Source organism: Micromonospora noduli (assembly GCF_003264475.1).
GTDB lineage: Bacteria > Actinomycetota > Actinomycetes > Mycobacteriales > Micromonosporaceae > Micromonospora > Micromonospora noduli.
This window is the reverse complement of sequence record NZ_PYAC01000001.1, coordinates 1,148,699-1,264,041: the sequence shown is the minus strand read 5'-3', so window position 1 is coordinate 1,264,041 and position 115,343 is coordinate 1,148,699. Positions and strand designations below refer to the sequence as shown.

Annotated in this window: 100 protein-coding genes and 4 pseudogenes (2 of these 104 running past the window's edge); 45 read left to right on the top strand and 59 right to left on the bottom strand. The window is 68.4% G+C overall.

What is annotated here, in order from left to right:
• The 5 genes from MED15_RS05425 to MED15_RS05405 form a co-directional block, all read left to right on the top strand.
• Window positions 1–724: the final stretch of a non-ribosomal peptide synthetase gene (locus MED15_RS05425; RefSeq protein WP_167457592.1), read on the top strand. 7,073 nt of this gene lie to the left of the window's left edge; the window shows 724 of its 7,797 coding nt (coding positions 7,074–7,797); its start codon lies beyond the left edge, outside the window; it ends in the stop codon at window positions 722–724.
• A 263-nt stretch (window positions 725–987) separates the two neighbouring features.
• Window positions 988–2,028: a cytochrome P450 gene (locus tag MED15_RS05420; RefSeq protein WP_167457591.1), complete on the top strand. Its 1,041-nt coding sequence runs from the start codon at window positions 988–990 to the stop codon at window positions 2,026–2,028.
• Window positions 2,004–3,371, top strand: a complete 1,368-nt coding sequence (locus MED15_RS05415) for a condensation domain-containing protein (protein WP_146754540.1) — start codon at window positions 2,004–2,006, stop codon at window positions 3,369–3,371. The genes MED15_RS05420 and MED15_RS05415 overlap by 25 nt, the downstream gene beginning before the upstream one ends.
• Window positions 3,368–4,045 (top strand): MBL fold metallo-hydrolase, encoded by a 678-nt coding sequence (locus MED15_RS05410; RefSeq protein ID WP_112726900.1) that lies wholly within the window; start codon window positions 3,368–3,370, stop codon window positions 4,043–4,045. The genes MED15_RS05415 and MED15_RS05410 overlap by 4 nt, the downstream gene beginning before the upstream one ends.
• Window positions 4,045–4,473, top strand: a complete 429-nt coding sequence (locus tag MED15_RS05405; RefSeq protein WP_112583084.1) for a nuclear transport factor 2 family protein — start codon at window positions 4,045–4,047, stop codon at window positions 4,471–4,473. Before MED15_RS05410 ends, MED15_RS05405 begins: the two co-directional genes overlap by 1 nt.
• 1,375 nt (window positions 4,474–5,848) lie before the next feature.
• Here the strand turns inward: MED15_RS05405 and MED15_RS05395 are convergent.
• The 4 genes from MED15_RS05395 to MED15_RS05380 all read right to left on the bottom strand — a co-directional run bounded on the left by MED15_RS05395 (window position 5,849) and on the right by MED15_RS05380 (window position 8,752).
• Window positions 5,849–6,592: a hypothetical protein gene (locus MED15_RS05395; RefSeq protein ID WP_146754539.1), complete on the bottom strand. Its 744-nt coding sequence runs from the start codon at window positions 6,590–6,592 to the stop codon at window positions 5,849–5,851.
• Window positions 6,593–6,999: 407 nt separating this feature from the next.
• Entirely contained in the window at window positions 7,000–7,395 is a 396-nt protein-coding gene (locus MED15_RS05390) for an MmcQ/YjbR family DNA-binding protein (RefSeq protein ID WP_112583317.1), read from the bottom strand.
• A 121-nt stretch (window positions 7,396–7,516) separates the two neighbouring features.
• A complete protein-coding gene (locus MED15_RS05385) occupies window positions 7,517–8,167 on the bottom strand; it encodes a nitroreductase family protein (protein ID WP_112583086.1) in 651 nt (216 codons plus the stop codon).
• Between the two features lie 42 nt (window positions 8,168–8,209).
• Window positions 8,210–8,752 carry a carboxymuconolactone decarboxylase family protein gene (locus MED15_RS05380; protein WP_112583087.1) on the bottom strand — a complete coding sequence of 181 codons (543 nt, stop codon included), beginning with the start codon at window positions 8,750–8,752 and terminating at the stop codon, window positions 8,210–8,212.
• 103 nt (window positions 8,753–8,855) lie between these two features.
• On the opposite strand from MED15_RS05380, the gene MED15_RS05375 reads away from it, so the two are divergent.
• From MED15_RS05375 to MED15_RS05365, 3 genes are all read left to right on the top strand, one after another.
• Entirely contained in the window at window positions 8,856–9,500 is a 645-nt protein-coding gene (locus MED15_RS05375) for a TetR/AcrR family transcriptional regulator (protein WP_112583088.1), read from the top strand.
• 215 nt (window positions 9,501–9,715) lie between these two features.
• Entirely contained in the window at window positions 9,716–11,386 is a 1,671-nt protein-coding gene (locus MED15_RS05370; RefSeq protein WP_112734895.1) for a glycoside hydrolase family 10-like protein, read from the top strand.
• Between the two features lie 394 nt (window positions 11,387–11,780).
• The gene (locus tag MED15_RS05365) at window positions 11,781–14,741 is read left to right on the top strand and encodes a 3-keto-alpha-glucoside-1,2-lyase-like domain-containing protein (RefSeq protein ID WP_244220368.1); all 2,961 of its coding nucleotides are present in this window, start codon (window positions 11,781–11,783) and stop codon (window positions 14,739–14,741) included.
• Window positions 14,742–15,043: 302 nt separating this feature from the next.
• Here the strand turns inward: MED15_RS05365 and MED15_RS05360 are convergent, their stop codons facing one another.
• Window positions 15,044–15,973, bottom strand: a complete 930-nt coding sequence (locus MED15_RS05360) for a LysR family transcriptional regulator (protein ID WP_112583091.1) — start codon at window positions 15,971–15,973, stop codon at window positions 15,044–15,046.
• A gap of 72 nt (window positions 15,974–16,045) precedes the next feature.
• Here MED15_RS05360 and MED15_RS05355 point away from each other — a divergent pair, with 72 nt between their 5' ends.
• The gene (locus tag MED15_RS05355; RefSeq protein WP_112583092.1) at window positions 16,046–16,969 is read left to right on the top strand and encodes an EamA family transporter; all 924 of its coding nucleotides are present in this window, start codon (window positions 16,046–16,048) and stop codon (window positions 16,967–16,969) included.
• 151 nt (window positions 16,970–17,120) lie between these two features.
• Here MED15_RS05355 and MED15_RS34085 read toward each other — a convergent pair.
• Both MED15_RS34085 and MED15_RS34080 read right to left on the bottom strand, forming a co-directional pair.
• Window positions 17,121–17,425 (bottom strand): annotated as a pseudogene (locus MED15_RS34085) (cation transporter); the annotation flags it as partial.
• A gap of 64 nt (window positions 17,426–17,489) precedes the next feature.
• Window positions 17,490–17,678: pseudogene (locus MED15_RS34080) on the bottom strand (Fic family protein); the annotation flags it as partial.
• 533 nt (window positions 17,679–18,211) lie between these two features.
• On the opposite strand from MED15_RS34080, the gene MED15_RS05340 reads away from it, so the two are divergent.
• On the top strand, window positions 18,212–21,019 hold the full coding sequence (locus MED15_RS05340) for a hypothetical protein (protein ID WP_112734893.1): 2,808 nt from the start codon (window positions 18,212–18,214) through the stop codon (window positions 21,017–21,019).
• A gap of 24 nt (window positions 21,020–21,043) precedes the next feature.
• Complete coding sequence (locus MED15_RS05335; protein WP_112734892.1) at window positions 21,044–23,335, top strand: M23 family metallopeptidase; 2,292 nt, start codon at window positions 21,044–21,046, stop codon at window positions 23,333–23,335.
• A gap of 255 nt (window positions 23,336–23,590) precedes the next feature.
• On the opposite strand, the gene MED15_RS05330 is transcribed toward MED15_RS05335, so the two are convergent.
• Entirely contained in the window at window positions 23,591–23,959 is a 369-nt protein-coding gene (locus MED15_RS05330; RefSeq protein ID WP_244220367.1) for a hypothetical protein, read from the bottom strand.
• 661 nt (window positions 23,960–24,620) lie between these two features.
• Here MED15_RS05330 and MED15_RS05325 point away from each other — a divergent pair.
• The 6 genes from MED15_RS05325 (at window position 24,621) to MED15_RS05295 (ending at window position 30,626) form a co-directional block, all read left to right on the top strand.
• Complete coding sequence (locus MED15_RS05325; protein WP_425271070.1) at window positions 24,621–25,871, top strand: quaternary amine ABC transporter ATP-binding protein; 1,251 nt, start codon at window positions 24,621–24,623, stop codon at window positions 25,869–25,871.
• Window positions 25,868–26,761 carry an ABC transporter permease gene (locus MED15_RS05320; RefSeq protein ID WP_112734889.1) on the top strand — a complete coding sequence of 298 codons (894 nt, stop codon included), beginning with the start codon at window positions 25,868–25,870 and terminating at the stop codon, window positions 26,759–26,761. The genes MED15_RS05325 and MED15_RS05320 overlap by 4 nt, the downstream gene beginning before the upstream one ends.
• Window positions 26,762–26,840: 79 nt before the next feature.
• Complete coding sequence (locus tag MED15_RS05315) at window positions 26,841–27,725, top strand: glycine betaine ABC transporter substrate-binding protein (RefSeq protein WP_112734888.1); 885 nt, start codon at window positions 26,841–26,843, stop codon at window positions 27,723–27,725.
• Window positions 27,726–27,918: 193 nt separating this feature from the next.
• On the top strand, window positions 27,919–28,347 hold the full coding sequence (locus tag MED15_RS05310; RefSeq protein ID WP_112734887.1) for a PRC-barrel domain-containing protein: 429 nt from the start codon (window positions 27,919–27,921) through the stop codon (window positions 28,345–28,347).
• 82 nt (window positions 28,348–28,429) lie between these two features.
• Entirely contained in the window at window positions 28,430–28,708 is a 279-nt protein-coding gene (locus MED15_RS05305) for a BON domain-containing protein (protein WP_112734886.1), read from the top strand.
• 622 nt (window positions 28,709–29,330) lie between these two features.
• Window positions 29,331–30,626, top strand: a complete 1,296-nt coding sequence (locus MED15_RS05295) for a cation:proton antiporter (RefSeq protein ID WP_225855011.1) — start codon at window positions 29,331–29,333, stop codon at window positions 30,624–30,626.
• A 203-nt stretch (window positions 30,627–30,829) separates the two neighbouring features.
• On the opposite strand, the gene MED15_RS05290 is transcribed toward MED15_RS05295, so the two are convergent.
• Together MED15_RS05290 and MED15_RS05285 are read right to left on the bottom strand one after the other, a co-directional pair.
• The gene (locus tag MED15_RS05290; RefSeq protein ID WP_146766686.1) at window positions 30,830–32,431 is read right to left on the bottom strand and encodes an ABC transporter permease; all 1,602 of its coding nucleotides are present in this window, start codon (window positions 32,429–32,431) and stop codon (window positions 30,830–30,832) included.
• The gene (locus tag MED15_RS05285; protein ID WP_112602368.1) at window positions 32,428–33,318 is read right to left on the bottom strand and encodes an ABC transporter ATP-binding protein; all 891 of its coding nucleotides are present in this window, start codon (window positions 33,316–33,318) and stop codon (window positions 32,428–32,430) included. Before MED15_RS05285 ends, MED15_RS05290 begins: the two co-directional genes overlap by 4 nt.
• Before the next feature lie 272 nt (window positions 33,319–33,590).
• On the opposite strand from MED15_RS05285, the gene MED15_RS05280 reads away from it, so the two are divergent.
• From MED15_RS05280 to MED15_RS05270, 3 genes are read left to right on the top strand one after another with little or no spacing between them, the layout of a single operon-like run.
• Window positions 33,591–34,517: an ABC transporter ATP-binding protein gene (locus MED15_RS05280; protein ID WP_112602367.1), complete on the top strand. Its 927-nt coding sequence runs from the start codon at window positions 33,591–33,593 to the stop codon at window positions 34,515–34,517.
• Window positions 34,495–35,283 (top strand): ABC transporter permease subunit, encoded by a 789-nt coding sequence (locus MED15_RS05275; RefSeq protein WP_112583106.1) that lies wholly within the window; start codon window positions 34,495–34,497, stop codon window positions 35,281–35,283. Before MED15_RS05280 ends, MED15_RS05275 begins: the two co-directional genes overlap by 23 nt.
• Window positions 35,284–35,343: 60 nt before the next feature.
• Entirely contained in the window at window positions 35,344–36,393 is a 1,050-nt protein-coding gene (locus tag MED15_RS05270; protein WP_112583107.1) for a PucR family transcriptional regulator, read from the top strand.
• Window positions 36,394–36,399: 6 nt separating this feature from the next.
• Here the strand turns inward: MED15_RS05270 and nhaA are convergent, their stop codons facing one another.
• From nhaA to MED15_RS05245, 5 genes are all read right to left on the bottom strand, one after another.
• Window positions 36,400–37,719: a Na+/H+ antiporter NhaA gene (gene nhaA / locus MED15_RS05265; RefSeq protein ID WP_112726910.1), complete on the bottom strand. Its 1,320-nt coding sequence runs from the start codon at window positions 37,717–37,719 to the stop codon at window positions 36,400–36,402.
• A gap of 186 nt (window positions 37,720–37,905) precedes the next feature.
• On the bottom strand, window positions 37,906–38,205 hold the full coding sequence (locus MED15_RS05260; protein WP_112583109.1) for a BON domain-containing protein: 300 nt from the start codon (window positions 38,203–38,205) through the stop codon (window positions 37,906–37,908).
• Between the two features lie 170 nt (window positions 38,206–38,375).
• Window positions 38,376–38,651: a GlsB/YeaQ/YmgE family stress response membrane protein gene (locus tag MED15_RS05255; protein ID WP_112583110.1), complete on the bottom strand. Its 276-nt coding sequence runs from the start codon at window positions 38,649–38,651 to the stop codon at window positions 38,376–38,378.
• A 174-nt stretch (window positions 38,652–38,825) separates the two neighbouring features.
• Complete coding sequence (locus MED15_RS05250) at window positions 38,826–39,437, bottom strand: STAS domain-containing protein (RefSeq protein ID WP_112731004.1); 612 nt, start codon at window positions 39,435–39,437, stop codon at window positions 38,826–38,828.
• Window positions 39,438–39,588: 151 nt separating this feature from the next.
• On the bottom strand, window positions 39,589–39,993 hold the full coding sequence (locus tag MED15_RS05245) for an STAS domain-containing protein (protein WP_112583112.1): 405 nt from the start codon (window positions 39,991–39,993) through the stop codon (window positions 39,589–39,591).
• Window positions 39,994–40,148: 155 nt separating this feature from the next.
• Between MED15_RS05245 and MED15_RS05240 the strand changes: the two genes are divergently transcribed.
• The 3 genes from MED15_RS05240 to MED15_RS05230 are packed head-to-tail and all read left to right on the top strand — an operon-like array spanning window position 40,149 to window position 42,747.
• Window positions 40,149–40,838 (top strand): response regulator transcription factor, encoded by a 690-nt coding sequence (locus MED15_RS05240; protein ID WP_112583113.1) that lies wholly within the window; start codon window positions 40,149–40,151, stop codon window positions 40,836–40,838.
• Complete coding sequence (locus tag MED15_RS05235) at window positions 40,835–42,190, top strand: sensor histidine kinase (protein WP_112583114.1); 1,356 nt, start codon at window positions 40,835–40,837, stop codon at window positions 42,188–42,190. Before MED15_RS05240 ends, MED15_RS05235 begins: the two co-directional genes overlap by 4 nt.
• A complete protein-coding gene (locus MED15_RS05230; protein WP_112583115.1) occupies window positions 42,187–42,747 on the top strand; it encodes a GerMN domain-containing protein in 561 nt (186 codons plus the stop codon). Before MED15_RS05235 ends, MED15_RS05230 begins: the two co-directional genes overlap by 4 nt.
• 260 nt (window positions 42,748–43,007) lie before the next feature.
• Here MED15_RS05230 and MED15_RS05225 read toward each other — a convergent pair whose 3' ends face one another.
• The 4 genes from MED15_RS05225 to MED15_RS05210 all read right to left on the bottom strand — a co-directional run bounded on the left by MED15_RS05225 (window position 43,008) and on the right by MED15_RS05210 (window position 48,476).
• Window positions 43,008–43,403 (bottom strand): hypothetical protein, encoded by a 396-nt coding sequence (locus MED15_RS05225; protein WP_112583116.1) that lies wholly within the window; start codon window positions 43,401–43,403, stop codon window positions 43,008–43,010.
• A gap of 31 nt (window positions 43,404–43,434) precedes the next feature.
• Window positions 43,435–45,444, bottom strand: coding sequence for a hypothetical protein (locus MED15_RS05220; RefSeq protein WP_112734883.1), 2,010 nt, complete (start codon window positions 45,442–45,444; stop codon window positions 43,435–43,437).
• 1,016 nt (window positions 45,445–46,460) lie between these two features.
• Window positions 46,461–47,168 carry an SDR family oxidoreductase gene (locus MED15_RS05215; protein ID WP_112583118.1) on the bottom strand — a complete coding sequence of 236 codons (708 nt, stop codon included), beginning with the start codon at window positions 47,166–47,168 and terminating at the stop codon, window positions 46,461–46,463.
• Window positions 47,169–47,486: 318 nt separating this feature from the next.
• Entirely contained in the window at window positions 47,487–48,476 is a 990-nt protein-coding gene (locus MED15_RS05210) for a hypothetical protein (protein ID WP_112583119.1), read from the bottom strand.
• 562 nt (window positions 48,477–49,038) lie between these two features.
• Between MED15_RS05210 and MED15_RS34765 the strand changes: the two genes are divergently transcribed.
• Window positions 49,039–49,146, top strand: a complete 108-nt coding sequence (locus tag MED15_RS34765; RefSeq protein WP_369074187.1) for an aromatic-ring hydroxylase C-terminal domain-containing protein — start codon at window positions 49,039–49,041, stop codon at window positions 49,144–49,146.
• 85 nt (window positions 49,147–49,231) lie between these two features.
• Complete coding sequence (locus tag MED15_RS05205) at window positions 49,232–51,373, top strand: MMPL family transporter (protein ID WP_112583120.1); 2,142 nt, start codon at window positions 49,232–49,234, stop codon at window positions 51,371–51,373.
• A gap of 163 nt (window positions 51,374–51,536) precedes the next feature.
• Here the strand turns inward: MED15_RS05205 and MED15_RS05200 are convergent, their stop codons facing one another.
• The 4 genes from MED15_RS05200 to MED15_RS05185 form a co-directional block, all read right to left on the bottom strand.
• Window positions 51,537–52,988: a HAMP domain-containing sensor histidine kinase gene (locus tag MED15_RS05200; protein ID WP_112583121.1), complete on the bottom strand. Its 1,452-nt coding sequence runs from the start codon at window positions 52,986–52,988 to the stop codon at window positions 51,537–51,539.
• Complete coding sequence (locus MED15_RS05195; RefSeq protein ID WP_181518534.1) at window positions 52,985–53,659, bottom strand: response regulator transcription factor; 675 nt, start codon at window positions 53,657–53,659, stop codon at window positions 52,985–52,987. The genes MED15_RS05200 and MED15_RS05195 overlap by 4 nt, the downstream gene beginning before the upstream one ends.
• Window positions 53,660–53,917: 258 nt before the next feature.
• Window positions 53,918–54,583 carry a response regulator gene (locus tag MED15_RS05190; RefSeq protein ID WP_208646514.1) on the bottom strand — a complete coding sequence of 222 codons (666 nt, stop codon included), beginning with the start codon at window positions 54,581–54,583 and terminating at the stop codon, window positions 53,918–53,920.
• A complete protein-coding gene (locus MED15_RS05185; RefSeq protein ID WP_208646513.1) occupies window positions 54,580–55,188 on the bottom strand; it encodes a sensor histidine kinase in 609 nt (202 codons plus the stop codon). Before MED15_RS05185 ends, MED15_RS05190 begins: the two co-directional genes overlap by 4 nt.
• A 154-nt stretch (window positions 55,189–55,342) precedes the next feature.
• Between MED15_RS05185 and MED15_RS05180 the strand changes: the two genes are divergently transcribed.
• From MED15_RS05180 to MED15_RS05170, 3 genes are read left to right on the top strand one after another with little or no spacing between them, the layout of a single operon-like run.
• Complete coding sequence (locus tag MED15_RS05180) at window positions 55,343–56,251, top strand: ABC transporter ATP-binding protein (RefSeq protein WP_244220366.1); 909 nt, start codon at window positions 55,343–55,345, stop codon at window positions 56,249–56,251.
• Window positions 56,248–56,997, top strand: coding sequence for an ABC transporter permease (locus tag MED15_RS05175; protein WP_112583321.1), 750 nt, complete (start codon window positions 56,248–56,250; stop codon window positions 56,995–56,997). Before MED15_RS05180 ends, MED15_RS05175 begins: the two co-directional genes overlap by 4 nt.
• Window positions 56,994–57,635 (top strand): hypothetical protein, encoded by a 642-nt coding sequence (locus MED15_RS05170; RefSeq protein WP_112583124.1) that lies wholly within the window; start codon window positions 56,994–56,996, stop codon window positions 57,633–57,635. Before MED15_RS05175 ends, MED15_RS05170 begins: the two co-directional genes overlap by 4 nt.
• A 610-nt stretch (window positions 57,636–58,245) precedes the next feature.
• On the opposite strand, the gene MED15_RS05165 is transcribed toward MED15_RS05170, so the two are convergent.
• Together MED15_RS05165 and MED15_RS05160 are read right to left on the bottom strand one after the other, a co-directional pair.
• On the bottom strand, window positions 58,246–59,289 hold the full coding sequence (locus MED15_RS05165) for an NAD(P)-dependent alcohol dehydrogenase (RefSeq protein ID WP_112734882.1): 1,044 nt from the start codon (window positions 59,287–59,289) through the stop codon (window positions 58,246–58,248).
• Window positions 59,290–59,452: 163 nt separating this feature from the next.
• Window positions 59,453–59,644 (bottom strand): hypothetical protein, encoded by a 192-nt coding sequence (locus tag MED15_RS05160; protein WP_208646512.1) that lies wholly within the window; start codon window positions 59,642–59,644, stop codon window positions 59,453–59,455.
• Between the two features lie 172 nt (window positions 59,645–59,816).
• On the opposite strand from MED15_RS05160, the gene MED15_RS05155 reads away from it, so the two are divergent.
• Window positions 59,817–61,103, top strand: a complete 1,287-nt coding sequence (locus MED15_RS05155; RefSeq protein WP_244220365.1) for a carboxylesterase family protein — start codon at window positions 59,817–59,819, stop codon at window positions 61,101–61,103.
• A gap of 112 nt (window positions 61,104–61,215) precedes the next feature.
• Here the strand turns inward: MED15_RS05155 and MED15_RS05150 are convergent, their stop codons facing one another.
• A complete protein-coding gene (locus MED15_RS05150; RefSeq protein ID WP_112734881.1) occupies window positions 61,216–61,446 on the bottom strand; it encodes a hypothetical protein in 231 nt (76 codons plus the stop codon).
• Window positions 61,447–61,721: 275 nt separating this feature from the next.
• Between MED15_RS05150 and argJ the strand changes: the two genes are divergently transcribed.
• Window positions 61,722–62,864 carry a bifunctional glutamate N-acetyltransferase/amino-acid acetyltransferase ArgJ gene (gene argJ, locus MED15_RS05145; RefSeq protein ID WP_244220364.1) on the top strand — a complete coding sequence of 381 codons (1,143 nt, stop codon included), beginning with the start codon at window positions 61,722–61,724 and terminating at the stop codon, window positions 62,862–62,864.
• Between the two features lie 424 nt (window positions 62,865–63,288).
• On the opposite strand, the gene MED15_RS05135 is transcribed toward argJ, so the two are convergent.
• The 15 genes from MED15_RS05135 to gntA form a co-directional block, all read right to left on the bottom strand.
• Window positions 63,289–64,731: a class I adenylate-forming enzyme family protein gene (locus MED15_RS05135; protein WP_112734879.1), complete on the bottom strand. Its 1,443-nt coding sequence runs from the start codon at window positions 64,729–64,731 to the stop codon at window positions 63,289–63,291.
• A gap of 9 nt (window positions 64,732–64,740) precedes the next feature.
• Window positions 64,741–65,550 carry a TauD/TfdA dioxygenase family protein gene (locus MED15_RS05130; RefSeq protein ID WP_167457590.1) on the bottom strand — a complete coding sequence of 270 codons (810 nt, stop codon included), beginning with the start codon at window positions 65,548–65,550 and terminating at the stop codon, window positions 64,741–64,743.
• 14 nt (window positions 65,551–65,564) lie between these two features.
• The gene (locus MED15_RS05125) at window positions 65,565–66,983 is read right to left on the bottom strand and encodes an asparagine synthase-related protein (protein WP_112734878.1); all 1,419 of its coding nucleotides are present in this window, start codon (window positions 66,981–66,983) and stop codon (window positions 65,565–65,567) included.
• Window positions 66,980–67,717: an enoyl-CoA hydratase/isomerase family protein gene (locus tag MED15_RS05120; RefSeq protein WP_208646510.1), complete on the bottom strand. Its 738-nt coding sequence runs from the start codon at window positions 67,715–67,717 to the stop codon at window positions 66,980–66,982. The genes MED15_RS05125 and MED15_RS05120 overlap by 4 nt, the downstream gene beginning before the upstream one ends.
• A 387-nt stretch (window positions 67,718–68,104) precedes the next feature.
• A complete protein-coding gene (gene dapF, locus MED15_RS05115; protein ID WP_112734877.1) occupies window positions 68,105–69,007 on the bottom strand; it encodes a diaminopimelate epimerase in 903 nt (300 codons plus the stop codon).
• Window positions 69,004–69,795 carry an iron-containing redox enzyme family protein gene (locus MED15_RS05110; protein WP_244220363.1) on the bottom strand — a complete coding sequence of 264 codons (792 nt, stop codon included), beginning with the start codon at window positions 69,793–69,795 and terminating at the stop codon, window positions 69,004–69,006. The genes dapF and MED15_RS05110 overlap by 4 nt, the downstream gene beginning before the upstream one ends.
• Window positions 69,796–70,074: 279 nt before the next feature.
• Entirely contained in the window at window positions 70,075–72,171 is a 2,097-nt protein-coding gene (locus MED15_RS05105; RefSeq protein ID WP_112734876.1) for a molybdopterin-containing oxidoreductase family protein, read from the bottom strand.
• Window positions 72,168–72,869: a 2OG-Fe dioxygenase family protein gene (locus MED15_RS05100; RefSeq protein ID WP_112583133.1), complete on the bottom strand. Its 702-nt coding sequence runs from the start codon at window positions 72,867–72,869 to the stop codon at window positions 72,168–72,170. The genes MED15_RS05105 and MED15_RS05100 overlap by 4 nt, the downstream gene beginning before the upstream one ends.
• Window positions 72,870–73,158: 289 nt before the next feature.
• Window positions 73,159–74,196, bottom strand: coding sequence for an inosamine-phosphate amidinotransferase 1 (locus MED15_RS05095; RefSeq protein ID WP_112583134.1), 1,038 nt, complete (start codon window positions 74,194–74,196; stop codon window positions 73,159–73,161).
• Between the two features lie 139 nt (window positions 74,197–74,335).
• Complete coding sequence (locus MED15_RS05090) at window positions 74,336–75,046, bottom strand: MOSC domain-containing protein (RefSeq protein ID WP_167457589.1); 711 nt, start codon at window positions 75,044–75,046, stop codon at window positions 74,336–74,338.
• 44 nt (window positions 75,047–75,090) lie between these two features.
• Window positions 75,091–75,711 (bottom strand): LysE family translocator, encoded by a 621-nt coding sequence (locus MED15_RS05085; RefSeq protein ID WP_112583136.1) that lies wholly within the window; start codon window positions 75,709–75,711, stop codon window positions 75,091–75,093.
• 47 nt (window positions 75,712–75,758) lie between these two features.
• Complete coding sequence (locus MED15_RS05080) at window positions 75,759–76,793, bottom strand: inosamine-phosphate amidinotransferase 1 (protein WP_112583137.1); 1,035 nt, start codon at window positions 76,791–76,793, stop codon at window positions 75,759–75,761.
• A complete protein-coding gene (locus MED15_RS05075; RefSeq protein WP_112583138.1) occupies window positions 76,793–77,563 on the bottom strand; it encodes an SDR family NAD(P)-dependent oxidoreductase in 771 nt (256 codons plus the stop codon). The genes MED15_RS05080 and MED15_RS05075 overlap by 1 nt, the downstream gene beginning before the upstream one ends.
• 33 nt (window positions 77,564–77,596) lie before the next feature.
• On the bottom strand, window positions 77,597–78,064 hold the full coding sequence (locus tag MED15_RS05070; RefSeq protein WP_167457588.1) for a GNAT family N-acetyltransferase: 468 nt from the start codon (window positions 78,062–78,064) through the stop codon (window positions 77,597–77,599).
• Window positions 78,061–78,765, bottom strand: coding sequence for a guanitoxin biosynthesis heme-dependent pre-guanitoxin N-hydroxylase GntA (gntA, locus tag MED15_RS05065; RefSeq protein WP_112602260.1), 705 nt, complete (start codon window positions 78,763–78,765; stop codon window positions 78,061–78,063). The genes MED15_RS05070 and gntA overlap by 4 nt, the downstream gene beginning before the upstream one ends.
• A 245-nt stretch (window positions 78,766–79,010) precedes the next feature.
• Here gntA and MED15_RS05060 point away from each other — a divergent pair, with 245 nt between their 5' ends.
• Window positions 79,011–81,839 (top strand): AfsR/SARP family transcriptional regulator, encoded by a 2,829-nt coding sequence (locus MED15_RS05060; protein WP_167457587.1) that lies wholly within the window; start codon window positions 79,011–79,013, stop codon window positions 81,837–81,839.
• Between the two features lie 39 nt (window positions 81,840–81,878).
• On the opposite strand, the gene MED15_RS05055 is transcribed toward MED15_RS05060, so the two are convergent.
• From MED15_RS05055 to MED15_RS05045, 3 genes are all read right to left on the bottom strand, one after another.
• A complete protein-coding gene (locus MED15_RS05055; RefSeq protein ID WP_112734875.1) occupies window positions 81,879–82,109 on the bottom strand; it encodes a hypothetical protein in 231 nt (76 codons plus the stop codon).
• A 66-nt stretch (window positions 82,110–82,175) separates the two neighbouring features.
• Window positions 82,176–83,387, bottom strand: a complete 1,212-nt coding sequence (locus MED15_RS05050) for an MFS transporter (protein WP_112583143.1) — start codon at window positions 83,385–83,387, stop codon at window positions 82,176–82,178.
• Window positions 83,384–84,631, bottom strand: coding sequence for an ATP-grasp domain-containing protein (locus MED15_RS05045; protein WP_146766685.1), 1,248 nt, complete (start codon window positions 84,629–84,631; stop codon window positions 83,384–83,386). The genes MED15_RS05050 and MED15_RS05045 overlap by 4 nt, the downstream gene beginning before the upstream one ends.
• Before the next feature lie 464 nt (window positions 84,632–85,095).
• On the opposite strand from MED15_RS05045, the gene MED15_RS05040 reads away from it, so the two are divergent.
• A complete protein-coding gene (locus MED15_RS05040; protein WP_112734873.1) occupies window positions 85,096–85,416 on the top strand; it encodes a hypothetical protein in 321 nt (106 codons plus the stop codon).
• Between the two features lie 688 nt (window positions 85,417–86,104).
• On the opposite strand, the gene MED15_RS05035 is transcribed toward MED15_RS05040, so the two are convergent.
• A complete protein-coding gene (locus tag MED15_RS05035) occupies window positions 86,105–87,244 on the bottom strand; it encodes a helix-turn-helix domain-containing protein (RefSeq protein ID WP_112734872.1) in 1,140 nt (379 codons plus the stop codon).
• Between the two features lie 243 nt (window positions 87,245–87,487).
• Here MED15_RS05035 and MED15_RS05030 point away from each other — a divergent pair, with 243 nt between their 5' ends.
• From MED15_RS05030 to MED15_RS34075, 3 genes and pseudogenes are all read left to right on the top strand, one after another.
• On the top strand, window positions 87,488–88,225 hold the full coding sequence (locus tag MED15_RS05030) for an SDR family oxidoreductase (RefSeq protein WP_112734871.1): 738 nt from the start codon (window positions 87,488–87,490) through the stop codon (window positions 88,223–88,225).
• 24 nt (window positions 88,226–88,249) lie between these two features.
• Entirely contained in the window at window positions 88,250–88,552 is a 303-nt protein-coding gene (locus MED15_RS05025; protein ID WP_112734870.1) for a hypothetical protein, read from the top strand.
• 20 nt (window positions 88,553–88,572) lie between these two features.
• Window positions 88,573–88,719, top strand: a pseudogene (locus tag MED15_RS34075) (FtsK/SpoIIIE domain-containing protein); the annotation flags it as partial.
• Between the two features lie 56 nt (window positions 88,720–88,775).
• On the opposite strand, the gene MED15_RS05015 reads toward MED15_RS34075, so the two are convergent.
• Entirely contained in the window at window positions 88,776–89,414 is a 639-nt protein-coding gene (locus MED15_RS05015; protein WP_112583148.1) for an HD domain-containing protein, read from the bottom strand.
• Between the two features lie 146 nt (window positions 89,415–89,560).
• Here MED15_RS05015 and MED15_RS05010 point away from each other — a divergent pair, with 146 nt between their 5' ends.
• The gene (locus tag MED15_RS05010) at window positions 89,561–90,535 is read left to right on the top strand and encodes a GlxA family transcriptional regulator (protein WP_112734869.1); all 975 of its coding nucleotides are present in this window, start codon (window positions 89,561–89,563) and stop codon (window positions 90,533–90,535) included.
• Between the two features lie 272 nt (window positions 90,536–90,807).
• On the opposite strand, the gene MED15_RS34070 is transcribed toward MED15_RS05010, so the two are convergent.
• The 3 genes from MED15_RS34070 to MED15_RS04995 are packed head-to-tail and all read right to left on the bottom strand — an operon-like array spanning window position 90,808 to window position 91,982.
• Window positions 90,808–91,281, bottom strand: coding sequence for a DUF3618 domain-containing protein (locus MED15_RS34070; RefSeq protein WP_112734868.1), 474 nt, complete (start codon window positions 91,279–91,281; stop codon window positions 90,808–90,810).
• Window positions 91,278–91,709, bottom strand: coding sequence for a phage holin family protein (locus MED15_RS05000; RefSeq protein WP_112734867.1), 432 nt, complete (start codon window positions 91,707–91,709; stop codon window positions 91,278–91,280). Before MED15_RS05000 ends, MED15_RS34070 begins: the two co-directional genes overlap by 4 nt.
• A gap of 39 nt (window positions 91,710–91,748) precedes the next feature.
• Complete coding sequence (locus tag MED15_RS04995) at window positions 91,749–91,982, bottom strand: hypothetical protein (RefSeq protein ID WP_112734866.1); 234 nt, start codon at window positions 91,980–91,982, stop codon at window positions 91,749–91,751.
• Between the two features lie 389 nt (window positions 91,983–92,371).
• On the opposite strand from MED15_RS04995, the gene MED15_RS04990 reads away from it, so the two are divergent.
• The gene (locus tag MED15_RS04990) at window positions 92,372–93,292 is read left to right on the top strand and encodes a fatty acid desaturase family protein (RefSeq protein ID WP_244220362.1); all 921 of its coding nucleotides are present in this window, start codon (window positions 92,372–92,374) and stop codon (window positions 93,290–93,292) included.
• Between the two features lie 287 nt (window positions 93,293–93,579).
• Entirely contained in the window at window positions 93,580–93,753 is a 174-nt protein-coding gene (locus MED15_RS33380; RefSeq protein WP_167457586.1) for a hypothetical protein, read from the top strand.
• A gap of 238 nt (window positions 93,754–93,991) precedes the next feature.
• On the opposite strand, the gene MED15_RS04985 is transcribed toward MED15_RS33380, so the two are convergent.
• The 6 genes and pseudogenes from MED15_RS04985 to MED15_RS04960 all read right to left on the bottom strand — a co-directional run bounded on the left by MED15_RS04985 (window position 93,992) and on the right by MED15_RS04960 (window position 100,137).
• Window positions 93,992–95,809 carry a hypothetical protein gene (locus MED15_RS04985; protein ID WP_146766684.1) on the bottom strand — a complete coding sequence of 606 codons (1,818 nt, stop codon included), beginning with the start codon at window positions 95,807–95,809 and terminating at the stop codon, window positions 93,992–93,994.
• Between the two features lie 76 nt (window positions 95,810–95,885).
• Window positions 95,886–96,104: pseudogene (locus tag MED15_RS34065) on the bottom strand (cupin); the annotation flags it as partial.
• A 108-nt stretch (window positions 96,105–96,212) separates the two neighbouring features.
• Window positions 96,213–97,706, bottom strand: a complete 1,494-nt coding sequence (gene zwf / locus MED15_RS04975; protein WP_112583154.1) for a glucose-6-phosphate dehydrogenase — start codon at window positions 97,704–97,706, stop codon at window positions 96,213–96,215.
• Between the two features lie 705 nt (window positions 97,707–98,411).
• Window positions 98,412–98,642, bottom strand: coding sequence for a hypothetical protein (locus MED15_RS04970; RefSeq protein WP_112583155.1), 231 nt, complete (start codon window positions 98,640–98,642; stop codon window positions 98,412–98,414).
• A gap of 185 nt (window positions 98,643–98,827) precedes the next feature.
• Complete coding sequence (locus MED15_RS04965; RefSeq protein ID WP_112726933.1) at window positions 98,828–99,784, bottom strand: hypothetical protein; 957 nt, start codon at window positions 99,782–99,784, stop codon at window positions 98,828–98,830.
• Window positions 99,781–100,137, bottom strand: coding sequence for a PadR family transcriptional regulator (locus MED15_RS04960; RefSeq protein ID WP_112583157.1), 357 nt, complete (start codon window positions 100,135–100,137; stop codon window positions 99,781–99,783). The genes MED15_RS04965 and MED15_RS04960 overlap by 4 nt, the downstream gene beginning before the upstream one ends.
• Window positions 100,138–100,560: 423 nt before the next feature.
• Here MED15_RS04960 and MED15_RS04955 point away from each other — a divergent pair, with 423 nt between their 5' ends.
• Window positions 100,561–101,424, top strand: coding sequence for an alpha/beta fold hydrolase (locus MED15_RS04955; protein WP_112734864.1), 864 nt, complete (start codon window positions 100,561–100,563; stop codon window positions 101,422–101,424).
• 350 nt (window positions 101,425–101,774) lie between these two features.
• On the opposite strand, the gene MED15_RS04950 is transcribed toward MED15_RS04955, so the two are convergent.
• Entirely contained in the window at window positions 101,775–103,763 is a 1,989-nt protein-coding gene (locus MED15_RS04950; protein ID WP_112602247.1) for an acyl-CoA dehydrogenase family protein, read from the bottom strand.
• A 451-nt stretch (window positions 103,764–104,214) separates the two neighbouring features.
• On the opposite strand from MED15_RS04950, the gene MED15_RS04945 reads away from it, so the two are divergent.
• On the top strand, window positions 104,215–104,496 hold the full coding sequence (locus tag MED15_RS04945; RefSeq protein WP_112734863.1) for a BON domain-containing protein: 282 nt from the start codon (window positions 104,215–104,217) through the stop codon (window positions 104,494–104,496).
• Between the two features lie 24 nt (window positions 104,497–104,520).
• Here the strand turns inward: MED15_RS04945 and MED15_RS33165 are convergent, their stop codons facing one another.
• Window positions 104,521–104,769, bottom strand: coding sequence for a hypothetical protein (locus MED15_RS33165; RefSeq protein WP_146766683.1), 249 nt, complete (start codon window positions 104,767–104,769; stop codon window positions 104,521–104,523).
• Between the two features lie 325 nt (window positions 104,770–105,094).
• Entirely contained in the window at window positions 105,095–105,583 is a 489-nt protein-coding gene (locus MED15_RS04940) for a hypothetical protein (protein ID WP_146766682.1), read from the bottom strand.
• Window positions 105,584–106,014: 431 nt separating this feature from the next.
• Here MED15_RS04940 and MED15_RS04935 point away from each other — a divergent pair, with 431 nt between their 5' ends.
• The 4 genes from MED15_RS04935 to MED15_RS04920 all read left to right on the top strand — a co-directional run bounded on the left by MED15_RS04935 (window position 106,015) and on the right by MED15_RS04920 (window position 110,768).
• On the top strand, window positions 106,015–106,806 hold the full coding sequence (locus MED15_RS04935) for an SCO2525 family SAM-dependent methyltransferase (protein ID WP_112583161.1): 792 nt from the start codon (window positions 106,015–106,017) through the stop codon (window positions 106,804–106,806).
• Window positions 106,807–107,034: 228 nt separating this feature from the next.
• Window positions 107,035–108,876, top strand: coding sequence for an SCO2524 family protein (locus tag MED15_RS04930; RefSeq protein WP_112734861.1), 1,842 nt, complete (start codon window positions 107,035–107,037; stop codon window positions 108,874–108,876).
• Window positions 108,877–109,806: an SCO2523 family variant P-loop protein gene (locus MED15_RS04925; protein ID WP_112583163.1), complete on the top strand. Its 930-nt coding sequence runs from the start codon at window positions 108,877–108,879 to the stop codon at window positions 109,804–109,806.
• The gene (locus MED15_RS04920; protein ID WP_258397746.1) at window positions 109,791–110,768 is read left to right on the top strand and encodes an SCO2522 family protein; all 978 of its coding nucleotides are present in this window, start codon (window positions 109,791–109,793) and stop codon (window positions 110,766–110,768) included. The genes MED15_RS04925 and MED15_RS04920 overlap by 16 nt, the downstream gene beginning before the upstream one ends.
• 6 nt (window positions 110,769–110,774) lie before the next feature.
• On the opposite strand, the gene MED15_RS04915 is transcribed toward MED15_RS04920, so the two are convergent.
• Entirely contained in the window at window positions 110,775–111,731 is a 957-nt protein-coding gene (locus tag MED15_RS04915; protein WP_112734860.1) for an SCO2521 family protein, read from the bottom strand.
• Window positions 111,732–112,026: 295 nt separating this feature from the next.
• Between MED15_RS04915 and MED15_RS04910 the strand changes: the two genes are divergently transcribed.
• Window positions 112,027–115,343 carry the 5' portion of a HEAT repeat domain-containing protein gene (locus MED15_RS04910; protein WP_167457585.1) on the top strand. It continues 895 nt past the right edge of the window, so 3,317 of the gene's 4,212 nt are visible here — the first part of the coding sequence; the start codon lies at window positions 112,027–112,029; its stop codon lies off the right edge, out of view.

The window sequence follows — 115,343 nt, the reverse complement described above, 5'->3', positions numbered from 1 at the left end:
CGAGGTGGCCTACCTGCCGCGCTTGGCGAGTGGGTCAGCACGGCGCGACGTTCACGGCGGGGACCACACCTTCGAGATCCCCCCGTCAGCGGTGGACGCGGTGGCACGGCTGGGCAGGCAGGAGGACGCCACGCCCTTCATGGTGCTACTCGCCGTTTTCCAGCTTCTCCTGGCCCGCGCCTGCGGACAGGACGACATCGCGGTGGGTACGCCGATCGTCAACCGGCAGCGGCCCGACGTGCAGCACCTGATCGGATTCTTCGTCAACACCCTCGTACTGAGAACCGACGTGTCCGCAGCCTCGGCGTCGTTTCGGGCAGTGCTGCGGCAGGTCCGCGAGACAGCGCTGGGCGCTTACGCGCACCAAGAGGTGCCGTTCCAGCGGCTCGTCGAGGAGTTGCGCCCGCAGCGGGGCCTCACCCAGTCCGCCCTCTTCGGGGCGGTGTTCACCATGCAGTACGAGCAGAAGACGCCGCTGCGGTGGCCCGGGCTGCTGGTGGAGCCGGTGCGTGACGCGCCCGTCGGCACGACGGTGTGGGACCTCACCCTGACGGTCACGGAGTCCGCGGACGGCATGGGCGGGCACCTGCAGTACCGCACGGACCGCTACGGCGCTGCTGAGATCGCCGGGATGGCAGAGGACTACCTGGAGCTTCTGCGGTTCGTGGTTACCCATCCCGACCAGCCGGTCCCGCACGTGGAAAGGGCGCAGCGATGCGACTGAGCTCTGGCGCTGAACACGTCGACCTGACCACCGTCAACCTTTACGACCCCTCCTGGTACGCCACCGGCGATCCGCACAGTGCCTGGCGGCAGCTGCGTGCGGAGCAGCCCGTGTACTGGCAACAGCTTCCGGATGGTCGTGGCTTTTGGGTGCTGACCCGGCACGCCGACGTCTGCCGTGTGCTGCGAAATTTCCGCGACTTCACCTCCGAGGACGGCAACCTGCTGACCACTCTGGGGCAACGGGACATCGCCGGTGGCAAGATGCTGGCGGTCACCGACCCACCCCGGCACACCGCCATCAAGCGGCAAATCATCGGCTGCTTCACGCCCGCCACGGTCGCGGCGATGGAACCACAGATCCGCCTGCTTGCACGCCGAATGTTCGTGCCCGGCCTGGACGGACAGGTCTTCGACCTCGCCGCGCAGACGGCGGTTTTTCCGATCGCGATCACGGCTCTACTCATGGGCATCGACCCGGCGCACTGGCACCGACTGCGAACGTTCGCCTACGTCGCCATCGCCGATCAGGACCCGGATGTCACCTCGGGTCGGCGGGACCACGCGTTGGAGTGGTCACACTCGGAGATCTTCTCGTACTTCGCAGGTGAGCTCGCCAACAAGCCGGCGGCGCGGGCCGATCTGATCGGGGCGATCGCAAACGCTACTGTCGACGGCTGTCCGCTGTCCCAGCAGGAGATGCTGTTCAACTCTTACAGCGTTCTGCTCGGCGCCACGGTGACGACGTCCCACGCCGCGAACGTCGCCGTGTTGGCGCTGGCCGAGAATCCCGGCGCGGACGAGCGCTGGCGTGCCACGGGCTGCACGGACACGCTCGTCGAGGAGGTGCTGCGCTGGTCCTCACCGGCCAACCACTTTCTACGGCACGCGACTCGGTCTATCGAGATCGCCGGTACCACGATTCGGGCCGGCGACCCGGTCACCGTATGGCTCGGTGCGGCCAACCGTGACGAAGAGGTGTTCGAACGGCCGTACGACTTCGACGTCAACCGTGATCCGCGCGCGCACATCGCCTTCGGCGTCGGCGCGCACCGGTGCATTGGTGCTCCGCTGGCGCGGCTTGCCCTACGTGTGTTCGCGGAGGAGACACGGGACCTGGTCGAATCCTTCGAGATCGCCGGGCCAGTCGACCACCTCGCTTCCAACTTCATCGCCGGGATCAAGCGCCTGCCGGTGCGGGTGCGGCTGAAGCGGAATGGGGCGACTGCCCTTGCCGGCCTCACACCGCTGAACGACGACGCCGGGGAAAGGGGGCAGCGGTGGGAACGAGCCATTACCCGCTGATGCCGCAGCAGCGGGCCGTCTGGCACCTCACACAACGGCATCCCGACCGGCCGGTCGGCAACAAGTGCTGGATCAGCCGGTACGGTACCGCGCTGGAGGCCGACATCTTCCATGCTGCAGTCGACGGGGTCGTCCAGCGGCACGAGGCCCTCCGGACTCGCTTCATGGTTGTCGACGGCACACCGACGCAGGTGGTGGAGGATGGGGCTGCCGCAGCATGGTCCTTCACCGACCTCGGCGGGTACGACGCTGCACACCGCGATCGTCTGGTCGCCGATCTCGGCCGCCGGGCGGCCCGTCTGCCGTTCGACCTTGCCGCCGGACCGCTGCTGCGAGTCCACCTGGTGCGTCTCGCGTCCGATGACCACGTGGCGATCTTCACAAGCCACCGGATGGTGTGCGACGCGTGGTCCAGGGCGTTGCTCGAGGCTGAGCTGGACGTGCTGTACGGAGCTCTGCGGTCTAGTCGCCCCAGCCCGCTGCCGTTCGTGGCGGAGCAGTACGGGACGCTTGCACTCAAGGAGCAACGTCGACTCCAGCAGGGGGATCTCGAGCGCCACATCGACTTCTGGGTCCGCTACCTCGGCGGCGGTCGGGGAACCGTGGAGCTGCCGATCGCCCAGTCCCGACCCGACGATGCCGGCGGTCACGGGGCGACGCTGTGCGTCCGGGTCGATCCGGCGGTCATGTCGCAGGTCCGGGACCTGAGTCGATCGACCGGATGTACCACCTTCCTGACGCTTTTCGCGGGGTTCGTGACCTTGCTGCATCTTCTCAGCGGGCAGGACGACATCAACGTCGGTGTGCCGATGATGGGTCGTACCCGACCGGCGGCTGCGAACGTCGTCGGGCTCTTCCAGACCACGGCTGTCATGCGCACGCGTTTCCTGCCGGGTGACAGCTTTGCGGCCGTGCTGCATCGGGCGCGAGCTGACCAGCTCGCGGGATTCACGGCTCAGGACGCCCCGACCGACCTGGTGATCGATCGCCTGGGCGGCTATGGCGAGGGGGTCCTGCTCCATCGACACCAGTTCTCCACGGAGGAGTCGTCTCCGGCAACGGAGGACCGCAGCCATCTCGGCGCCCAGCCGTTCGACGAACCGGAGAGCGGCTTCGTGGAGCACGACACCAACTGGAATGTGTGGGTCGACGACGACGAGTCCATGGTGCGCGTCGACTACGCCAGTGAACTGTTCGCCCGCGAGGCCGTCCGGTGCCTCGTCGTCGGATACGTCAGGTTGCTGAAGCAGGTGACGGCGACCCCATCCGAACCCATTCGCCTCCTGCGCCCATCCATTGCCGAAGCTTTGAATCGCGATCTCGTTAGGGCAGGTGGCATGTGAAAGACGAGGTACGGGTCGAGACAGCGATCACCCACTACACCTTCCTGCCCGGCGGGCCGTTCGGCGACACGGAAAAGACCTTCGACATCCGGTCCTACGCAGTCGTCAGGGACCGTCAGGCCGTGCTCGTCGACGCTCTGCTGCCCGACCACGAGGACCTTATCGCTGCGGCTCTTCACCGCGGCGGCCTGGATTTCGCCGCCGTACGCGCCGTGGTCGTCACGCACGCTCATCCGGACCACATCGGAAGTCTGGCAGCCGTGATGCGCGCGGCACCCGAGGCCCGCCTCTACGCCGGCTCTGGGGACGCCGAAGTCGTCGCCGAGGAGTGCGGCGTCGACGTAAGCGTTCTGAATGACGGAGACGACGTGTGGGGCCTGGAAGTGATCGGCACGCCCGGCCACACCATCGGTCACGTATGCTTCCTGGAACACACTACATCGACCCTCTTCGTCGGAGATGCTGCCGTCAACATGACCAGCCTCGAACCGTCTATCGAACCCTTCGACGAGGACCATTCCCGCGCGGTCGCACAGCTTGTCAGGCTCGCGGGAACCGGGGCACAACGTGCTTTGTTCGCACACGGGGCGCCAATACCTTCCGGGGCAAGTGTCGCCTTCCGCGACCTGGCCGGTCGGCTGGGACTCGCCACTGGCGACATGGCCGCCATCTGATGAGCGAACCGTCGTTGCGAGCAGGCGAAGAGCAAGACGTCCAGGTATGCGCCGCTGCGAGAGCGCCCCGGACCTCAGAAGAGCGCGAAACCGTATCCGCCTATTACCGTTTGGTGGATGCCGGCGACGTCGGCGGATTGCTGCAGCTGTTCTCTGTCGATGCTGTGTACCTCCGTCCCGGGTACCAGCCGATTGTTGGTCGTGCGGAAATTGAGCGTTTCTATCGAGAGCAGCGTGTGATCCGCGAGGGTTGTCACCGCATCGCCCTGCTCGTCGATGCTGCGCAGGCGGTGGCGGCGCACGGCGAGTTCGTTGGCGTGCTCCGCGACGGGCGTCATGTTCAACTCCGTTTCGCTGACTTTTTTACCTTCGACGACACTGGCCACTTCGCCCGACGCGAAACGTTCTTCTTCACACCGCTGGTCTAACGGTCAAGCGGGGAGGCACTGGTGGTCCCTGGTTCCGCGAGCATTCCCTGGGTTTCCGACCTGTACGTAGCGTCGGGGCCATGAGCCTTCCCGCGATTAAGCTGCACAACGGTGTGGAGATCCCGGCTCTGGGCTTCGGTCTGTTCCGATCTCGCTTCGAACGCCCATCTTCGTGACCGCCCGGCGGCTCACGCCTAGTGCCCGCGCTCGGCATGGCGGACCAGGGCGGCGAACCCGCGGGCGAGGTCGGCGACGGTGTCGAGGTCAGGGCAGCGGTTGCGGGCATCGGCGAGGTCGGTGCGGCCGTCGTCGGTGAGTTGCGTCCGGGTCGCATGATCCAGGCGGTGATCCGGCGGGCGGACGGCACTCGGACGGTTACGTGGTTGGGTCGGGTGCGGTTGGTGATGAGCCAGTCTTTCAGTACGCGCAGGCTGCCCTGATAGCCGCGGGCAACGATGTCGGCGTGCAGGTCGGCAGTGTGACGGACGCCGTCGGTGAGCTGCGATTGTGGACGTGCTTCCCCATCGACCGATGCGGCTGCGGGAGCCAGCGCTGTCGCCAAGCATGGGTACTGGGCCGGCATTTCACGGTCGGTCGGCGGTCGGCGGCCCGGCGCGGGCCCGGGTGGGGGAGCAGGTTGGGAGCAGCGGGGTGCCCTGAACGGCCTTGAACTGCGCCCAACGGCGTCGAACGGCGCTCAACTGTACCCTCCCCTGCGTGCGGCTCCACGTTGCCGCAGGTCAGAGTCGGTGCGGGGTCCTGTTTCCCGCGGAGTGCTCTGCGGTTCTGCACGGCGGTCGACAAGGTTCTATGTCGCCTGGCAGGGGAGTGTGCGCAGGTCGAGGCGGTAAGGAGCTGTTGGTGGGCCTGGCCTTGCAACTGGGAGCAGATTGGGTGCGGGTTGGCGAAGTGGTCTCCGCGCCCGAAGTGCTCACCGACGCCGGAGAGAGACGATGGCTGAGACCTGTGGTGATGAGGTGGAGCGGTGCGGCGTGACCGCCCAGTAGATGTCGAAGTGGTCAGGTGTTGCTGCTCCAGGGATGGCTGGCGCCGACCGGCGTCTCGGTTAGTAAGGCCACGCCCCTGAAGGCGTGCTGCAGATCGATGTGGAGCGTTGCGGGTGGGCACGCTGGAGTCGCCGCGGTTCCGTCATCCGAGACACCGAACTGACGGGGAGTGCGCTGACCGGGCCCTTCAGGCTGAAGACCTCTTCGGCGGATCCGAAGCCGTCAGCGTTGGTGCCTCATGCGGAGGCGGCAGGGCGGCGTCCGCACGTGCCGGTGAGCGGATGTGAATAATCCGACTCGGAGTGCTTTGAGCCTCAGACCCGGTGGACAGTGACGGGACGGGTCGAGTGAGCCAAGCTGACCGGCCGTCAACGATCGCCATGGCTCTCAGCGGAGCGGTCCTCCCGGCGGGCATCATCGCGGTACGACCGGCTCAGCCCGTCGAGTAGCGCTCCCGAACGGGGCCACCGGTCGCGCACACGGTCCGCCGCCCCGCTGTACTGGTCGGCGAGCGCGCGCTCCTGCGTTCCGCCGTCGTAGAGACCGCGAGTTGTGACGCCCGGCTGGTTCATTCGCGCGATAGCGAGATGCTCGTCGAGGTCCGCGTCTCCGAGTATCTCGAGGACGTCCCGGACTGGCTCGCTGGGCCACGTGCCGTCCTCGTCCGCGACGGCTCCGGATAGTGCATCGCCCAGGACGATGGGCAGCACCTGGGCCCGGTCGGACGCGGTGAGCATCTCGCGTACCGATTCCGCCCATCGCAGCATGTCCTCGGTGGTCGGCAAGTACCCGTCTACGGAGCCCGGGAGCGGCGTGCGCCATTCCCGCAGGACGGTCCAGGCCGCGCTGAAGGCCCGTGATGACGCTGACTCCTCGTTTGCCTCTTCGTCGGCTGAGTTCGCGCCGGTGTCCGGGTCCGGCCGGTACATCAAGGACACGAGGCCGATGAAGCGGGCGGGATCACGGGCGAGTTCTCGATGCAGGGCGATTGGCCTGCGGCTGTGCTCGAGTAGCGGCTGGTAGAACCACTCAAGGTTTGCGAGCAGCGTGTTGTCCGCGCCTGCTGCCTCGAGACGGTCGAGCAGGCGTCCGATCGTGTACTGCCGCGGCAACGGCCACACCGTCGTCCCCAGTCTGCCCGTCGAGACCCGCCCCGGCCAACTCCACGACCGCCCAAAACTCGTCAACGTCCACGGCGCGAGAGTCTCCCACGGCCAACCGACACCACTCATGCCTGCGACCCGGGTGCCAGTCGCCGCGAGCAGCCGCTCAAGCCTTCCTGAACATGCGCCATGGGCGCAGGCTGGTCGTTACGGGTAACGGTTGTCTCGGCAGGCGTAGGGGTAGCGCCGCGGTGGCGGCACGGTTCGTGACACTCACCCGGAGGGAATGAGGAGATCGAAACGAGGCGAGGGGTGGCCTGACGTGCGCTTCCCGAAACCGGCAAGGGCGCCATGAGCCGGTGCGGCTGCTCGGATGAGTGGCAACAGCGCTCTGTGCGCGATCGGCGTCATCGCGATCAGTCGGCAGACGGCGGGACGCGGAAGGAAGCGGGATCGACGGGACGGCTCTGCTTCGGCAAGCCGGCGACGACGAGGAGGTACGACTCGGTCACGAGATTGTCGACAAGCGCGGGCTCGGCGTCCGCACCTGCCCGCACCGTGATCCAGTGCTTCTTGTTCATGTGGTAGCCGGGCGAGATGCTCGCGTGAGCTGCGCGGAGCGACTCCGCGTCGGATGGATCCGCTTTCAGGATCACGACGGGCTCGCCGGGCATGGACGTCTGCAGCATGAACACCTTGCCGCCGACTTTCCATACCTCCCAGTCGCCGGTGAACTGGTGTGTGTGCTCGGAGCCGGGAAGCTCGGCGGCGCGGGCCGTGGCCCGATCCTGCACTGCCTTATCAATCTGCATCTTGACCTCCTCGAAGTCCTTAAGGGGTCGATGGCCCAGCGTCAGCGAGGAGGTGCGGAAGCCGGGCAACCGAGTCGACGTGAACGGGGCCGGCACCGCGGTCCCATGGCCGCCCCGTCCGTCATATGCGCGTGAAAATCTTCTCCGCGTCGAACCGCGAGACCGGCTGGCGGGAGATCCGGGCCTCGTCGGGGTAGCCGAGCACCAGAAGCAGCGTGGTCGTGTAGTCGGTGTCGGTCAGGTGGAAGGCCGCGTCCACGGTCGTGCGGTCGAAGCCCTCAAGCGGCGTCGCGTCCACCCCGAGGGATGCCGCGGCCATCATCGTGGCGCCGACGACGAGGTAGGTGTTCTTCTCAAGCCAGTGGAGCACGTCCCCGCCATAGTTCTCGGTCTGGATCTCCACAAAGTTGGAGGCGCCCGCCTCCCATCCCTTCTGGATCTCCGGGTCGGCGAAGCGCCCGTCGGAGCGCTCCTTCTCGAAGATCTCCTGCAGGTGCGTGTCGGGGATGTCCTTGCGCGTTGTGAAGACGATGGCGTGCGACGCGTTGCGCACCTTCTCCGCGTTGTCCGCGAAGCGGCCGACCAGTGCGTCCGCGAGCTTGTCCTTGCCATCCTGCGTTTCCAGCACATGGAAATGGTTCGGCTGGATGTTGATCGTCGTCGGCGAGGTGCGCAGGTAACGCAGCAGCTGCTGGAACGTCTCCTCCGGGATCCTCTTGCTCGGGTCGAAGTAGCGGGTGAGGTGCTTCGTGATCAGCTTATCGAGATTCAACGTCGTGGTTTCTTTCGTTTGAGCGGCGGATGGAGAGGAGAGCTAGGCCGACTGATGGTCGGCGCCGGGGACATCGGCGACGGTGTCGCTGACGTTGTTGAGGTAGTTCGTGAGCAGGGTGACGACTGCGATCGTGACGATCGCCTGGATCTCCGGGTCGATGTACCCGACCTCGCGGATCACTGCGAGGTCCTCGTCGCTGACCTGGCCACGCGTCTCGATCAACTGCTGCGCGAACTTCGCGACGGCGGCGCGCTTCGGGTCGCTGGACGTCCCTGTGCGGGCGAGCTCAATCTCCCCCGCCGACATACCGCCGAGGTTCGACGAGATGAAACCGTGGAGTGCCTGGCAGTAGCGGCAGCCGTTCGACTGAGAGACCGCGAGGGCGATCGTGTGGCGCGTCTTCGCGTCCAGGAGCTTCGCGATGCTGCCCTGCAGGCCCATCACGATCTCGAGCACGGTCGGGTTCGCGGCGAGCATGGTGAACATGCTGGGCGCGAAGCCGAACTGCTTCGCGATGGCGTCGAGGGCGCCTTGCGTCTTCGCGTCGATGTCGGCGGGTGCGGGAGCGGTCAGGCGAGCCATTGTGATAGACCTCCGTGTGGCGTTACTGGACCATTCCGTCCACTCGCTTGAGTGAACACTACAGAAAATGGGTTGGCAAGCCCAGTGGTGTTACCTTGATGACATGCAGGTGGACAACGGGGCGGATGCAGCCCAGAAGCTCACAGCCAAGGGCCAGGCCACGCGCGAGCGAATACTGGAGCACGCGGCTGCGTTGATCTACCGGAAAGGGGTCCACGCAACCAACAACGAGCTCGTCCGTCGCGCTGCAGGCGTGAGTGGATCACAGCTGAGTCACTACTTCCCCACAAAGGAGAGCCTCGTCCTGGCGGTCATCGACTGGCAGGCCGACAGCGTCCTTGGCTTCCATCGCAGCGAACGGTTTGCCAGCTTCGACACCGTCGAGGCGTTCCAGGACTGGATGGACTTTTTCGTCCTCTCGGGGCGCCCGTTCGAGGACGGCTGCAGCCTCGGCTCGCTCGCGAGCGAGATCGTCAAGACCGATCTCGTCGTGAACGACCGGCTCGCGGAGGTGTTCGCGCAGTGGCGCGAGATCTTCCGCGTCGGGCTCGATCGCATGCGGCAACTCGGCCGCATCGACGCGTCCGCCGACCCCGCGCGGCTCGCCGACATGTTCCTCGCGGCGTATCAAGGCGGCATGCTCCTCGCTCAGGTCGCCCGGGACATCGGCCCCCTGCAGGACGCGCTCTCTGCGGCGGTTGACCATCTGCGGACGTTCGTGACGTCTGACGACCAGCGCATGGGCTGACGCGGCGCATTCCGAGCCTCGGGTGTCGGAGCGCGGAATAAGGTCTGGCGAGCTGGTAAGACGACCACGTCGGGCGACGCGAAAGGGCGTTCCCGCGTGACACTGCCCGGACGGGCGAAACGGGGGAGCGAGCTAGCATCGCGCCGGCCTTAGCTGACCGTTAAGTAACGGGCCGCCTGGTTCACCCGGTGAGCCACACTCGGCAGACTGTGACAATGCCCGCCGCCGAGCCGTCCGCTCCCACCACCCACCGTCGTCGCACCCAGGCTCTCGTCGCGGTGGTCGTCGCGCTCGCTGTGGCGCTCGGGGTGGGCGGATGGTCGCTGCGGCACCGGGTTGTCGGCGACGGCGGCGCACCGAAGACCGGGGACGTCGCCCCGTTCGGCGCGGCCACCGACGCCAACCCGGCGGGCGGTCCGCCCAGCTGCGCCGGCCGGCCAGCCCGGGCGCCCCACGAGCTGCGCGGCATGTGGATCACGACGGTCAACAACATCGACTGGCCGAGCCGGCGCGGACTGCCGGCCGAGACAGTGCGGGCGGAGTTCCGGGGCTGGCTGGACCTGGCCGTGCGGCACAACCACAACGCGGTCTTCGTGCACGTACGGCCCAGCGGGGACGCGCTCTGGCCGTCCAGCTACGCACCGTGGTCGGAGTGGCTGACCGGGCACCGCGACGGCCGCGACCCGGGTTGGGACCCGATGGAGTTCATGGTCGCCGAGGCGCACGCCCGCAACCTGGAGTTCCACGCCTGGTTCAACCCCTACCGGGGCGGCCAACCGGCCACGGTGGGCGGCCCCGGACCGAGGCTGGACCAGCTCGCGCCGGCCCACCCGTTACGGCACCACCGCGACTGGGTGGTGACCTACCCCAGCGCCGACCGGCCCGGCAGCCGCCTCTACTTCAATCCGGGCATCCCGGAGGCGCGCACGTTCGTCGAGGACTCGATGCTGGAGGCGGTCCAGCGGTACGACATCGACGGGGTGCACTTCGACGACTTCTTCTACCCCTACCCGGAGGCCGGGCAGGACTTCCCGGACGACGCGACGTTCGCCCGGTACGGCCGGCGCTTCGCGGACAAGCACGCCTGGCGCCGGGACAACGTGAACACGCTGGTCCGGGAGATGAGCGAGCGGATCAAGGCGATCAAACCGTGGGTGAGGTTCGGCATCAGCCCGTTCGGCATCTGGCGCAACGAGCGCACCGATCCCGCCGGCTCCGCGACCGCCGGCCTGCAGAGCTACGACGACATCTACGCCGACACGCGGCTGTGGGTGCGGAAACAGTGGCTGGATTACGTCGTGCCACAGCTCTACTGGCACGTCGGGTTCGCCAAGGCCGACTACGCCAAGCTGCTGCCGTGGTGGGTCGACACCGTGCGGGGCACCAGGGTGCAGCTCTACATCGGTCAGGCCGACTACCGGGTGGGTGAGCGCGGCGCCTGGCGCGACCCGGCCGAACTGGACCGGCAGTTGGCCCTCAACCGCCGAAACGGCGTGCACGGAAGCGTGCACTTCAGTGCCAAGCAGGTCCGCGCCGACAAGCTCGGGGCGGTCAGCCGCTACAGCCGCGCGCACTACGCCGGCCCGGCGCTGGTGCCCACGATGGCGCAGCTCCCGGCGGCGCCGCCCGCCGCACCCACGCTCACCGACGCCCGGCGTGCGGACGCCGGCGGGGTGACGCTGACCTGGCGCGGCGACGGCGCCACCAGCTACGCCGTCTATCGGGTGGACGGCGACGAGGCCCGGCTCGTCGGCACCGCCCGAGGAACCGGCTGGATCGATCGCACCGCCCCGACCGACCGTCCCCTCTCCTATTGCGTGTCCGGGCTGGATCGCAGCGGGAACGAGGGCCGACTCGGCACTCCGATCTCCGTCGCCGGGCCCTGAGGGATACCTACGGCAAGGTGCCAACCGCCAGCCGGTGAGGCGTCCTTCGTCGGCGCCCAGCGCCGGTCGGTAGTCACCGCGCCACCGTGGTAGCGGCGTTTCGTCGGGCTCGCGCTGCCCTTGCCTCCGCTCCGCGACGCCGCCACATGCCCCGCTCGCGCTGCCCCAAATGCCACCAAGGTCATGGACCAACAGGGGCCACTTTTATCTAAAGATCTAAAAGTTCAGCTTGGTCAATCCAAAGTGATAGCGTCTGCGATCGATCTTTTGTGTTCCGCGACCGTACTGGCCCGTCCAGGGAGGAGAAAGCGCTCCTACCTCGGCCAGGACCCACCCACCGGGAGGAACCATGCCCGCACCGAACCGATGGCGTCGTCGCCGTCGCGTCAGTCTCGTGGCCGCAGGTGCCGCCGTCGCGGCCCTGCTCGCTGCGGTCCCCATCACCCCAGCCGGGGCCGCACCCATCACCGCCGATGTTCCGCCGCAGGAACCCGGCGTCACCCTGCGCTCGTACGACATGGGAGCTCCGCTGTCGGCGCTGTGCGACCTCAAGCCGGCACAGACACCGAACGTCGACAAGCTCATGCCGCAGGTCAACTGGACCACCACCGACGAGTTCGGCCTCTCCGACCGGTTCATCAGCCACGTCATCGCCAACCTCGCCGCGCCCGTCGACGGCGAGTACACCTTCCGGCTCACCAGCGACGACGGGTCACGGCTGACGATCGGCGATCAGCGTGTCGTCGACCACGACGGGCTGCACGGCGAAACCTCCAAGGAAGGGTCGACCACCCTCAGCGCCGGCGTGCACCCATTGCGCATCGAGTTCTTCGATAACGGCGGCGGCCAGGTCCTGCGGCTCGAATGGCGCCGCCCGGGTGCGACCAGCTTCGAGCTGGTACCGAACTCCGCGTTGAGCACCGACGCCGACGTCGTACGCGTCACCGCCCCGGGATGGAAGTACTGCGAGGGGGCCACCGACTCGGCCGGCGACGGCCTGCCGCTCGACCGGGTGCACCCGGGCTACACCCTCACCGACCTGCGCCCCGAAGGGCTTCAGCCGCAGGTCACCGGTATGGCGTTCCGGCCCGACGGCGACCTGATGATGTCCACCTGGGGCGGCACCGACAACGCGACTGGCGAGATCTACGTTGTCGAGGGCGTCACTGGACAGACCAGCCCCGAGCAGGTGGCCTACCGTAAGTTCGCGGAGGGGCTGCGCGAGCCCCAAGGCGTCGCGGTCGTCGACGGCACCGTCTACGTCAGCCAGAAGCACGAGCTGACGGCCCTGCGCGACACCGACGGCGACGGCCTCGCAGACGACCGCCGCACGGTCGCCACGTGGCCATGGGGCGGCAACTTCCATGAGTTCGCGTTCGGCCTGCTCTACCGGGACGGGTACTTCTACCTCAACCTCTCGGTCGCCATCGACCTGGGCGGCGCCACCACCGTGCCCCAGCCGGCACCGAACCGCGGAACCTCGATCAAGGTGGACGCCAAGACCGGCGAGATCACCTATGTCGCAGGAGGGCTGCGCACTCCCAACGGGATCGGGTGGGGCCCCCGCGGGGAGGTCCTCGTCACCGACAACCAGGGCGGCTGGCTGCCCGCGTCCAAGCTGGTCCAGATCCAGCAGGGGGCGTTCTACAACCACTACACGACGCCCGCGGGTCCGTTCGACGACAAGGCCGTGACGCGTCCCATCGTCTGGATCCCGCAGAACGAGATCGGTAACTCGCCGTCGACTCCGGTGCTGCTGAAGCAGGGGCCGTACGCGGGGCAACTGGTCGTCGGCGACGTGACCTACGGCGGCCTGCAGCGCGTGTTCCTCGAGAAGATCGAGGGGCAGTACCAGGGCGCGGTGTTCCGGCACACGCAGGGCCTGGAGGCCGGCGTCAACGAGGTCACCCTCGGCCCCGACGGCGCGCTCTACACCGGTGGCCTGGGCGCCGGCGGCAACTGGGGCCAGGAGGGCAAGCTCTCCTACGGCCTGCAGAAGCTCACGCCCAACGGCACCTCGGTCTTCGAGGTCAAACAGATGCGCGCGTCGCGTGTCGGGTTCGAGCTGGAGTACACCGAGCCGCTGTCGGCCGAGACCGCGCAGGAACTCGCCGACGCGTACCAGGTGACGCAGTGGCGCTACGGCGCGACGAGCCAGTACGGCGGTCCGAAGCTCGAGCTGGAGACGCTCAAGGTGGCCAAGGCCGAGCTGTCGACCGACGGCCGCACCGTCAAGCTCAAGATCCCGGGCCTGAAGGAGAACCGCGTGGTGCACGTGCGCTCCCCGCGTCCGTTCTCGTCCGCCGACGGCGAGGAGCTGTGGAACACTGAGGCCTGGTACACGCTCAACGAGATTCCGGGCCGGGTGGTGCAGCCGCAGACCTTCTTCGAGGCCGAGGAGGGCCGTACGGCCGGCGTCGGCATGGCGACCGACCACGCCGCCTACTCCGGTGCCGGCTTCGCCGCCGGGTTCGCCCAGGACGGCTCGTCGACCAGGATCTCTGCCGATGTCCGCGAGGCCGGGACATACGACCTGGCGATGCGCTACAGCAACGGCCCGAATCCGTACTCCGGCGAGAAGCAGCTGAGCCTCTACGTCAACGGTGAACGGGTCGAGCAGACGGTCTTCCCCTCCACCGTGACCTGGGAAGAGTGGGGCACCGTCACCACCACCGCGCGCTTGAACAAGGGTCGCAACGTGGTCGAGTACCGCAAGGAGGCAGCGGACTCCGGGCACCTGAACCTGGACGTGCTCGCCGTCCGGCCACACGGCAAACGCATCACGCTGTTCAACGGCGGCGAGCTCGCCGAGTGGCAGCACACCGACGGGCGCGAACCCTCGTGGTCCGTCGCCGACGGCGCCATGACGGTGCGTAACGGGGACCTGCGCACGGTGGAGGCATTCGGTGACTTCCGGCTGCACGTGGAGTTCAACCTGCCGCTGTATCCGCCGGACGTGACCGGCCAGGCGCGCGCCAACAGTGGGGTGTACCTGCAGGACCGCTACGAGATCCAGGTGCTGGACTCCTTTGGCATCGACCTGCCGCAGAAGAACGACGCCGCGGCCATCTACACCCAGAAGGCCCCCGACGTGAACGCGGCGTTGCCGCCGCAGACCTGGCAGACGTACGACATCGTCTATCGGCAGGCCCGCTACGACGCATCCGGGCAGAAGGTCGCCAACCCTCGCGTCACCGTGGTGTGGAACGGCGTCAAGGTGCACGACGACGTCGAGATCCTCGGCCCGACTGGCGGCAGCCGGCCCGAGGGCCCGGCGACGGGTGCCATCCGACTGCAGGACCACGGCAATCCGGTCCAGTACCGCAACATCTGGATCGAGCCGCTGGACCGGTAGTTTCGCCAGTGGTCAGAACGCGGATGGCCGGGTACCGGTACGCCGGCCCGGCCGTCCGCGGCACAGCCTCTGCCCTACTCAGCAGGGCACGCAGGTGCGGACTTGAGTGCCGTCCTCGTCAGCGAGGGCTACTGCCGAGGTGGTCCAGGCGCCCACCGCACGCCCGCCGCACGCCCACTCCACGAAGACATCCGCGCCCATCGACAAAACCGAGACCTCGATCCCGTCAACAGATGCCCTCTGAGCCGCCGGAACCAGGACGTTTCCTCGCTGACGATCAGCCTGGGCACTGCGGTCGTAAATCAGGCGATGGTCGGCGGATGCTGTCCACGGGGGATGTCGGCCGAGCCGCTTAGCTCCGCCAGGAGGGCGTCTACCGCGGGCCGTTGCGGCGTGCCGCCGAGGGCGCGAGTGACTGCGAAGATGCGTCGCTCGGTGACCGGCTCGACCAGTGGCTCCACGTGCACCCCGGGTGGCACGTGGCGCAGCGCTAGCTCCGGCACGAGCGCGGCGCCCAGCCCGGCCGCGACAAGGTCCAGCGTGAGCGCGAAGTCGACGGCACGGTGCCGGATGTCTGGCTCGAAGCCGGCGAGCCGGCAAGCGTGCAATGTGGACCGTAGGCACGGCGTGTGTTCGGCGCTGGCGATCCATGGCACGTCGCTCAGCTCGGTCAGCCGGCCGGTGTGACGGCGCCATTCGACCGGGGTGATCAGGTGCATCGGGTCGGTGGTGACCGGATGCCGGTCCAGGTCGTCGACCAGCGGCGCGGGCACGTGGTCGTACTCCTGCAGCACCGCCACGTCGAGGGTGCCGGAGCGCAGGTCGAGGCGGCTCTGCTGGTCTTCGGCCTCGATCACCCGCACGTCCAGCTCAGGGTGCTTCGCCCGCAGGCGGGCGGCGGAGGGAGCCACCAGAGCGCCGGCTGCGGACGCGAACGCGCCGACCCGCACCGTACCGCTGACGCCGTGGCGGAGCGCGGCGAGTCCGGCCACCGCCTGCTCCACCGCGCCCAGCACGTCCTTCGCGTGGCTGGCCAGAACCTGGCCGGCCGGGGTGAGGACGATTCCGCGCCCGGCCCGCTCGACAAGCTCGTGCCCGGCCTCTCGGGACAGCTGGACGAGCTGCTGGGAGACCGCCGACGGAGTGACGTGCAGCGCCGCGGCGGCGGCGGTGACGCTGCCGCGCAGCGCGACCTCGTGCAGCACGCGGAGCCGGCGCACGTCAAGATTCATGTAGCCACGCTACAGCAGCAATGAAGAACGTTGAACTGGTCCTTAAGCGTTGCCTCGGGCAGCGTAACCGGCATGAAAGCATCACACCGACTTCTCGCCCTGCTCGTCGCCGCTATCTGGGGCGTCAACTTCGTCGCCATCGAGCTGGGCCTGCGCGACCTGCCGCCGCTCGTGCTGACCGCGCTGCGCTTCGTCGCGGCGGCGGTGCCGCTGGTCTTCCTGGTACCGCGCCCCAGCGCCCGGCTCCGCTACGTGGTCGCCTACGGACTGGTGCTCGGCGTCCTGAAGTTCGGCGCGCTGTTCACGGCGCTCGCGGCTGGCATGTCGGCCGGTCTAGCCTCGCTGGTGCTGCAGGCGCAGGCCCTGATGTCGGTGCTGCTGGCGGCGGCGGTGCTGGGCGAGCGGCCGGCGCGGGCGCAGGTGACCGGCGTGCTGGTCGGATCGGTCGGGATCGGCTTGCTGGCGATCCACAGCGGCGGCCACGCCTCCGTGATCGGCTTCGTGCTGACGCTGTTCGCGGCGGCCAGTTGGGCCCTGGCAAACCTAGTCATGCGGGCCAGCGACGAGACGCGACCGCTCTCGCTGCTGGTCTGGTCGAGCCTGGTGCCGCCGTTGCCGCTGCTCGGCCTGGCCGGCGTTGTCGACGGCGGACAGGCGGTGCTGGATGCGATCACCGGTCTGTCGTGGCGCGGGGTGCTAGCCGTGGCGTACGTCGCGTACGTGTCGACCCTCGTCGGCTTCGGTATCTGGAACCGGCTGATCGCCCAGTACTCGATCGCGAGAGTGGCGCCGTTCAGCCTCCTGGTGCCGGTCTTCGGGCTCAGCGCGGCATGGCTGCTGCTCGACGAGCCCGTCGGCCCGACGGAGCTGGCCGCAGCCGCGACCGTCCTCGCCGGGCTGGCGCTGGTGGTACGGCGTTCCACAGCGGACCGCAACAACGCCACGGATGCGAGCGAGGGTCGCGAGCCCGAGTACGCCCCGGCCGCGACTGCCTAGTCCCGCGGGTACGACACCTCAGCACGCTGGTCGCAATCAAGACGGATACCGGTACGGCGCTCGACCGCAGCGAGCATTCCTGCCACCCACAGACTGGGTAAGCTCGGCCTCTGTGACGACACCCCCACCCGAATTCCCGGTAACCGCAGGAAGAACCCACGATCGTTGAGCCCCAATGGGCAGAGGCGGCCCAGCCGCAGGTCTTGCGGATGAGAAGGCCGCCGAGGAGGGTGGCGGTCTTGAACAACTGGTGGTGGTCGCGAGCAGCTCTTGCTCTCGGGCGGAGTGGTAGGTGGAGCCCTGCCGGTAGGCGATGTCGCCGGCGACGAGGGTGAGCACGTCGAGGATGTTCCCGCCGAGGACGGCGGCGACGGCGGCGACGGCGAGGGTGACCGCGCCGCGGCGCACGGCGGCGGTGACGGTCTCCGGCAGGGCGTTGACCGCTCCCATCAGAACAGGTTGACAGTCGGCCGTTTCCGTCTCGCCAGGGATGGGCTTTGACCAGGTTCAGGTGGGCCATGGAGGCTCGGACGAGCAGCGGTGACTTCGGTTCGCCGCCGGCCAGCCAGTCGATCAGTTCGGAGATCAGAGACGGAATGTCGTCGGCGTCTGGGCCCGTGTAGACGCGTCGGCCGGTGTGCGCCTCGTCGATGTGGATGTCTCCTGGACGGAAGCGGCCCGGCCATTTGCTGAGGTCATGGTGGAGCATCATGAAGTGCGGTGCGTTGAGCAGCATGTGCTGCCAGGTGAACTCGCGTGAGCGGGCGAGTTGTTGCACGTAAGTCAGGGCGCCCTGTAGCCGGTGATGACTTCCCAGGTTTGCGGGTTCGTCGTTGCCCTGTCCAGCGGTGCCTTTCGGCGATCTGATACCGCAGGTTGTCGCGCATCGTGTCCGTGACGCTGTTTAGCTGCCGGCCACGCCGGTACGGCGGGGTACCCGCTATTCGCGGGTGAAGCATCTGGTCCCCCTGGCTTCCCGCAAGTCCCGTGGCGAGGACCGCCGAGTCACATCGACGTAACTCGGCGCCTCACGTGGGTTATCTCTCGGGAGATTGCTTCTTCGTCGCTGACGGAATGCCGACCAAGGCCTTTCGCCGGCACCGGCGTGGATATCTCATGTTGTCGGACCGTTATCGATCATGGACGTCGCTCGGTGGGGAGCCAGCACGCATGGAACAGGTCTTTCGGATGTTATTGGTGCGCAACGCCGAAGCGGCGGATCCCCAGACTGATGCGGTATCGGTGTCGAACACACCGCTGCAGGAGGAACTGGGCAGCGTCACCGGAGACGAGTCACGTAGCGAGGTCATGGAGCGCGCGAGGGCGTTCGTCGGCAGTAGCCGGTTCGTCGACGACGCCGAGCGGGTAGCCGGCGGGCCGAAGCTGCGCGAGCTGCGTACCAGGCTGACGGAGCTGCGGGACCCTACCGAGGAGCAGGTGGAGCAGACCGTACGCGACATGCTTGGTGACGGCTACGCCGAGCAGGTCGGCGCTACGACGTGGCGGGAACGCAAGGAACAGTTGGCCGACAGCGCGCTGGCACTGAAGCTGTTGTCCACCAGCGATCCGGGTGCGATGGCGGAGCTGGTCGGGTTGCTACGCGCGGTGCGCTTCGTCGAAGCCTGGGTAGACCGCAACGGCGCCGACCGGGTGGCGGCCACCCTGCCGATCCTCGACATGCCACTGGTGCTGCCGGTGCTCTCCGGGCTGAAGCTGGCGCCACAGCGGCCGAACACCACCGCGCCTCCGGCACGAGCGGTGCCGCCGCTTGCGGACTTGCAGCAGGTCGGGCGGCAGGGGCAGGTCATCGACAGCGTCGTGCGGGAGCTGACCACTATCGCTCCCCGGTTCTTCCGTACCCAGGACGGCGATCCGCAGGAGCCGGGCGGCGCACGGCTCGACGATGGCGGACGCACGTCGAAAGCTGCCGCGAAGGGCGCTGGCATCAGCATCGCGGGCAGCCAGGACGGTCCCCGCCTCGGGCTCTCCGAGGCCGGCGTCAAGGTGATCAGCGAAGCCAGTCGCCGTTACCTCGGTCAACTGGGGCTGGACCTGTCGCGGGACTCGGTGAGCCAGGTGGTGGCTCGGCTGGACACGGAGAAGGCCGGGTTGGTACGCGACCTGCGCCCCACGGCGGGGAACACCGTACTGGCGTTGGCCGACATGTTCCGTGCCGGCTCGTACGGGCTGGGTGGTGCGTTCCTGTGGCGGTTCCCCGGAGGCGACCGGCAGCCGCTGCCGACCACGCACGGCACGGTACGGCCCATCGGGGAGGGTGAGTTGCTGGTGGTGCGGCAACAGCTCACCGGATACGAGCCTGGCGAGGTCGCCCACATCGAGAACGTGCTGCGGGGTGAGAACAAGCAGCGCACCCACCGGCGGCGCGAGGTCACCGAGGAGATCTTCGTGACCGAGCGCGAGATCGAGCGGGAGGAGGAGCGCGACCTGGAGACCACCGAGCGCTTCGAGCTCAGCCACGAGGCGTCCGAGGTGCTCAAGGAGGAGGCGGAGGTCGAGGGCGGGCTGCGGATCCGCGCCCAGGTCAGCCCCGCCGTGCTGATTGAGGCGAACGCACGGGCGGCGTACACCAACGCCCGCGAGAGTTCCCGGAAGAAGGCCAGCGAGTACGCCCGTGAGGTGGTCGACAAGTCGGTGAACAGGCTCGCCGAGCGAATCCGTACCCAGGAGACGCTGCGGGTGACCCGCGAGGTGGAGGAGATCAACGACCACAGCGTCGACAACGTCGACGGGGACGGCCACGTGGTGGGTGTCTACCAGTGGGTGGACAAGTGGTACGAAGCCCAACTGTTCCGCTATGGCGGCCGCACCATGTACGACTTCGTGATTCCGGAGCCGGCGATGTTCCTCACCGGTGCGCTGGAGGAGGACGCCACCCGGGACGTGGGGCGACCGCGCCCGGAGCCGTTCCAACTCGACGCCAGCCAGCTCACCGAAGCCGACTACCTCTACTGGGCGAACAAGTACCACGCCACCGGCGTCCAGCCGCCGCCGCGTTTCGAGGAGACCCGCTCGGTGACGTTCTCCTCAGGTGGCGGCGGTGAGGCCGGCGACATGTCGCAGCGCCAGGACCTGCCCATCCCCGAGGGGTACAACGCGGTGCAGGCCCACGTCACCGCGGGCTTCTCCGGGTCCCAAATCTACATCTCGGTTGGGCGCAAGGTGTTCCTGTACGAGTCGCACTCCGGTCTGCGGTCGACGAACCTCGACTTGGAGGAAGGCACGATCCCGATCACGATGGTCGCCAACGACACGCCGCTGTTCGCGGTCAGCATCGAGGTGGTCTGCCGGCGCTCGGAGCGGGCGATGCTCGACTGGCAGATCCGTACCCACGCCGAGATCAAGCAGGCGTACCTGGAGCAGCAGGCGCGGTTTGACGAGGCGACGGCCCGTGCGGCGGCCAACCACGGGGTGGTCATCGACGGCCGCAATCCGGGGGCCAACCGGGCGTTGGAGCTCACCGAGCTGAAAAAGGCGTGCATCTCGGTGCTGACGCACCAGCACTTCGACGCCTTCGGCGCGGTGGAGACCGGTGCGATGGGGGTGCCGCAGGTGGACGTGGCCGTGGTCGAGGAACAGGGCAACTACATCCGGTTCTTCGAACACGCCTTCGAGTGGCAGCTGATGAGTTTCCTGTTCTACCCGTACTTCTGGGGCCGGAAGAGCACCTGGCTGGACCGGGTGCGGTACGACAACAATGACCCGGAGTTCGCCGAGTTCGTACGCTCTGGTGCCGCCCGGGTGCTGCTGCCGGTGCGGGAGGGGTTCGAGACCTCGGTGGAGCACTTCATGCGTACCGGGCAGGTGTGGCAGGGCGGGCCGCCACCGGAGATCACCGACCCCGAGTACCTGCCGATCGTCAAGGAGATCCAGGAACGTACCGGCGCCCCGGGCGACGAGGTGCCGGAGGGGGCGCCCTGGCGCGTACGCGTGCCGACCCGACTGGTCCGGCTGCGCCCGGAAGGCGGGCTACCGAGCTGGGTCAAGCATGACGACGGCACCTGGCGGCCGGACGAATCGGACGGTCGGTGACGAGGTCGGCGGCCCGGCTCCAGCATGGACGGTAACGAGGACTTCGGACGGTTCCTGGAACTGCTGCTGGCCGACAGCATCGCCGCCGGCTGGTTCGATCCGGACGCGGCGGGCTCATCGGCGTCACTGACCGGTGAGGTGATCCCGCCGTACCGCGTCACTCTGCCCCCGGCCGGTGAGGACGGCGGCGGTGACCCGCCCGACGGCGGTGGTGCCGACGGCGGGAGCGAGTCGTCTCCGCTGCGGCAGGCGTTGGCGGCGGTGCTCGCCGACGGCGGCACCGCCACGCTGGGGCGCGCCAGCTCACCTACGGTGCGTGCGCTACTGGACCCCGCGGCGCGCGACGAGGTGCGGCGTACGGTGAGCGCTGTCGTCACCGCGACGGACGCGTACCGAAGCGAGCTGGACGTTGCCGTACCAGCCGACGCGCCGCACGACATGGTGCTCGCGGCGCTGCTGTCGCTGCTACACGGACCGGCGTGGGGTGCCGCCTTGACCCGGCTGCACGCGCTGCTCGCCTGGTACGAGCGGACGGTCGCACTCAGCGTGGTGATCACCGTCGAACGGTTGGGCCGCCGCGACTCGGAGCCAGCCATGTTTCGCGACCTGACCAGGGCGGTGCGGCTGGGCCGCAACCGGCTCAGCACCGCAGTACGCGCCCTCGTCGACGCCACCGTCCACGTGCCGCACACCCACCAGGCGCTGGTGGAACGGCAACTCACCATGCTCACTGGCCGGCGGACCGACTGGCAGCGGCGACAACTGGTGGCGCAGTTGGCCGGGGTAGCACCACCGTCGCCGGCCGACCTGGAGGTGTACCAGCGGCTGCGGGCGTTGGCCCGCCGCCGGACCGACTTGGAGGCGGTGCTGAGCGCGGACCGGGCGGAACGGGAGCGGCTGCGCCGGCAAGCCGGCTCCTCTGCGGAGACCCGCGAGACGCGATCCGCTAGCAGGGCCCAGCTGCGGGTGCTCTGGCCCCAAATTCAGGAGCAACAGCAGGAGCTCACGACTATGAGCCGCGAGATCGCCAGCCTCCGCCGGGCGCTCAGCGGCGCGACGATGAGCCGGATCGCGGCCTACCAGGACGCCGAACGCCGCGGGATCCGGGACGACGAGGCCCGCCAGGAACGCGACGCCCTGCTGCAGCGCATGGACCAGGAACTCACGTCGTTGACGAGCCACCGGCTGTCAGTCGCCGACGAGACCGGCCGCTGGCAGCGGTACGAGCTGCTACTGGAGCGGCTGCTGAAGAACAGCCACAACCTCGGGCTGGAGCTGTTCATGGACTCGTTCCTGAAGGTCAGCTCGTCGGCGGAGCGGCGCCGGGACATCGGAATCTCCGCACACATGACCGGCCAGGTGCAGTGGTTGAGCTACCCCGGCCACGGCGACAACGCCGTTGACTGGAACTGTCATGCCGGCCTGCCGCTGGTGCTCTCGGCCCCGCAGGAGTTCCGGCTTCCCGAGCGGTTCCGCGCTACCCCGGACGACGCGGCGGCGTACCGCTTGGCGGGGGGAAGTGCGGTGGTCGAGGCGCGCGCGTCCGACGACATCCAGGACATCTTCGGCAAGATCGCGTACGGCCTGCTCGGCCGGCAGGGATCGCGGGAGACGGAGCTGGGGGCGCTGCTGCGCGCGCACGGCGACGACGAGATCGCCCCGGCCGAGGTGCTCATCCGTTCGTCCAGTGGCAGCGAGGTGTCCCGGCTGCTTACCGGTCTGGTCGCCCGCAATCTCACCCCGATCGACAACGCCGCAGCCTTCGACGCGCTGCGCGCGAGGATCGTCCGGGACCTGGAAGCCGGTGTGGTGCGGGCCCGTGGCCTGCCGGTGGGGACGGTGCTGTTCCGCCCGGATCGGCTGCACGCCGACTCGGGCGCGTTCGGGCTGGGTCGCATCGTCACCCCCCACATCACGGTGGGCGAGCTGCTCTCCTCGGTACGGGAGTTGCTCTCCAGCGACAGCAGCTCCGCGTACGACACCGAACGGCGCAGGTTGGTCAACCGGATCTGGCAGCTGTTGCTGTGGCTGCGCTCGGCTGGCGCCGACGACCACCGGCGCGCCGCCTCGGTGTCGGTGTGCCACACCTACCGCGGCCGCACACCCGACGAGCTGACGGTGACGGTCTACTACTCCCACATGTATGAGATCGCGGTGCGCTCCGGCACTCAGGTCAGTGTCGGCGACCAGCTCGGGCTCACCGGCTCCACCGGCAGCGCCGTCAACTCACACGTACACATCGAGATCTTCCTCTCCCGGGGCGGCAGCCAGCTCGGCGCCTGTCTGCCCCACGAGTTCTTCCCGCTCACATCTTAGCTGGGGCTGACAGCCCAGGCCCACAGGCGGATTGGCTTGCTATCCGCCGATCGGGACGGCGTCGTGAACGCGCAGCACTAGCTGAGCACAACTCGTGTCGATCATCGGATACCGGTATGTCTCATATGTGCGACGTAGACGTAGCGGTGGTCAAGGATGCTTGACCACGCCGAAACCCATCCGACACCGCGCCTGGCGCTACTCTCGGTGACCAGCGCCGGGCGAGCTTCGCGGTGACGGTTATTCGTCATACCGTCACCGGTCATGCCGGTTGTGTTCCAGGAACCAGCCCTTGTTGGTCTCGATGATGCTGAGCGCGTACAGGTCACAGACCCGGGACAGCAGCGCTCGAACCGCAGGGTCGGCGGTGTCTGCCTTGACCATCAGTGACAGGTCGACCTGCGCCAGCATCTCGCTGGCGATGATCGAGTCGCCGACGTCGGAGCTGCCGCCGTACTCGGTGGGGAAGGCCGACGCCATACCGAGCTCGGCGGGGAGTTCGGTGAGCAACCGGGTGATCTGCTCCCGTGCCTGGTCACCGGTCTCGCCGTAGACCGGGAGGAAACGCGCGTCGAGGTGCTCCCGGTGCGCGTTGCGGACTGCGGCCCACGGTCCGTCGAGCACGTCCCGCAGGCGAGCGAGGTCGATCTGATAGGGCAGGGTTCCCCCTCAGCTGACGGGCAATGGTGTCGGCAGTGCCCGATCAAGAATACCGACGCCTCGGTGAGTCGCTAAGGGGAGACCGTGGTAAGAGGGCGCACCGATCACGTAACCCCACGCCTGCCTGATCGCTTGTCACGACGATTTGGGGTGTCGGCTGAATGGAGATGGTGTCTTCGAAGCCGGCCGCAATCGGAAGCTGCGGCACTGCGCCGAAGATCAGATTACGCGATCGACCCACGATGGAATATGACAGTTGTATGACAGTTCTCTATCAACCCCAACAAATTCTGGAACTGCTCTCCCCGGTCGAGCGCCGATCCGCCGGTGGGAGGCGTTCCAGCGGGACGATCGACGCAGGCTGCATCAATCCTGCCCGGTCTGACCGCTGTGGGCGATGGGTTGCGCAACATCCCCCGGACGACCAGTCCGGCACCGGTACTCGCAAATTTTTGTGTGCATATCCACAACCCTGCGGTGCCGACTGGATTTGTGGCGAGACCGTCGGTAGGTTTCGCCGCCGGGCCTATTGACCCGCGGAATGTGATCGATGTTGATATCGACGAAGAGACGCGAAGATGGCGCCGGTGATGCGATACACCAGCCGGTTTCCGTCGAGAGGGGGATCGTGTCCGCGCTCATAGTGCAGTCGCTCTACAAGATTTTCGGCAACCGGGCTGACGAAGCGGTACGACGCCTGGCGGACGGCAAGCCCCGCGCCGAGGCGCTCGCCGGGCTGCCGGCCACGGCCGCGGTTATCGATGCGAACTTCGAGGTACGCCCCGGCGAGATCTTCGTCGTCATGGGCCTCTCCGGTTCCGGAAAGTCGACCCTGATCCGGATGCTCAACGGCCTGCTGCAGCCCACCAGGGGAAGCGTGCGCGTCGATGGGGTCGAGTTGACCACGCTCAAGCCGGCGGCGCTGCGCAAGCTGCGCCGCGAGAAGATCAGCATGGTGTTCCAGCACTTCGCGCTCATGCCGCATCGGACGGTGCTGGAGAACGCCGGGTACGCGCTGGAGGTCGCGGGGCTGCCCAAGGCCGAGCGACGTGAGCGGGCCATGGACGCGCTGCGCATGGTGGGCCTGACGGAGTGGGCGGACAACCTGCCCCACGACCTTTCCGGCGGCATGCGGCAGCGAGTCGGGTTGGCCCGAGCGCTCGCGGCCGGAACCGAGATCCTGCTGATGGACGAGGCGTTCTCGGCGCTGGACCCGCTGATCCGCCGGGAAATTCAGGACCAGCTCCTGGAGCTGCAGGCCGAACTTGGCAAGACGATCATCTTCATCACGCACGACCTGAACGAGGCCATGCGGCTCGGCGACCGTATCGCGGTGATGCGGGACGGTCGGATCGTTCAGATCGGCACCGCCGAGGAGATCCTGACCGACCCGGCCAACGACTACGTGGCGCAGTTCGTCGCCGACGTCGACCGGACCCGGATCCTCACCGCCGCGTCGGTGATGGAGAAGCCCCAGCAGGTGCTGGACGTCAACGCCGGCCCCCGGGTCGCCGCCAAGGCGTTGCGGGAAAGCCAAACCTCGGTGGTCTACGTGACCGGTCCGATGAAAAAGTTCCTCGGCACGGTCACCGAGGACGAGGTGTTGCGGGCGCTCCGCGAGGGCCGCCCCCACCTCGACGGTTACGTGTCGACCGAGCGGGTCCGCACTGTCACCGCGGACACCTCGGTGGCCGACCTCTTCGCCGACTGCGCGGAAAGTCAGCACCCGGTGGCCGTCCTCGACGAGCGCGACCGGCTGATCGGGGTGATCCCCCGGATCACCCTGCTCAGTGCGCTGGCCGCCGCGACCCCGGACGAGCCGACACAGGGCCAGGACCAGGTGGACCTGGTCGGAACGAAGGGAGAGCCGGCATGAGACTGACGCAGTCGCCGCTGGACAGTTGGCTGCCCCGGGTGCCGCTGGGCGCCTGGACCGAGTCCGCCGTCGACTGGGCCACCGGCGCCCTCGGCCCGTTCTTCGACGGTGTCGCCGCCGTGGTCGAGGCGTTGGTGCGACCGCTCAACGACCTGCTCACCGGCATACCGGCCGTGGTGGTCGTTCTGGTGCTCGCCGGGCTCGGCTGGTGGCTGCGCGGGTGGAAGTTCGCCCTCGGTACCGCGGTCGGCCTCGGCCTGGTGGCCGGAATGCCGTACTGGGAGGAGACCATGAGCACGCTCGCGCAGGTGCTCGTGGCCAGCACCCTGGCGTTGCTGATGGCCATCCCGCTGGGTGTGCTCGTCGCCGAGAACAAGCGGGCCTCCGCGGTGGCCCGGCCGGTGCTGGACCTGATGCAGACCATGCCCGCGTTCGTGTACCTCATTCCGGCGATCTTCTTCTTCGGCATCGGCACCGTGCCGGGCGTGCTGGCCACCCTGGTTTTCAGCATGCCGCCCGGCGTCCGCCTGACTGAGTTGGGTCTGCGTCAGGTCGACAAGGAAATCGTCCAGGCCGCCGAGTCCTTCGGTGCGCCGCCGTGGATGGTGCTGCTGCGGACCAAGCTGCCGCTGGCACTGCCCACGATCATGACCGGCGTCAACCAGGTCATCATGCTGGCCCTGTCCATGGTGGTTATCGCCGGCATGGTGGGCGCCGGCGGCCTCGGCGACGTGATCATGTTCGCGTTGTCCCAGGTGGAGGTGGGCAGCGGCTTCGAAGGTGGGATCGCCGTCGTGATCCTCGCCGTGGTACTCGACCGCCTCACCGACTCGGCGGGCGACCGTTTCCCGTCCGCCCGGGCGCAACGCCTCGCGCGGCAGGCCGCCTGACCGTCGCTCTCCGCCGGCAATCCCCTTTCCCGCCTACGCGGGGTCAGCCGGCATACCCGAAAGAGGAAGGACAACCCTTTTGTTCACGACACTGAAGCGCGCTCTCGCGCTCACGGTGACCGCCACCCTGGCTCTCGGTGGTGCTGCCGCCTGCAGTGAGCAGGACGACGCGTCCGACAACGGCAAGAAGATCACCATTGGTTACATGGCCTGGGACGAGGCGATCGCGGCCTCCCACCTGTGGCAGGACATCCTGCAGGACAAGGGCTACGAGGTCGAACTCAAGAACCTGGAGGCCGGTCTCGTCTACGGCGGTCTCGCCAACGGCGACATCGACCTGTTCCTGGACAGCTGGTTACCCCAGACGCACGCCTCCTACCTGGAGAAGTACGGCGACAAGCTGGAAAAGCTCGGCGTCTGGTACGACGACGCCAGCCTGAGCATCGCCGTGCCGAAGTACGTCGAGGGCATCAACTCGCTGGCTGACCTGGCCGGCAAGGCCGCCAGCTTCGACGGGGAAATCATCGGGATCGAGCCGGGTGCAGGTCTGACCAAGGCCACCCAGGAGAAGGTCATCCCCGAGTACGGCCTGGACGGCAAGCTGAAGCTGAAGACCTCCTCCACCCCGGCGATGCTGGCCGCCTTGGACGGCGCGATCGCCGACAAGAAGCCGATCGTTGTCACCCTCTGGCACCCGCACTGGGCCTACGCCAAGTACGAGTTGAAGGACCTCGCCGACCCCAAGGGCACCCTCGGCCAGGCCGAGCAGATCAACACACTCGCCCGCACCGGCTTCGGCAAGGACTTCCCCGAGGCCACCGCAATGCTGAAGAAGTTCAAGATGGACGGTGAGCAGCTCGCGTCCCTGGAGGACCTGATGTTCAACACCCACAAGGGCGACGAGGAGAAGGCCGTCGAGGAGTGGCTGAAGGCCAACCCGGACTTTCCCAACACGCTCTCCTGAAACCGCATGACTCGTGGGGCCCCGCCGGTTCGGCGGGGCCCCTCGTCGTCTCCGCCAGTCGCTCGACGGCCCGTCACGAACGGGCACGGCGAGCCGTCACGAAAGTGGGCAGCAACCGTCATCGTTTCGTCGTCTAGTCCCGGCCGTCCCTTGGGTAGCGAATAAGAATCAGACGCTACGGAAGGAGCAGCTCATGCCACACGATACGACGGCGATTCTGGTCAAGCTCAGTGACTCCGGGCAGACGATCGCGGAGGCCGAGCACGACGTGCGCGGCCGGCGCGTCCTCGACGTCGACGGTGACGACCTGGGCAAGGTTGATGACCTGCTGGTCGATCGCGAGGAGCACAAGGTGCGGTTCCTGCGTGTCGAGCACGGAGGAATTCTCGGCATCGGCGCCACCGCCACCTTCCTCCCCGTCGAGGCGGTCAGCGACGTCACCGACGACACCGTGCGGGTCGACCTGACCCGGGAGAAGATCGAGCAGGCCCCAACGTACGACCCGGAGGTCGTCGAGGAGGCCGGCTACTACGAGGACGTGTACTGGTACTACGGCTACGCCCCGTTCTTCAGCCCGCGTGGGGTTGCTGCGCCGTACCCGGTGCCCCCGACCCGTCGCTGAGTTTCCGGGTGCCCGCGACCGACCGGTGTTTCGGCGGCTGGACACGGCCGCCGAAAAACCGAATCACCTGTGAGGAGACGTCATGACCTACGTCCCCTGGTTTCTGCCCGACGATTTTCCATCGCTGATCCAGGTCCAGCCGGCCTCTCGGGATGCCCAGCTGGCCTGCCGGCTGCTGGAGAGCATGCAGCGCGATCCCCGATTGCGTCACGAACGCATCTGCATCGAAGTGCAGAACCGCGTGGTCATCCTGGACGGTGTGGTCACGTGCGCCGACGTGAGCAGCGAGGCCCACGCCCGCGCCTGGAGCACTGCGGGAGTGCACGACGTCAACAACCGGCTACGCCCGCTGGAGCGGTAACAGTCGGTCCAACGGACGCCGTTGACGGTGGGTGCCCCGGCCGCAGCACATGCCGGTGGCCGCTGGTGAGGGCGGGCCGGTCTGATGACGACTATCGGGCCGGCTGCCCTCAACCTCCCGGCTGCGTGTGGTGGATGTCGTTATTGACGTGTAGCCGCGCTGCGGTACCACTGCACGCCGTTGGCTGCGAGGTCACGTCTGGCCCTCGCGACCCCGGCGATTTGGAAGCCCTGGGGGTCATGCACGGGCGCCATTGATCTGAGCCCAGACCGTCTTGCCGTCACAGCCGCTTGATGTCCGTTGCGCTGGTTCAACCATAGGCAGCCGCCTGCGGCGGAATCTCGGGAAACGCCCTGGTGCGGGGCAAGCCCAGCCGGAAGAGTGGCGAGGTCCGGACGGTTCACCTGGCGCGACGGCCACCGCCTCCGGCCGCGCTGGATGCCGTTGTCGTGCTGGGCCTGATCGCCGCCGTCGGTGAGGCCGCCGAGCGTCCCGGCCACAGCCGTTGCGTTCCGAACGCCGAGAACGGCACCGTCGGCGGGCCGTTATGATCTGCGAGGTCTGTGGAGCGCCGGGAAGTCTGGTCGGCACCGTGTTGAACCCTGCGCCCCGGAGGTTTCCTGTGCTGCTCCTCTGCTTCGCCGCTGTCCTGCTCGCCGCCGTGCTCGTGTCGGCGCTCGCGCACCGGACGATCCTGTCCACGGCGGCGTTGTTCCTGGTCGCCGGGTTCGTCCTTGGCGAGGACACCACCGGGGTGTTGCACCTGCAGGCCGACTCACCGATCGTGGCTCAACTGGCCGAATTGGCGCTGTTCGCGGTGCTGTTCACCGACGGGATGCGCGTGGGCTGGGCGGACCTGCGCAGCGCGTGGCGGCTGCCCGGCCGGGCGTTGGGCTGGGGCCTGCCGCTGACGCTGCTGGTGACCGCAGTACTGGCGCATTACGTGGCTGGGTTGGGCTGGGCGGAAGCCCTCCTGATCGGGGCGATCCTGGCGCCCACGGATCCGGTGTTCGCGGCCGCGTTGGTCGGCAACGACAAGGTGCCCGCGCGGCTGCGGCACCTCCTCAACGTCGAGTCCGGGGTGAACGACGGACTAGCGCTGCCGTTCGTGGTGGTGCTGCTCGCGGTCGCGGCCGGCTCCGACAACCTGCACCTGGGTGAGTTGACCACTGAACTGGCCGTCGGCCTGGCGATCGGGGTGCTGGTGCCGCTGGCGGCGCTCGCGCTGGAGCGAACACGCTTCTTCGCTGCCTCGGCGGCGTACGCGCCGCTGAACGGGGTCGCGATCGGGCTGCTGGTGCTGGCGCTCGGCAAGGCTACCCACGGTAATCTGTTCCTTGCCGCGTTCGCTGCCGGTATCACTGTCGCGACCTTCGGGCCCCGCGAACGTGCGGCGTTTGAGCATTTCGGGGAGAACATCGCCGAATTGCTCAAGCTGGGGGCGCTGCTGGTGTTCGGTGCCCTGATCTCGGTGGAGTTCCTCGGCGACATCTCCTGGACCGGTTGGGTCTTCGCCGTTCTGGCCATCGTGGTCGCCCGTCCGATCGCACTGTGGATCTCGTTCCTGCGCTCAGGGCTGAGCCTGCGGGAGCAGGCGGCCGCCATGTGGTTCGGGCCCAAGGGCTTCGCCTCGGTGGTCTACGGCCTGCTGGTAATCGAGTCTGGCATCGCCGCAGCCGACGAGATCTTCCACCTGGTCGCGCTCACGATCGTCATCTCGATCCTGGCGCACTCCTCGACCGACGTCGTGATCGCTCAGGCCTTTGACGACACCCGCGACACGCCCAACTGGCACGACGCGCTGCGCCGGGTGCGTCGGCGGATAGCGGTCCCGAGTCGGCCTGCCGGCGACCCTGCGGCCGTTGCCGCACCGGACATCGACGGTGAGGCCGAGGACGGTCAGGCAAACGCGAAGTAACGGAGCGGGTGGCGCCGACGGCGATGACGTTGCCACCGAGGCCGACGTCAAGCGCGAGCGCCACCATGGCAGGGGATGACGGCAAGGTCACGGCTCGCACGATGACTCCGGCGCTCTGAGACGCCACCGAGCCGGCGGTCTGCAGGTGGGTGATGCGACGTCTGAGTGCGCCACACCCCTTACCGTGTTTGTGATGGGGCTGGTCAGGCACTCAGGTCACGTCGGCGGTAGCCGACTGTGCCGGCGACCACTCCTGCCGCGGCGATGCCGACCATCACCAACGCTGGTGGCCATGCCGGTGCGGTGCTCGGTACCGCGGCCAGGTGCGCGAACGGGGACAGCGCACGGATCCAGGTGGGCGCGTTGATGCTGTCGGCGATGACCTGCCAGATGAACCCGCCAGCGGCCGGCAGGGCGCCGATCGCCGCGACGGCGCGCGGTGCCCATCCGAGCGCCAGGACAGCAGCTCCCAGACAGAGCAGCACAACTGGCACGACGTTCCAGGCCCCGGCGAGCGCGTCGCCGACCCCAAGGCCGGCCTGAACAGTGGCAGTACCGGCCCACATGGCGATGCCCGCGACCGTGATCAGGACCAGCGCGGCGCAGCCAGCGACGACCGCCTCGGCGCCCAACAGCCGTACCCGGGTCACCGGTGCGGCCAGCAGCAGGGTGAGACGCCGGGCGTTCTCGTCCGCGGCGACGGCGGCGAGCCGCACGGCGACGAACACCCCGACCGGAACGGCCAGCAGCGCGTACAGGGTGGCCGCGTAGCCCTCGACAGTGCCGAGGGCGGGGAAGCCGGCCTGGGCCGCCAGGGTCGCGAACTGGGGGTTGCCGGTCAGGAATTCGGTCATGGACCGGGCGATCAGGCCCAGGAGCAAAAAGTACGCGCCGATCCCGGCCGACCACGCAACCAGCGGCCGCGTGGTGCGCCGTACCGCGAAGGCGCGCACCGAACCGAGCAAGGCGGTACGCGCCGGCCGCCTGCCGGCCGTAGCAAGAATCCCTGCGCCGACGTCACGCCGCGCCGCGAGCCGACTGGCGAGGGCCATTAGCAGCACTGCGGCGCACGTCAGCACCGACACCGGTAGCCCTCGATTGGTGTCGAACGGGCGGGTGAGCGCCAAGAGCCCGATCGGGGACAGCCACCGGAGCCAGGCCAGCGTGGGTACACCGTCGCCGACCATCCGCATGAGGAGCCCGACGACCAGGACGCCGGCCGCGACGCCGTTGGCCGCCGACCGACTGACGAACAGCTGCGCGGTGACGCCCCCGACGGCGACGAAGAAGAGCCCGATGGCAGCGAGCCCGGTTCCGTGCAACAAGGAACCGGGGCCGTCCACTCCCGTAGCGATCATCGCCGCCGCGGTCGCCGCTCCGACGAGGACCGGTACGACGGCCAGGACACCGAGGTGCTGGCGGACAGCCTCGGCGAGGGTGGTGGGGCCGGACAGCAACAGACTCCACCGGCCGGCGTCCTCCTCACCACGGGTGATCCGGGTGGCGGCGAGCATTGCCCACACGCCGAGCAGGACGGCCAGGACGGTGCCTGTGCGCCACACGGTGAACCCGCCTGCCTGGTCGAGTGCGATCGGTTCGCCGAACAGGGTGCGGATCGCGGGGTTGCGGGCCAGCGCCGCCAGGGCGGTCGGATCCAGCGCGTCCGTGCGGTAGCCAGCCACCACCAGGGCGGAGATGCCCGCACATACGGTGGTCACGACCAGGGCGCCGCGGCGTACCTGGCGCGCTGCGAGCCCTCTCAGTGCCCGCTGCGGGTGGGCTGCTGTCGTTGTGGTCGCGGTCATCGGGCGTTCTGCCCGTAGTAGGCGAGGAAGATCTCCTCCAGGCTCTGCTCGCGGACGACGATCGTTGCCACGTCAGCGTCGGCCAGGGCGCGCAGCGCGGCGGCGGGGGAGCCGTTCAGGGTGAACCGCACGGTCGTGGCGCCATCGCTGTGCAGGCCGTCGACGCCGAGGACGCCGGTGAGGTCCGGTGGCGCGCCGGTGAACGTCGCGGCCACCTCGGTGTGGTGCAGTCGACGCAGCTGCGCGACGGACGCCACCTCGACCAGTTCGCCAGCGCGCAGGATGCCGACGCGGTCGCAGACGGCCTCGACCTCGGCGAGCTGGTGGGAGCTGAGGAACACCGTCTGCCCGTTGTCGCGGGCAACCCCGACCGCCTGCCGGAACTGCATTTCCATGAGCGGGTCCAGGCCGCTGGTTGGCTCGTCCAGCACCAGCAGAGGCGCCCGGGTGGCGAACGCCGCGATCAGAGCGACCTTCTGCCGGTTGCCCGTCGAGTAGGTGCCGGCCGGTTTGGACACATCGAGTGCGAATCGTTGGACGAGCTCGTCGCGGTAGGCGGTGTCCGTGCCAGGGCCGATGCGGGCAAGTAGGTCCAGAACCTCGGCGCCGGTCATTCGTGGCCACAGCGCCACATCCGCAGGCACGTAGGCGAGCCTGCGGTGGGCGGCGGCGACGTCCGTGGCGTCGGTGTCGAAGATCCACGCCTGTCCGGAGGTGGGTCGGGCAAGGCCGAGTAACAGCCGGATCGTGGTTGATTTTCCGGCGCCGTTGGGGCCGAGAAACCCGAACACCTCGCCGGCCGCGACGTCGAGGGTGAGGTCATCGAGGGCGAGTAGCCGCCCGTACCGCTTGGACAGATTTTCGGTGCGCAGGGCAGAAACGCCCATCGGAGCCTCCAGGAGCCGCAGCACGACATGACCTGCCGACCAGACTTCCCGGCGCACCTGACCTGAGAGTACTCCCGGCAGCCAAGGCTCGGGGACCGCCCGGCTGCACGGTTACGAACGGCCTTGGCGCCGCAGGGAGCATCGTCAAGGATGGTGCGGGCCCGCACTGGCGGCGTTCGGGCTGTGGTTTCCGATGTCCGGCAACGGCATCAGCGAGTTGTCGGCCGGATGCGGACCTGATGCCGGGCCGGAAAGCCGACGACGATGTGGGCATGACAAGCGACATCGCTCTACTCACCGAGGACCTGACCAAGTTCTATGGTCAGCGTCGCGGTATCGAGGGGCTCAGCCTGGAGGTTCGGGCCGGGGAGGTGGTGGGTTTCCTGGGACCGAACGGAGCGGGGAAGACCACCACGATCCGGCTGCTGTTGGACTTTCTGCGCCCCACTCGTGGGCACGCGTCTGTGCTCGGGCTCGACCCGCGCAGCGACAAGGCCGCGCTGCACCGTCAGATCGGCTATCTGCCCGGTGAGCTCGTGTTTCCCGGGCGGGACAAGGCGGAAGACCTGCTGCGTTTCTTCGCCGCAGCACGCGGCGGCGTGGCCTGGTCGCAGGTGACCGAGCTCGCGGAGCGGCTCGACCTGGACCTCTCGCGCTCGGTACGGACGATGAGTAAGGGCAACAAGCAGAAGGTCGGGTTGGTGCAGGCGTTCATGCACCGGCCGGCGGTGCTGGTCCTGGATGAGCCGACCAGTGGGTTGGATCCACTCATGCAGCAGGAGTTCCTGGCCATGGTCCGCGACGCCAGTGGTGCTGGGCAGACCATCTTCATGTCCTCTCATGTCCTGGCCGAGGTGCAGCAGGTGGCCGACCGGGTCGCCATCGTCCGCGACGGCCAGTTGGTCGCGGTCGAGCGGGTTGAGTCACTGGGGAAGCGGGCGGTCCGCGCCGTCGAGATTCATTTCGATGACCCGGTGGACCCGGCGGAGTTCAGTGTCCTGCCCGGAGTAAGTGACGTGGTGGTGTCCGGCCCGGTGCTGAAATGCACCGTTGACGGCCGCATCGACCCGCTGATCAAGGCAGCGGCGCGTCATGAGGTGGTGGACATGTTGTCGGCCGAGCCCGACCTGGAAGAGACGTTCCTGTCGTTCTACTACCACGGGGAAGGAGCCGGCGATGCTTCCCGCGCTGGTGCGTAAGACCTGGCGTGACGACCGCCTGGCACTGATCGGTTGGGCCGGTGGCGTCGCCGCTTTCACCGCCATCTACACCTCGTTCTACAGCCAGTTCCAGGGAGCCGCGGAGCTGAAGCAGGACGCGCTGCCCCAGGGCATGCTGGACTTCCTCGGCATCGCCGACATGCTGTCACCCGCCGGCTATCTGCAGGCGACCATCTTCAGCCTGGTCGGCCCACTGCTGGTCCTGATGTGCGCCATCACGCTGGCAGCCCGCACGATCGCTCGGCCGGAGGAGGACGGCGGCATGGAGCTGATGCTGGCCAACCCGGTCTCGCGAACCGCCTTCGCCTGGCAACGGGTGGGCGCCGCCGGCAGCGCGCTCACCGGGATCGCCGCCATCCCCGGGATCCTGCTGATGATCATTGTCCCTTGGATCGGCATGGACATCCCCCTGTCCAACGTCGCCGCCGCGTCCGCCGGCCTGGTCGCCCTGGTGTGGAGCTTCGCCGGCGTCGCCTTCCTCGTTGGCGCCGCCACCGGAAAACGTGCTCCGGTCCTCGCGATCACCGGTGGCCTTGCCGTGGCCACCTACATGGCCAACGCCATCGGCGGCATGCTCGACGGGTGGCACTGGGTGCGATGGCTGTCACCGTTTCACTACTTCATCGGCACGGACCCTCTACACACCGGCTGGCACCCGCCCGAGCTTCTCACCCTCGTGCTCCTCGGTGCGGTAACCACGATCGCCGGAGTCATCGTGTTCGACCGCCGCGACATCGGTGTGTAAACCTGAGGCTGGTGGCCTCCGGTTACCGGCGGCCACCAGCACGCCGACAAGGAACAGCCCATGAGCGACGACAATTGGCTGGCAGCCAACTGCCAGGATCTGCTGTACGTCCCAGCCAGTACCCGGCGTCAGGCAGCGGTCAACCTGGGTGCCCGCGCAGCGGACGAAGGGCTGACGCTGCGCGAGCTCGTTACCGGCCTGCTAGATGCCACCACTGCCCACTGGAACGCCACCCCGGTCGCGTCGACCGACACCGCCGTCGCCGTGCATTCCCGCGCCGAGACACTGCTGGACACCGCCCGTGTCCTGCTCACCGACGCCGTGGACGGGTACACCCGGCAAAACCGCGCCGAGCTGGATCGCCACGACAACGAACGCGCCACCTTCGTCAACGACCTACTCACCGGCCGCGCCGACCCGGGCGGACTGGCCGAGCGCGCACACCGATACGGCATCCGCCTGTCGGCCACCCACACCGTCCTCATCGCCCGTGCGGCCGGCCTGACTTCCGGCATCACACACCGCATCGATGCCGTACTTGCCTCCAGATTCGGCGAAGGCAACACCCTCACCACCCTGCGCGACGGCGATTTGGTCTGCATCAGTGCCGGCGGTCTGCGCGGCATCGCGGCCGAACTCGCCCACCTGCTTCTGACCGAACTCGGTACGGGCAACTGGCAGATCGCCGTCGGCCGCACCCAGCCTGGTGTGCACGGCCTGGCCACGTCCCTCGACGAGGCCCGCCAAACCCTCGACTACGCCGTCAGGCTCGGCTTCAGCACGCCCGTACTCAATGCTGCCGACCTGCTGGTTTTTCCCGTGCTGCTGCGTGACCGCGACGCCATCACCGACCTGGTGACCACGGTCCTCGGGCCACTGACCACGGCTCGCGGCGGTGCCGCCCCGTACCTGGAAACCCTGACCGTGCTCTTCGACAACCAGGGCAACCACACCGCGACCGCTCGGCAGATGCACCTGTCTGTCCGCGCGATCACCTACCGCCTCGACCGCATCCGCGACCTGACCGGCTACCACCCCGGCGAAGCCACCCAACGGTTCACCCTGCAAACAGCCGTACTCGGTGCTCGGCTGCTCGGCTGGCCACCGTAGCCGAGCTCAGGACGGCCTTGTCGTGGTCGGCTGTTCCTCGTAGACGTCCGGCACCCCGTCGGCGTCGCTGTCGCGCTCCTCCAGCGCGCAGACACCCTGGTAATGCCGGTTACGAGCGCGGAGGACGACGGTTGCCAGCAGCGCCGACAGCAGCGATCCGAGCAGAACACCGATCTTGGAGTGGTCGTCGCGTTCGGTGCCGGCGCCGAACGCCAGCTCGCCGATCAACAGCGACACCGTGAACCCGACCCCGGCCAGCAGCGCCAACCCCACCATGTCCCACCAGGCGAGCCCTTCCGCGAGCCGGGCCCGGGTGAACCGCTGCACGAGCCAGGTGGCACCGAGGACGCCAGCCGCCTTGCCCACCACCAACCCCACCATCACGCCCAGAGCGACCGAGTCGGTCAGGGTCGCGCCGAGGCCACCCGCCCCGGCAACCGAGACTCCGGCGGCGAAGAACGCGAAAACCGGGACCGCGACCCCGGCTGACAGGGGCCGGATGCGGTGTTCGAAGTGCTCCGCCAGGCCAGGGCCAGGTCCCGGCTTGCGGCGTAGCACCGGAACGGTGAAGGCCAGCGCGACCCCGGCGACGGTGGCATGCACGCCGGAGGCGTGCACCAGCGCCCACGCCGTGACGGCCAGCGGAAGCAGCAGCCACCAGGACCGCACCCGGCGCTGAACCAGCAGACCGAACAGCGCCATCGGGGCCAGCGCGAGCAGCAGCGGCCCGAAGTGCAGTGAACTGGTGTAGAAGACCGCGATGATCACAATGGCAAGCAGGTCGTCGACCACCGCGAGGGTGAGCAGAAACGTGCGCATCGCCGAGGGCAGGCTGGTGTTGATCACGCCGAGCACGGCGAGGGCGAACGCGATGTCCGTGGCGGTCGGGATCGCCCATCCGGTCAACGCCCCGTCGCCGGCCCCGACGTTGAACGCCACGTAGATCAGCGCCGGCAGCGTCATTCCGCCGAGCGCGGCGGCGACGGGCAGCATCGCTCGGCGGGGCTCGCGTAGATCACCGGCGACGAACTCGCGCTTGAGCTCCAGCCCGGCGACGAAGAAGAAGATCGCTAGCAGGCCATCGGCGGCCCACTGCGCCAATGAGAGGTCCAGATGCAGCGCCTCGGGGCCAACGGTGACGTCGGCGAGTGAGCGGTACGCGTCGGACCAGGGCGAGTTCGCCCAGGCGAGAGCGAGCACGGCGGCGACCAGCAGCAGCACCCCACCGACCGTTTCGGTCCGGAGAATATCTCCGATCCGACGTACCTCAGGCCAACTCCTGCGGCTGAGCAGGAGTGGCGTGCCGTTAGCCGGGGGGCGGCTCATCGTGGTCCTCCGGTGGGGTCGGTAACGAAATCGCCGACCAGTCTTCCCGGCACACCGGCTACTACGTTAGCCAAACGACGACCATCAGCCTGTCACCGCGCCTGAGAACAGGAGCGTGTCATCCACGGCTGGGCAGCGTGCAGCCTGACCGGTCATTCGCGCCTTCGATGTGGCTCTGAGCCGGAGTCACCGGTGGCTACGCCGCGGGCCGCTGAGCCGCAGTGTGTTGCAGATGTCGAAGACGCCCGGCACGTCGTAGGCGAGGTCCGCCGCGACCTGCCGCGCGTTCGCGTTACTCACCACGCCGGCGAGGATGACGACTCGGTTCTGCACGGCGACGGTGATCTGTTGGCGCCGCGTGGTCCAGTCGATGCTCAATCGCTGCGCGACCAGCGCCTCAAGTCTCAGGTCCTCGTGGTCCGGCTCGGGCTGGCGCGAGGTGTCGGCGAACCAGTTCTCATCGGGCAACGGCCATGGCATGTACATGGTCAGCTCCTTGATTGTGACGAGGCCGGACGGGATAGGGACGGCGAGCCAGTGACGTCCTCAGGCCGGTCAGAAACCCGATCGGATGGGACTCATGAACTTGAACGGAAACCGGCCTGACCGTGCTTGGGGCTGGCCTTCTGGTGCTGGCGCTGCGTCGCGTCTCCCGTTCAGGGGGAGTCGGATGGGTCGGGCCTGGCGGTGGCCACGACGAGTACAACGCCGATGCCGGCGAGGCCGGCTTGGACGACCAGGTTCAGGAGGTTGAGGGTGCTGGTATCGACACCCGCGAGACGGGCGACAATGCTGCCCGCCAGCGCGGCGACCACCCCGACGGACACTGTCAGCCAGATCGGGGCCTCCTGGCGTCCTGGGACGACGAGCCTGCCGAGCAGGCCGACAGCGACGCCGACGAGGAGCGCGGTGACGAGACCAACGATGCTCATGGGCTCCCTCGATCTCCTTCAAGTACGAGTGCTACGACAATTGAGGGCCGGTTCTCGAGACTCGCCGCGCCATCAGCGGCCATTCGAATGGCCACTGGCTTCTTGTGATCCGATGCCAGGGGTGTCGGTTGTCGCTGCCGGCGGCGAGGATGCCTTCGGTCCGGAGGAGTGAGATCAATAACGGGTGGCGGCGGTGGCGGTTGGCCGTTCCGACACCGACCCCTTGGACAGTTGGGCGAGGGCGTCTTCGCGGCTGTCGAAGATGGGGAAGGCTCCGTCCAGGCGCATCGTGTGCAGGACGGTGCGGATGAACCGCGACGGTGCGGCCAGGCAGAGGGTGGCCCCACGATCTCGGGCTTCGCGGTGGGCGCGGACGAGGTGACCGAGGCCGGTGGAGTCGATGAGGTGTACTCGGCTCAGGTCGACCACGACGTGTCCGCCCATGTCCGCCGCGTGCCGCAGGGCGGTGCGCAGGGTGTCCCCGGTGTCGAGATCGACGTCACCGCCGGCGGCGACAACGGTCACGTCGTCGAGGTGGTCGATGCCGAGGATGCCACCAGGACCATGGTCGCCGCACGACGCGTTGCCGCCACCGGGGAGCGGCAGCAGACTGCAGTGCGGGCAGCGGTGCGGGCCAGTGGCGAACGGGGAACCGCTCCAACCCTGTTCGGACACCAGGGTCCAGACGACCTCGGCATCGGGGAGCACGCACGCGGTGGCCTTGACGCTGTCGCCGCAGGTGTCGCAGATCAGGGTCATCAGATGGTCGTCCGGGACAACGGTCATTCTGCTGGTCCTTCCTGGGGCCATGTCTACCGATGGGGTGGGACACGGCGATCGTGCAGAGCTGATGCGGAGGCCGGCTCTCGAGCGTGATGTTTCCGGCGCTGATAGCCGTTACGCCCGATGGTGGGCAGGGAAGCCCGCTGGGCGGTCGTCAGTGAGCGACTTTTACCGACGCGCGACCATGAGCGACCAGCGTCGGCTGTGTGCGGATGGGTGCCTGCCCGCCGGGCGGCGACGACGGGGCAGTGTCGACGACCGGCAGGATCTGGTCCAGGCGGGCGGCCTGCAGGATGCGCCGGATGCGCGGGTTCGGATCGCGGACGGTGAGCACCCCGTCGGCACGGGCCAACCGCCGGTGCACATCGAGGAGGAGGCCGATGGCAGCGGCGTCAATGTGCCGGCACCCAGACAGGTCGACCACCACCTGTGCGGGATGCAGGGCGAGCAGGCGGTCGAACACGGCTCCGGTCGCCGGCAGGCAGGCAAGGTCGAACTCCGCGACGCGCACCTCGACCAGCGGCAGCGTGCATGGCGTGGTTGCCAGTGGCCCTGTCACAGGCACACCCCTCTCCCTCCGCGGATCCGGTCGCCTGTCACCCTGCCGGGCGGGTTTGGCGGCCACCACGCAGATCTGTGACAGTTCCGTGACAAATCAGCCAACCGGCCGCCACGGTTGGCCTCCGAGCCGGTCGTCTGGGGATGATGCCGGGTATGACGGCCGTACTGGTGATCGAGGACGACGACCGCATCCGCTTGGCGTTGTTGCTCGCACTGGAGGACGAGGGTTACGACGCGGTGGGCGCGGCCACGGCCGAGGAGGGGCTGCGCGCTCAGCGCCGCGACCCCGCCGACTACGTGCTGGTCGACCTGATGCTGCCCGGTCTCGACGGCTTCGAATGCATTCGGCAACTGCGCCGTGACGACGATGTCCCGATCGTGGTGGTCAGCGCCCGCGACGACACCCACGACATTGTCGCCGCCCTGGAGGCCGGCGCCGACGACTACGTCGTCAAGCCGGTGGCGATCAAGGAACTGACCGCTCGGCTGCGCGCCCTGCGTCGCCGGGCCCGTAGCGGCGTCGCTGGGCACACGCCGGAGCCGGTGCCAGTGCTCGTCGTCGGCGAGCTGGAGATCAGCCCTGACGGGGGAGAGGTGCGCAGAGCCGGCCAACCCGTACCGGTCACCCGTACCGAATTCCGGCTGCTGTGCGAGCTGGCCGAACACGCCGGTCGGGTGCTGTCCCGCCAGCAACTGCTCGAACGGGTCTGGGGGTACGACAGCGGCGACGAACGGCTCGTCGACGTGCACGTCGGCCGGTTGCGGCAGAAGATCGAGTCAGACCCGGCGAACCCCCGGCACCTGGTCACCCTGCGGGGCCTGGGCTACAAGCTGCAGCGATGAGACGCCTCGGGCTGCGTACCCGGGTGACCGCCGCGTTCGCGGTCGGCGCGCTCCTGCTCTCGGCGTCGATGGCCCTGATCTCCTACGATCTGACCCGCCGATCCCTGCTCGACGAGCGGGAACGCGCCGCCCTGCGCGCCGCGTACTTCGACGCGACCGTCGTCCGCGCCGGGATCGACACCGAGACCCCCGACGTCGTACAGGTGCTTCGGTCGCTGGACACGGGCGGGAGTCGGCGGCCGGTGCTGCACCTGGACGGCGAGTGGTATGCCCGCACCGCCGACCCCGGCACCACCGCCGCCATCCCTGTCGAGCTGCGCCGGGTCGTCACCGCCGGCAAACCCGCCGTGCAGCGGGTACGCGTCGACGACCAGCCCGCCTTGGTCGTCGGCGTGCCTCTGTCAGCGACGGCGACGTACTTCGAGGTCAACTCGCTGCGCGAGCTGGAACAGACTTTCCAGGTCCTGGCGCTCGCGCTGACCACCGTCGCGATCATGGTCGCCGGCTCCGGCGCGGCCCTGGGCTGGTACGCCACCCGGCACGGGCTGCGCCCGCTGACGGCGGTCGCCGACGCGGCGGAGAAGATCGCCGCCGGTGATTTCACCGCCCGGCTGGACCCGGCCACCGACCCTGACCTGACCCGGTTGTCCTCATCGTTCAACCAGATGGTCGACCAGCTCGCCCGGCGCATCGAGCGGGACCGGCGCTTCGCCGCCGACGTCAGCCACGAGCTGCGCTCGCCGCTGCAGACTCTCGCGGCGGCGGCCAGTGTTCTGGCCCGTCGTCGTGAACAGCAGGACGAGCGAACGGCGATCGCGGCGGGGCTGGTCGCCGACGAGATCGACCGTTTTCAGCGGCTCGTCAACGATCTGATCGACCTGGCTCGTAGCGACCAGCCCGCCCACCGTGCTCCCGTCGATGTCGTGGCGCTGGCCAGAGACGCCTGCCATGCCCTGGACCTGCCCGCGTCAATCGTCCGCCTCGCACCAGAGGTGTCCGCGACGTGGCTGGTCGAGCGGCGGCGTGTCGCGCAGGTGCTGGCGAACCTGTTGGACAACGCCGTCACCTATGGGGGTGGGCCGACGTGTGTCCTGCTCGATCGCGACGGCAGCGCGGGCGTCATCGAGGTCGACGACGACGGTCCGGGTGTGCCCCTCGAGGACCGTGAGGTAATCTTCGACCGTTTCGTTCGAGGGCGAGCCGCCCACACCCGGGGTGCCGGCGACGGCACCGGACTCGGCCTCGCGCTGGTCGCCCAGCACGCCACCGCACACGGCGGACACGTTACGGTCACCGACCGCCCCGGCGGGGGCGCCCGCTTCCGCATCACGCTGCCGGAGAGCCTGACGTGAACCATCGCCGATTTCTCGCCGTGGGGCTCGTCGCGCTGCTGACCGGCTGCGGCATCCCCACCGACAACGCCCCCCGCCCCGTACAACCGCCGCGCGGGCCGTTCCCGACCTCCGACCCCGCCGACACGGCACCGGCCGGCCCGGCCACCGAAACCCTCTGCCTGGTTCGCGACAACCGGATCGTCCCGGTGCTCCGGCGCGTGGACCGCCTACCCACCATCGAGGACCACCTGCGGCACCTGCTCGCCGGACCCACCGAGGGCGAACGCGACACCGACCTGACCAGCGCACTGCCGGGGGCGGTCAACGCCGCCGGTGCGACAGTGACCGGCACCCAGGCGCGCGTCACGGTCGACGAACCCGGCGATGACGCCGGGCGCAGCGACGAAGTCCTCGCCTTCGGGCAGATCGTCTGCACCCTCACCAGCCGCGATGACGTCACCAGCGTGACGTTCCTGCGCGACGGCAGGCCGTTGGGCGTGCCCCGCGCCGACGGTTCACTGTCCGAACAGCCGCTCAGCCGAGCCGACTACGCCCCACTGATCACCCCACGGTGAGCCGGCCCATGTCGGGATGGCGGCCCACGAAAGGAGGTACACCCAGGGCTCATAACTGTGTGCCATCGCTCACCGCTCAGATGCGATGACGATCGAAAGAACCTGGCGTTGCTCCGACCGGCCGGGACGCTTGTCCCGCAAACCATTGGCCGGCAGTGACGATGTCGCCGCCAGTGCCGGCCTGGCCGCACAGGTCTTGCATGGCGACCGTACTTCTCGGCGATGTGCGGGCCCGCTGGCAGACGCTGATTGTCGGCGGGCTACAGGTTGTTGATTCGGGCCAGTAGGTCTGCCTCGGTCAGGTTTTCCAGGACCGCGTCCTGCTTGCGGCCCAGGACCGCCAACAGCTTCTCCTTCTCCAGCTTCTTGGCCGCCGCCTCCTTCGCCGCCTGGTCCTCCGTGAGGCGGACGGCGATGACGTGCTTGACGACCTCCAGCTTGGTCTCCAAGGTTGCCTTGGCCGGATTGGCCTCGGTGGCCACGAACGACTCGGTGTCGACGGCCTTGAGTTCGGCGTTGACCGCCTTGGCCACATCATCGAGGCTGAAGCCGGACCGGGCGGTCAGCGGAAGCTCCCACAGCTGTTCCGTGGTCAGCAGTCCCTTGGCCGACGGATAGCGGAACTTCTCCCGTGTGGCCTTCTCGAAAATGGTCACGGTAGCCTCTCTGGAATATCTGGATAGGGAATCAGAACTGGATGCTGATGAGGCGGCGCCGGCCGCCGGTCATGGTCACCTTGGCGACCACAGAGCTGCGGACCGTGGAGCTGAAGCCGAGGCCGGACAGCTGATCTGGAGACGGCTCGCACTTGGTGCGGTCGCCGAGAACCTCGAACACCTTGCGGTGCGGTTGCAGGTCGCTGCGGAGGAACTCGTTGTAGATCCCCCGCGTCGGCTGGTCGTTCACGCACCCCTTCAGGATGAAGAAGTAGTGCCGGTTGCCGACCTCGTTGTCGTCGAAGTAGTTCGGCGAGTACATGATGGTGGACACCGGTACGAACTGTTCGGTGGTGATGCCCCACAACTCCTTGCCCGCACTGCCCGGATGCACGTCCTTACCCGGCCGGAAAGCGGTGATCACCCCGCCGGCAACAGTCATCCGGCCCACCTCGACGGTCTCCTTGTGGCCGACCGCGCGCTCGTGGCTGTAATGCTCGATCTTCCCGTTGCTCTCTGTCTCGATCACGAAGCCGACCTGGGTGCTGTCCCGCTTGCGGTACTGGTTCACCTCGATCCGGTACTCACCGTCGGCGACACGGTCGGTCCAGGTGACGTTCTCCACCGGCTCGCGGGAGAGCGTCCCACTGGCGTTCATGTCGACGTCCAGCTTGTTGCGCTTCTCCTGGTACCAGATGTGGTCGCCGTTGGGTTCGTACACGTGCAGGTCTAGGTCGTCGTGGTTGAACCAGGACAGGCTCACCCGCAGCTTGCCGGTGACGTTGCCGCCGGCCCGCTTGACCTTCTCCCTGATCGAGTCGGTGACGTTGCCGCCGTACGACCAGCCGAAATCGTTGTCCCACTTGAACAACCGCGGAGCAGCCGGGCGCCGGCCGGTGGTGAGGCTGACGAGGTGCGGCTCGTAGGTGTTGGCGACCCACAGGTCGATCGTGGCGGCGCCGGGCAGGACGTCCTTCATGAAGGAGACCACGGGGATCTCCTCCGGCTTGGCGTCGCGAAGGAGCGCACCTGACGACCGGATGGTGGCCGCCTGCATGAGCAGCCCTTCGATGCCGTCCTTCATCCGTGCCTGGGTGTCGTTGTCGACCCACAGCACGTTGGTGACCGACACGTCGGACAGCTGGGCGAACCGTCGCTGCAACGACTCCTCGATGCCCAGCTCGGCAATGGTCCTCATGGCGGCCTTGACCATGCCCGGGGTGATCAACGCCGTCGGGCGCTGGTAATTCTGCGGCGCCACCTTCGCCTCGAACGACCGGACCGCCTGCTCCAGGTCGACGCCCGCGGCGAGATCCTGGACGAGGGTGCCGATCACCGTGTTGCGGAACCGGGCCGCCGGGTTCATGGCGTTGGCGAAGACGAAGGCACGCCGGTCGGTCGCCTGGGTCCACCGGTTCTGCAGCGAGCGGAACTCGATCACCGCCCGGCGATGCTCCGCGCCGCGGTAGAGGGCGTTGTCGTCGACGAGGTCGACGACGGTGTCCAGAGCGTGCCGGGTCAGCTCGGCCAGGCCACGCTGGAAGACCTGCACCGCGGCTTCAAAGTTGCCCCGTGCCGCGCCGACGTCCTCGATGCGATGCCGCTCGTCCACCCGGCCGTGCAGGTGGTGCCACACCTCGACCTGGCCGTCGCGCAGCGTTCGGGTGGTCTTCGTCCCGTACTGCGCCTGGGTGGACCGGAAGATGGTGGACAACGGGAGCGAAAGAACGAACTCGTCCAGAGCGGCGGCGACGACGGAGAAGACCGGGTCGGATGCCGACACCCCGGACCAGACGGTACGGACCCGCCCGTCGTGGATCTCGACGACGTTGCCGAAGTGCTTGATGAAACCGCGGCAGGTCGAGCAGTCGTACTCGGATCGCTCACGGAACCGCAGATTGGTGCCGGCGGGGAAGGAGTCGAGAAAGGTGAGCCAGAGTGAGTCCCCGTCGAGACCGTCGCCGACGGCGTACAACTCACCCCTGGACATCGTGGACAGCCGCGAGGTCACATCCGCCACGAACTGCTGGAAATTGCCCACCGTTTCATCCCCCTTGATCGCCGGAGATGCTACGCAGCGAACGTCAATCGGAGAAACGCGTTTGCGGCTGTCCGCACGGTCACGGGCGGGCGCCGGTGGCCGGCGGTCAGTCGACCGGAGCGCGTACGGCGGTGGGGTGCCGGGCGCCGACGGTCAACACGACTGCGTGCGACATCGCGGGTGGGCGCGGGAAGTCGGCTAACTTGCATCACCGTCCGAGACGCCATGCCTCGGTGCCGCCGCCTGCAGCGCTGCCATCACGGTGTGCCCTGGGTAGTCGATCAGCGTGGGATAGTGCCGTCGGTGGCAACAGTCCCAGTAGCTGGCGATCCGCCGGCCGGTGAGCGCCACGAAAGCCGGGTTCTCGGCGGCAAATCGCCCGTAGACGGCGTCCGTGGGGCTGTGCGGAACAACCAGCTCCGGCGCGAGAACTCGCCGAATGACCAGCAGAATCTCGCCGCCTCCGCAGCAACGGACGGCTCGTCAAAGTAGATCCGGTATGGAATCAGGACCGGCTCACCATCGACCAGCACACGGAACGGCGGCGTCGGCGCGTTCGGCGCCGGCGGTAGGACTGCCAACGCTTCCCGCACGTCGTCACCGAGACGACGTGGGAAGGCAGCATCCAAGGCTGCGGCCTCACCCAACTCCGAGATCCCGAACTGCACGGCCGATCGTAGCCCTGGCGGCGGCGCAGCCATTACGAGACGTCCCTTAGACGAGAACCTGTCCGTGAGCGCGATCACCCTGGACCGGCGAGGCCATGGCCGCGCTCGACGTGATCCCGACGCCCGGACACACCGCACCGGACCAGTGACCTCCCGGAGCTCTCGGCCGCACCTTGGGGGCGCCAGCTTCAAGACCACGAAGCCGATCACGACCCTCAGGACTTCGCTCGACGTCCGCACCCCTGCGGCGGTCAGGCGGAGGCCCGGCTTCATGAGAATCCGGGCCGCCCGCCGGGCGTACGCCCGTTGACCAAGCCGCTTACTCCGGCAGGCGGATTACCGGTGAAGTCAGGCGAAGAGGTTGCCGGTGATGTCGGCGTAGAAGTCGGCGGGATCGCGGGAGAGGGAGGCCTTGACGTTGGCGGTGGGCTTGTCAGCGATGACTTCGATCTTGCCTGCTTCCAGTCCGTCGAGGGCCTGGGCGACCACCTCGTGGGGCGCGAGCTTGGGGATGTCGACGCCAGCCATCATGTCCGTGTCGGCGATCGCCAGCGCCAGGGCGGTGACCAGAGTCTTCTGGTCGGCCAACTCGAGTCGGATGCCGTTCGTCAGGGACCACTCCGCGGCCTTGGAGGCGGCGTAGCCGTTGCTGCCGGGGCTGAAGGTGTACCAGCTCAGCGCCGAGATGACGTTGAGGATGGCGCCACCGGCCAGCCTGGGCGCGAAGGCGCGGGTGACGTTGAGAGTGCCCCAGAAGTTGGTGTCGAGGTCGCGGCGGATGTTCTCCGTGGAGGGGCCGAGCAGCGGGGCTTCAGTGGAGGTGCCGGCGTTGTTGATGAGGATGTCGAGGTCGCCCACCTTGCCTGCGGCGGCCTCGATGGACGCGGGATCCGTGATGTCCAGCTGGAGCGCGACGGCACCGGGGATGTCGATGCTTTCCAGGCGACGGGCGGTCGCAAAGACGGTGGCGCCCCGGGCGAGGAGGGCCTCGGCGAAGGCCTTGCCGAGGCCGCGGTTAGCTCCGGTCACGAGAGCTGTTGAGCCGTTGATTTGCATATCGCCACGCTAAAACCTCACGTTGACGTCAGGGGCAAACTTGTGCGAGGTGAATCACGCTCGCCCGTGTCGGCGGCGCTCGGCTCCGGGCGACCCGGGTGCGGCCGGTAACGCCCAGCCGAGCTGCCGAGGCACGAAGGGATCGCGCTGCCGGTGAGCGAGCCGTTCGACCGGTGGCCCGACGGTGACTGCACTAGAAGGTGCCCCGGTCCAGGGCATGTGTTCAAATCCGTCACAGCCATTCGTCGATGGCGGCGAGTTGGATGGGGCTTCGTAGCGGACGACCAGCTTGTCGGCACGCCATGGAGGGATGCCGCGTCACTGCATAGCGGTGGCCGGGGGATGATCGATTGATTCGGGGCAGCAGAAGGTGTACAGCGAGTAGCCGCGCCCGATCTGCACGCCGACGGTGTCTGGGGACGCGGTCGGATTCTCCTCGGACGGGCGCCAGCTGCAATGCATGCCGTTCCAGTCGCTGGAGCCGACCGTGAGAATCAAGGTCATCGTGGTGCCGCAGGCAGCACAGTCCATCGGGTACGGATCGGTCAGTGACCAGTTCGCGTACCCGCCGACCTTCCATCCCGGCGCCAGCGACAAGTCGCTCTGATAGTGGGGACGGCTCTCGTCTTCGTCGTCATCCCACTCGTCGAGCCGCTCGCGTAGGTCATCGGGGAGCAGGTCGGCGTATTGGTACTCGCGGACCTGCTCCGGGTGCACCACGCACGGAAGCGGCAGGTACATGTCACTGATCACCGGCGGCTCGGGAGGTGCTTCGAGCAGCGGGCCGACGGCGGAACTGTCGCGCCAGTAGAGAAAGACGCGAGGGCTGTAGTGCCGGTCCGAGTGGTCCACCGGGCACCACAGCACCTGGAGCAGGTCGGTGCCGTCCGGACCGACGTAGTCCGGGATATCTCGTTGGTACAACTGCGCGACCGGAACCAACGGGATGGGAACCTCGATCAGGTCGTCCAGGTCCAGAGCGTCGGCCGCATCGAGCTCGGCCCGCTCCTCCGCAGTCAAGAAGTCTCCGCCCGGCAGCGGCTCCCGAGCTTCTGCGGTCGCGAAGATCTCCCGCCTGCGGTGCAGGGCGGCCGGGGTCGTCAGGTTCCATGGCTCGTGCGCCCTGGCGTCGTCGCAGACCGGCCATACCTCGTCGGCCGGCCATAGCAGCGGTCCGCCGACCGAACTGTCCGTAATGGTCGGAGCGCCGGGTCGGGGATGCAGGCGGGTAGCGGTGATGGAATGTTCCCGCAGTTCGGGGAAGAGTTCGGTGAGGGCTAGGGGACGCGGAGGCGTGGTACGGACCATAGAAGTGAATCCTATGGCCCGAATGTTGGTGCGAGCCCGGTCTAGGGGAGCAGATTGGGAGCAGCGGGGTGCCCTGAACGGCCTTGAAGCGCTCACGGTTTGCGCAGCAGTCGACAAAGCCCTATGCAGGTCACCGAACGCGGCCGCAGGTGAGGAATTGCGCCACTGCCAGCAACAGAGCGATGGTGCCGCCGAACGCGTTGCCACCGGCGGTGATCGCCAAGGGAATCGAGATCCCACCAGCGAAGGACAGCAAGGTGGCGGCGATCCGACTGCTGTGCCGGTGCCGTAGGGCTGGCCAGATCTGTCGGGGTCGGCGGGTCGGATCCAGGTCGTCGAGCTTGCTGACATCGCTGGCGATGCCTGTGCGTTTCTCTCCTCAACACCTGGTCGAGATTCGCGGACCTCAAGCCAAAGGTCCAATGTGGTGGATGTGTTCTGCCCCCATACCTTGTCCGCGTGGCTGGCCTTCGGAAACAAAGGTCCGCGACGCCCGGCCGCGTGGACCGGACGGGTCAACACCGTCACCGCCCGCACGGGCCGGGTGGACGTCGACGCGTAGCTGATCCGGCCCGACGGATGCGTCGCCTGGGCCTTGCCCACCGCGCAGGATCTGGACACCACCGCGCTGGTGCGTGCGCTCGGCACCTGGTTCGGCCACCCGGCCTGATCGGCGCATTAACGGTCGTCTCAGATTCGCCCGGTACGAAGTCGGCATCGGATGAGCGAACTAACCCGTATGGAGGAAGCTAGTGATGGCAGTCAAGGCAGCGCCGCCCGGGGAAGCGCCGGCCGGTCGCTTGGCAGGCCGCTGGGTGCCATGGTTGGTGATCGGGTTGTGGGTGGCGCTGGCGGCGGTGATGGTGCCGCTGAGCGGGAAGTTGAGCTCGGTAACCACCGACAGAGCCGTGGACACCCTGCCGGCCAGCGCCGAGTCCACCAAGGTGGCGGTGCTGGAGGACAGCCTCCCCGGCGGTGAGGACAACACGTTCGTCTTCGTGTATCACCGCGCCGGCGGCATGACCGACGCCGACCGCGCGTCGGTCGAGCGCCACCACAACACCCTTGCCAGGCGGTACCCGCCGAAGGCGACGGCGGCGGGCGGCGAGGACGAGGAGGACCCACCGACGAGACCCTCCACCGACGGCAAGGCGATGATGTTCACCCTCGACGTGAGCACGACCTACGGCGCACCGGAGACCATCGTCGGCCCATTGCGTGAGGCTGCGAAGGACCGCCCCGCGGGCCTGGAACTCGACGTGACCGGACCCGCCGCGGTCGACGGCGACATGGACGCCGTCTTCGACGGCATCGACCTGCAGGTCTTCCTCACCACCGTCGTCGTCGTCACGCTCCTGCTGATCCTCACCTACCGCAGCCCGGTGTTGTGGTTCATCCCGCTCATGGCTGTGGGCGCGGCCGCGCTGACCGCGATGGCGACCGTCTACCTGCTCGTCAAGGGCTTCGGCATCGTGATCAACGACCAGAACTCGGCGCTGCTGACGATCCTGGTATTCGGCGTCGGAACGGACTACGCGCTGTTGCTCATCGCCCGGTACCGGGAGACACTGCATCACCACGAGAACGTCCGGGTCGCGATGGTCCACGCGCTACGCGGCGCGGCGCCGGCCATCGTCGCGTCCGCGGCCACAGTGATCGCTGGCCTGCTCTGCCTGCTCGTCGCCGACCTGAACAGCACCAGCGGGTTGGGCCCGATCGGCGCCGCCGGCATCCTGTGCGCGCTGGTGGCCATGCTGACCCTGTTCCCGGCGGTGCTCGTGGTGCTCGGCAGGCGGATCTTCTGGCCGGCCATCCCGCGGTTCAACACGCCCGGCCAGGAGAAGCCCGGGCTGTGGGGACGGCTCGGCACCGCCATCAGCCGCCGCCGGTGGGTGGCGACGCTCGGCTCGCTCGGAGTCCTCGGCGTGCTCGCCATCGGGCTGGCGGGCAACACCGGCGCCCTGCGGGAGCAGGACCAGTTCCTGTCCGCGCCGGAGTCGGTCACCGGCTTCACCGTCCTCCGCCAGCACTTCCCGGAGCTCGGCGGCCAGCCGATGACGATCTTCACGCGGCCGGCGTACCAGGAGCGGGTGCTCGACATCGTCCAGGGCACTCGCGGTGTGGCCCTGGCCGTCCCGGGGCAGACCAGCGGAGGCTGGGCCGACATCTCCGTGTTCCCGACCGACGCGCCGGACACCGCCGCGGAGTACGACACGATCAAGCGGGTGCGTACCGCCGTGCACGCGGTGAACGGGGCGGAGGCGATCGTCGGCGGGCCGAGCGCGGAGAACCTCGACACCGAGGTCACCACCACCCGCGACGAGAAGCTGGTGATCCCGCTGGTGCTCACCGTCGTCCTGATCGTCCTCGGGCTACTGCTCCGAGCGATCGTGGCCCCGCTGGTCCTGATGGCGACCGTGATCGTCTCATTCGCCGCAGCCTTCGGCGGCAGCGTGTTCGTCTTCGACACGATCCTCGGGTTCAAGGGCGTCGACTATTCGGTGCCGCTGCTGGCATTCCTGTTCCTGGTGGCGCTCGGCATCGACTACAACATTTTCCTGACCAGCCGGGCCCGGGAGGAGACCGTGCGCCTCGGCACCGGAGAGGGCATGCTCAAGGCCCTCTCCGCCACCGGTGGCGTCATCACCTCGGCAGGCCTGGTCCTGGCGGCCACGTTCGCGGTCCTCGCCTCACTTCCGCTGGTGATGCTGATCGAGGTCGGGTTCCTGGTCGCCTTCGGCGTGCTGCTCGACGCCTTGCTGGTGCGGTCGGTCCTGGTGCCCGCCCTCACCCTGCTGATCGGCCGGTGGATGTGGTGGCCGAGCCGGTTGTCCCGACCGGTGGAGCTGCCGGACGATCAACGGCCGCTCGTGGAGGGGCCCGCGCCGCAACGGTGAGCGCGGCGGCACAGTCGAGATCCGGGACGGGCTCCTGCCCGTCCCGGATCTTTGTCATGGCCCGGCGGCCGTCACCGTGTCCGCCGCCCTTGTCCTGCGCCGCCCGCTGCGGCGGGTCCTGGCACCGCGCGCCGTGGCGGTCCCGGCGCCGTGCCGCAGCGGGTCAGCGCGCCACCGTGTCCATCCCCGCGGTGAGCTGCGCGATCCGAGCGGGCGGGGCGGCGGCCGGAAGGATGATCCGCAGCAGCGCGCCACCGCGTGCGGACCGGGCGACGGTGACCCGGCCGGCGTGGGCGTCGACGACCCGCTGCACGATCGACAGGCCCAGACCTGATCCCGGCAGCGCCCGGGCGCTGTCGGCACGGTAGAACCGGTCGAACACCCGCGGTACGTCGGCGGCGTCGATGCCCGGCCCGGCGTCGTCGACCTCGAGGACCGCCGACGCGCCCTCGGCACGGAGCCGGACCTGGACCGGCTGGTCAGCGGGGGACCACTTGCCGGCGTTGTCGATGAGGTTGAGCACCGCCCGCTGGAGCGCAGCGGGACGCCCGCTCACCCACACGGAGGTCACGTCGAGCGCGACCTCGATGTCGGGCACGCGGGAACGAGCCCGGGTCGCGGCGGCCACCACCACGTCGGCGACATTGAGCAGCTCGGTGCTCTCGTCGCTGACGTCGCCGCGCGCCAGGTCGGTCAGCTCGGCGGCAAGGGTGCTCAACTCGGCCACCTGGGCGCCGAGATCGTTGAGCAGCCGGGTCCGGCTCTCCGCCGGCAGTGCGCTGTCCAGGGTGCCGCGCCGATCGAGCCGGATCAGCAGCTCAACGTTGAGGCGCAGGCTGGTGAGCGGAGTCTTGAGTTCGTGGGCGGCGTCATCGGCGAGCAGCCGCTGGGCCCGCCGGGAGTCCCGGAGCGCGGCGAGCATGTCGTTGATTGACTGGATCAGCCGCCGGATCTCCCCGCCGCCCTCGTCCGGGATGTCGGCGTCGAGGTCCCGGGTCTGCGCGACACGAACCGCGGCGGCAGTCAGCCGGTCGATCGGTGCCAGCCCGGTCCGCGCCACGGTCCGCCCAACAAGGGCGCCTCCGGCCACGCACAGCAGTCCGATCAGCAGCATGCCCAACCCGAATCGGTTGATCGGGCTGTCGTCGTTGTTGCGGGCCACCTGGACCGCGCCGTCGCCCGCCCGCAGCGTGTAGATGAGATAACCGTCGTCGTCGCTGTCCTTCGACTCCATCAGGTCGGCCGACGCGCCCTGCGCCACGCGCCCGGCGTGCCCGCTGACGGGGGGCAGCGCGGGTTGGCCGGCCGGCGTCCGGGTCGAACCGTCGGGCAGGATGACCCGCACCAGCCGACCGGATCCGGGATACGGCGGTAGCTGGACCTGCGCCAGGCCGGTGTGCTCCACGGTCGTCGCCAGAATGCGGGAGTCCGCGCGTAGCTGATCCTCGGCGCTGTCCTGCAGCTCCGAGTCCAGCAGCTCGCTGGCCACCTGAAAGGCCACGAACACGCTGACCGCGATGGCCGTCGCCGCGATCACCGTCAGCCTGGTCCGCAGGGACCGCCGGCGCCACCATCGGATCAGCCGACGCGATTCCCGGCCGGCGCGCCTGCTCACGGAGGAGTCTCCCGCAGCGTGTACCCCAAGCCGCGCAGCGTGTAAATCAATCGCGGCTCACCCTCGGCCTCCATCTTGCGGCGCAGATAGCTCACGTACACCTGAAGGTTGTTGGCGGTGGTGCTCATGTCGAAGCCCCAGATCGCCTCGAACAGCGCGTCGCGGGTCAACACCCGGGTCGCGTTGCGCACGAGAACCTGTAGCAGGGAGAACTCGGTCCGGGTCAGATACAGCGGCCGCCCACCCCGCCACGCCTCGAACCTGTCGGGATCGAGCCGGACGTCGGCGAACGACAGGATCTGCGAATCGTCGTCGCCCGGCGCGCGGCGGCGCAGCAGAGCCCGGACCCGGGCCAGCAACTCCTCGGTGGCGAAAGGCTTGGGCAGGTAGTCGTCGGCGCCCGCGTCCAGCCCCGCGACCCGGTCGGAGACCTGATCCCGGGCGGTCAGCATCAGCACTGGCAGATCCCGACCCGCCGCCCGCAACCGCCGGCAGGTCTCCAACCCGCCGAGGCGGGGCATCATCACGTCGAGGATCAGCAGATCCGGCGCCGCGCCACCGATCCCGTCGAGCACGGCGAGACCGTTGGCGGCGGTGCTAGTGCCATAACCCTCGACCTGAAGCACCCGCTCCAGCGACTCACGGATGGCCGCCTCGTCATCGGCGATCATGATCTGCACGCCGGCCCGCCCTCCAGTTGATGCTTTTGCGCTCATCCTCCCCGATCAACCTGAGGGCAGGATTAATACTGCAACGGCAGTAGGCGAATCGAGTTCGGCTCGTGTTCGTTGGTCTGCCTGTGGCGGACGTTGATGTTGATCGGTGGCATGGGGAGTTCGACCGGCTGCATGCCCGGATCCGGCCTCGGTTTCGCAGCAGATTTGCTTTGTGTCGGAGCCAGACGATCGATGCAAACCGTCGCGTTCCAGTCAGGGGCGTGGCCGCACCAGCCCTGCGTCGAACGCCGCGATCACCAGCTGTGCCCGATCGCGAACGGTCAGCTTCGCCATCAGGTGCGTGATGTGCGTTTTCACCGTCTTCACCGATATAGCCAGGGCAGTTGCGATCTCGTCGTTCGACAAGCCGCCGCCGATCAGTGTCAGCACCTCCACCTCGCGGCCAGTCAGCCGCCTCAGTTTCGGCGACGGCCTATCCGGCCGTGGTGCTGCGACGTAATGCGCTACGAGCCGGGTGAGGATCGACGGCGCGAACAGCGATTCACCGCGGTGAGTGCGGCGGATCGCCTCGATCAGTTCCTCGGGATGGGCGTCCTTGAGCAGGAAACCGGACGCGCCCGCGTGCAGTGCCTCGTAGACGTACTCGTCGAGCTCGAACATGCTCAGGACTAGGACGCGGGCGGTGGACAGTGCCGGGTCCGTGCAGATGCGGCGGGTGGCCTTGAGGCCGTCGAGGTGCGGCATCCGTACGTCCATCAGGATGACGTCGGGGCGGGTGCTGCGGGCGCACGGCACGGCATGTGCACCGTCGCCGGCCTCGCCGACGACAGTCAGGCCCGGCTCGTTGTTGATGATCATGGCAAGGCTGTGTCGGAGCAGCGGCTGGTCGTCCACCAGCAGTACGCGGATGTCGCTCACACCGCCTCGTCCGGGATCCTCGCGGTGACGCGGAAGCCCGCGTCAACCCGCTCCGTCGACAGCGTTCCGCCGAGACTGCCCACCCGCTCCCGTAACCCGGCCAGCCCGTGTCCGGCGCCCGGCGATGCCCGCCATTCGTCGACTGGGCCGGTGTCCGCCGCCGTGACCACTACGGATGTTCCGTCCCGATACACCCGCACCCCTACGTCAGTCGGTCCCGCGTACCGCGCCGCGTTGCTGAGCGCCTCCCGCACGGTCTTGCAGACGGCGACTTGCACACCCTGCGATACCGGGCCGAGGGGCTCGATCGTCAGCCGTGGCCGAAGCCCGGCGAGCGACGCCGTGTGCACGATGCCGGGCAGGTCGTCGAGGTTGTCCACGGGCGCACGGCGGCTGGCGGCCGACGGCTCGCGCAGGACCGTGAGCATGCGGCGTAGCTCAGCGGTGGCGTGCCGGCTCGCCTCCTCGATGTCGGTGAGCGCCGCCTCGACCTCCGCAGGCTTGGGTAGGTGTCGGGTGGCCGCCGCGCGGACCGTGATCAAACCCAAGCCATGCGAGACGATGTCGTGCAGGTCGCGGGCAATCCGCAACCGCTCGGCGAGCACCGCCTCGGAGGCCGCCCAGGCGGTCAGCCGTGATTCGTAGGCGGTTCGGTCGGCGCGTGACCGCCGCACAGCCCATAGCGCAGCCGCGACAGCGCCACCGACTATCAGCGGTGGCAGTACGAGCGCGAACGGGCCCTGCGCGCCGACCGTGCACATGGACATCACCAGAACGCTCATCACCGCGGCAGCCGCCGGCACGGCCGTGGACCGCCGGGAGGGGCGCGGATGGGCGTTCACCACCCCGACTGTAGTTCTCAGACCAGGGTCTGACGGTCTGCGGGCCGACCCGGCCGTCGGGATCCGAGAACGGTCCGATGCGCGAGGGCCGGAACCTGCGTTGACTGGGCTTATGATCACGATCGATCGCATCAGCAAGACCAAGAGCAGGACCCAGATCCTGCACGAGGTCACCTTTGACGCCCGACCCGGCCGGGTCACCGGCTTTCTCGGGCCGAACGGCGCCGGGAAGACGTCGACGTTACGTATCCTGCTCGGCCTGGACCGCCCCCAGAGCGGGACCGCGCTGATCTGTGGGCGCCGCTACCAGAAACTGGACCGTCCGCTCCTGACTGTCGGCGCGCTGCTCGACGGCAGCGGTGCGCACCGGGCCCGCACGGCCCGCGCGCACCTGCGCTGGGTAGCCGCCAGTAACGGTCTGCCCGACTCCCGTGCCGACGAGGTCCTTGAGGTCGTGGGCCTGACCGGCGACGCGCGGAAACGCGCCGGCCGCTTCTCCCTCGGCATGAGCCGCCGGCTCGGGCTCGCCACCGCGCTGCTCGGCGATCCCGCGGTGCTGGTTCTCGACGAACCGGTCAACGGCCTCGACCCGGCCGGGATCCGCTGGATGCGTGAATTCCTCCGCGACAGCGCCGCGCAGGGCCGCACGGTCCTACTCTCCAGCCACCTGATGGGCGAGTTGGCCGAGACCGCCGACGACGTCATCGTGATAGACAAGGGCCGGATCGTGATCCAGGGCGGACTCGCCGACGTCATCGGCGATCATCGCACGCTCGAGGACGCCTTCTTCGAGCTGACCGCTACCGAGGCCGGGGGCCCGTGGTGAGCCCGGTCCGCGCCGAACTCCGTAAGCTGCTCGGCCTGCCCACCGCCTGGGTCGGCTTGGTTCTCGGTACGTTGACAGCACCCGTGGTCCTCCTGCTGAACGCGCCCTACACCCGCCGCGCGATCGCCGCCGGCACCCTCACTGACACGTCCGACCTGGGCCTACGCGACCTGGGTATCGGCCTGATCGGTCCGATAGTCCTCGGCGTGATCGTGGTGAGCAGCGAATACACGTCCACCGGCCAGGACGCCCCCGGCGCCCGCCAGCTCACCGCGACGCTCGCCGCAGTCCCCGACCGGCTGCGTCTGCTTGTGGCGAAAGCCACCGCGCTCGTGCTGGTCGTCGCGGCCCAGGCAGCGGTCACCACAGCCGCCACACTCACCCTCACCCAGGTGCTGTACGGCGAACACGCGCCGGCACCCGCCCCGGCCCGAGTCGTGGCCGCGATCCTCTATTGGACGTTGACCGCACTACTGGCGTATGCGATCGCGCTGATTTCCCGCAACGGCATCGTGCCGTTGACGCTGCTGATCATCAACAGCTCCGTCGTGTCAGTGTCGTACCTGCTGACGAAGGTCACCGACCTTGCCTCCTATCTGCCGGACATCGTCGGAGCGCAGATGTTCATCGGCAGCGCGGACTTCCCGGTCGAGATCGCCCCGGTGACCGCCGGCCTGGTGATGACGGCCTGGGTCATCGCGTTACTCGTGGTCGGCGCGGTCCTGTTTGAGCGGCGGGACGTATGAACACCGCCCGCGCTGAACTGCGCAAACTGCTGACCCTGCCGTCGCTGCGCCTGACCGCACTACTGACCTGGACCGCCAACCTGCTGCTGACGTACGTGTACGCATCTGCCGAGTTCCACGGTGAGTCGCTCGGCGAGGTCGCCGCCTTGGCCCCACTCGGCTACACCCAGGCCGGCTTCCTGGTGCTCGGCGTGCTCGCGGCCGCGTCCGAGTACCAGGAGGGCGGCCAAATCAGCACCACGCTGCTCGCGATGCCCCGGCGCCTGCCACTACAGGCGGTGAAGGCCGTCGCGCTGACTGTGGTGGCGCTTCCGGTGGCCGCCGTGACAGCGGCCACCAGCACCCTTGCGGGCGGTGCGGGCACCTGGATGCCGGCCGCGACGGCCTACCTGACGCTCACCACGCTGCTGGGGGCCGCAGTCGCCGGCGTCGTTCGCCGTGCAGTGCCCGCCGTGGTTCTGCTGCTCGGTCTGTATTTCATCGCAGGCCCGCTGCTGCGGGCCCGGAGCTGCACCAACGCCGCCTACCTGCCGGACACGGCCGCCCTCGACCCGACCCGCGGTGCCGCCGCCACGGTCACATGGACACTCTCCGTACTAACGCTTGCCGCTGTCACTTTCCGCCGTCGCGACGCTTAATCGGCCACACCGACCGCCGCGGACCCGCACCACCACCTACATCAAAGCCGACCTGCACGCCGTCGCTACCGCCCTGGCAGCCCTCAGCGGTCAGCGGTCAGCCACACCCACTGACCGTCGAACAGCGAGGGCCTTCACGGCCACCGATGTAGCCCGTCGAGTCACCGATCCAGCCGATGCGATCGGCTCCAGCGTCAGGCGTTCCTGTGTTACAGCCGCGGCTGCTGCTGGAGCCGATGACCTACGCGTCATGCCACGCCGGCGTAGCCGTACCGCAATGCCACGGTACCTGCGCCGGGGCGCGGGCTCTGTGGCACCGGAGGCCCTCGGAGTCGGGTCAGGGCTTCGCGCTGCGGCGGGGTAGCCGCCCGTCCTCGCTCTGGCCGACGGGATTGTGCCGGTGTCGTGCGGACTCGGATCGGTGGATCTCACGGCAGTGTTTCCCGAGCGACTCCGACCACAACCTCGAAGTCACGGGCTGCAGACCCCGACCTTCACTGCCAATTCAACAAGGTCGCAATTTCACCATCGATGTTGGCTACCGGTCGATCCGGCGCGACTGCGCACCAGGGCCCGCCGTTCGGCGGACCCTGGCGCACAACAGAGAAGATCAGCGCAGGGTGTCGATGTCGATGACGAACCGGTACCGCACGTCCGAGGCGAGGACCCGCTCGTATGCGTCGTTTACTGCCTCGGCGCCGATGACCTCGACCTCGGGAGCGATGCCGCGCTCGGCGCAGAAGTCCAGCATCTCCTGCGTCTCGGCGATGCTGCCGATGCTGGAGCCGGCGAACGAACGTCGGTTGCCGAACAACGCGAAGACGGGCACCGGCAGCGGCTCCGCCGGGGCACCCACGCTGACAAGCGTGCCGTCCCGACGCAGCAGACCGAGGTAGCTGGCCATGTCGATCGGTGCGCTGACCGTGTTGATGATCAGGTCGAAGCTGTTCTTGAGCGCCTCGAACGTCGCCGGGTCCTTGGTGGCGTAGTAGTGCTCGGCTCCGAAGCGCAGGCCGTCGTCCTTCTTGGCCAGCGTCTGTGACAGCACGGTCACCTCGGCACCCATCGCCGCAGCGATCTTGACAGCCATGTGGCCCAGGCCACCCAGGCCCACCACGGCGACCTTCTTGCCGGGACCGGCGTTCCAGTGCGCCAACGGCGAGTACGTGGTGATGCCCGCACACAGCATCGGCGCGGCCGCCTCGTACGGGATGCTTTCCGGCACCCGCAGCACGAAGTCCTCGTCCACGACGACGTGGGTCGAGTACCCGCCCTGGGTCACGGTGCCGTCCCGGTCGACGCTGGCGTACGTCTGGGTGTTGCCCTTGAGGCAGTACTGCTCGCTTCCGCTGCGGCAGTTCTCGCACTCGCGACACGAGTTGACCATGCAGCCGACACCGGCACGGTCGCCGACCGCGTGGCGGGTGACCTCGGCGCCGACCTCGGTGATCCGGCCGACGATTTCGTGGCCGACGGTGAGCGGGTAGGGAACGCTGCCCCAGTCGCCGCGCACGGTGTGGATGTCAGAGTGGCAGATGCCGGCGTAGCGGATTTCGATGAGAACATCGCGCGGGCCCAGGTCCCGCCGTTCGATCGTGGTACGCACGAGCGGTTCGGTGGCAGAAGGCGCGGCGATGGCGTTGACGGTGAAGATGATGTCCTCCGGTGACGTGATGCTGACCTACCTGCACCTCACCACAGCCGTGGCGGCGCTGCGAGTCTCTGCCAATGGGTGTACTGCCAGTACCTCTTACAAGCGCGGGGCGCTGCTCCGGCCGATCAGGCCGGCAAGGAACAGTCCGGTACGGCCCTGAAGTTCAGGGCGTGCTGTGTTGCAGGACGCCGTTACCGGTTGTCGCGGCACCCGCTGTTGTCTTTTCCGGGCGGGCCAGCACGAGCAGACCGATCATCGAGAGCGCCGCGCCAGCGACCATGAGCAGTGCCATCGGCACAGCGGTGTGCTCGCCGCCGAGCCCGGCGATCGGGGCGATGATCCCGGCGGCGACCACTGGACGAACCCGAGAATTGCCGAACCGGTACCGGGATGCTCGGGCACCTCCGCGGAGGCGAGCGCACCGCCGTTGGGGCCGATGAGGCCTTGGGCCGCCGGCACGTACCAGCTTCCCCAACCCGGCGTTGCAGGTCGCGGGCGGTGAGATGGGCCCGAGTGGGAACGGCCGCATGCCCGCACCGTCCGAGGACTGCCTGTACCTCAACATCTGGACCCCCGCCGCCGACCGCAAGCGGCGGCCGGTGATGTTCTACAACCACGGCGGCGGCTACATGATCGGCTCGGGCTCGGCCACGGGCCAGGACGGCACCCGTCTCGCGCAGCTCCACGACGTGGTGGTTGTCGAGTCGAACCACCGGCTGGGCCTGCTGGGCTACCTGTTCCTGGGCGATCTCGCCGACGGCGACTACGCCGCGAACCAGGGGATGCTGGACATCCTCGCGGCGCTGCGCTGGACCAGCGACAACATCGACAACTTCGGCGGCGACCCGGACAACATCATGGTCTGGGGCGAGAGCGGCGGCGGCGCCAAGACCGCCGCCGTCTACACCATGCCGAAGGCAGCCCGGCTGTTCCACAAGGCCTCGATCGAAAGCGCCGCCCCGCTGCGCTTTCCCATCCGTGACGGCGCCACCGCACGTGCCGAGCGCACGCTGCACCTGCTGGGGCTGGCCAGGAACGACATCCCGAAGCTCTCCGACATCCCGGCCGCGCGTCTACTTGAGATCCAGGTGTCCGAGGCCGCGAACGGCGTCGCACCCTGGGGCGACCCCGACCCCCTACCCGGGTTCGGCGCCTTTGTCGACGGAGGTGTCACCCCGCGGCACCCCTTCGACGACGGTGCCCCGCCCTGGTCGGGCGGTAAGCCGCTGATGGTCGGCACCTGCCGCGACGAGACGGTGTTCTTCAGCCTCTTCGGGCCGCCCGATGTTTTCCGCATGGACGAGGCCGGCCTGCGTAGCCGACTCAGCGGCACCTACCAGGGCGCCGAACTCGACCGGATCATCGCGACTTTCCGCCGGTCGCGACCGGAAGCGACACCGGCCCAGCTCTACTTCGCGATCACCACATCACCCATCTGGCGCGACGCGATCACGATCGCGGAGGCTAAGGCGGCGCAGCACGCCGCACCGGTCTTCATGTACCAGCTCGCGTACCAGGACCCGACCGTGGTGCCAGGCACCGGCTTCCCACTCGGCTCGCCGCACGCCTCGGACATCCCGATGAAGTTCGCCAACGTCGGCGCGGACCAGTTGCCGGGCAAACGGGCGACCGCCCGGCACATGAGCGCTTTGTGGGCCGGCTTCGCCCACCACGGCCATCCCAGCGCGAGGGGCGTGCCGAGATGGCCCGCCTACACGCCGAAGGACCGGGCCACCATGTGGATCGACGCTGACTGCAGGATCGCCTACGACCCGGACAGAGAGGAACGGCTCTTCTGGCAGCGCCGGGCCTGAACAGCGAGGTGTTGACCGATCGGTGCTCCCTCGCGGGACATCACGCGAGGGAGCACTGAACGCGCGTTCTCTAGTGATCCGCGGTTCCGCTCGGTGGTGCGTGGGCGGTCCGTCACAGCGGTGGCGGCGTCGCCGGCGGTGGATCGTCGTCCGTGCGGTCGGTGTCCGGCAGCCAGAGCACGAACATGCTGCCAGCGCCGGGTCGGGAGAAGACCGCGGCGTGTCCGCCGTGTGACTCGACGATCTCCTGACCATCACCCGTGCCCGCGAGACAGTAAGGGGCACCACCGGCGACAGCGACCAGGACAAGCTGATCCCGCTGACCGTCAACGAGATCAGGCACCTATCCGCCATCCTGAACCTGGCCGCACAACACACCACCAGCCACGTTCTGGCCTGGTCAAAATTCCGGCGACTCAGCAATCACCGCAGCCGAGCCGCCCACTACCGCAACCGACTCGAACGCCCCGGAAGCTACGACCCGCCGTAGCAGTACTAACCTTTGATCCGTAGGCGGCCGTACGCGGCTATGGGACAATGCCGCCAACGGATGAAACTGGTGAGCGGATGTCGTCGACAGCTGAATCGCAAGATCTCCTTGAGCCGCAGGCTTCTCTTGTGCCACAGGGTTTCCTTGGCGTGACGAGGAACCTGGGCCTCAAAGACGTCGGTGACGATTTTACCGCCATCGTGTCCGAGGTTCCCGCGACGTCGGCGGCGGTGTTCACGCGCTCCCGGTTCGCCGGGCCCAGCGTCGAGCTCAGTCGGCAGTCCGCGGCGGCCGGGAGCCTCCGGGGCATGGTCGTGCTCTCCCGCAATGCCAACGTCGCGACCGGGAAGGTCGGCGCCGAGAACGCCGCCGAGATCCAGCGCAGGGTCGCCGAGGTCGCCGGGATCCCCGCCGGCGAGCTCTTGATCGCCTCGACCGGAGTGATCGGGCGGCCCTATCCGATGGCGCAGATCCGGCGGGGGCTCGACGAGCTGTCGTGGCCGTTCCCCGCCGCCGACTTCGACGCCAGTGCGCGCGCGATCATGACGACGGACACCCGCCACAAGGTGGTCCGGCTGCGCTGTGGTGACGCCGTGATCGTCGGCATCGCCAAGGGCGTCGGCATGATCGAGCCGAACATGGCGACGCTGCTGACGTTCTTCTTCACCGATGCGCGGGTCGGCAGGGAAGACCTCGACGCGATCTTCCGCCGGGTTGTCGACAGCACATTCAACGCGCTCAGCATCGACACCGACACCTCGACCAGTGACACCGCCGCGGTGTTCGCGAACGGCGTTGCCGGCCCGGCCGACCTCGGAGAGTTCGAGCAGACGCTGCACCGGGCGGCCCTGCACCTGGTCAGGGAAATTGCCTCCGACGGCGAGGGCGCGAGCAAGCTCATCGAGGTGCGGGTGAGTGGTGCGCGCGACGACGCGCAGGCGAAGCTGGTCGGCAAGAGCGTCGTGAACTCGCCGCTGGTCAAGACCGCCGTGCACGGCGCTGATCCGAACTGGGGCCGGGTCGCGATGGCGATCGGCAAGCTGGAGGACGAGACCGACATCGACCCCGACCGGGTAGCGATCCGCTTCGGCGATCTGCTGATGTTCCCCGAAAGCTCCGCCGAGGACCTCTTGGACCGGGCCGCGGAATACATGCGCGGCAAGGAAGTCACGATCGACATCGACCTCGGGATCGCCGCTGGCTCGTTCACCGTCTACGGCTGCGACCTCACCGATGGCTACATCCGCATCAACGCCGACTACACGACCTGATCAGGCCACGGATCCTGGGCGCACCGTGCGCGACCGGGATCAGCCGTGGAGGGAAAGACCCTGAAGGCGACCGCGAAGCGGCTCCCGAGACGGTGTCCGGCCTGGCGAGCGAGGCTGACCCAGCGGTTGCCCGCGTCGCGGCCGCCGTCGAGAATGGCGTGCCCGGTGGCGATGTGGTCGGCCTGGTTGAGTTCCCCACCGTCCCAGGTGTCGTGGAAGTTGCCAGCGGCAACGCACCCTCGACACGGCCTGGGCGGCGCATCCCGAGCGGTTCACCCGGCGACCCTGACCACGCCGCCTGCCAGACCGGGCGTGGATCAACAAGCCCGACCCCACCGACCAGCCCACCGCCAGCGCTAACGCCAGCTAGAACAAAATCAAGAAATTGTCTCGCTGGGCTTCACAGGTTTCGGTCCGTCATCGGTCAGCGCTGGCGCACGTTCGACGTCCGCCCCTTGCGCAGGGCGGGCTTGTCCACCTTCCCGACGGCGGTATGGGGGATGGTGGCGGCGAGCACGATCTCCGCACGCACACCCAGGTCCTCGAGCACGGCACGGATCGCCGCGCGCACGCGCTCGTCCTCGGCCCCGGCTGCGGGGGTCGCCACCACGAGCGCCCCACCCTCGGTCTCTCCGGGCAGCGGTGCCAGTACGGCGGCTTCGGTGATCGGGCATGCGGCTGTCAGTGCGGCCTCGACGCCAGGGCAGAACACCGGACCGGCCGAGCCGCCGAGCAGGTCGGCGACACGGCCGAGGATCCGGTACTCGCCGTCGAACTCGGCAACATCCCCCGTGTGGTACCAGCCGTCGCGGAACGTGGCGGAGGTCGCCGCCGCGTCATCGAAGTAGCCGACGCTCGTGTGCGTCGAGCGGGCCAGCACCTCACCGATCGACGGCCACGCCGCGTCCAGGGGAGCGAGCCTGATCTCCACCCCGGTGACCGGGGTCATACCGCGAGTGGTCTGCACGGCATCGTCCATGTTCCCCAGCACGATGCCGAACTCGGTCGAGCCGTAGATGCGTCGAATGTGGATACCGAGCACCTCGGCCGCGTCGGCGACGGCCTGGCCGCTCAGGTACGCACCGCCGCAGAGCGGCATCCGCATCGCGGAAAGGTCGACGGACCGGCCGTGTGCCGCCTGCGTCAGCAACTCGTAGTGCCTCGGCAGTGCGCTGGACACGGTGGCGCCGGTCTCCTGCAGCCACAGCAGCAGTTGGTCGGGCGAGGCGGACGGATCGGCCAGCACCAGGAGGGCGCCTGAGAGCAGCGCCGGGAACAGGTGGACGTCGCAGCCGTGTGCGACGTCCAGGGTGTGGCGGTTGAACAGCACGTCGGCGGCGGTCGTCGCGGTGTAAGCGATCCACTGTCGCCGGTCGTGGAGCAGGTCGTCCTGGCGCCAGGTCACGAGCCGGGGTTTCCCGGTGGAGCCGGACGTCTCCAGCAGCCGGAACGCGCCTTCGTGAGCTCCGAACTGCCGCGCGCCGATCAGCTCGGAGCCGGTCGCCAGCTCTGCGGTCGTCACCTGCTCGACGACGACGTCCGGCAGCGGCTCCGCGCTGACGACGAGCGCCGGTTTCGTTCGCTCGACCAGCCAGGCGATGTGCTCCGGCGTCGCCGACCGGCTGATCGGCACGTGGATCGCGCCGCTGCCCGCCAGGGCGAACACCAATGCCACGTAGTCGATTCCGTTGTCCAGCCAGGTCGCCACCACCTGGCCCTCGCCGATGCCGCGGGCCCGCAGCCAGCCGAGGGCACGGTCGACCCGCAGCGACAGCTCCCCGTAGGTCACGCGTTCGCCGTCGGGGACCACCACCGCGAGGGCGTCGGCTCTGCGGGCCACCACGGAACGGAACTCGGTCAGTAGCATCGTTTCTCCTCAGGCGGTCGTCGGCAGAGTGACCTGGCCGCGATAGAGCAGCCGCACCCCGTCGGACCCGATCGCGGTGCGGCCGTGCAGCGTCCGCTGGTTGTCGATCACCAGCAGGTCACCGGTCTGCCAACGATGCTGATAGAGGTAGCGCGGCGAGTGCAGGTGCGCTGACAGCTCCGCGAAGAATGCGGCGGAGTCGTGGGCGTCCATGCCGGCGACGCGCACCTGCCAGCCCTGCGGCACATCCGGCGGGAATCCGAGTGCCAGGTTCAGTGAGCGCACGCGGCCGTAGTCGCGGGTGGTCGGGATCTCGTACCAGTCGGCGGGCACCTGCGGGAAGTAGCCGCGTTCCTCGACGAGGTATTCGAGCCGGCCGTCGGCGAGAACCTTGCCGAGGTGCGCCGGGATCTCGCGCCACGCGGCGAGCTGGTCGCACACCGTGGTCTCGCCGGAACCGGGCTCGTCGGCGAAGTCCTTGGCGTACAGGACGATCAGGTCGACCTGCTCGCCCACCAGCAGTCCGTCGGTGTGCAGCGGGAGGGGGCCGCGGCCGGTGACGACCTTTCCCTCGTCCCTGGAGGCGTTGAGCAGCAGCAGATCGGCCTGGCCTTCGCCGAACTTGTGATCCACGGTCTGGCCGAGGAGGTGGACGAGTCGTTGGAAGGCCTCCTCGGTGAAGTCCAGGCCGCGGGTCAACGCGGCCCCGCTGGTCAGCGCCGCCTCCTGGGACCGCCGGGCCAGCTCTTCGACGGCCTCCCCGGGCGGCGACGTCAACACCGTGCCAAGACCCGAGCCGGTCAGTGTGTTCTCGGTCATCACCATCTCCTCGTTCATCGGATCGCGGCGAGCGCGCGTGCGTAGACCTCGTCGGGGTTCCAGTCGTCGAGGTGTCCTTGACCGGCCAGCGCCAGAAGGTCGGCGAAGCATGCTTGGTAGACGCGGGAGGGGTCGCTCTGCCCGGAGTCCGCAGCGAGCCGCCGCCGCACCCCGTCCTGCAGGTTCCCACCGTGGTGTACGGCGATCTTGCGGCGCCACGCGATGGCGGGGGTGACGTGGGCGGCCATCGCGGTCCGCAGATGGAACTTCTCCCGGCCGTCGCGGACCTTGCACGCGGGAGTGGTCTCCAGCGCGGTGCGCATCACCGGGAGCGTCCAGAACGGGTGGAACGTCTCGACGTCGTACGCCAGCGCCATCCGGTTGGCCAGCTCACCACTGGTTCGGGTTCGCGCGACCGCCTCGATGCCCTGGCCGATCAGCTCGTCCGGGTGCTCGAACGGGGTGAAGAGCCCGGCATTGATGAGGTCGCTGCCGTACCCGGTGAGCAGCACGCGACCCGGTTCGAGGACGCCGGACTGGTAGAACGCCGTGGCCGTGAGCGCGACCTCGACCACCTCCGGCGTGGTCACGCCGAGCCAGCGGACGGCGGCCGGGACGGCACGGATGATGCTGTCCTCGTCGAGCAGCAGCGGATGCAGTTTGAGACCGGCGACCTCGCACAGCTCCGCGGCGTCGGAGAACTCGTCTCCCCAGGGGGTTCCGACACTGTACGGACGCACGTCGAGGTTCCGCGCCGCGGCCAGGTAGGTCACGGTGCCCGAGTCGATCCCGCCGGAGAGCAGCGACGCGTACGTGGCCTCGGGGCGGGCGGCGGAGATGCCGGCGATCACCGCGTCCAGCTCGGCCAGCTGCGCCTGCCCGGCGGCCAGCGGATCGTCCCGAAACGGCGTGCGGAACTGCTCGAGGAAGTCCTCGGCTCGCGGGGCGGTGCTGGTCAGCCAGCCCGAAGCGGTCCGGGCACGGCGCTGCCGGACCGAGTGGTCCAACCGTCGGATCCCGTCGACCAGCGTGGCTTCCGGATCGGTGCCCGCAGGAGCCGAGCGCACGCGGGCGGCGGAGCCCCACGCGGGCAGAATAGCCGCGGCGAGCAGCAGGTCGGTGAAGAAGGCGAAGCCACCGGTCGCGGGGTCCTCGGCGACATAGATGGCGTCCTCGTTGAACACTGAGGTGAACGCGGTCACGGCGTCCTCGGCCACCTGCAGCACGGTCCGCTGCGCCGGTTTCGTGGGCAGCTCCCCGAGCGCGGGCGCCGCCGTCAGCGTACGGACGTCGATGTCGAACGGCGCGGCTGAGGGCAGCCCCGCCGCGAGGCCACGGTGGTAGACGAACAGATCACCGACCTCGACGCACGCACCCATCGGCTCAAGTCCGGTGACGCGCCGGTTGGCGACGACCACCCAGCCGCCGCTCATGCCTTGCCCACGATCCGGCGCATTTCCCGCTGCGGCCGCCCCGAGGCGAATCCTGCCCGATGTGATCTCTTCGCGTTGTCCCGTAGAACGTGCAACCCTTGGATGTAGTCGCGGTTCATCTGCGGCTTCGTGTTGCGCACGGCCGCCGGGTTGTAGTCGGCGAAGGCCGCCGCGCGGGCCAGCGCGGTCGGTAGCACCTCGGCCGCGGGCACCACCCGGTGCAGCAGGCCGTCCCGCAGGGAGGGCTCGGCGGGCCACTCGTCACACGACAGCAGCATGTTCTGCATGACCGAACGCCCGGCCGAGCGTTCCAGCATGAACGCGCCGAAATTGCATGCGATACCGACCTTGAACTCAGGCATGCGCAGGATCGACGAGTCCGCACCGACGCGGTAATCACACGTCAGCAGGAGTTGCAGACCGATACCGATGGCGTAACCCTCGACGGCGGCCACTGTGGGTTTGGTGACTTCGAGGCTGGCGACGTAGAGCTCGGTGATGTTGTCGATCCACTCGTCCACCTCGTCACCGCCCGAGAAGTGGCTGACCTCGTGGAAATCGCCACCCACGGCGAAGGAGTTGCCCTCGCCGCCGTGCAGCACCACGGCGGCGACCGCGTCGTCGGCCTCGAGCTCGCGGAGGATCCCGGTGAGTGCGCGCATCCGGCCGTTGCTCATCGCGTTAGATTGGTGCGAGCCCTCGAACGAAACCTGCGCGACGCCGTCCTTCGTCACCACGGTGAAGGTGTCACGGGGCTGTATGTCGACAGCGTTGTTCATCAAGCTGGTCCTCCATGATTTTCGGGGTAAAGATGGCGCACAATCGCGCATCTCCCCGGGTGAAGCACGATGATTACTCGTCCATAAACACGGTGATCACCCTTCCGCCAACGTTGCCGGAATAGGCCGCACAAACGGGGTTTCACCCCAATACCGTTCGAGTTCTTCGCTGTGGCGCGTACGTTCGGCGCACATCCTTAGCATAGCCATTCATCGATAGAGCCGGTGGCCCGTTCCAGCGCGTCCTGGGTCCTGCAGCACCTCTCCCGCTTCCCGTCGGGCAAATCCGATCGGCGACTTCTGCGCGCCCGCCACGCCGCCACCGTGGCGGCTCCTGCTGCGTCAGGAGGAGCTTGACGTCGGCACCGGGCGGGTCGGTCGACCCGCTCGAGCGGCGAGTCCGGCGGAGACCCGTCCGGTGCCGACCTCCTCGACCGGTCCGGTAAGCCGGACCGCGCCGCCGGCGTCGACGGACACGGTGACGGCACCACCGCGCATCCGGACGTCGACCTCGTCGCCCACCAAACCGAGACGCCGCACCGCAGCTGCCGCCGCGCAGGCCCCGCTCCCCGACGCGAGCACTGGCCCGGCACCGCGTTCCCACACCACGACCTTGAGCGAACTCCGATCGCGCACTACCGCGAACTCCACGTTGACCCGGGTGCGGAACGCAGAGTGCCGGCCGATCAGCGGCCCCAGCTCCCGCGCGGCCGACTCGTCGTCGGCCGGTAGGACGACGACCGCGTGCGGGTTTCCGTTGTGGACGCAGGTCACCCGGAGGGTCCGCCCGGCGACGGGCAACGGATGGTCGACGACCGGGCCGGAACCCCCGACCAGGCCGACGGCGTCCGCGTCGAAATCCGGACGACCCAAGTCGATCGACACCAGCCCTGTGGACCGGTCCAGTACCCGGACACTGGTATGGCCGAACCCCGTGTCCAGCACGAACTCCGTACCGCCGCCTCGGGACAGGTGCAGGGCGAGAATGCGCAGCCCGTTCGCGCTCCGCTCGCACGGGCTCCCGTCCGGGTTGAACAACCGGACCGGCATGGGCTGGCCCGCGCCCGCGGGCGGTCCCCGGAAGACGATTCCGTCCGCGCCGATCCCGAAGTGCCGGTCGCACATCGCGACCGCTGTCGCCGGTGCGGCGGGCAGCGCGTCCTCGGGATCCACGACCAGGTAGTCGTTGCCCATCGCCTGGTACTTCGCGAAGCGCGGAAGGCCTTCCCCTTGCAGCGAGGTCACCTGCGGCTGCCGTCAGCCCACCGCGCGCCGGTCTCGGCGAACCGCTCGTCAAGGTAGCGCGCGGACGAGTTGAGCCGCCACAGGGTCCCGCGTGCGATGCCGATGCGCATGGCCTCGGAGGTCGCCGCCGGCTTCACCACGTTGTGGAACCACCCGGCTGCGTGCTGGGAGTCGACCGTGATGTGCAGCCTGTGGTAGGTGATCCCGACCTCCGGCAGCCCCAGTCGCTCCCATGCGCGCACGACGCACACGAACCGGTCCGGCACCAGCCACTCGGTCATCCCGAGGTAGCCGACCGCCTCGGCGTACCGGCACCGGTAGCGCGACAACATCACCGCGAGGTTCCCGGACAGCAGCGCCGTGCCCGTGAGCTGGTCGGCGACCTCCTCCTCCCGCACGTCGAAGACCTCGAAGATCCGTCTGAAGAGCGTGGTGTGCACCTCGTCCGGCCGGCCGTTGCCCATTTCGTCCCAGTAGTTCGCCGCGATCTCCAGCTTCGCGGCACCGTCGGTACCGACCTGCATGAGGGCGAGCAGGTCGTCGAACCTCGCGTCGATGACCGACTCCTGGATCATGTACCGACGCAGGTCCTCGGAGTCTGCGTGGTTGCTGATGAAATCGGTGTAGTAGGGATGCTTGTACACCCGGTGCTGCTTGGCCAGCGCCTTCAACCAGGAGACGTAAGCGGCCGGTTCGGTCGGCATGCCGTCCAGCAGGCCGGCTTCGATGCGGGCATCCTCTGCGGCGCCGGTGGCGGACTCCACCAGGCGGGCGATCTCGTGAATCACGACCGATCCCTCAGCGCTTGGTTCACCCGGAGCGATCCGCAACCCGAGATCATAGATTCGGGCGAGGAGCTGTTGCTGCTGCAGAAATGCATCCGGGTCACCGGCGGTAGCGCGGTCGTTCAGCTCTCCCACCCGTTCGAGAACCTGTTCCCGCAGCTCACCGCGCACCGCGCGGTCAAGCTGATCCGCTGATATCGACAGCCAATCCGAGATGTCGTCGACGACAGAAGCTGTTCGTTGCACGGTCGTACCCCCATGGAAATAATGTGTCGTCTGATATCAGTCTCGCGCCGCGGAGGGCTGCCATTCCTCGACCTCGACGCGGTTGTCGTGGTACACCGCACCGCCGCCCATGTCGGCGTCCCGCTCGTTCACCGTCGCGTTGACGGTCGAGCCGCCTGTGAGCTTCATCCAATGGCCCTTTGTGGTCGCTACGACTCCGCTGCGGACGTGTGCGGAGGCGTGCGCGGTGGAGACGAATGAACCGCGGTCGTTGAAGACCACGACCGGTGTGCCGTCGGTGAGCCCACGAGCCGCCATGTCGTCCGGGTGCAGCTCGACCCGGGGCGGACCAGCCCGGCGCCGCAGTTCCGGCTTGTTGGCGAAGACCGAGTTGAGGAAAAAGTGCGAGGCACCGGCGATCAGCGAGAGCGGGTACCGCGCGGCCAGTTCCGGGTCGGTCGACTCACGTGGCGGCGTGTATCCCGCCACTGCCTCGAACCCGGCCTCCACGGCTCGCTCGGACCGGAATTCCAGTTTGCCGGACGGTGTCGGGAAGCCGTCGGCGAACGGCACGAAATCGGCCGGATAACTCAGTCTCACCCACCCGTCTCGGCGCAGGGACTCGACATCGATACCGTCCAGCGATGGATGGTCCGAGGCCAGCAACTGGGCCGCCATCTCCTGGTCCGAATCGTAGAGTCTCGGCTCGGACAACCCCATGTGCCTGGCGATTCGGCGGAACGTCTCCGTCGTGGACAGGCAGTCGCCCGGAGGGACCGTCGCCGGCTCGTTCCACGCGAGGTACATGTGGCCGTAGCCGTCGAGGACGTCCAGGTGCTCGGTCTGCATGGTCGCGGGCAGCACGATGTCGGCGTAGTCGGCGGTGTCGGTCTGGAAGTGGTCGACGACCACCGTGAACAGGTCTTCGCGGGCGAGCCCCTGGCGAACGCGCTGCTGATCGGGGTTGCTGACCACCGGGTTGGCCCCGTACACGAACAGCGCCTTGACCGGCGGGGTCAGGTCGAGGAGGTTCTGGCCGAGCCGGGTCATGGAGAGCCGCCGCACCGGCGCCGCGCGCAGGTCGCTGCCGAGGAGTGCCTCCCGGTTCCCGCCGAAGTATCCGTCGGTCGAGTAGGTGAGGCCACCACCGAGCCTGCCCCAGTCACCGGTGACGCCGGGCAGGCAGGCGAGCACGCGGACGGCTGCGCCGCCGCCCGCATGGCGCTGCATCCCGCTGCCGGCGCGGATGCCGGTGGGTCTCGTGGTGGCGATCCGTTCCCCCAGCTGCTCGATCTGCGCGCGGGAAACGCCGGTCAACTCCGCGGTCCGTTCCGGAGGGAACTGCTCGATGCGGGCGTGGAACTCGGGCCACCCCAGTGTGTGGTCGGCCAGGTAGCCACGGTCCGCCCCGCCGGCGGCGACCACCACGTTGAGCAGGCCCAGCGCGAGGGCGGCGTCGGTACCGGGCCGCGGTGCCAGGTGCTCGTCGGCCTGCTGGGCGGTCCTTGTGGCCACTGGGTCGATCGCAACGACGTGCGCGCCCTGCTCGCGCGCCTTGTTGATGAACCGCCACTGGTGATGGCTCGTGGTGAGGGTGTTGACGCCCCACAGCAAGATCAACCGTGAGTGGGCCAGCGACTCCGGATCGATGCCCCGGTGGGTGCCGGTGGCGAGGTCCGCGCCGACCAGCCCAGCCGCCGAACAGATCGTCATGTCGTGCTCGGAGGCGCCGAGCACGTTCCACAACCGTGCGCCGGCCTGGCCCTGGAGCCCTTGGAGGTACCCCAGGTTGCCCGTTCCCTGGTACGGCCAGATCGACTCGCCGCCGTACTCGTGACGAACCCGGTTGAACCGTTCGGCGATCTCGTCGAACGCCGAGTCCAGGCTGATCCTCGTGAACCTGCCGGTGCCCTTCGGGCCGGAGCGACGCAGTGCATGACGGAGACGATCGGGCGACGCCGCGTGGTCGAGGTACTGGTTGACCTTCACGCAGAGAGTGCCGTGGGTGAAGGGGTGCTCGGGGCGACCGCGCAACGTGACGGCGACACCGTCGCGGACGCCCACTATCCAACTGCAGGCGTCCGGGCAGTCCAACGGGCATCCACCCGCAACCTCACGGTCGACCACAGTGACACGTCCACCCGTCGCCTTCATGGCGCCAAGGGTTCGCTGTCGAGCACCGCCTGCTCGTACTCCTCACCGTACTTACCCCGTGACCAGCGCGAGAACGCGGCGATGATGATGTCGCGGTGCCCCTCCTGGCCGGGGGTAGCCGGGTGCAGATCTGTGACGTCGTGTGCGACGGCGCGGTCATCGAGCAGCGCAGCCTGGCCAGGCTGGACGGTGCCACGCCAGAACGGCTCGGAGGAGTCGAGGGCCTTCCACAGCCGCATCTCACCCCCGGCCACATTGTGCCTGTTGAAGACCAGGATCCCGACGTACTCGTGCCCGTCCCTGTGGACGCCCTCCGGGGTGACCAGCCCGGGTTTCGCCTCCGTGGCGCGGCTGCGGTTCTGATGAACGTTCACCTGCCAGCTCTCGGAACGGTCCAGCGGCAGACTGGCGGCCACCGCGTGCACGTAGGGGAGGAAGTCGGCCTGCAAGGGCTCGTACTCGCGCAGGATGCCGCCCGCGACCGTGTTGTGCTGGCGGGACTGGCTGTAGGCGCGGTGCGCGAGCAGCTCGAACGACCAGGCGTCGGAGGTGTGGTCGAGCTTGTACTGCGAGAAGCGCTTGTAGCGCGTCTGGTTTCCCATGTAGACATCGAGCGGGAGATTGTCGTAACTGTCCAGCACCTCCCGCGAGATCGGAGGCAGATCGATGATGTCATAACCGTCGGCGAGTGTTGACATGCAACCTTCCGTTCTGTTCAGCAGTGTTCGGGAGAAGTGCCGATTGACCGAATCGGGGTGGCGGCGAGTTGATTCAGGGGTCGTCGTTGTCAACCTGATTCGTCGCCGACTCGTTCCTCGTCCTATGATGACCTAAGCATCCATATTGGACTATGCGAATAGTATTCATTGGACCTCGTGGGCGTCAAGACCGTCCGTACGAAACTTTGCTTACCGAAAATGTTCAACGGCAAAAGGACGCCCGGAAGCCCGCGATACCGCTAGCATCGAGGACCGCCCGCCGACCTGATCAGAAGTACCTGGTCAGCTCTCCCCGGCGCCGGATGTCGAGAGAACAGCAATGCAGTCCGCCCCCGAGGGAACGGCCGTGCCGGAACCGCACGGGTACCGGCTCCACCCCGGCCTGTTCCAGCTGACGCATTAGGGAAACCTGGGTGGACGGGACGAGCACACGATCCGGGCCGAGCGCCAGGAGGTTCATCCCGACCCAGCGAGAAGCGCGTGGCCAGTCGAAAGCGAAACCGTCATCCTCGATATCGGTGACCCACAGTGTCTTCCAACTCTGCAGCGGGCTCGGTATCATTTCGGGCTTCATTTGAGAGGCATTGGCCAACAGCAAGCCCGGCCGAAGGATGTGCAGTGTCGTGTCCACGTGATCGGCGCAGATGGACATCTCGTGCACCGTGAAATCCGGCCCCAAAGCTCGCTGGAGCCAAGTCGCACCTCGCCGGTTACCGGTGCTGCTGACGTTGAAGAAAATGTCGTACCCGCATCTCAAGAGGTTTGCGGCATCGAACAAGGGTTCATCGTCGGCAACTACGGAGGCATTCGACTCGTAGATGTACGTGGAGTCAGGCAGCCTCGGCTTCGGCGCCGACAGCCATCGAGCTCCGGAATCGAAGTACTCGCGCAGCAGGTCGCGAAACGGGAAGACCTCGAAGTACCGGGACCGCATCGGCATCGGGACCTCGATCAGCATGTCACCGATGACCGACAGGCAGTCTCGCGGCATGAGCGCATGCATCGCGACGGACGCCCAGTTCGGTGACGAATACTGCTGTCCCGGCACCGGGCGTTCGGGGCGTCGAACGGCGACACCGTGCGACTCGAGTACCGCGGTGAGATCGCGAAGGTCCTCTTCCGCTTCGTCGACGACTCGATCCAGCATTGCGCTGGGGATCTTCTCGCGCTCCGCCTCGTCCGGTCGTTCGAAGAAGTGGCGGAGGGAGGGGTCCACGGGCGGGGGGGTGAAGCCGACGGCTGTGCCCAGCACGACCTCCTCCAGCGGGTCCCAGTCGTTACTGCTCCACACAGCGTTCACGGTCATCGGCAATCCCCTCGATCAGGTGGCAGTAGCCGGGCACGTCCACGCCTTTGAGGTCGCGCGCAGTTGGATCAACGCCCACCGGCGTCAGAATTCCGGGGCTGTGTCAGTTCGGGAGCCGGGGTCTCGGGCGAAGACCGCTTCAGCTCACACGGACGCGGTCGCCGAACCGCACCGAGCCCGCACAGATGACTTTCGCGTACACCCCGAAGTTGGTGTTTCTCCCCTTGGCCAGCACCCGGAGGACCTCCTTGTCGCGGGGCACGCCCGGCTGCGGCAGCGTGACCGTCACGCACCGCTCGGTCTGCTCGGTGATCTCAAGTCTCGTGGTCTCCCCGATGGACACCTCGCGGCCGATCCAGTCGTCCTCGAATCCCGGCCCCCACTTCCCGGCGATGACGATATTGGGCCGGAAGCGGGCCACCGGGACCACGGTTCCTCCCGGCACCTCGGCCGCCAGCGCGGTGAGGGACGAACGTGAGATCAGGTGGACCGCGCCGATGTCGAAGTGAGGTGTGCCCGACTCTCGGGCGGCCCGCACCGGCTCACCGGCCAGCGCCGTGAGGGCCGCGTCCAGGTCGGGGTCGCCGGCAGCCAGCACGGCGCCGGTCGGCGTGTGAACCTCGACGCGACCGTGGCGTGTGCGCGCCGCGTAGGCGAGCAGGCCGTCGAGGCGACGGACGTGCTTCCAGGTCTTGCAGCTGCCCACCCGCCCATCCGGGAAGGTGGCGGCCCACTCGCGGTCGCCGGCCATTCCGCGGCCGTCCAGCCGTACGTCATCGACCGTCTCGCCCCGCATGGACTTGAACGGATACCGGTAGAGCGCTTCGACTGTCGCCTCGACAGCGGACACGAGAGACTCCTTCGCGCGAGGCCCGGACGGTTGGCCGGGCCGGGTCATCGGTCGAACAGCACCAGGCTGGCCAGGGCGATGAGGACGGCGCTCGACAGGTAGTTGAGCGCACGCCCCACCCGGGGACGTGTGGCGATCTTGGAGGCCAGGGTGCCTCCGGTCACCCCGACGGTGACGTCGATGGGCAGGGCGGTCAGCGGAACGATCAGGCAAAACCCGATCAGGACCAGCAGGCCCGGATCGTCGAGACTGACGATGATTTGCGGGACCAGGGCGAGGAAGAAGGTGACCGTCTTCGGATTCGTGCCCTCCACCACGAAGCCCTGAAGGTAGCTGCGCAAGCCGGACACCCTGGCCGGTCTCTCGGTTCTTACCGTGAACGGCTGGTCACGGAGCCCCGAGATGCCCAGATAGAGCAGGTACGCGGCACCGGCGAACCGCAGCACCGTGAAGGCCAGCTCGGACGAGGCGATCAGGGCGGACGCGCCGATCGCCGTCAGGAGCGCCCACATCGCACTCCCGCTAGCCAGCCCGAAGGCCGCGAACACTCCGGCGATCCGCCCGTTGACGACGCTGCGCGACATCACGTAGAGGATCGACGGCCCGGGGCTCAGGTTCAGCAGGAACGCACTGAGAGCGAACGAGGCAAGGATGGTGAGCGTCAACTTGCTGGCCTTTTCTGCTCAGGAAAAACGTCGCCGGCGCGACGGAGTCACAGGTACGTCTCGAGTCCGCCGCGCCGGCGGACGTCCAGCGAACAGCAGTGCAGTCCGCCGCCGAACGTGCGGCCGTGCCGGAAGCTGGTGGGGACCGCGGTGATGCCGGCGTTCTCCAGCTGCTTGATCACCCGGGTCTGGTTCGCCGGCACCACGACCGTGTCGGGGCCGAGGGCCAGAATGTTCATGCCGACCCAGACGGACGCGCGCGGCCAGTCGAAGGCATAGCCGTCGTCCTCTGGTGTGTCCACCCAGATGGTCTTCCAGGACCGCAGCGGGCCGGGAATCCGATCCGGGGTGAGGCGTTCCGAGTTGGCCAACAGCAGCCCCGGCCGCAGGATGTGCAACGTCGTTCCGACGTGATCGCTGCAGATGGAGATCTCGTGCACCCGGAAGTCCGAGCCCAGCTGCCGGCGCAGCCAGGCCGCCCCCCGCCGGTTGCCGGTGTTGCTCACGTTGAAGAAGATGTCGGTCCCACACCGGAGCATGTTGGCCGCGTCGAACAACGGCTCATCCTCCGCCACGACCGAGGCACCAGGTTCGTACACGTAGGTCTCGTCGGGCAGCAGGGGCTTCGGCGCCGAGAACCAGGAGGCGCCCGCGTCGAAGTACTCCCGGAGCAGGGACCGGAACGGGGCGGTCTCGAAGTAGCGGGCACGCATCGGCATCGGCGCCTCGATGACGCGGTCGCCGATCACCAGCAGGCAGTCCCGTGGCATCAGCGCGTGCATGGCGACGGATTCCCACTCCGGAGTGGCGTAACGCCGGCCCACGGTGGTCGTGTCCGGACGGCGCACCCGTACACCGGCACTCGTCAACGTCTCGGTCAGCTCGGCGAAGTCCTCCTCGGTCTCGTCCACCACGCGTTGCAGCGTGCCGGCGTCGATCCGCTCGTCCCCGGCGTCCGCCGGGGGCTCGAAGAAGTGCCTCAGCGAAACGTCCACCGGAGGCGGGGTGAGGCCGGCCGCGGAGCCCAGAACGACCTCCTCCAGCGGATCCCAGTCGTTGACACTCCAGACGGTGTGCGTCATCACTGCTCCTTGGGTTGACTCGGGCGGAAGCTGAGGCCGAAGGGCTGATCCGTGGGCATGAGCTCGATGAGACTCACGTTGACTCGCTGAGGCTGGGAGATGCACCACTCCACCGCCTCGGCGATGTCCTGCGGGGTGAGCGGGTCGCTACCGTCGTACAAGGCGTCTGCCCGCTCCTGATCCCCGTCGAACCGGGTCAGAGCGAATTCCGTACGGGCCATGCCGGGGGCGATGCAGCTGACGCGGATGCCGCTGCCCTCCAGATCGGTGCGCATGTTGAGACTGAGCTGGTGGACGAATGCCTTGGTGCCGCCGTAGACGTTCCCACCGAGGTAGGGATACACCGCGGCGATGGAGCCGATGTTCACCACGTGGCCGCGGCCGGCGGCCAGCATGACGGGCAGGGCCGCGCGGACGCAGTGCAGGAGCCCCAGCACATTCGTGTCGACCATCTCGCGCCAGTGGCGCAGCTCGGCGTCCTGGATCGGGCCGAAGCCCTTCGAGAGACCGGCGTTGTTGACGAGGACGCCCACATCGGAGAACGGTGCGGGCAGGTCGCCGAAAGCATGGGCGACGGCGTCTCCGTCCCGAACGTCGACGGTCAGCGGATGCACCAGGTCGTGGCCGAGGCGGTCGGCGAGCTCGGTGAGCCGTTCGGTGCGACGGGCCAGCGCCACGACGGGCCGCCCGGTCTTCACCAGTCGCTCGACGACGGCCCGGCCGAAACCCGACGACGCGCCGGTCACTATCGCAGAAGGCAGGTCGGTCACTGTTCTGTACCCTTTCCCGTAGGCCGACGACCGTCAGATCCAGCGGCGGTAGACGACGGAATTACGCGTGGGATCCAGCTGGCTCACCCAGCGCCGAGGCCCGGCAGCTGGCTCAACCTCAGCGAACCCGTGTCCGAGGAACCACGCGTTGGTCGGGCTGGACGCCGCATACAGTGCACGCGCCGATGACCGGGCCGCCTCCTGGAGGGTCCGGTCGAGCAGAAGGCTCCCGGTCCGGCGGCCCTGGAAGCTGCTGTGGACGCACAGGTTGTCCAGGACCCAGTCACCCCCGAAGCGCTGGACGCCGGCGCAGGCCACTATCCGGCTGTCGTCCTCGACGACCAGGAAGTCGGCGTGACGCCGGGCGAACTCACCGACATCGCGATGACGCAGCCGACCGAGCGCGACGAACGGAGCGGACAGGTCGTGCAGGGCCTCCGCGTCCGCCCGGCGGGCTCGTCGCAGCGACAGGAGGGAAGTCTGACTGACGGAGGTGTTCACCGAGCCCTCTCGTCGAACGTCGCCGACCCGCCCGAGATCGGGCACCGCCACTCCGCCGGCTGCGGCCGCCCCGAGTACTGGGGGGCCTCCGGCTGCTCCCCGAAGTCGGCGAGGTTCGGGTTGATGGACCCCTGAAGCCGCAGCTCGCGGGCCCGGATCTTGTCCTGGAGCGAGGCGTAGAGCCCCTCCTGCTTCAACTGGTCGAACTGGATGTGGGAGTTGAAGACGAGCACCGGGTGCGTGAACCGACGGGAGATCCTCGATGCCTGGGAGTGCAGACCCACGACGAAGAACGGATGTCCGGCGACGCTGTAGGCGAAGTCCAGGGAATGGGGATCACTGGAGACGCCCGGTGCCCATGCGTATTTCTCCCGATCCACCTGACGAAGCATGGCGAGCTGCGCCCAGAGGGTGTGCTCGAACTCCGTCTCGCTCAGCAGCCGCGGATTTTCGAAGATCGCCGCGAAAGAGCTGAACCTGGTCTCGTGCAGCCGGGCCTGGTCGACAAAGTCGACAATTTCCCGGTGCAGTTCCCGAGTGCTGTCGACGTCGAGCATCGACTTCAGTTCGACGCAATATAATTGCTTCTGGCGTACCGACGCGCGCGCACCGAGGCAGGAGAAGGCGGTGCCGGCAATCCAATCCTCGAATGCTGATGTCAGACGTCCAGATTTCTGGACAAACTCATCCTGTCGAGCCATTGAAATACCCCGTAACTTGGTTGCACCACCGTGATATAGGCACATACATGACCCGCCTCCATCTGCCTTGGGTAAGCATGGTCAGTGATGTAGGCTGATTTCTTGACGGCGAGTTGACAGCGGTGTCGACACGGTGAGGTGCGACCTGAGCCGCTGGCTGTCGGGCTTAGGTGATCAACGGGGGCACTGTGGGCTTGATGATTCTTGGGCCGGTGGAAGGTCGATCGCAGGGTCGACCGTCGTCGATGGGAAGACCGCAGCAGTGCACGGTTCTGGCCGCGCTGGCCGTGGAGGTCGGACGGACGGTGCCGGCCGACGTGCTCGTCGAGCGGGTGTGGGGCCAGGAGCCACCCGAGCGGGCGCGGCGCACCTTGCACAGTCACATCACCCGCATCCGGCGGTCGCTGGAGATGATCGACACGAGATCCGGGAATCCGGCCCGCCTGCTGCTGGGCTCCGGGGGCTACCGCCTCGACATGGCGCCCGACGACATCGACCTGCACCGTTTCCGCAGGCTGGTGAAGCGGGCCGACAGACGGTTGTGCTCCGAGGCCGAAGCACGGGCACTGCTCCGGCAAGCCGTCGCCCTGTGGCGCGGCGAGCCACTGGCCGGCCTGACCAGCGCCTGGGCGGAACGCACTCGGGACGCGTGGACTCTGGAGCGGCTGGACGCCGTGGTCGCCTGGGCCCGGACGGAGCTGGCGATCGGGGACCCCCAGGCGGTCATCGCGGAGCTGAACGTGCTGGCCTACGACTATCCGCTGGTGGAAAGCCTGGCGGCGACGCTGATTCAGGCCCAGTACGCTGCTGGGCGCACGAGCGAGGCCCTCGACCGCTACGCGGCCGTGCGCCGGCAGATGGTCGAGGCGCTCGGCATCGAGCCCGGCCCCGAGCTGCAGCAGGTGCAGCAGGCGATCCTGCAGGGCGACCGGATGGGACGGAGCGGCCCGGCGATCAGCCGTGACGCCGTTCTCGCACCGCAGGTCCGGATCCCGCCCCGGCGCCCGACCCATGCCGTCGTCGGGCCCGCACCGCGCCGGCCCCTGGTCGTCCCGGCACAGCTGCCGATCGACGTCCGGGGGTTCGCCGGCCGCGAATCGGAGATGGCCCAGTTGTCGGACATCCTCGAAACCTCCCAGGCGGAGAAGCAGCCCGCGCTGTGCGTGCTCTGGAGTGCCGCTGGATCAGGCAAGACCTCACTGGCGGTGCACTGGGCACACCGGGTGGCGCAGCAGTTCCCGGAGGGGCAGCTCTACGTCAACCTGCGGGGCTTCGAGCCGAGCGGCGTGGTGGTGCGGCCGGAAGAGGTCACCCGCATGTTCCTAGACGCGTTCCAGGTGCCGCCGCAAAGCATCCCGGTCAGCCTGGAGGCACAGGCGGCGTTGTACCGCAGCTGCGTCGCTGGTCGCCGGATGCTCGTGGTTCTGGACAACGCGCGTGACGTCGACCAGGTCAGGCCCCTGTTGCCCGGCACCCCCGACTGCCTGGTCCTGGTCACCAGCCGCCGTGCGCTGCCCAGCCTCGTGGCGACCGAGGGCGCTCATCCCATCGCGGTCGGCCCGTTGCGGTACGACGAGGCCAGGCGGGTGCTCTCCAACCGGCTGGGCGCCGCCCGGGTCACGGCGGACAGCGCGGCCGTCGACCGGCTCATCGCCCGATGCGCCGGGTTGCCGCTCGCCCTGGCCCTCGTCGCCGCACGCGCTGCGACCCACCCTGACCTGGACCTTCGTACGCTCGCCGACGAGCTCGACGCGGCCGTTGGATCGGCCGGGCCGCCGGCCGAGGCCGAAAGGGACGTCCACGTCGTATTCGTGTGGACCTACCGGACGCTGAGCCCGGCCGCGGCGAGACTGTTCCGCCTGCTGGGGCTCTCGCCCGGTCCGGACATCGACGAACTGGCCGTGGCCCACCTCGCGGCGCTGGACCTGCCCGCCACGCGGACGTTGCTCAATGAGCTGAAGGACGCCCAGATGGTCAGCGAGCACAAGCTGACCCGGCTGTCCTTGCACGAGTTGCTCCGGGGCTACGCGATGGACCTGGTCCGCGCGGTGGACAGCGCGGAGGAGCGGTCCGCCGCTGTTCGCCGGCTGCTCACCCACTACGTGACCTTGTCACGCCGCGCCGCCGTACTGCTCGAGCCGCATCTGTCCCAGGACGCTGGGGAGGGCCAGGACGCCGGATTTCCCCGTATCACGACGGCCCGGGAGGCGGTGGAGTGGTTCACCGCCGAGCACGCGTTGCTGCTCGACATCGTTCGCCGGGCCGGGGACGAGGGTCATGACGCGAGCCTGTGCAGCCTCGCTCGATCGCTGATGGAGTACTTCAACCGCCAGGGCCATTGGCGGGACCAGATCAACACGCAGCGGCTCGCCCTGGACGCCGCCCGGCGGCTCGGCGACCGGCGCGCCATGGGTCAGGCGCACCGCGGCACCGGGGTGGCCCATGCCTGGCTGGGCCGGTACGACGACGCTTACACGCACAGCCGGAGGGCGCTCGACCTCTCCTGCGAGGTCGGTTCGACGAGTGATCAGGCCCAGGCGCATCTGGCCCTGGCGCGCGTCTTCGAGCGGCAGGGCCGCCACCGCGAGGCGCTCGACCACGATCAGGCCGCCCTCATGCTGGCCGAGATCGCGAACGACCGGCTGGCGCACGCGGTCTCGCTCAACAATGTCGGCTGGTCGCTGGCCATGTTGGAGCAGTACGAGGCCGCCAAGGACTACTGCGGCCGGGCCCTGGTGGTGCTGCGGGAGTTCGACGACCCGTCTGGGCAGGCGGCGACCTGGGACAGCCTGGGCTACATCAACCACCAGCTGCGCCATCCGGCCGAGGCGATCGAGTGCTACCGCGAGGCGATCAGGTTGAACCGGGACGCCGCGAACCGTTACGCCGAGGCCGACAGCCAGCACCACCTCGGCAACACTCTGATGACGCTGGGCGACTTCGCGGGTGCCAAGGAATGCTGGCAGCAGGCCGTGGTCATCCTCGACGAGCTGAACCACCCCGACGCCGAGACGGTGCGGGAAAGGCTGACCGGTCTCGAGCAGGCGCAATCCGGGATCGGCCCGCGGCGCTGATCGTCCGGCCGGCCAGCGTAGGCCGGTCGGCCGAGCAGGTCACCCGGCGATGGTGTTGACCGCGAAAGCGACGGCGAACCGGCAGCCCATCCGGTTGCCGGCCTCCCGGGCCAGCTGTTCCAAAAACAACTCGTGGTCGAAGTCGGGTTGGCCGAGGCCCTTCAGGCACTCCTCGTGCGCCCGCAACGACGTCAGTCCCTTGTTCAGGGTGTGGGTCACCTCGGCGCCGTGGCGGGCCGCGGGGGAGTAGGCGGCCCATACCTGCCGCACCCCGCTCCCGGCTCCAACCACTGTCCGGAAGTTTGCAGCAGCCCAACGGGGGCCATTGTCGCTGGCTCAGGAATCGTGATTGATGCGGGTCGTCCCTACCCCCAGGGCGACGGGGGCCACTAGGAGGCCTCGCCCTCTCGGTAGTGTGATGACGGCGCCGATAAGCACGGCCGCAGCAGACGCCGAGATGAGCACCGCTGGGTCAACGAGATTCCCGACGGCGGCCAGTGTGAGCCCCGCGAGCGGCATCGGCACAATCAGCAGCATGCCAAAAAGCCCCACAGTCGCCGCGTAGTTCTCCAGTGGCACCCGACGCGCTCTGACGACCCTGATGTACACGCTGAAGAACGAGTCGAGCAGCAGGAACGCACCGAGGCATCCAGCGAAAACCCAAAGCCGGGCCGCCACCGCGACGCCCAACGCGGCCAGGCACATCCCCACCGCGACAGCGACCCCGATCGTCGACAGCGACACACGCGAGGTCAGCCGGTGGAAGACCAACAGGCCGATGATGGCCGGCACGCTGCTCGCCGCGTACATCAGGCCCAGCTCACTGCTGCTTGTCCCGAACGTTCCGAACGCGATCTGGGGCGCAGCCCCGTTGATCAGCGCGAGCACGTAATTCAGGCCCATGGTGACCAGCACGATCCGGCGCAGGACGGGGTCCTCGAGCGCGATGCGTACGGTCGCGCGCAGGGTGCGCTTCGCTGTCGAAGTGGGCGCCGTGCCGCCCGAGGGGACCGATATCGACATCAGCAGCGAGACCCCGAACAGACCCGCCGCCACGAACATCAGCACCGGCGGTGGGAACGACAGCACCACGCCCGCCGCCGCCGGCCCCAGGACCATCGCCGCCTGCTCGAAGGCGGTCAGCTGCGATTGGAATCGCTCCTGTCCCTCGGGGCGGACCAAGTACAGTCCGATCTTCTCGCCCCCGACGAAGGTCAATTCGAAGCAGAGGCCCACGACCATCGCGAATATCATCAGCACCGGCAGCACCGCACCGGGATACACCGCCATTATCAGCCCAGCCACCAGCGCCGTCGCGGTCCTGGTCAGATCCGCCACGACCATCAGGGTCCGCTGCCGTATGTTGTCGAGCCGCAGGATCGCTGCCGACAGTCCCAGGAGCCTCGGTCCCCACTGGAAGAAGACCGCCGCGCCCGACCAGCGCACATCGGCGGTCACGCTGTAGGCGAGCACTGGTACCGCGAACAGGACCAGGTAGTCGCACAGCCAGCTGGCGAACCGCATCGCATAATACTTGGCGATACTCACGACAAATACGCTGCGACTGGTCGCAGTTCCCGGCCCAGTCGCTCGTTGACCGCCAAAGCGGTGTCTGGATCGGAAGCGCGATAGCGGATATAGGCCACGCGCCGAAGGGCCTCATAGGTCGAGGGAATCTGCTCGCCGGCGGGGACCAGCACCTTTTGCTCCACGACATCGGCGTAGCGCGGCACGTCGTCCCATCCCTCGATACGCGTGTAGGCGGTGATGCTGCCGGGGTCCACGAAGCGAATGCCCGCAGCCCCCCCGAATGCCGCGTGTTCGTCGAGGCAGGTCTCCGGGTTCGCGCCGACCGCCATCAACAAGGCGGCGTCCGCCATCGACACACCTGTGGCGTCGGCTACCAGGTGCACGATCTGGTCTCCCGGCAGTCGTGCGGCGATCTCCATGAGTACCGGTCCGTTCGCGGACAAACGCATCTCGCAGTGGAACACGCTGTTTTCCAGCCCGACCGCCCGGACCACCTGGCCGACGTACCGCTCGATCGCGCCCAGATCGTTCGGTCCCAGAGGAGCGGGTGTGATGTGACCGAGCTCGACAAAGGTCGGCTCGGGGCCGAGGAGCTTCCTGGTCACTGCGGCGATGCGCACCTCGCCGCGCCAAACGTATCCGTCGGCGCTGTATTCGTCGCCGGAAACGTATTCCTCGATGACGACCTCGTCACCGAGCGGCCTGCCGAGGTCGATCATGCCATCGGCCTCGATGGCGGCGTACGCCCGCACAGCCTCGGCCGTGTCGCGCGCCTTCAAGACGTGGATGCTGCTTGACGACTCAACCGGTTTGACCACCACCGGGAACGTCAGCGCCGCGCACGCGAGCTCCGCCTCGGCGCGGGAGGCCACCTCCCGGTGCCGGGGCGACCGGACGCCGGCGCGTTGCAGCGCCTCACGCATTTTGGCCTTGTTCCGAACGAGCGCGACATCGGTGGTGGTCAGGCCCGGCAGACCGAGTTTCTCCGCAACTTGGGCCGCGATCTCGACGTGAAACTCCGAACCGGCAACGACACCATCGAGTCCAGCCCCCACAGGCGAGCGACTAACCGCTTCAACGATGGCGTGCACGTCATTCGTATCTACCTGGACGAGGGTGGATGCCAGATCCTTGGTCGCCGCCGTCAGAGTTCGGTCTTCGGCGTCGAAGCTGGCCACCACGGTGTTCCAACCCATGGCCGCGGCTCGGACGACGAGCTCGTTGCCGGAAGATACCGGTTCAACGATGAGTACTGATGTCACCGTTCCTCCGAGTCTTGAACTGCACAACGATCGTCATACGACGACGGCGGCGGCTGGACAGACGGATACAGCCGATCAAGCTACCAGTCTCCACAACAGACACTCGAACCGGCCCGAAGACCTATCCAGTTACGGTGTGGCAACGTATGCCCCATAGCCAGCTGAGCCGAGCACCTGCGCAGTCCGGGCTGCCCGCTCGTCGGCGTCAGGTCATCGCGACGTCCGAACAGGGGGTATGCGGTACGCAGAGCCGAGGGGCAGCCCGCACTCCAGTCGTGCCTCCGCCGCCACCAACTCCGCCTCGATGTAGCCGTCCGCTGCTACCAACGGTGTCAGCCAGCCCGAGGACCAGATCCCGCTGATGAAGTTTCCACGGCAACCCGCCCGCGGTGATCACCTGCACCCGGGCATCCTGCCCGACCATCCACGCGAGATAGCCGCGCAGGGCTACGAGGCCTCGGCGCGTGGATGATGAGCTTCTTCGCCGGCTTCGGACCGAACAAGCCCGGGCGCTGCTTGATGACGCCGACCCGCACTACGCGGTGATGCTGGCCTGCGACCTGCTGGTTGCCGGCGTCAACGGCGACGCCGTGGTGGCGCTCGCGGCCGAGTCAGCGCGGACACTGCCGGCGCACGACGCGAATCGGCGCCTGGCGGCGGTCACCGCCCTGGCCGCGCATCTCGAAGACGGCCTCGGTGGACGGGCCGACAACGACCTACGAACCCGGCTCGCCGCGCTGGCCCGGACCATCCTGAGCCGCCTGACAGCCGGAAATCCGGCTTGAGGCTGCGCTGCCCGAGGGCTTGGGCGACCGCCGACGCGCACGCCTGACGATCACCCACAGTTCGGACCGGACAGCCATCGTGTTACGAGACATCGCTTAGCTGGACGGGCCGCTCACCTCTCCAGACCGACACGTCAGGCACGTCCTGAACCCCGAGATCGGGCAATGCCCTTCATCGCACGTCGGAATTATCCGAGTCGACCAGCTGCCCACTCAGCTAGCCGTTGCATCATCGGTTCGAGCCGCTGCCGGAACTCGTCGCGCATGTGTCTCTCCGTTGCTGGCGGGACTCCCGCCGGAACATCTGCCCAAAACTCCTGAGTGAGACGACATGATTCAGGCCCGAGCGCCTCGACGGTGACTGCCCCCCAGCTAGGACACCAGGAGACAAGGCTACGGGTCACGGCACGACGGCCATGATCGAGCTCGACCACCTCGTGAAGCACACCCACTCGCCCGCCTGCAGCCCGCTCCACGACAGCCTGAATCTCGCCGATTCCCTCCCGACCTGGGAGAGACACGGCTACTTCCGCCTTGTCGAAGAGCTTGAGACAGGATGCCGGATCCCACATGAACGACCACACCGCCTCCGCGCTCTGCGGCAAGTCGACAGCGGCCGACTCTCTTACCTGAACAGGCCTGGTCGTCACTCTGACCATCCGTAGGCGTGATCGCATGCCGCATGCTCTCAGGTTTGAGTAGGCGGGGGGTAAGCGCGGGGCGGAGGTGCTGCGGGCGGCGAGGGAGTCAGTGACCTCCCTCGCTGGCTGGATTGAGCGCCACTGGTGCCACGAGCCTGGGGTTGATTCGTTGTCGCGGATCTCCGCCCGACACGGCCTCTTTCGTACCCACGATGACGTGGGGGCGAATGATGGGACGTGTTGGCGGTCGGCGTGGGCGGGACTGGAGGTGACTCCCGCCGGCCCGCGAGCACGCGCGTCGGCGGATGAAGTGCTGCGGCTGCCATCAGCTCTTGGGTGGCTGACCACCCCCCCGGGGGCTGGCCAGCGACCTCCCGATCCGGTGCTGCCAGAGCGGCCAGGGCCTCGGCACTGCGGCTGCCCGGCTCAGGCGTGCCGACCAACAGTTGCTGACCGGGAGCATCCCGGACGTCAAAGGTCTGGTACGTCAGCTCGACCCGCCCTGCCTCGGGGTGGTGTATGACCTTGAACATGCGGTTCAGGCCCTGCACGGTCTGGTCCGCCCAGAGGGCGCCGAACTCCGGCGAGTCCCGTCGCATGTCAGTTACGAGCGCCCGGATCTGGGGATCTTCCGGGAAGAGGTCGGCGTTGAGTCGTAGGGCGTGTACGACGTTCTCGGTCAGGGCCGGCCAGTCGGGGAAGACGGTGCGGGCCTGCGGATGCTCGAACAGCACCCGGACCATGTTGGTCGGGCCCGTGAACGGAGACAGCAGGGCAGCCGCCACGCTGTTGGTGGCCAGCACTTGGAACGCTGGACTGAGCACGTAGGCGGCGGAGGTGGGAAAGGCGTCCAGCAGCCGCAGCAGGGCGGGGTGGACGGAGTCCCGGGTGTTGTCCGGGCCGAGGCGAGGGTGGAGCCCGGCGAGCCGGAAGAGATGGCCGCGCGCGTCCGGGTCGAGGCGCAGGGCCCGGCCGATCGCGTCGAGCAACTGCGCCGAGGGGTTGCGCTCCCGACCCTGCTCGAGGCGGGCATAGTAGTCGGCGCTCACCCCGGCCAGGACTGCGATCTCCTCGCGGCGCAGCCCCGGTACCCGGCGGTCGCCGCCCCCGTGCAGTCCGGCCTCTTTCGGGTCCACTCGGGCGCGGTTGGCCCGAAGGAATTCCCCGAGCCGGTTTGAATCGGGCATGTCGACCAGCCTAAGACTCCTGGCTGAGATCCCCGGCCAGCTGCCGGCTTTGCTGGCCCGTCCGCTGAATCGCCCGATCCGCAGGTCGAGGCGTACGGGACAGAGCACCCCGACTCGAATGAAACGTACGTGGTGCCGGGGTGTCGCGCACCCAGGAAACCTCACCCTTCCCGGGCCCGCGTATCAGCCGGATCGTTGAGCAGCGGCGCTTGGCCGCAGGCCCGAAGCACAACAGGAGGATCAATGGGAGACAGTTCCGGTTCGAAGATCATTCTCATCACCGGTGCGAGCAGTGGTATCGGTGCGGCAACCGCCCGCCGGCTGGCCGCCGACGGCCATCACGTCGTGCTGGGTGCCCGGCGCGTCGACCGGCTCGCCGCACTCGTCGACGAACTGCGCGCCGCCGGTGGCACCGCCGAGCACCACGAGCTCGACGTCACGAGCCGTGACAGCGTGCTCTCCTTTGTCGAGAGCGCCCACAACCGGCACGGCCGCATCGACGTACTGGTCAACAACGCCGGCGTGATGGCCCTGTCGACCCTCGACGCGCTGCGGGTCGACGAGTGGGACCAGATGGTCGAGGTGAACCTGCGCGGGACCCTGAACGGCATCGCCGCCGCACTGCCGCTGATGCGGGCCCGCGGCGCAGGGCACATCATCAACATCGGCTCTACCGCCGGGTACCGCGTCGACCCGACGGCCGCGGTCTACTGCGCCACCAAGTACGCGGTCCGGGCGCTTACCGAAGGGCTGCGCCAGGAGAGCCGGGACGTCCGGGTAACCCTGGTGAGCCCCGGCTACACCCACTCGGAACTCACTGAGCGGGGAGGCGACCCTCAGGTGCGTACTGCCGCCCACGCGGCGGCCGAGGAGCTGGGAATGCCTGCCTCGGCAGTCGCCGACGCGATCGCCTACGCCATCACCCAGCCCGACAGCGTCGACGTCAACGAGATCATCATGCGGTCCACAGTGCAGGGCTGATCGCACACCACGAGGAGGGCACCCATGAGCGAAGCACTCGAGATGACGACGTTCCGGCTCGTCTCCGGCCTCACCGGCGCCGACTTCGTCAACGCCAACGACGACATCAACGAATACCTGCGACGGCAGCCCGGCTTCCGGTGGCGTCGGATCGTGCAGGACGACGACGGCACGATCACCGACATCGTCGCGTGGGACTCCGCCGCCGACGGCCGGCGCAGCGCCTCGGGGATCATGACCGAGATGGCCGGCTCCCCGGTGCACGCCACCATCGACCACGCCACGGTCGACTTTCGGATCGTCCCGGTGCTGCTACACACCAGCTGACCCCGGTGCCCATACGGTCGCCACACCTGGCCACCCCGATCGTGACCAACGCGAAGAAGGCGGCCGACTCGCTGGACTGGGTCGTGCGCGAGATGGACATGCGCTATGACGAGCCCGCCGCCAACGGGGTCCGGCACATCGACGACTTCAACCCGGCGGCCGCCGAGCGTCCGACAGCGGACAGGTCGGCCATCCCGAGCGGAGATTCCCTCCGAGCGGACCGTCACTCCGGCCAGTCGCTGCGCAGGATGATCTCCACGAAGTCGTCCCGGACGAAGTTCGGGTCGAAGTGGGCGAGCACGTCCGCGTTGACGTTGCCGAACGTCGTCTGCGGGCGGTGCCTGTTGCCCTGGTTGAAGGCGGCCAGGATCTGCCGCTTGAAGTCGGGGCGCGGATGGGCGGCGATGACCTCGGCGATCCGTTCCGGATCAAGGTCGCGGTAACCGATGCCCAGCACGTCGGTCTCCACTCCCGCGGTAACCAGTGCGATCTCCGGGTCGAGGAACTCCGGCACCCCAGGCGTGGTGTGCAACGCGATGGCCAGCCAGACCTTGCGGGCCTGCTGAGCAGGTCGGCCATGGTCGAGCAGGAACCGCTCGGCGGCATGTGCGCCATCGACCTCGAACCGCAGGTCGGTGCTGCCGTACCGCTCGGTCAGGCCGAGATCGTGGAACATGGCACCGACGTACAGCAGTTCGAGGTCGGGGCTCAGACCACGCCGCTCACCCTGGAGCGCGCCGAACAGGAACACCCGGCGGCTGTGCCGGAACAACAGGTCGTTGGTGGCTGCCCGGACGAGGTCCGTCGCGGCAGCCACGAGCGGGGTGTCCGGGATGGTGATCCCGGCGATGGTTTCGGCCATGGTGTGCTCATCCTGTTCCTACGGAGGTTTCTACTGGTGCTGAGGCTCGCCACCGATGCTGCCGGGCTAGACTCGGCCGGACCATGTCCAGAAGGACAGCCATCCCACAGATGCGGACATCAGATCGGCTGGAGGGAGCGGGTCGGATGAGCCGAGGGCGGTCACACCGGGTCGGCGTGCTCGTCTTCGACGGGGTACAGCTACTCGACGTCTCCGGACCGGTGGACGTCTTTACCGGAGCTACCCGGCGCGGTGCCGACTATGCTGTGGCCCTGCTCGGCTGGCGGTCGGATTCGGTGCGTACCGCGTCCGGGGTCCGCTTGTCCGCCGACACCACCGTGGCCGAGTCCACGCCGCTGGACACGCTCGTGCTGACCGGAGCCGACGACCTGACCGCGCTGCCCGACGCCGAGGACCTACATGCCCGGTTGGGTCCACTGATCGGGCCGCCGACCCGGCTCGCCGCGGTCTGTACCGGCGCGTTCGTGCTGGCCCGGACCGGTTGGCTCGCCGGCCACCCGGCCACCACCCACTGGCGGCACGCCGGCCGTCTACAGGCCGAATTCCCGGAGATTGAGGTCCGTCCGGACGCCATCCACGTCCGCTCCGGCCGGTTCGCCACCAGCGCCGGGGTCACCGCCGGGATCGACCTCGCCCTCGCACTGGTCGAGGAGGACCACGGTGCCGACCTGGCCCGCGAGGTCGCCCGGGAACTCGTGGTGTTCATGCAGCGGCCGGGTGGGCAGTCCCAGTTCTCCGTCCGGCAGGACCTGCCGCCGACCCTCGACCAGCGGCTACGCCGGGTTGCCGACCGGGTCGCCACCGACCCGGCCCGGGCGTATCCGATCGAGGCGATGGCGCACGATGCGACGGTGACCCCCCGCCACCTGCGCCGCCTATTCCAACAGGAGTTCGGGCTCACCCCGGCGCGCTACCTGGAACTTGCCCGGGTCGAGGCGGCCCGCGCGCTGCTGGAACGGGGCGGCACAGTCACCGAGGCGGCCCGGCGCAGTGGGTTCGGCAGCGACGAAACGCTGCGGCGGGCCTTCACCGCGTCGTACGGCATCCCGCCGTCGGTCTACCAGCGCCGGTTCCGGACCACAACCACCACCGCCTGGTGATTCCGCAGACTCGGGTCCCGCTGGGTCGGGCCCGATCGGATCGACCCACCGACGACCAGACGCCCGGATGTGCCCACCCCCGGCCCGGCGAGGTTCTGGTCCGGATGACCGCCTGTGCGGAGCGTCCGAAGAGGTAGGGCGATCGGACCGGCACGGGTGGGGCGAGCGGTGCCAGGTCGGGTGGTGTCGGTGACGCCGACGTGGCTGCCGTTGGCCTGCCGCCGGGGGAGGTTCAGCCCGACCAGGCGGGTCGCGGCACTCAGCCGAACTGTCTACCGGAACCGGCGACGGCGGTAGGCAACGACCGCGAGGGCTGCCGCAGTGCCGGTGGCGGCGAGGACTGGCACGGATTTCGTGCGAACCAAGCTGCCGATTTTGGTGGTGGCGGCGCGAGCGGAGGTGATCAGGGTGGACTCGGCCTTGCCGGTGGTCTGCGCGCCGGCTCTCATCGAGCCTCGTATCGTGCCGATGGTGTGCTGTGAATCCTGCTTCACTGACGTGGCGCGCTGGGAGGCCTTCTGGCTCACCGTGTGCGCCAGCTGGGTCGCTCTGGTCTTGGCCGACTGACCGACCTGGGCTACCCGCTGTCGGAGTCCGCCGACGGCGGAGGTCGTCTTGGTGCGCGCACGTGTCTTGACGTCGGTCTTGGCGCTCAATGCGGCTGCGGTTTCGCCGAGCTCGGCACGCGTCTGCTGAATATCACGCCGGGTCTGATCCGGGTTGCTGCTTCCGGATGGCGTGCTCATGGCTGCCTCCGACTCGCTGCGCCGCGTATCGTCTCCGCGTCGGCCAGCACGCTGTCCCTGGTCGCTGTGGGTGTGACCGGCATTGCCGTGCTGACCTGCTTCTTACCGCGTTGCGCCGCGATTGCGGCGGCGAGGGCAAGGATCACCGTGACGATCAGGGTGGCCACGGCGTCGGGCATGATCGCGGCCAGGGTCAGAACGATCGTGGCGACGGCGGTCGCGCCGGCGAAGATTCCGAGCATCACGCCGCCGCCGAGCAGCCCGGCGCCGATGCCCGCGCGTTTGCCCTTGGCAGTCATTTCCGCCCGCGCCATCGTCAGTTCGTCGCGCACCAGCCGGGTGATCTGATCGGTGGCACGCTGCACCAACTCGGCGACCGGCGTGTCAGCAGACGGGGTGCCGGGGTTGCCGCTGGGTCGTTCTGGCATCAGCTTCTCGCGGAGGGGTGATCCGAGGCGCTGCCTGGGTCAGTGCTGCTGCGCGGCGGGCATGCTCTTTGGTCCCTGCGCCGAGGCGTCGATACGCCTGTCAAGCGACGGTGCGAGTGCGTCGTCGAGCTGGCTCGTGACGTCAGTTGCCCGGAAGTCACCATCCTGGCGGCGACCTCGGAGCGTGAGCATGCTCGCCGCTCCGGTCATCGCTCCAGCCGCGAAGGCAAGGATGAGCGTTTGCCGTGCGATGGATTTCCTCTTGCGCGCCATGACAGCCCCCTGAATCCGACGTGACCTCACCGACCTGATTGTCGGACTCGTCGGCGAAGGTCAGGCTTTTATCGGCGGATTTGCATGGAGGTGAACGGTGCTTCCGTCGTGATTGCTGTGAGCTGACGTTTGCTCCTGCGAGACGCGGTTTTGAGTGAGACTGGAACCGTGCGGCTTGGGTCTGTCGCACCCCGAATGGGTCGTGTGCCTGCCCGCTCGCGCTGCTGGCAGACCCCTAACCTGAACTGGCGGTCGTACAGGGAGTGGCGAGAGTGAGTAATGTAGATCTTGGCGCCCGTAGTGACCGTGGCAGTGCGTACGCCGAGCTGTCTCGCCTGGTCCGAGGCGCGGGTTTCCTCGATCGGCAGCCCGGCCGGTACGCGGCCCGGGTGACGGTTCTGCTGGGTTGTCTCGTGCTGATGGGCGTGGTGTTCGTCCGGCTCGGGTCTTCGTGGTGGCAGACGGCTACCGCGGTCGGGGTCGCGGTGCTGCTCGCGCAACTGGCGTTTCTCGGTCACGACGCCGGGCATCGACAGATTTTCCGATCCCGCCGGGCGAACGACGTGCTTGGCATGGTCTGTGCAAACCTGATGACCGGGATCAGCTACGGGTGGTGGGTCGACAAGCACAACCGCCACCACGCCCACCCGAACACCGAAGGCCGCGACCCCGACATTGTCGTGGCTCCACTGTCATTCACCCCGGGCCAGGTCGCGACGCAGCGCGGCCTGCGGGCGTTGTTCGTCCGACACCAAGCGGCGCTGTTCTTTCCCCTGCTGATGCTGGAGGGTCTGCATCTGCACGCCGCCGGCGTCCGGGCGGTCGTCAGTCGCGGCGGACTCAGGCACCGACCTGCGGAGGCCGGCCTGCTCGTCCTGCACTTCGCCGGCTACCTCGCAGCCGTATTCCTTGTCCTGAGCGTTCCGCAGGCGATCGTGTTCATCCTGGTCAACCAGGCACTCTTCGGCCTCTACCTGGGTAGCTCCTTCGCCCCGAACCACAAGGGGATGCCCATCCTGAGCGAGGCCGACGACCTCGACTACCTACGCCGGCAGGTCCTCACCTCCCGCAATGTGCGCGGCGGCCGGATCCTCGACGTACTACTCGGCGGGCTCAATTACCAGATCGAACATCACCTGTTCCCCAGCATGCCTCGACCGAACTTGCGCCACGCCCAGCCACTGATCCGCCAATTCTGCGCCGACTATGGCATCGCCTACCACGAGACCACTCTGATCCAGTCTTGGTCGCAGGGGCTGGCGCACCTGCGCGTGATCGGGACCGGAGCGACCCGCCGGGACAACGACTGAGTCTGGGCCTCGCAGGCCCTGGTCACCGACCAAGGCCCCGTCCGCCGGGGACTCGGCCACCGCGTGACCATGATGAGCAGTATGACCGCGAGGAGTAGCTAGCCCCGTGGGGCCGACAGCGCGGTTGACGTGGACGCCGGAGTGGGCTCAGGCCGACGCCGATGAGCACCGCCCGAGGTGACAGGCAGCCGACGGATCAGTGCCGCCAGTCGCCTAGGGCGAGGGGAAGGCCGCCCGGCTCGCGGGCCCGACGAGCGGCAGTCCGGAAGACGACGGATACTCGCCTGATGACTGGACCGGATCTCGACCCCGAACAGTATCCGCCCATCGACCCGCGTGAACCGGTGCCCGACGACGCGGGCGTCCTTCTGCCTGGCGCGCCGGACGAGCTGCCCGAAGCCCCGGCCGAACCGATGCCAGACGACGGTGGCAACGCCGGCGGCGTGCGCGAGCCGGCATAGATCGGTCCGCGATCGAGCGCGACACCAGCCCGACCGCCGATGCCGGCGCCGACGGCGCGCAAGACGTCGGGGCGCCGCCTACCGAATCCGCATACGCGCTGCAGACCGATGTGGAGCGTTGCGGGTGAGCCTCGCTGGGGTCTGCCGCAGCTCCGTCATTCGAGACACCGATCCCACGGGCAGCGTCCTGAGCGAGCGAGACTCCAACTCCACCAGGTGTGGCTGGAGATAAGAACTCCTAACGGTCGCTGTGGTGGCTGCCGGTGGAGCGGAGTGACCGGCGAGCGCCTTCCTGATCCGGCTCGTTGTCCGCCACCGGATTGCCCAGCCGGGTCACCCAGTCGACGAACTCCGCATCCTGCCTCGGCAGCGGCTCGCCGTCGGCCGGGGTGCCCGCGCCGTCCCCGTCGGCCCGGGACTTGTTGCGTCGGAACAGGCCCAGCCGCCCGCTTGCCCGTCCCGCCTCGACGACGGATGCCGGGTCGGCTGGCGCGGGGACCGGGTCGGTCCCGGCGGGGCGGGCCGGCACGGCATCGGTCGTGGGCGGGGGCCCGGCGCGCCGGGCGGTCGCGAGGGCGTCCCAGTTCGCGGCCCGGCTCAGGTTGGGCAGGGGCGGCCGGTGCCGAGGTGGGGGCGCCGGTTCGGGCCTCTCTTGCGTGCCGGCTGACTGGGTCGCCTCGCCGCCGGGAGCGGGCTCGGCCGAGGGCGGCACCCGCCGCGCCGGAACGACCGGCCAGGTCGCCTGAACCCGCGTCCGGTCGGTCTTCGGCGGTTGGTACATCCGGAGGGTCCCCGGGGCGACGAGCGCCCCGTCGGGCGGCATCCCTTCGGGTTCGGTGTTGTCGACCGGGGCCTCCGCCGTCCCGGAGCTGTCCCCGCCAGGTCCCGCGGGAAGGTGGGCCGCCGTCGCGGGGGCCGGTTCCGATGTCTCCGGGGTGTCGTCGAGGTCGGTCGGTGTGGCGAGGTCGGCGGGTGCGGCCGATGCGGCGGTAACAGCCGGTGCACCGAGGCTCAGTGGTTCGGCTGCGGTCGGGAGCTTCGCTGCGGTCGCGCCGGCTACCGGCCCCGTGCCGGCCAGGTCGACGGGCTCCGGCTCGTCGGTCGTACCACCAACGGCCGGCCTCATGGCCTGCCGCACGGCGGGACCGGCGGCCAGTGGACGGAGGATGTCGGTTGACTCGGCGACCCGTGCTTCGGCGGTGCGCGGCAGGAGCGGCCAGCGGAACGACGCGGCGGCGGCCGAGCCGAGCACACCGGCGGCGACGGCGAGCAGCGCCGCGTAGTACGGCGTGATCTGGTACCGGTCGACGGCGTCGCCGGGACCGGCGGTCAGATAGGTGAACGCGACCAGCACGGTGCCGACCGCGCCGGTCACGCCGTTGACCAGCGGCGGATGTCCGCGCCAGCGGGCCAGCCCGCCGGTCGCCGCGCCGATGAGCAGGGCCACCGACGGCAGAGTCAGGATCGCCAGCCGGTGTGCCGCGTCGGCGTCGAGCCCGGCCGGCTCCAGCACACCGAGCCGTACGGCGGGCAACGGCCCGGCGGTTGCGAGCGACGGGACGACCGAGACGAGCGCCAGCAACCAAACCACGCCGCCCACTGCCGCCATGTTCCAACCCAGCGGCGGCTTCACCAGTACGGCGATCGCGGCACCCGCGCCAACCAGCGCGCCGAGGGTCGCGCAGATGCCGACGGCCCAGATCGGGTCCACAGAGAAGCGCTCGGCGGCCTGGGCTGGCCGGATGCAGAGCGGCGCCACGACGGTCGCGCCCAGCGCGGCGGCGGCGGCGACGGCCACCAATCTGCCCGTGCTCCCCAATACCCCGTACCGGCGGGCCAGGCGCGCGGCGACGACGGTGCCGGCTACGGCGGCGTGTGCCGCGAACCAGCCCACCCAAACGAGCTGGGCAGGCCACTGGTTGACGGCGGCGCCGGTGGAGGCGCCGGCGAGCTGGACGATGCCGAAGCTGAACGCGATGCCGAGTTGACCGGCACCGGCGAGCATGCCCATCCCGAGCGCTGTGAGCAACAGGTTACGCCATGTGCGAGAGACCATGTCCGGCACGTTACGCACCTTAATGCGGTGGTTTTTCCGGAATGCCGGTTTTAGTGTCCGACTACCGTGCCAGCGGTTACTTCAGTTCGACCAGGCGCGGCATGTACCTGGTGCTGCCCACATTGCTGAGCATGTGGACGGTGTCCGCGTCGCGATAGATGAGCCGACGGTGGGTACGTCGGCGTCGACGCGGGTGCCTCCACGGCCTGCACCACGTTCTTCGCGTCCTGGATCGCCACCACCGGGTACGGGTGGCCGTGCCGGGCAGCGGCTGCCGCTCACCCGGCTCCAGCCGGCGTACGGCGCAGCGGTGGGTGGGAGCCGGCCCCCACCCACCGCTGCGCGTCGATGGTGCGACCAAGCGATCGGGCTCAGCAGCGCGGTGCCACTCGTTGTGGCAGGGTCACGCGGAGTTGCGCCACTTGCGGCCGTGCCCGCCGATGAGCCGGTCGGCATCGATCGGGCCCCAGGAGGCGGCCTCGTAGGTGGGGATCGGCGAGTTGTCCTTCGCCCAGTTGTCGATGATCGGGTCGACGATCCGCCAGCACTGCTGCACCTCGTCGCTGCGGATGAACAGCGACGCGTCACCGATCAGCGCGTCCAGGAGCAGACGCTCGTACGCCTCCGGGGACTCCTCCACGAACGTCTGGTCGTAGGAGAACTCCATCGTGGCGGTGCGGACCCGGAAGGAGTGGCCCGGCACTTTGGCACCGAAGCGCAGCGAGATGCCCTCGTTAGGCTGGATCCGCAGGATCAGCGCGTCAGCATCGAGGCCGGTGAGCTGGTCGGTCGGGATCGGCAGGTGCGGCGGCCTCTGGAACTGCAGTGCCACCTCGGTGAGCCGGGCCGGCAGGCGCTTGCCGGTGCGTACGTAGAACGGCACCCCGGCCCAGCGCCAGTTGTCCACGTTGAGCCGCATCGCGGCGTAGGTCTCTGTCCGCGACAGGGGGTCGACGCCGGCCTCCTCGCGGTAGCCGGCCATCAGCTCCTCCCGCGTGCCGCCCCGGGTGTACTGTCCCCGGACCGCGGCCTCGGCGATGTCCCGGTCGGTGGGGAGCCGGATCGCCTGCAGCAGCTTCACCTTCTCGTTGCGCAGGCCCTCAGCCTCGAATGAGGCCGGTGGCTCCATCAGTGCCAGCGCGAGGACCTGAAGCACGTGGTTCTGCACGATGTCCCGCATCGCGCCGGCGTCCTCATAGAAGCCGCCGCGGCTGCCGACGCCGAGCGTCTCGGCGACGGTGATCTGCACGTGGTCGACCCAGGAGCGGTCCCAGATGGGCTGGAAGATCGAGTTCGCGAAGCGCAGCGCCAGCACGTTCTGGACGGTGTCCTTGCCCAGATAGTGATCGATACGAAAGACCTGGTGCTCCTCGAACGCGCTGTGTACGACGCCGTCGAGCTCGCGGGCCGTGACCAGGTCGCGCCCGTACGGCTTCTCAATGACCAGGCGGGAGAAGGAGCCGTCGCGTGGGTGGTTGAGCCCGACACCGGCCAGTCCGTTGATCACCGGCTCGAAGGCCCCGGCCGGGGTGGACAGGTAGAAGAGCCGGTTGCCGGACGTGCCCCGCTGTGCGTCCAACTCGTCGAGGGTCTCCACGAGCCGCTTGTAGGTCTCCGGGTCGTCGTAGCCGCCGGCCACGTACCGCACGCCGCCCTGGAGCTGTCGCTTGCTGGCGAGGGTGCGTTCGCCGAGGGCGCTCTCGGCGAACTGCTCGTCGGTCATCGACGTGCGCGCGACGCCGACCAACGCGAACTGGTCCGGGAGCCGCTCGTGCCGAGCCAGGCTCTCGATTGCGGGCAGCAGCTTACGCCGGGTCAGGTCACCGGAGGCACCGAAGATCACCAGCGTAGCCGGCGGGGCACTCCGCTCCTGGATGAGCTGAGATGCGTGGTCCATGGTCTGCGTTCCTCCGGGCACAAGGGGTGTGGGGTTGGGGGATGTCGTTCTGTCATGCCAGGAACTGCGTGGGCTTGGGCGGTAGTGGCCGGGGGCCACGCGGCGTGGCCCGCTGGTCGCGGAGCTTGAGCGTCGCATGCCGAGCTGACGGGTAGGCGACTCGGTGGCGATTCGAGCACCAGGCCGTATCACGTAGTCCTCCACGATGGTCCGCTCACGTAACACACGCTGCCACCACCACACCAGGCGCTGGGGTTCTCGTGCTCGGCGCTACGGGGTTCAGGTGCACGTCGGGAGTCTCCCAGCACTCGTGCGCCTTTGTTTCCTTGGATGCTGCGTCGAGGTCACCGAAGAGCAGCAAAACTCACCGTCATCGGATCATCCAATAGGGCGTGCGGTTCCTAAGTCGACAGCCGACGCCCGCTCAATCCCATGCCCACGAACAAGTCCTCCCGACAAGTCTGGTCGCCTCTCGTTGCGGAAGCGCCCTGCTGTCGGCGGGGCACGATACCGCCGCCTGCTTCGGCGGTGAGAAACAACCAGGGCCATCCGTGCTTCACGCATGTGGCCAGAGCATCGCGCCCGGCAGGCCGGTGCAGACTGCGGATGGGGGAGCGAGTCGGAAGCAACAGGGTGCCCTGAACGGCCGTGAACTGCGCCCAACGGCGCTTACTGCATCCACCCCGCCTGTGGCTCCACGTTTCCCTAGGTCCCGTCCTCTGCAATGACCTCCTCGGCGTGTCCGAACGGGTTGTCCGCGCCCTCGGTCTCAGCCAACCGGTCGGCCGGCGCCTGCGCTACCGGGTGACCGGTGTCGTCGACCAGCCCCGGCGCCATGCTGCCACCGTGGGCGTCCTGTACCGCCCGGGTGTCGCGGGCCGCCTCGTCCTGCGGCACTCCGGTCTGCTCTCCGTCACGCTGCTCCCACTCGGCCATGGGCGTCCCTTCCTCGGTCCTGACCAGCGGCGGTACCCGCACGAGTGGCCGGGAAACCGATCAATGACCAGTCCTTCGTCCAGTTCGCCACGGGAACGCCTGAGGCTAACGGTCGCTGGCCAGGCGTCGGTGTCCGCAAGGGACGCTCGGCTCAGCAGTCACATCCGTGTAGAGCGACCACACCGTCATAGGGTGACTTGCCGGCGGGCGGCCATTCTGCTGACCGCGACGTTGATGGCGAAAATTCCGACCACGGCTTCGAGGAGCACATTTCGCGGGTTCGAGTTCCAACCGTAGAGCGTCCAATTGGTCGGCTGATAGGCCAGCATAGGCAGCATTAGCGTCAGAAGAACCGCGCTGGCCGCGATCGATACCCGCACATCAAGCGCCGCGCCGACGAGGGCTGCCACCAGCCCGGCGGCCATGATGACCGGTAGGGTCAAACCGTCTGCCCAGCCATTGAGCGGATTGGGCGTTATGGCCGCTATGGTCATCGTGGCACCGAGAAGCCAGGTCCATGGTCGAGTGGCCCGTGGTTGGCGCGCTCGAAGTAGTGGCACCATTGTCAACAGGGCCAACAAGCATACCCACGTAGAAATTTGCATGATCAGGTAGAGACCTGTCCGGAGCCCCAAAGCATCGTCGTACCTTGCCCATGGCTCTACCGCGTACCTCAGGTCATTCGCTGCGGAGTACCAGATCTCCCAGCCGAAGGCGCCAATGGTTATGGGGAGGGCGAGGCGGTAGCGAGCCCAGACTGCGGCGGCCAGCGCGAGAAGCAGCAATGCGGGCGTGACCGAGCTTCGCTCATACAAGAAGCTGGCAGAATTACCAGGCAATAGCAGCCATAAGCGCCACGTGAGGGGCAGGGCTGTAAGGGCAACGCCGCACACGAGCAGGGACAGTGCGGTCGATCGCAGGGCGGAGTATCGCAAGGCGTCCCGGGAGCGGAGTTGGGCTACACCGGAGCGGACCCGCAGGCCACCCACCACGAGTGCGATGGACTCCCGAAGCCTCGGGTGCCTCCGGTCCGTCTCGCCTGCGACCAGCAGCGTTTCCAGCATCTCGTCGGCGCGGTACTGCCGGTAGGCCCGAGGGTACGCGCGCAGCAGCCACCGGTAGCGGCGCTCAAGGCCGGTCATGCCGGCGCCGTCCGAACCGTCGCCGCCGTCGACCGTACGGAGCGGTCTCGAACGACCCGAGCCGCAGCGATCAGCCGCGCCGCCTCCTCGTGCAGTGCGGACAACCCACGCTCGGTCAGCTCGTACGTGCGACGGGCGCGACCGTTGACCACCGTCTCCTCGGCCACCCGCACCATCTCCTCACCGTTGAGCCGGTCCAGCGCGGCGTACAGCGTGCCGGTCGTCAACCGCACTCGCCCGTCGGACAACTCCTGCGCGCGCTTGACGATGGCGTAGCCGTGCAGCGGTTCGTCCTGCAACGCGGCGAGGATGAAATATGTGGGTTCGCGCATCGGCGTGGAGGGCCTAGTCATGTCATCAACATAAGCAGATGGTCGACCTATCGGTCAAGCTCGAGTTCTCCGCTTCGCGGGCGCGGCGAGCGACGCCGGACTCCGCACGGTGAGGCGCGTCGTGCCTCGACCGAGTACTCGACAGCGCCGTGGCAAGCTGCTCGCTCGTCACTGGCTACCAGCCGCGATCCGCGTACGCGCGGGTCTGCCGCTGACACAGCGTGGCGATTGTGGGCGTGCTTCACGATCGACCGATGCGGCTACGGGAGCCAACGCCGGTGCCAACCAAGGCGCTCAGCCGGCAGCTCACGATCTTCGGCGGCCCGGTGCGAGCCCGGCGAATCCGAAGGCGTCAGCGTTGGCGTTGGCGGAGGCAGTAGCGCGACGTCCGCACATGCCGGTGAGTAGATGTTTTCTTGGCGGGGGCCTGGATACTTTCCGCGCATGTTTGACGGTTTCGAGGACGAGCGGGTCGATGTCGGGGAGGTGGAGCTCCGGGTCCGGTATGCGGGGCACGGGCCCGCGGTCCTCCTCATCCACGGACATCCGCGTACGGGGTCGACGTGGCATCGCGTCGCGCCGCAGCTGGTTGATCGGGGGTTCACCGTCTTCTGTCCCGACATGCGCGGCTATGGGCAGTCCGGCAAGGCGCAGATCCTCGCGGATCACTCGCAGCAGTCCAAGCGGGTGGTTGCGGCGGATCTGGTCCAGCTGATGGAGAAACTGGGCCACCCGACGTTCGCGACGGTCGGACATGACCGTGGGTCGTACGTGGCGTTGCGCCTGGCGCTTGATCATCCCGACACGGTCAGTCAGTTGGTGGTCATCGACGGTGTTCCCATCAGTGAGGCTCTTGCCAGGTGCGATGCGAAGTTCGCCCATGACTGGTACCACTGGTTCTTCTTTGCTCAGCCGGACAAGCCAGAGCGAGCCATCGCGGCCGACCCCGATGCTTGGTACGCCAGTAAGGCCCGGCCCGAGAGCATGGGAGCCGCGAATTACCAGGAGTTCCTGCGGGCCATCCACGATGCGGCCACCGTTCGGGCCATGCTGGAGGACTACCGGGCGGGCCTCGGCGTTGACCGGGCGCACGAGGAAGCCGACCGGCGTGACGGTCGTACTGTCCGCTGCCCGACTCTCGTGCTGTGGTCGACACGGGACGACATGGAAGACCTGTACGGCGACCCGCTAGCCGTTTGGCGCCCGTGGGCTCCCGATCTGCGCGGGCACTCGATTGAGTCCGGCCACCACGTCGCCGAGGAGAACCCGGACGACTTGACCGCAGCCCTGCATCGCTTCCTGTCCTGAGCCTCCGGCACCACACGACACCACCCGGGCCTTATCCACGGGTCTTCTCCCATGATCAGGTGCGCGCATCTGCCGCCGTCTCGCTGATCGACGACGCCGTCCAGATCACTCGCGATCGCCTTGAGGGCCTACGCGTACCAAACGGGCTCTTCGCGAGTGAAGGTGTAGCGGTGGGGTGAGTTACGGGGCCGAGGCGACATGCCGGTGCCATGACCTGATGTGGGGTGGTCGTTCTCCTCGATCGAGTTGTCTGTGCGGCGGTCGTTGACCCGTCTGAGCAGCTTCAGCGGGGCGGAAGCGGCAACAGGGTGCAGCTCCGCGTGACGTTTGGTGGCGATCGACCTGTGGAGTCATCCCGCCTGGGCGGGGACTGCCTCCGGGTCACCGGCGGCGTCGTGAGCGGTCATGGTCTCCTGCCGGCGGGGTTCCTCGCCCAGGATCGCGGCGTGCAGCCACGAGTCCGGGATGGCGAAACCGTCGACGAGCGTCCGCATGTGCGGGCGTAGCTCTTTGAGTAATCCGTTCACGACGCCGGTGATCGCCTTCGAGCGAGCCGGTGTGAGCCGGCCGTGCTCCAGGAACCAGCCCTTGTTGGCCTCGATGACGCTGAGCGCGTACAGGTCACAAACGCGGGAGAGTAGCGCCCGGACCGCGGTGTCGGCGGTGTCTTCGATGCCGGCGACGAACGCCTCCAGGGTGATCCGGTCGATGTGCGCGGCGGCGACGGCGAGGACGTGGTCCTGGACGTCGTTGAAGATGTCGAAGGGCCGGTTCTTCTTGGTGGCCGCGCCGTTGCGCAGGCGGCGGACCGCGCCGTCGAGGAGGTGCCTCTCGCGGTCCTCGAAAATCTTGAGCTGCCAGCCTCGGTCGGTGACGGCGACCTCGTCGTCGCGACCGGGTACGGCGCTGATCAGCCGCTCAATGAGCGACCGCGCGGCGGTGCGTTCGAGCACCATCTCGCGGACCTGCTCGGCGACGAAGGAGGCGCGCCCCCAGCCGTCCAGCGAGCCGAACTCGTCCCGGTAGCCGGTGAGCAGCCCCTTGGCCACCAGCTGCAACAGCACCGTGTTGTCGCCCTCGAAGGTGGTGAAGACGTCGGTGTCGGCCTTGAGGCTGGGTAGCCGGTTCTCGGCCAGGTAGCCGGCGCCGCCGCACGCCTCGCGGCACATCTGGATGGTGCGGGTCGCATGCCAGGTCTGCGCGGCCTTGAGACCGGCGGCCCGGGACTCCAGCTCCCGTTGCCGGTGTTCGTCGACCGGCCCGTCGCCGCCCTGCACCTCACTGAGGGCGGCGACCAGCTCGGTCTGGGCGAAGTGCAGCGCGTACGTGGTGGCCAGGGCGGGCAGCAGCTTGCGCTGGTGGGCCAGGTAGTCGTTGAGCAGCACCTCCCGGTCGGCGTCGGGTGTGCCGAACTGGCGGCGGATGTCGCCGTAGCGCACCGCGATCGTCAGCGCCGACTTGGTGGCCGCCGACGCGGCGCCGCCGACGCTCACCCGGCCGCGGACCAGGGTGCCGAGCATGGTGAAGAAGCGTCGGGAGTCGTTCTCGATCGGGCTGGAGTACGTCCCGTCCGGTGCGACCTGACCGTAGCGGTCCAGCAGCATGTCCCTCGGCACCTGTACGTGGTCGAAGGTGAGCCGCCCGTTGTCCACGCCGAGCAGGCCGGCCTTGGGCCCGGCGTCGCCGATGCGCACGCCGGGCAGCGGGTTGCCCTGCGCGTCGCGGATCGGCACCAACCACGCGTGTACGCCGTGCCGCCGGCCGTTCGTGATCAGCTGCGCGAAGACCACCGCCATCCGCCCGTCCCGGGCGGCATTGCCGATGTAGTCCTTGCGGGCCGCCTCGTGCGGGGTGTGCAGGTCGAAAGTCTGCGTCTGCGGGTCGTACGTGCAGGTGGTGCGCAGCTGCTGGACGTCGGAGCCGTGCCCGGTCTCGGTCATGGCGAAGCAGCCGAAGATTGTGCCCGAGACGATGTCCCGGAGATAGGCGTCATGGTGGCGGCGGGTGCCGAGGGCCGCGACCGCGCCGCCGAAGAGGCCCCACTGCACTCCGGCCTTGACCATCAGTGACAGGTCCACCTGCGCCAGCATCTCGCTGGCGATGATCGAGCCGCCGACGTCGGAGCTGCCGCCGTACTCGGTGGGGAAGGCCGACGCCATACCGAGCTCGGCGGGGAGTTCGGTGAGCAACCGGGTGATCCGCTCCCGTGCCTGGTCACCGGTCTCGCCGTAGACCGGGAGGAAACGCGCGTCGAGGTGCTCCCGGTGCGCGTTGCGGACTGCGGCCCACGGTCCGTCGAGCACGTCCCGCAGGCGAGCGAGGTCGATCTGATCGGGCACGGTTCCCCCTCAGCTAGCGGACATATGCGTACAGGTCGTACTCGATCAAGGATAGCGGCGCCAGTGAGCACCGACGGCGACCGTGCCACCGTCGCCGCGCCACCCCTCCGGCGTTGGTGATCTGCTAGCCGCACCCCCGCCGTCTGGGACGGACGGGCACGGCCAGCGTCACGAAAGTGGGCAGCAACCGTCATCGTTTCGGCGTCTAGTCCGGGACGTCCTTTGGGTAGCGCAAGGGGAACAGACGATATGAAAGGAGCAGCTCATGCCACGCGACACGTCAGCGATTCTGGTCAAGCTCGGTGGCTCCGGCCAGACGATCGCGGCTGCCGAGCAGGACGCTCCGCCGTACCCCGTGGCCCCGACCCGACGCTGAGTCCCGGTCACCCCCGCCCGACCGGTGTTTGCAGCGCGAACGCAGGAAACACCGAAGCGCCTGTGAGGAGGCAGCATGACCTACGTCCCCTGGTTCTTTCCCGACGACCCTCCATCGCTGTTCCAGACCGGGCCAGCCTCTGATGATGATGCCCGTCTGGCCTGCCAGCTGCTTGAGCGCATGCAGCGGGATCCCCGGTTGCGTCACGAACGCATCTGCATCGAAGTGCAGAACCGCGTTGTCATTTTGGAGGGCGTGGTCACGTGCGCTGATGTCCGCACGGAGGCCCACGCCCGCGCCTGGGGCACTCCGGGAGTGCACGACGTCAACAATCGGCTGCGCCCGTTGGAGCGGTGAACAGCGGTTGCCACGGCGATCCGCTCAGGCACACAGGTCACGGCGGTAGCCGAATGTACCGGCGACCATGCCGGCCGCGGCGGTGCCGGCGGCGACGGCGGCGAGCCGCGCGGCGACGAACACCCCGACCGGAACGGCCAGCAGCGCGTACAGGATGGACACGCGACTGTGCTCGGACTCGACCCGCGCAGGGACAAGGCCGTACTGCACCGTCAGATCGGTTATCTGGCCGGCGAGCGCCGCAGCGGGGGAGCCGTTCAGGGTGAACCGCACGGTCGTCGTCGCGCCGTCGGTGTGTAGGCCGGCAAGATCCGTGGCCGTCTACAACCAGGCCTCTATGAGCGGCGGGGTGAGGTCCTCGCTAGGCGGTCTTCACCGATGTACGGAATCGGTTCCGTCAGCAGTAGCCACCTATCTGGACGGATGTGTTGCTTGGCGGGAACAGCGCGCCGCTCTTCGCGGTAGCTCGCTGGGCGTCGCGCAGGCTGACCGTCGGTTGCTCAGAGGCCGCTGACCCAGGTGCCGCAGGCCGCGCGGACATGCGAATCGGCGGTGACCGTCCGGGTGAGGGTCACGGCCGATTGCGTGGTCGAACCGGTCAGCCGGCCGAGCAGGCGGTGTCCAGCTCCTTGATGGCGGCTTCCAGGGCCTTCTTGCTGGGCTTGGCCTTGGCGGACTTGTTGTACGCGTCGCTCAGGCCCATCATCTCGTTCTGGATTTTTTCGGAGGCGGCGGTGACTGCCTCGTTGGCGCCTATCGAGTGCGCCAGGATCGCGACCGAGCCGGCGGCCCACTGGGCACTGACCGCGAAGTGCCCGGCTGGCGGGCCGATCTTCTCGGCCTCGGTGACCTTGGTCGCGTTGTCCTTGATGTCCTTCCTGATGTCGGCGCAGGCCTTCACTGTGGCCGCGTCGTTGGCTGCGGTGCTGGTCGCTGTGGTGGCCGCGCCGCCGGTCGGGGCGGCGCTTGAGGCCGCCGGGGACGGCGAGGTTGCGGTGCCCTCAGGTTTGGGCTGCGGATCGCAGCCGGACATCGCGATCGCCGCCGCAACGGCCAAGCCAGTCAGGACGAGTCGAGTTCGGTTCATCGATGTTCCCCCATGATCTTCATGTTCGGCGCACGCTACCAGCCGCGTTCGAACGGGTGGGATCAGTTATTGGGCCGACGAGCACCGAGCCCCAGGTGTGGAGCTTGACGCGAGGCGCGTCGTGAGCGTGGACGACGGGTGCGTGCAGTGCTCGCAGGTGTCGGCCTGCGGGCGACGAAGATTGGTCTGCGTCGAGAACGTGCCCGACCGCGGCCCCGTGATGGGCTGCGAAGGCGGCGGCCTACCAGGTGTCGATCGGGTTGGTGCGGACGTGTTGTCGGCATCCGGCCACCGTCCTGTCGTCGTCATTCCCGGCGGATGGTGAAGTTCCTACACTTGTGAGCCAACACCACCTCCGATACATAATGGGCAGTGCACTGAGCGCCGCTTCAGCGACCAATGTGATTCGCCGACCCGATGGAGGCCCGTCCATGGCGTTGACCCCGGCGACTGGGGGCGGTTGCGGCGAGTCGACGCCACGCTCGCCGATTCAGTCGCCGAGGCCGGTCAATTCCGACGTCGAGTGGGACAGCTTCGACCCGCAGGCATATGTCCGGCACAACTACGCGGATCTGCGGTCCGACGATCGGGAGATCCTCTGCCGCATCCGAGACTTCTTCGCCGAGGCGAAGCTCTCCGACGCGCGGTGCGTCGACGTGGGGTCCGGAGCGAATCTGTATCCGGCGCTGTCGCTTCTGCCGTTCGCGAAGGCCGTCGACCTGTGTGAATGGTCGACGGCGAACGTGAACTGGCTGCGCATGCAGGTCGACAGCTACGACGAGCTCTGGGACCCGTACTGGCAGGTGTGCGCGGAGCACCCGGCGTACGCGGCACTGGCGGACCCGCGCCGGCGCCTGGCGCAGGTGGGCCGGGTGGTGCGGGCCAGCGTCTTCACCCTGCCGAGGCACGCCTGGAGCGCCGGCACGATGTTCTTCGTGGCCTGCTCCATCTCGGCCGACCGGGCCGAGGCCGAGCACGCGATCGGTCGGTTTCTGGACGCGCTGCGGCCCGGGTCGCCCTTCGCCGTGACGGTCATGCTCGGGTCCCTCGGCTACAGCGTCGGTCCGCGGATGTTCCCGGCGGTGTCACTGCAGCGCGCCGACGTGGTGGCCAGCATCGCGGCGGGCGCGTACGACCTGGACGTCCACGAGGTGCGGCCCAAGCCGCCGCTGCGGGACGGGTATCTGAGCATGCTGCTGGCCACCGGCCGTACCCGCGGATAGCGCCGAGGCGTGCCTGTGGGATGCGCCGACGTCGTGCTCTCGGTGCAGCGTGGCGGCGGGGCATTCCATCGTGCCCGATTGGCCGGAGTGCCGACACGCGGCCATCGAAGCCTTTCAAGGGGCACTCGACTGGCCCGCTACCATGACGCTGTACGTCATCGTGGACCATTGTGGGCACGGCAATACCAGAGGTTTCGAGTCGACGACTACAACAGACGGCGGTGGATCATGCGGATGCAGCCGCGCCAGGAGATCCTCGACATCTGGCGGGCTACGGTTCGCAGTTGCTGGGCGAACGGTGAATGGCACTGGGGTAGCCGAAGTGGTAGCAACTCGATCAGCGACGCAGAGCAACTGCTGACCCTGTTGCTCCCCGCGGCCAAGGTCCCCGTGTTGTCACTGGACGACCCGGACCGCGCCGACGAAGAGGTGATCGAGGCGCTCAGCCCGATCGGCGGCGCGATCGAGATTCCCCGCCGGCTGGTCAGCGTGATGATCGACTATTTCCGGCGGTACACCGACGACGCCGGCGCTCCGATCTTCGGTGGGGGCAGTTACCTCACCCCGCTGGAGGGCGGTCCGGAGCTCACCGACGAGCAGCGTTCCCTGGACATCGTCGACTCGTTCGCGGTGTCGGTCACACTCACGCTGGCGACGATCGGTTTCGTCAAGGTCTACCGGGACTCCACCCAGCGGCGCGACCTGTTGGCGCAACTGGACGAACTGGAGGCGATGGCGGGCGCGCGCCTCACGGCGGCGATGGTCGGTCTGCTCCGCAGCTTCAGCACCTTCGTCTTCACCTCCACCGACGAGTACGGCACTCGTCTGTGCGACATGGTCAACCAGGACGAGCTGCCGCGCCGCGAGCTGGTGGCGGCGCTGCGCGAGCAGTTGCGGGACACGATGGCGAGCCTGCGTAGCGTGATCATCGGGTCGGGCCGGGTGACCGAGGACCTGGACAACAGCGAGATGCTGTTCGAGTGCGGCTGGTCGTGGGGGATCATCTCCGGGGCCGAGGAGGTCCCGACCACCGAACCGATCGGCCTGCAGCGTGAGGGCTCCGCGGAGAATGCGCCCTACCTCTACTTCACGGTGATCGCGATGGACGCCATCGACGACCTGAACTCCGAACGCACCCGGCTGCTCGGGTTGCTCAACGAGGAGCAGCAGCGGCTGTCCCGAGCGCTGCAACTGCGCTGGGAGCTCACCCGGACGTACTGGGCGACGGTGGCGACCTTCGGCAACCGACGGCGGTGGCCCATCGAGGACATCCCCTGGCGGACGACCGACGGTGACCGGACCGACTACTACACCCTCCAGGCCACGTCGCTGGCGGTGAAGGGCCTGATCGCCGTCGGGCGCGGCGGTGACGAGGAGCTCGGGCGGATCGCCTCGGTGCTGGTGGAGCTGGCGCAGCGGGCGCGGATCACCCGGCGGGCGTCGCCCGGCGAGCCGGCGCTGTTCGTGCACGCGCCAGGCAAGCGGGTGACCCTGAACGACGACACGTCAAAGCCGATCATGACGTGGAACGTGAACGAATTCTCCACGGTGCTGCTACAGCGGGCGACCACCGTCGCCGGTCTGCTGAGCAACGCCCGACGGCGCAGTGAACTGCTCGAGCTGGCCGACGAGGTGTGGGACCACCTGCTGCTGCGGCGCATCCCGGACGGCCGGCACCAGGGGCTGTGGGACCACGCCGGTGGTGCTTTTCCCGGCCTGGCGCCGAAGCCGGACGCACCCTCCTGGTATCTGACCGAGCGGGTGGTGCAGGCTCTGGTCACCTCCGGTCAGCTGCTGTGGGAGCGGCCGTTCCCACGAGCCGGCCGGCTGGCCGACTACGCGCAGGATCTCGTCGACGAGGCCGAATACCTCTTCGACCGGGAGTTGATGCGAGGCACCTTCGACGGTGAGGCGATGCAGCGCAGCATGCGCAGCATCCGAGCCAGCCTGGGCCGGGCGCAGCTGCTGGTCGACGAGCGTCCCGGCACGGCGGCCGCGCTGGTGAACACTGTCCTGTTGCTGCTCAACGACGTCGCCACCGGGCAGCAGAAGGCCAGCGAGGGGATCTGAATGCTGGTCTTCGTCACGTCGCACAAGGGCGGCACCGGGCGGTCGGTGACCGCGGCGAACATCGCCTACCGCAGCGCGTTGTCCGGTCGCCCCACCTGCTACCTGGACTACGACTTCGGCTCGCCGACCGCCGGCATCACGTTCCAGATTCCGCAGGCCGTCAATGGCGTGGAGGGCGCCGGGCCCAACGGTGGCGGCCTGCACCGATATTTGCGCGGGGAGATCCCGTCTCCGGAGCAGTTGGACGTGTGGGGCACCTCCGAACGTGCCAGCCTGCGTCAGAGGCCCATCGGGTCCGGTCCGCTGGTGCTCTTGCCGGGGCAACGCAACGGTAGCGAGTTCGGTTTCACCAACGACATCGCCAAGCGCTGCGCCGAGCTCTTCCTCCGGCTGGAGGAGGAGTTCGACCTGACCCTGGTGGACCTCAGCGCCGGCCGGTCGTACGCCAGTCAGATCGCGCTGGCCGCCACCGCGACCTCGACCCTGCGCAAGGTCGCCGTGCGCTGGTTGGTCTTCCACCGGTGGACTCCCCAGCACGTCACCGCAGCGGCGGACCTGGCCTTCGAGGCGGGTGGGATCGTGGCCATGGGCAAGGAGTACGGCCACGAGCCGGACAGGCTACGGGAGTCGCTGCGCTTCATCCGTACGGCGGTGATCGACTCACGCGGCCCGGAGGTCGGCCACCTCGGCCTCGCCCAGCAGGCGTTCCTGCGTAAGTGCGACACGGAGCTGTCGGAGCTGGCCCGACGACGAGGTGTCGGGCGTACGACGCTGCTCGGCGAGGTGCCGTTGGATCCTCTGCTGCAGTGGCGGGAGCAGCTGATCTCCGATCACGACGTGCAATCCAAAATTGCCAACGTCAAGACGGTGGACGCCTTCGTTGACCTGACCGAGAAGCTTTTCGACGAGACGGCATGGGACACCGCGTGATCGGCATGGATGTCAGGTTCCAGGAGGCAGCTGCGGTGCGTCGTACAGAGAGCGTGGCGTACTCGCATCTGTCCGTGGAGCTGGGGCACTTCTACGCGGAGGACTTCGGCGACGGGTGTGAGGAGCTGAGGCGCAAGTTCGAGCGGATCGCGGACTGGTCGGCCGCGATCCCGGCTCTGGCCCGACGAGGGCTGCCCGCACACCGGGAGCCGCGGATCAGCACCTGCTTCATGTTGGACGACTACTTCCACCGCTTCGGTACCCCACGCGAGGTCATCCCGCAGGTGCAGAGCGCCGCGGCGGAGCACGGCCTGATCTTGGACTACGTGGCCCGGGAGTCCAGCTTCGCTCGGCACGACGGAGCCGAACTGGCCCGGTTGGTGGTCGACACACTGGTGGTGGAACCACCTCGGCACACCACCGGGAGTCGTCCACCGTTGAGCGAGTCGGGCTGGTTGTCCAACGGTAAACGGTCCCCCGGGCACGCCGACGCGCCGGCGATGACCCTGCCACGTCCGTGGTCTCCGCCGTTACAGTCCGGCGATCCCCGGCACTCCATCTTCGTCGACATCGAGCTCTGGTCCGACGAGCCGGACGCCCGGGTGTGGGCCTGCGCCCTGCTCGCCTCGGTCTGGCAGATGACCCGACTCGGCGTGCTACGGCATCGGGGCGAGACGATGACGCAGCCGTGTCAGCTCACCGGCGAGCTGCCGACGGACTGGGACGAACTGCCGGCGATCGTCCAGCTGAACCCGGCGGCCGCGCCGTTCTGCGCGTATCGCACGCTGACCCTGATGGGCACCCAGTACCTGCCGGTGGAGTTGGCCGTACGGACCATCCTCGGCCAGGTGGCGGTGCCGCCGGCGGTCGCGCAGCAGGTCGCCAAACGGGCCGGCGGCGAGGGCCTGCACCTGCCCAGCGAGCTGGTCGACCGGCTGAGCTACGTGTTCATCAGCGACTGAGCGTGCTCAGCGTCGGCACGGCTCGTCGACGGCCACCCGGCCGGCCAGGTCGCGTAGCAGAGCCATGTTGCTCACGCTGATCTGATCCCGGATCCAGTTGACCGACGAGTTCCACTGACGGCTGAACCCGGGTACCTGCTCCAACTGGTCCCAGATCGGCCGCAGCCGCGGGTGCACCCGCGCGCCGGGCAGCCACAGGTGCAGCAGGTGCTCCAGCACCGGCCGCAGCCGCTCGACGTGCTCCTGCCCGGAGGCCGAGCGGGTGACCGCGGACTCCACCAGCGAGGACAGCATGGTCAGCAGCCAGTCGTGCAACGCGAGATCTTCGCAGAGCCCGGCCACGGCGGCCGGCACGTCCTGCGGGTCGAGCACGAGTTCGACCGTACGCAGGGTGGGCGAGTCCACGGTGACCACCGCCGAGACCTCCCGGTTCGGACGCTCGTCGGCCTGTGCGGTCCAGCGCAGCCGTGTGCGGGCGGTGCGCAGTGGCGGGCGCCGGTCCAGTAGGTCTGACATCTGCACACCGTCGAGCACCCTGCCGGTGATCGCCTCCAGGTTCAGCACGTCGGCGTTGTTGCCGTGCAGGAAGCCCGCGCTCAGGTCGGCGACGTCCAGCTTGCCGACCGTCTCCAGGACGCCGGGGTTGGCCAGATAGTGCGACCACGGCTGGCGGCGCTCGCCGGCGACGACGTGGATGACCGAGGAGGCCTGCACGATCCGGCCGCCGGTGATGATGGCCCGGGTGACGACGGCTCCCACGCCACGTAACTGGCGCTTCTTGGCGCTCGGGAGCCAGCAGTCGACACCGGTCCGCACATCGGGTGACACCGCGTACAGCGATGGACGCCGGGAGGTCAGCACGGCCTCGCCCTCGATCAGGCCGAGCACTTCGGCGCTCTGCTCCTGGGCCAACGCCGTGCTGTGCTGCAGAAGGCTGGTGTGCACCTCACCGACCGTGAGCATGGCTTCCTCCGCAACGCTGCAACCGACCCGCGCTCATCCCGCGGTTTGCGGCTCATACTGATTGACGTACACCCCTGGTGACCGGCACTGACACGGATCCGCGTCGGACAACCAAAACTCCGCGAGTGCGAGATTCGACCTCGGATCCGTATCTGTTGATGGCCATCATAAGCCCGGGGTCGGCGGGAATCCCATGTACGGCGGGCGTTCGGAGTGTTCGCGGGTCGGACGGACGTGACAGCGGCTGATATTTTCAATGGTGCGGTCGCCAGCCACCCCCTGGAGTTTGCCGTTCATGAAGGTCTACATTTCGGCCACACAAAAGGACCTGCTGGAATACCGCGCTGCCGTGCACGCCGTGGCTCGCCGTCTCGAGATCGACGACGTGGCCATGGAGGCGTACGGCGCCGACATCCGGCCGCCGCTGGAACGCTGCCTCGCCGACGTCCGCCGGTGCGACCTCTACGTGGGGCTGTTCGCCTGGCGGTACGGGTTCCGGCCGCCCGGCCAGGAGTCCTCCATCACCGAGTTGGAGTACCGGGAGGCGCTCGCGGCGGGAAAGCCCTGCCTGGTCTTCCTGCTCGCGGAGGACACTCCCTGGCCGGTCGACATGATCGACCGCGATGCCGACTGGCAGCAGATCGTCGCGTTGCGCCGTGAGCTCAAGGAGCGCCACCTCTGCGCCTTCTTCTCCGGCGTGGACGACCTCACCGCCAAGGTGACCGCCGCACTGGCCGACGTACGCAGTGGCAGGTCCCCGGCGCGCGAGCCCGCCGACCCGGACACCCACCTGCCGACGGCCGTTCGCAACCAGTACTACAAGCAGTTGTCGCTGAGATACCAGGCCGTCTCGGTGGACGCGGTCTCACCGCGTCCCACCATCGGCTACCTCACCGTCGGGCTGCCCAAGGTGTTCGTGGAGCCCCGCGTCCACGAGGACGCGCGACCGGAGATGCCGCTGGCGTGGTGGCGCTGGGCCGGGTCCACGCCGGGCGACGACGTCGGAGGGCTGCCCGGGGTGGTCAACCCGGAGGAGGTGGAGCGGCTCTGGGAGGAGTACGCGGCCAAGGACGAGCTGTCGTTGTTCGATGTGGTGTCCGACCCGGGCCGGCGCACGATCGTGCTGCTCGGCGACCCCGGCTCCGGCAAGTCCGCAGCCGCGCGGTACCTGGCGCTGACGCTGGCCGAGGTCTGCGTCGAGCCTCGACTGCGTGCGTTGGACCGGTACCTACCCGTCCTGATCGAGCTGCGCTCCTACGCCACCCATCATGGGGACGGCCGGTGCGACGGCTTGCTCGACTACGTCGGCCACCGCCACCAGCAGGGGCTGGCCGGTATAGACCAGGACGTGCTGGAGTCGTACCTGCGCCAGGGCGGCCAGGCGCTGTTCCTGTTCGACGGCCTGGACGAGGTGTTCGACCCGGCGCAGCGGGAAGAGGTGGCCGCACAGATCGCCACGTTCGCCAACGAGTACCCGGGGGTGCTGACCGTGGTCACCTCGCGGGCGGCCGGCTACCAGCGGCACACCTTTGCCAACGCAGGCTTCGACCACTTCACCCTGGAGGATCTCGACGACGAGCAGATCGCGAGGTTCCTCGGCAACTGGTACCGCTACGTGATGCCCACGTCGGCTGCGGAGGCAGAGCGGCAGCGGCGGCAGATCCTCGACGTGGTGGGCAGTTCTCGAGCGATGCGCGAGATCGCCGGCAACCCCCTGCTGCTGATGCTCATGGCGATCGTCGGCCGGGGTCACCCGCTGCCCCGCAACCGACGCCGGCTCTACGCGCACGTGACCGACGTACTGATCTCCGAGTGGGATGTGACCAAGCAACTGCGCGAGAGCCACGGCGACGTCCCGTCGCTGGACCTGCAGGCGAAGCGTCGGCTGCTGCGTCACCTGGCGTATTGGATGCAGTTCCGCGAGTCCGGCCCTGCCGGAAACTACATTGAATCCGACGAATTGGCGCGCATCTTCCGGGACCACCTCGTCGCGTTCTACGGTTTTGAGAATGAGCGGGCGCTCGCCATGGCCTACTCGATGATCGACAAATTGCGGCAGCGCAGCTTCATCCTGGAACGTTACGGACTGCGACTGTTCGGGTTCGTGCACCGCGCGTTCCTGGAGTTCTTCTGTGCCGAAGAGATCGTGGACAGATGCGAGCACGATCCGACCTGGGGCCCTGATCGTCTGCGTTCGCTGTTTCGCGAGCGCTGGGCCGATCCGTCGTGGCGGGAGGTGCTTCGACTGGTTGCCAGCGCCCTGCCCGCCCAGACCGCCAACGAGCTGGTCACCGTGCTCGCCACCGAGGCCACTCAACCGTGGCCGCCGCTGAACCTGACCGGGCCGCCGTGGAACCTGGTGCTGGCGGCGCAGTGCGTGGCTGAGGCGCCGCAGCCCGCCGAACTGGCCGGCGCGGGCGACGCCGTGCTGCGTCAGGTCGTGCGTCTCATCGAGCATGGCATCTCCGCCGACGACCCGAACCTGGTGGATCTCACCGAGCAGGAGCTGCTGTCCTCGATCCGGGCGCTCGGCCCGAGTTGGCCCGGCCGGGAGATCTTCCTGCACTGGTACCGCCGCCGTGGGGTCCGGACCAGTTGGCGATCCGGCTCTCCCTTCGCCACCCGGATCGCGGCGGTGCTGTCCACCGCCGAGGAGCAGATGGAGGACCTGCTCGTCCGGGAGCTGGGGCAGGGCCGCGAGCGGCAGGCCCACCTCACCCTGGTCGCCGGGCTGGCCGAGGCTGCCGGCCGCCTCGACGCCACCGGCGGCAGCAGTCACCGATGCCGGGACATCCTGCTCGCCCAGGCGCAGGCCGAGGTCTCCACCGCAGTGCGGCAGGCCGCCGTACGCGCACTGGTCGCCCACTTCGGCGCCGACCTTGACCTCGTGGACGTGCTGCGCGACCTCGCCAGCTCTCCCGATCTCGCGGTGCGGGCGCTGGCCGTGCAGTCCCTCGGCACCCGGCCCGAACTCTCCGACGACGTCCGCCAGGTGTTGGCCAGAGCCACCGGGGACACCGCCGTCGCGGTGCGGCGAGCCGCCGCCGGAGTGCTCACGGCGCGTTGCGCCGACCTGCCGGACGCACCCGAGACGATGCAGCGACTGCTGGCCACCGACACCGACCCCGGTGTGGTGCAGTGCGTGCTGAAGGGTCTGCTGGTTCTGCCGGAGTATGCCGAGACCGCACGAACCACGGCGTTGCAGCGGGTCACCGGCGATTCCCCGGACGAGGTCCGACGCTGCATTCTGACCGAGCTGCTGCCCGAGCGCCCCAGCCCGGAGAGCACCGAGCTGTTGCTGAAGCTGGCCGGCTCGGACACGTCCGCGCGGGTCCGCGTGGTCGCCGTGCAGCGGTTGGCGCTCGTACCCGACCCGGAGGGCCGCTGCCGGGCCCGGCTGATCGATCAGATCGAGCAGGACGAGGAGTCCTCCGTGCGGGCCGCCGCGGTCACCGCTCTGATCGACCGGGACCGTGCCGACGACACCGGGTGGACCGTGGTGGCCCGCTCGGCTCACGTCGACGAGGACGCGACGGTACGCCTCGCCGCGGTGCGCGCGCTTGCCGAGGCCTACCCCGACCACCGCACCGGGGAACTGCTGCTGGAGAGCGC

Bases quoted from the DNA above. Each gene is read 5' to 3' on its own strand.
- MED15_RS05420 (WP_167457591.1), top strand. From the start codon at position 988: ATGCTGGCGGTCACCGACCCACCCCGGCACACCGCCATCAAGCGGCAA.
- MED15_RS05405 (WP_112583084.1), top strand. From the start codon at position 4,045: ATGAGCGAACCGTCGTTGCGAGCAGGCGAAGAGCAAGACGTCCAGGTA.
- MED15_RS05390 (WP_112583317.1), bottom strand. From the start codon at position 7,395: ATGCAGATTGATAAGGCAGTGCAGGATCGGGCCACGGCCCGCGCCGCC.
- MED15_RS05380 (WP_112583087.1), bottom strand. From the start codon at position 8,752: ATGGCTCGCCTGACCGCTCCCGCACCCGCCGACATCGACGCGAAGACG.
- MED15_RS05375 (WP_112583088.1), top strand. From the start codon at position 8,856: ATGCAGGTGGACAACGGGGCGGATGCAGCCCAGAAGCTCACAGCCAAG.
- MED15_RS05370 (WP_112734895.1), top strand. From the start codon at position 9,716: ATGCCCGCCGCCGAGCCGTCCGCTCCCACCACCCACCGTCGTCGCACC.
- MED15_RS05360 (WP_112583091.1), bottom strand. From the start codon at position 15,973: ATGAATCTTGACGTGCGCCGGCTCCGCGTGCTGCACGAGGTCGCGCTG.
- MED15_RS05355 (WP_112583092.1), top strand. From the start codon at position 16,046: ATGAAAGCATCACACCGACTTCTCGCCCTGCTCGTCGCCGCTATCTGG.
- MED15_RS05335 (WP_112734892.1), top strand. From the start codon at position 21,044: ATGGACGGTAACGAGGACTTCGGACGGTTCCTGGAACTGCTGCTGGCC.
- MED15_RS05320 (WP_112734889.1), top strand. From the start codon at position 25,868: ATGAGACTGACGCAGTCGCCGCTGGACAGTTGGCTGCCCCGGGTGCCG.
- MED15_RS05310 (WP_112734887.1), top strand. From the start codon at position 27,919: ATGCCACACGATACGACGGCGATTCTGGTCAAGCTCAGTGACTCCGGG.
- MED15_RS05305 (WP_112734886.1), top strand. From the start codon at position 28,430: ATGACCTACGTCCCCTGGTTTCTGCCCGACGATTTTCCATCGCTGATC.
- MED15_RS05290 (WP_146766686.1), bottom strand. From the start codon at position 32,431: ATGACCGCGACCACAACGACAGCAGCCCACCCGCAGCGGGCACTGAGA.
- MED15_RS05285 (WP_112602368.1), bottom strand. From the start codon at position 33,318: ATGGGCGTTTCTGCCCTGCGCACCGAAAATCTGTCCAAGCGGTACGGG.
- MED15_RS05280 (WP_112602367.1), top strand. From the start codon at position 33,591: ATGACAAGCGACATCGCTCTACTCACCGAGGACCTGACCAAGTTCTAT.
- MED15_RS05275 (WP_112583106.1), top strand. From the start codon at position 34,495: ATGCTTCCCGCGCTGGTGCGTAAGACCTGGCGTGACGACCGCCTGGCA.
- MED15_RS05270 (WP_112583107.1), top strand. From the start codon at position 35,344: ATGAGCGACGACAATTGGCTGGCAGCCAACTGCCAGGATCTGCTGTAC.
- nhaA (WP_112726910.1), bottom strand. From the start codon at position 37,719: ATGAGCCGCCCCCCGGCTAACGGCACGCCACTCCTGCTCAGCCGCAGG.
- MED15_RS05260 (WP_112583109.1), bottom strand. From the start codon at position 38,205: ATGTACATGCCATGGCCGTTGCCCGATGAGAACTGGTTCGCCGACACC.
- MED15_RS05255 (WP_112583110.1), bottom strand. From the start codon at position 38,651: ATGAGCATCGTTGGTCTCGTCACCGCGCTCCTCGTCGGCGTCGCTGTC.
- MED15_RS05250 (WP_112731004.1), bottom strand. From the start codon at position 39,437: ATGACCGTTGTCCCGGACGACCATCTGATGACCCTGATCTGCGACACC.
- MED15_RS05240 (WP_112583113.1), top strand. From the start codon at position 40,149: ATGACGGCCGTACTGGTGATCGAGGACGACGACCGCATCCGCTTGGCG.
- MED15_RS05235 (WP_112583114.1), top strand. From the start codon at position 40,835: ATGAGACGCCTCGGGCTGCGTACCCGGGTGACCGCCGCGTTCGCGGTC.
- MED15_RS05215 (WP_112583118.1), bottom strand. From the start codon at position 47,168: ATGCAAATCAACGGCTCAACAGCTCTCGTGACCGGAGCTAACCGCGGC.
- MED15_RS05210 (WP_112583119.1), bottom strand. From the start codon at position 48,476: ATGGTCCGTACCACGCCTCCGCGTCCCCTAGCCCTCACCGAACTCTTC.
- MED15_RS05205 (WP_112583120.1), top strand. From the start codon at position 49,232: ATGGCAGTCAAGGCAGCGCCGCCCGGGGAAGCGCCGGCCGGTCGCTTG.
- MED15_RS05195 (WP_181518534.1), bottom strand. From the start codon at position 53,659: ATGATCGCCGATGACGAGGCGGCCATCCGTGAGTCGCTGGAGCGGGTG.
- MED15_RS05180 (WP_244220366.1), top strand. From the start codon at position 55,343: ATGGACATCACCAGAACGCTCATCACCGCGGCAGCCGCCGGCACGGCC.
- MED15_RS05170 (WP_112583124.1), top strand. From the start codon at position 56,994: ATGAACACCGCCCGCGCTGAACTGCGCAAACTGCTGACCCTGCCGTCG.
- MED15_RS05155 (WP_244220365.1), top strand. From the start codon at position 59,817: ATGCCCGCACCGTCCGAGGACTGCCTGTACCTCAACATCTGGACCCCC.
- MED15_RS05135 (WP_112734879.1), bottom strand. From the start codon at position 64,731: ATGCTACTGACCGAGTTCCGTTCCGTGGTGGCCCGCAGAGCCGACGCC.
- MED15_RS05130 (WP_167457590.1), bottom strand. From the start codon at position 65,550: ATGACCGAGAACACACTGACCGGCTCGGGTCTTGGCACGGTGTTGACG.
- MED15_RS05125 (WP_112734878.1), bottom strand. From the start codon at position 66,983: ATGAGCGGCGGCTGGGTGGTCGTCGCCAACCGGCGCGTCACCGGACTT.
- MED15_RS05105 (WP_112734876.1), bottom strand. From the start codon at position 72,171: ATGAAGGCGACGGGTGGACGTGTCACTGTGGTCGACCGTGAGGTTGCG.
- MED15_RS05100 (WP_112583133.1), bottom strand. From the start codon at position 72,869: ATGTCAACACTCGCCGACGGTTATGACATCATCGATCTGCCTCCGATC.
- MED15_RS05095 (WP_112583134.1), bottom strand. From the start codon at position 74,196: ATGACCGTGAACGCTGTGTGGAGCAGTAACGACTGGGACCCGCTGGAG.
- MED15_RS05080 (WP_112583137.1), bottom strand. From the start codon at position 76,793: ATGACGCACACCGTCTGGAGTGTCAACGACTGGGATCCGCTGGAGGAG.
- gntA (WP_112602260.1), bottom strand. From the start codon at position 78,765: ATGGCTCGACAGGATGAGTTTGTCCAGAAATCTGGACGTCTGACATCA.
- MED15_RS05060 (WP_167457587.1), top strand. From the start codon at position 79,011: ATGGGAAGACCGCAGCAGTGCACGGTTCTGGCCGCGCTGGCCGTGGAG.
- MED15_RS05035 (WP_112734872.1), bottom strand. From the start codon at position 87,244: ATGCCCGATTCAAACCGGCTCGGGGAATTCCTTCGGGCCAACCGCGCC.
- MED15_RS05030 (WP_112734871.1), top strand. From the start codon at position 87,488: ATGGGAGACAGTTCCGGTTCGAAGATCATTCTCATCACCGGTGCGAGC.
- MED15_RS05025 (WP_112734870.1), top strand. From the start codon at position 88,250: ATGAGCGAAGCACTCGAGATGACGACGTTCCGGCTCGTCTCCGGCCTC.
- MED15_RS05015 (WP_112583148.1), bottom strand. From the start codon at position 89,414: ATGGCCGAAACCATCGCCGGGATCACCATCCCGGACACCCCGCTCGTG.
- MED15_RS05010 (WP_112734869.1), top strand. From the start codon at position 89,561: ATGAGCCGAGGGCGGTCACACCGGGTCGGCGTGCTCGTCTTCGACGGG.
- MED15_RS34070 (WP_112734868.1), bottom strand. From the start codon at position 91,281: ATGAGCACGCCATCCGGAAGCAGCAACCCGGATCAGACCCGGCGTGAT.
- MED15_RS05000 (WP_112734867.1), bottom strand. From the start codon at position 91,709: ATGCCAGAACGACCCAGCGGCAACCCCGGCACCCCGTCTGCTGACACG.
- MED15_RS04995 (WP_112734866.1), bottom strand. From the start codon at position 91,982: ATGGCGCGCAAGAGGAAATCCATCGCACGGCAAACGCTCATCCTTGCC.
- MED15_RS33380 (WP_167457586.1), top strand. From the start codon at position 93,580: ATGACTGGACCGGATCTCGACCCCGAACAGTATCCGCCCATCGACCCG.
- MED15_RS04985 (WP_146766684.1), bottom strand. From the start codon at position 95,809: ATGGTCTCTCGCACATGGCGTAACCTGTTGCTCACAGCGCTCGGGATG.
- zwf (WP_112583154.1), bottom strand. From the start codon at position 97,706: ATGGACCACGCATCTCAGCTCATCCAGGAGCGGAGTGCCCCGCCGGCT.
- MED15_RS04970 (WP_112583155.1), bottom strand. From the start codon at position 98,642: ATGGCCGAGTGGGAGCAGCGTGACGGAGAGCAGACCGGAGTGCCGCAG.
- MED15_RS04965 (WP_112726933.1), bottom strand. From the start codon at position 99,784: ATGACCGGCCTTGAGCGCCGCTACCGGTGGCTGCTGCGCGCGTACCCT.
- MED15_RS04960 (WP_112583157.1), bottom strand. From the start codon at position 100,137: ATGACTAGGCCCTCCACGCCGATGCGCGAACCCACATATTTCATCCTC.
- MED15_RS04955 (WP_112734864.1), top strand. From the start codon at position 100,561: ATGTTTGACGGTTTCGAGGACGAGCGGGTCGATGTCGGGGAGGTGGAG.
- MED15_RS04945 (WP_112734863.1), top strand. From the start codon at position 104,215: ATGACCTACGTCCCCTGGTTCTTTCCCGACGACCCTCCATCGCTGTTC.
- MED15_RS04940 (WP_146766682.1), bottom strand. From the start codon at position 105,583: ATGAACCGAACTCGACTCGTCCTGACTGGCTTGGCCGTTGCGGCGGCG.
- MED15_RS04935 (WP_112583161.1), top strand. From the start codon at position 106,015: ATGGCGTTGACCCCGGCGACTGGGGGCGGTTGCGGCGAGTCGACGCCA.
- MED15_RS04930 (WP_112734861.1), top strand. From the start codon at position 107,035: ATGCGGATGCAGCCGCGCCAGGAGATCCTCGACATCTGGCGGGCTACG.
- MED15_RS04925 (WP_112583163.1), top strand. From the start codon at position 108,877: ATGCTGGTCTTCGTCACGTCGCACAAGGGCGGCACCGGGCGGTCGGTG.
- MED15_RS04920 (WP_258397746.1), top strand. From the start codon at position 109,791: ATGGGACACCGCGTGATCGGCATGGATGTCAGGTTCCAGGAGGCAGCT.
- MED15_RS04915 (WP_112734860.1), bottom strand. From the start codon at position 111,731: ATGCTCACGGTCGGTGAGGTGCACACCAGCCTTCTGCAGCACAGCACG.